General features: G+C 34.2%; 127 protein-coding genes, 1 riboswitch and 1 other annotated feature (1 of these 129 running past the window's edge). Of the genes, 107 read left to right on the top strand and 20 right to left on the bottom strand.

The annotated features are described in order from the left end of the window. The 4 genes in view from EDD63_RS00630 to EDD63_RS00615 are tightly spaced (each overlapping or abutting the next) and all read right to left on the bottom strand, a layout consistent with a single transcriptional unit that may run on beyond the window. Nucleotides 1-199, bottom strand: the 5' end (the start) of a protein-coding gene (locus EDD63_RS00630) for a PIG-L family deacetylase (RefSeq protein ID WP_134167420.1). It extends 431 nt beyond the left edge of the window; the window shows 199 of its 630 coding nt (coding positions 1-199); the start codon lies at nucleotides 197-199; its stop codon lies beyond the left edge, outside the window. Continuing rightward, nucleotides 196-1,122, bottom strand: a complete 927-nt coding sequence (locus EDD63_RS00625; RefSeq protein WP_134167419.1) for a glycosyltransferase family 2 protein — start codon at nucleotides 1,120-1,122, stop codon at nucleotides 196-198. Before EDD63_RS00625 ends, EDD63_RS00630 begins: the two co-directional genes overlap by 4 nt. Further along, nucleotides 1,109-1,510: a GtrA family protein gene (locus EDD63_RS00620; RefSeq protein WP_134167418.1), complete on the bottom strand. Its 402-nt coding sequence runs from the start codon at nucleotides 1,508-1,510 to the stop codon at nucleotides 1,109-1,111. The genes EDD63_RS00625 and EDD63_RS00620 overlap by 14 nt, the downstream gene beginning before the upstream one ends. Then, on the bottom strand, nucleotides 1,482-3,917 hold the full coding sequence (locus EDD63_RS00615; protein WP_134167417.1) for a YfhO family protein: 2,436 nt from the start codon (nucleotides 3,915-3,917) through the stop codon (nucleotides 1,482-1,484). Before EDD63_RS00615 ends, EDD63_RS00620 begins: the two co-directional genes overlap by 29 nt. Nucleotides 3,918-4,036: 119 nt before the next feature. On the opposite strand from EDD63_RS00615, the gene EDD63_RS00610 reads away from it, so the two are divergent. The 14 genes from EDD63_RS00610 to EDD63_RS00545 all read left to right on the top strand — a co-directional run bounded on the left by EDD63_RS00610 (nucleotide 4,037) and on the right by EDD63_RS00545 (nucleotide 17,367). Then, entirely contained in the window at nucleotides 4,037-4,744 is a 708-nt protein-coding gene (locus EDD63_RS00610; protein ID WP_134167416.1) for a response regulator transcription factor, read from the top strand. Further along, a complete protein-coding gene (locus EDD63_RS00605; RefSeq protein WP_134167415.1) occupies nucleotides 4,731-6,575 on the top strand; it encodes a sensor histidine kinase in 1,845 nt (614 codons plus the stop codon). The genes EDD63_RS00610 and EDD63_RS00605 overlap by 14 nt, the downstream gene beginning before the upstream one ends. Before the next feature lie 14 nt (nucleotides 6,576-6,589). Next, nucleotides 6,590-7,006 (top strand): GNAT family N-acetyltransferase, encoded by a 417-nt coding sequence (locus EDD63_RS00600; protein ID WP_134167413.1) that lies wholly within the window; start codon nucleotides 6,590-6,592, stop codon nucleotides 7,004-7,006. Nucleotides 7,007-7,388: 382 nt separating this feature from the next. Next, nucleotides 7,389-9,980 (top strand): DUF7601 domain-containing protein, encoded by a 2,592-nt coding sequence (locus EDD63_RS00595; protein WP_166667490.1) that lies wholly within the window; start codon nucleotides 7,389-7,391, stop codon nucleotides 9,978-9,980. Between the two features lie 132 nt (nucleotides 9,981-10,112). Then, nucleotides 10,113-10,637, top strand: a complete 525-nt coding sequence (locus tag EDD63_RS00590; protein ID WP_134167410.1) for a GntR family transcriptional regulator — start codon at nucleotides 10,113-10,115, stop codon at nucleotides 10,635-10,637. Continuing rightward, nucleotides 10,630-11,373 (top strand): GntR family transcriptional regulator, encoded by a 744-nt coding sequence (locus tag EDD63_RS00585; RefSeq protein WP_134167408.1) that lies wholly within the window; start codon nucleotides 10,630-10,632, stop codon nucleotides 11,371-11,373. The genes EDD63_RS00590 and EDD63_RS00585 overlap by 8 nt, the downstream gene beginning before the upstream one ends. A gap of 183 nt (nucleotides 11,374-11,556) precedes the next feature. After that, on the top strand, nucleotides 11,557-12,339 hold the full coding sequence (locus tag EDD63_RS00580) for a PTS mannose/fructose/sorbose/N-acetylgalactosamine transporter subunit IIC (RefSeq protein ID WP_134167406.1): 783 nt from the start codon (nucleotides 11,557-11,559) through the stop codon (nucleotides 12,337-12,339). Between the two features lie 2 nt (nucleotides 12,340-12,341). Further along, the gene (locus EDD63_RS00575; RefSeq protein WP_134167404.1) at nucleotides 12,342-13,175 is read left to right on the top strand and encodes a PTS system mannose/fructose/sorbose family transporter subunit IID; all 834 of its coding nucleotides are present in this window, start codon (nucleotides 12,342-12,344) and stop codon (nucleotides 13,173-13,175) included. 12 nt (nucleotides 13,176-13,187) lie between these two features. Continuing rightward, nucleotides 13,188-13,670 carry a PTS sugar transporter subunit IIB gene (locus EDD63_RS00570; RefSeq protein WP_067422832.1) on the top strand — a complete coding sequence of 161 codons (483 nt, stop codon included), beginning with the start codon at nucleotides 13,188-13,190 and terminating at the stop codon, nucleotides 13,668-13,670. Between the two features lie 12 nt (nucleotides 13,671-13,682). Next, on the top strand, nucleotides 13,683-14,768 hold the full coding sequence (locus EDD63_RS00565; RefSeq protein ID WP_243833710.1) for an SIS domain-containing protein: 1,086 nt from the start codon (nucleotides 13,683-13,685) through the stop codon (nucleotides 14,766-14,768). Between the two features lie 22 nt (nucleotides 14,769-14,790). Beyond that, complete coding sequence (locus EDD63_RS00560) at nucleotides 14,791-15,411, top strand: HAD family hydrolase (RefSeq protein WP_134167402.1); 621 nt, start codon at nucleotides 14,791-14,793, stop codon at nucleotides 15,409-15,411. Further along, nucleotides 15,408-15,830 carry a PTS sugar transporter subunit IIA gene (locus EDD63_RS00555; protein ID WP_134167400.1) on the top strand — a complete coding sequence of 141 codons (423 nt, stop codon included), beginning with the start codon at nucleotides 15,408-15,410 and terminating at the stop codon, nucleotides 15,828-15,830. Before EDD63_RS00560 ends, EDD63_RS00555 begins: the two co-directional genes overlap by 4 nt. After that, nucleotides 15,830-16,657 (top strand): DMT family transporter, encoded by an 828-nt coding sequence (locus EDD63_RS00550; RefSeq protein WP_134167397.1) that lies wholly within the window; start codon nucleotides 15,830-15,832, stop codon nucleotides 16,655-16,657. The genes EDD63_RS00555 and EDD63_RS00550 overlap by 1 nt, the downstream gene beginning before the upstream one ends. Nucleotides 16,658-16,713: 56 nt before the next feature. Further along, entirely contained in the window at nucleotides 16,714-17,367 is a 654-nt protein-coding gene (locus EDD63_RS00545; RefSeq protein WP_134167395.1) for an HAD family hydrolase, read from the top strand. A 36-nt stretch (nucleotides 17,368-17,403) separates the two neighbouring features. Here the strand turns inward: EDD63_RS00545 and EDD63_RS00540 are convergent, their stop codons facing one another. The 6 genes from EDD63_RS00540 to EDD63_RS00515 form a co-directional block, all read right to left on the bottom strand. Further along, on the bottom strand, nucleotides 17,404-19,293 hold the full coding sequence (locus tag EDD63_RS00540) for an ABC transporter ATP-binding protein (protein WP_134167393.1): 1,890 nt from the start codon (nucleotides 19,291-19,293) through the stop codon (nucleotides 17,404-17,406). Further along, on the bottom strand, nucleotides 19,286-21,031 hold the full coding sequence (locus EDD63_RS00535) for an ABC transporter ATP-binding protein (protein ID WP_134167391.1): 1,746 nt from the start codon (nucleotides 21,029-21,031) through the stop codon (nucleotides 19,286-19,288). Before EDD63_RS00535 ends, EDD63_RS00540 begins: the two co-directional genes overlap by 8 nt. A 1-nt stretch (nucleotide 21,032) precedes the next feature. Continuing rightward, the gene (locus EDD63_RS00530) at nucleotides 21,033-21,470 is read right to left on the bottom strand and encodes a MarR family winged helix-turn-helix transcriptional regulator (RefSeq protein ID WP_134167389.1); all 438 of its coding nucleotides are present in this window, start codon (nucleotides 21,468-21,470) and stop codon (nucleotides 21,033-21,035) included. 281 nt (nucleotides 21,471-21,751) lie between these two features. Further along, nucleotides 21,752-22,153, bottom strand: coding sequence for a DUF2752 domain-containing protein (locus EDD63_RS00525; RefSeq protein WP_134167387.1), 402 nt, complete (start codon nucleotides 22,151-22,153; stop codon nucleotides 21,752-21,754). After that, nucleotides 22,137-22,493 carry a DUF4234 domain-containing protein gene (locus EDD63_RS00520; RefSeq protein ID WP_134167385.1) on the bottom strand — a complete coding sequence of 119 codons (357 nt, stop codon included), beginning with the start codon at nucleotides 22,491-22,493 and terminating at the stop codon, nucleotides 22,137-22,139. The genes EDD63_RS00525 and EDD63_RS00520 overlap by 17 nt, the downstream gene beginning before the upstream one ends. 121 nt (nucleotides 22,494-22,614) lie before the next feature. Next, entirely contained in the window at nucleotides 22,615-22,869 is a 255-nt protein-coding gene (locus EDD63_RS00515) for a SemiSWEET transporter (RefSeq protein ID WP_134167383.1), read from the bottom strand. A 144-nt stretch (nucleotides 22,870-23,013) separates the two neighbouring features. Between EDD63_RS00515 and EDD63_RS00510 the strand changes: the two genes are divergently transcribed. The 7 genes from EDD63_RS00510 to EDD63_RS00480 all read left to right on the top strand — a co-directional run bounded on the left by EDD63_RS00510 (nucleotide 23,014) and on the right by EDD63_RS00480 (nucleotide 30,002). Continuing rightward, nucleotides 23,014-23,961, top strand: a complete 948-nt coding sequence (locus tag EDD63_RS00510) for a metal ABC transporter substrate-binding protein (protein ID WP_134167381.1) — start codon at nucleotides 23,014-23,016, stop codon at nucleotides 23,959-23,961. Beyond that, the gene (locus EDD63_RS00505; protein ID WP_134167378.1) at nucleotides 23,906-24,622 is read left to right on the top strand and encodes a metal ABC transporter ATP-binding protein; all 717 of its coding nucleotides are present in this window, start codon (nucleotides 23,906-23,908) and stop codon (nucleotides 24,620-24,622) included. The genes EDD63_RS00510 and EDD63_RS00505 overlap by 56 nt, the downstream gene beginning before the upstream one ends. Beyond that, entirely contained in the window at nucleotides 24,615-25,421 is an 807-nt protein-coding gene (locus EDD63_RS00500; RefSeq protein WP_166667489.1) for a metal ABC transporter permease, read from the top strand. The genes EDD63_RS00505 and EDD63_RS00500 overlap by 8 nt, the downstream gene beginning before the upstream one ends. Next, a complete protein-coding gene (locus EDD63_RS00495) occupies nucleotides 25,422-25,787 on the top strand; it encodes a Fur family transcriptional regulator (RefSeq protein ID WP_134167374.1) in 366 nt (121 codons plus the stop codon). It begins immediately after the preceding gene. A gap of 92 nt (nucleotides 25,788-25,879) precedes the next feature. After that, a complete protein-coding gene (locus tag EDD63_RS00490) occupies nucleotides 25,880-26,344 on the top strand; it encodes a hypothetical protein (protein ID WP_134167372.1) in 465 nt (154 codons plus the stop codon). A 128-nt stretch (nucleotides 26,345-26,472) separates the two neighbouring features. Further along, the gene (locus tag EDD63_RS00485) at nucleotides 26,473-28,242 is read left to right on the top strand and encodes an ABC transporter ATP-binding protein (RefSeq protein ID WP_134167370.1); all 1,770 of its coding nucleotides are present in this window, start codon (nucleotides 26,473-26,475) and stop codon (nucleotides 28,240-28,242) included. Then, a complete protein-coding gene (locus EDD63_RS00480) occupies nucleotides 28,239-30,002 on the top strand; it encodes an ABC transporter ATP-binding protein (RefSeq protein ID WP_134167368.1) in 1,764 nt (587 codons plus the stop codon). Before EDD63_RS00485 ends, EDD63_RS00480 begins: the two co-directional genes overlap by 4 nt. A 21-nt stretch (nucleotides 30,003-30,023) precedes the next feature. Here EDD63_RS00480 and nox read toward each other — a convergent pair whose 3' ends face one another. Beyond that, nucleotides 30,024-31,361, bottom strand: coding sequence for a H2O-forming NADH oxidase (gene nox / locus EDD63_RS00475; RefSeq protein WP_134167366.1), 1,338 nt, complete (start codon nucleotides 31,359-31,361; stop codon nucleotides 30,024-30,026). A 180-nt stretch (nucleotides 31,362-31,541) separates the two neighbouring features. Here nox and EDD63_RS00470 point away from each other — a divergent pair, with 180 nt between their 5' ends. Beyond that, nucleotides 31,542-31,793 (top strand): hypothetical protein, encoded by a 252-nt coding sequence (locus EDD63_RS00470; protein WP_166667488.1) that lies wholly within the window; start codon nucleotides 31,542-31,544, stop codon nucleotides 31,791-31,793. Between the two features lie 228 nt (nucleotides 31,794-32,021). On the opposite strand, the gene rnhC is transcribed toward EDD63_RS00470, so the two are convergent. Then, entirely contained in the window at nucleotides 32,022-32,885 is an 864-nt protein-coding gene (rnhC, locus tag EDD63_RS00465; RefSeq protein WP_134167362.1) for a ribonuclease HIII, read from the bottom strand. Between the two features lie 94 nt (nucleotides 32,886-32,979). On the opposite strand from rnhC, the gene EDD63_RS00460 reads away from it, so the two are divergent. The 12 genes from EDD63_RS00460 to EDD63_RS00405 all read left to right on the top strand — a co-directional run bounded on the left by EDD63_RS00460 (nucleotide 32,980) and on the right by EDD63_RS00405 (nucleotide 42,904). Beyond that, the gene (locus EDD63_RS00460) at nucleotides 32,980-33,543 is read left to right on the top strand and encodes a CvpA family protein (RefSeq protein WP_134167360.1); all 564 of its coding nucleotides are present in this window, start codon (nucleotides 32,980-32,982) and stop codon (nucleotides 33,541-33,543) included. 12 nt (nucleotides 33,544-33,555) lie between these two features. Beyond that, the gene (locus tag EDD63_RS00455) at nucleotides 33,556-35,862 is read left to right on the top strand and encodes an endonuclease MutS2 (protein WP_134167357.1); all 2,307 of its coding nucleotides are present in this window, start codon (nucleotides 33,556-33,558) and stop codon (nucleotides 35,860-35,862) included. Continuing rightward, the gene (uvrC, locus tag EDD63_RS00450; protein ID WP_134167355.1) at nucleotides 35,863-37,629 is read left to right on the top strand and encodes an excinuclease ABC subunit UvrC; all 1,767 of its coding nucleotides are present in this window, start codon (nucleotides 35,863-35,865) and stop codon (nucleotides 37,627-37,629) included. Between the two features lie 77 nt (nucleotides 37,630-37,706). Next, a complete protein-coding gene (locus EDD63_RS00445) occupies nucleotides 37,707-38,279 on the top strand; it encodes a hypothetical protein (protein WP_134167353.1) in 573 nt (190 codons plus the stop codon). Nucleotides 38,280-38,450: 171 nt separating this feature from the next. Beyond that, nucleotides 38,451-38,813 (top strand): VOC family protein, encoded by a 363-nt coding sequence (locus EDD63_RS00440; RefSeq protein ID WP_134167351.1) that lies wholly within the window; start codon nucleotides 38,451-38,453, stop codon nucleotides 38,811-38,813. Between the two features lie 144 nt (nucleotides 38,814-38,957). Further along, nucleotides 38,958-39,344 (top strand): beta-sandwich lipoprotein, encoded by a 387-nt coding sequence (locus tag EDD63_RS00435; RefSeq protein ID WP_134167349.1) that lies wholly within the window; start codon nucleotides 38,958-38,960, stop codon nucleotides 39,342-39,344. Nucleotides 39,345-39,354: 10 nt separating this feature from the next. Further along, on the top strand, nucleotides 39,355-39,897 hold the full coding sequence (locus EDD63_RS00430; protein WP_134167347.1) for a putative immunity protein: 543 nt from the start codon (nucleotides 39,355-39,357) through the stop codon (nucleotides 39,895-39,897). A 57-nt stretch (nucleotides 39,898-39,954) separates the two neighbouring features. Further along, complete coding sequence (locus EDD63_RS00425) at nucleotides 39,955-40,356, top strand: hypothetical protein (protein ID WP_134167345.1); 402 nt, start codon at nucleotides 39,955-39,957, stop codon at nucleotides 40,354-40,356. Between the two features lie 137 nt (nucleotides 40,357-40,493). After that, a complete protein-coding gene (locus EDD63_RS00420) occupies nucleotides 40,494-41,216 on the top strand; it encodes a YebC/PmpR family DNA-binding transcriptional regulator (RefSeq protein ID WP_134167343.1) in 723 nt (240 codons plus the stop codon). A 75-nt stretch (nucleotides 41,217-41,291) separates the two neighbouring features. Next, the gene (locus EDD63_RS00415; RefSeq protein WP_208318273.1) at nucleotides 41,292-41,732 is read left to right on the top strand and encodes a DUF3788 family protein; all 441 of its coding nucleotides are present in this window, start codon (nucleotides 41,292-41,294) and stop codon (nucleotides 41,730-41,732) included. 52 nt (nucleotides 41,733-41,784) lie between these two features. Next, nucleotides 41,785-42,282, top strand: coding sequence for a GNAT family N-acetyltransferase (locus tag EDD63_RS00410; protein WP_166667487.1), 498 nt, complete (start codon nucleotides 41,785-41,787; stop codon nucleotides 42,280-42,282). Nucleotides 42,283-42,298: 16 nt separating this feature from the next. After that, nucleotides 42,299-42,904, top strand: a complete 606-nt coding sequence (locus EDD63_RS00405; protein WP_134167337.1) for a hypothetical protein — start codon at nucleotides 42,299-42,301, stop codon at nucleotides 42,902-42,904. On the opposite strand, the gene EDD63_RS00400 is transcribed toward EDD63_RS00405, so the two are convergent. Further along, entirely contained in the window at nucleotides 42,901-44,010 is a 1,110-nt protein-coding gene (locus tag EDD63_RS00400) for a tRNA(Met) cytidine acetate ligase (protein WP_166667486.1), read from the bottom strand. The two genes, EDD63_RS00405 and EDD63_RS00400, sit on opposite strands and share 4 nt — an antisense overlap. A gap of 78 nt (nucleotides 44,011-44,088) precedes the next feature. Between EDD63_RS00400 and EDD63_RS00395 the strand changes: the two genes are divergently transcribed. The 31 genes from EDD63_RS00395 to EDD63_RS00245 all read left to right on the top strand — a co-directional run bounded on the left by EDD63_RS00395 (nucleotide 44,089) and on the right by EDD63_RS00245 (nucleotide 67,166). Further along, on the top strand, nucleotides 44,089-45,006 hold the full coding sequence (locus EDD63_RS00395; protein ID WP_134167333.1) for a nucleotidyltransferase family protein: 918 nt from the start codon (nucleotides 44,089-44,091) through the stop codon (nucleotides 45,004-45,006). A gap of 192 nt (nucleotides 45,007-45,198) precedes the next feature. Further along, nucleotides 45,199-45,720 carry a YceD family protein gene (locus EDD63_RS00390; RefSeq protein WP_134167487.1) on the top strand — a complete coding sequence of 174 codons (522 nt, stop codon included), beginning with the start codon at nucleotides 45,199-45,201 and terminating at the stop codon, nucleotides 45,718-45,720. Between the two features lie 11 nt (nucleotides 45,721-45,731). Beyond that, complete coding sequence (gene rpmF, locus EDD63_RS00385; protein WP_134167331.1) at nucleotides 45,732-45,908, top strand: 50S ribosomal protein L32; 177 nt, start codon at nucleotides 45,732-45,734, stop codon at nucleotides 45,906-45,908. Between the two features lie 79 nt (nucleotides 45,909-45,987). Further along, entirely contained in the window at nucleotides 45,988-47,118 is a 1,131-nt protein-coding gene (locus tag EDD63_RS00380) for a D-alanyl-D-alanine carboxypeptidase family protein (RefSeq protein WP_134167329.1), read from the top strand. Beyond that, nucleotides 47,119-47,778 (top strand): DNA alkylation repair protein, encoded by a 660-nt coding sequence (locus tag EDD63_RS00375; RefSeq protein ID WP_134167327.1) that lies wholly within the window; start codon nucleotides 47,119-47,121, stop codon nucleotides 47,776-47,778. It abuts the gene before it with no gap. Nucleotides 47,779-47,848: 70 nt separating this feature from the next. Further along, the gene (locus EDD63_RS00370; RefSeq protein WP_134167325.1) at nucleotides 47,849-49,162 is read left to right on the top strand and encodes a Mur ligase family protein; all 1,314 of its coding nucleotides are present in this window, start codon (nucleotides 47,849-47,851) and stop codon (nucleotides 49,160-49,162) included. Continuing rightward, nucleotides 49,159-49,890 (top strand): type 1 glutamine amidotransferase, encoded by a 732-nt coding sequence (locus EDD63_RS00365; protein ID WP_134167323.1) that lies wholly within the window; start codon nucleotides 49,159-49,161, stop codon nucleotides 49,888-49,890. The genes EDD63_RS00370 and EDD63_RS00365 overlap by 4 nt, the downstream gene beginning before the upstream one ends. 1 nt (nucleotide 49,891) lies before the next feature. Then, nucleotides 49,892-50,266: an SseB family protein gene (locus EDD63_RS00360; protein ID WP_166667485.1), complete on the top strand. Its 375-nt coding sequence runs from the start codon at nucleotides 49,892-49,894 to the stop codon at nucleotides 50,264-50,266. A gap of 153 nt (nucleotides 50,267-50,419) precedes the next feature. Next, the gene (locus tag EDD63_RS00355) at nucleotides 50,420-50,881 is read left to right on the top strand and encodes a ribosome maturation factor RimP (protein WP_243833708.1); all 462 of its coding nucleotides are present in this window, start codon (nucleotides 50,420-50,422) and stop codon (nucleotides 50,879-50,881) included. A 14-nt stretch (nucleotides 50,882-50,895) separates the two neighbouring features. Continuing rightward, entirely contained in the window at nucleotides 50,896-52,587 is a 1,692-nt protein-coding gene (gene nusA / locus EDD63_RS00350; protein WP_134167317.1) for a transcription termination factor NusA, read from the top strand. An 11-nt stretch (nucleotides 52,588-52,598) separates the two neighbouring features. Next, the gene (rnpM, locus tag EDD63_RS00345; protein ID WP_134167315.1) at nucleotides 52,599-52,865 is read left to right on the top strand and encodes an RNase P modulator RnpM; all 267 of its coding nucleotides are present in this window, start codon (nucleotides 52,599-52,601) and stop codon (nucleotides 52,863-52,865) included. Further along, nucleotides 52,858-53,151: a L7Ae/L30e/S12e/Gadd45 family ribosomal protein gene (locus tag EDD63_RS00340; protein ID WP_134167313.1), complete on the top strand. Its 294-nt coding sequence runs from the start codon at nucleotides 52,858-52,860 to the stop codon at nucleotides 53,149-53,151. The genes rnpM and EDD63_RS00340 overlap by 8 nt, the downstream gene beginning before the upstream one ends. Before the next feature lie 8 nt (nucleotides 53,152-53,159). Beyond that, nucleotides 53,160-54,992, top strand: coding sequence for a translation initiation factor IF-2 (gene infB, locus EDD63_RS00335; RefSeq protein ID WP_134167311.1), 1,833 nt, complete (start codon nucleotides 53,160-53,162; stop codon nucleotides 54,990-54,992). A gap of 2 nt (nucleotides 54,993-54,994) precedes the next feature. After that, nucleotides 54,995-55,342 (top strand): 30S ribosome-binding factor RbfA, encoded by a 348-nt coding sequence (gene rbfA, locus EDD63_RS00330; RefSeq protein WP_134167309.1) that lies wholly within the window; start codon nucleotides 54,995-54,997, stop codon nucleotides 55,340-55,342. A gap of 16 nt (nucleotides 55,343-55,358) precedes the next feature. After that, nucleotides 55,359-55,901, top strand: a complete 543-nt coding sequence (locus tag EDD63_RS00325; protein WP_134167307.1) for a VanZ family protein — start codon at nucleotides 55,359-55,361, stop codon at nucleotides 55,899-55,901. Further along, a complete protein-coding gene (locus EDD63_RS00320) occupies nucleotides 55,891-56,952 on the top strand; it encodes a hypothetical protein (RefSeq protein WP_134167305.1) in 1,062 nt (353 codons plus the stop codon). The genes EDD63_RS00325 and EDD63_RS00320 overlap by 11 nt, the downstream gene beginning before the upstream one ends. Before the next feature lie 29 nt (nucleotides 56,953-56,981). Beyond that, entirely contained in the window at nucleotides 56,982-57,539 is a 558-nt protein-coding gene (locus tag EDD63_RS00315; RefSeq protein WP_134167303.1) for a hypothetical protein, read from the top strand. Between the two features lie 188 nt (nucleotides 57,540-57,727). Beyond that, on the top strand, nucleotides 57,728-58,252 hold the full coding sequence (locus EDD63_RS00310) for a YqeG family HAD IIIA-type phosphatase (protein ID WP_134167301.1): 525 nt from the start codon (nucleotides 57,728-57,730) through the stop codon (nucleotides 58,250-58,252). After that, a complete protein-coding gene (gene yqeH, locus EDD63_RS00305) occupies nucleotides 58,245-59,312 on the top strand; it encodes a ribosome biogenesis GTPase YqeH (protein ID WP_134167299.1) in 1,068 nt (355 codons plus the stop codon). Before EDD63_RS00310 ends, yqeH begins: the two co-directional genes overlap by 8 nt. Beyond that, nucleotides 59,312-59,596 carry a ribosome assembly RNA-binding protein YhbY gene (gene yhbY, locus EDD63_RS00300; RefSeq protein ID WP_134167298.1) on the top strand — a complete coding sequence of 95 codons (285 nt, stop codon included), beginning with the start codon at nucleotides 59,312-59,314 and terminating at the stop codon, nucleotides 59,594-59,596. The genes yqeH and yhbY overlap by 1 nt, the downstream gene beginning before the upstream one ends. After that, nucleotides 59,593-60,630, top strand: a complete 1,038-nt coding sequence (nadD, locus tag EDD63_RS00295) for a nicotinate (nicotinamide) nucleotide adenylyltransferase (protein ID WP_134167296.1) — start codon at nucleotides 59,593-59,595, stop codon at nucleotides 60,628-60,630. The genes yhbY and nadD overlap by 4 nt, the downstream gene beginning before the upstream one ends. Continuing rightward, complete coding sequence (gene rsfS / locus EDD63_RS00290) at nucleotides 60,617-60,958, top strand: ribosome silencing factor (RefSeq protein ID WP_243833707.1); 342 nt, start codon at nucleotides 60,617-60,619, stop codon at nucleotides 60,956-60,958. The genes nadD and rsfS overlap by 14 nt, the downstream gene beginning before the upstream one ends. Then, entirely contained in the window at nucleotides 60,924-61,655 is a 732-nt protein-coding gene (locus EDD63_RS00285; protein ID WP_243833706.1) for a class I SAM-dependent DNA methyltransferase, read from the top strand. The genes rsfS and EDD63_RS00285 overlap by 35 nt, the downstream gene beginning before the upstream one ends. Then, nucleotides 61,652-62,332 (top strand): 5'-methylthioadenosine/adenosylhomocysteine nucleosidase, encoded by a 681-nt coding sequence (locus EDD63_RS00280; RefSeq protein WP_134167292.1) that lies wholly within the window; start codon nucleotides 61,652-61,654, stop codon nucleotides 62,330-62,332. Before EDD63_RS00285 ends, EDD63_RS00280 begins: the two co-directional genes overlap by 4 nt. A 2-nt stretch (nucleotides 62,333-62,334) precedes the next feature. After that, nucleotides 62,335-62,790 carry a hypothetical protein gene (locus tag EDD63_RS00275; protein ID WP_134167290.1) on the top strand — a complete coding sequence of 152 codons (456 nt, stop codon included), beginning with the start codon at nucleotides 62,335-62,337 and terminating at the stop codon, nucleotides 62,788-62,790. Continuing rightward, nucleotides 62,790-63,332: a DnaD domain-containing protein gene (locus EDD63_RS00270; RefSeq protein WP_134167288.1), complete on the top strand. Its 543-nt coding sequence runs from the start codon at nucleotides 62,790-62,792 to the stop codon at nucleotides 63,330-63,332. The genes EDD63_RS00275 and EDD63_RS00270 overlap by 1 nt, the downstream gene beginning before the upstream one ends. Beyond that, entirely contained in the window at nucleotides 63,332-63,985 is a 654-nt protein-coding gene (gene nth / locus EDD63_RS00265) for an endonuclease III (protein ID WP_134167286.1), read from the top strand. Before EDD63_RS00270 ends, nth begins: the two co-directional genes overlap by 1 nt. A 56-nt stretch (nucleotides 63,986-64,041) precedes the next feature. Then, entirely contained in the window at nucleotides 64,042-64,524 is a 483-nt protein-coding gene (gene lspA, locus EDD63_RS00260) for a signal peptidase II (RefSeq protein ID WP_134167284.1), read from the top strand. After that, nucleotides 64,517-65,431, top strand: a complete 915-nt coding sequence (locus EDD63_RS00255) for an RluA family pseudouridine synthase (protein WP_134167282.1) — start codon at nucleotides 64,517-64,519, stop codon at nucleotides 65,429-65,431. Before lspA ends, EDD63_RS00255 begins: the two co-directional genes overlap by 8 nt. Further along, nucleotides 65,428-66,678 carry a rhomboid family intramembrane serine protease gene (locus EDD63_RS00250; RefSeq protein WP_134167280.1) on the top strand — a complete coding sequence of 417 codons (1,251 nt, stop codon included), beginning with the start codon at nucleotides 65,428-65,430 and terminating at the stop codon, nucleotides 66,676-66,678. The genes EDD63_RS00255 and EDD63_RS00250 overlap by 4 nt, the downstream gene beginning before the upstream one ends. Nucleotides 66,679-66,680: 2 nt before the next feature. After that, on the top strand, nucleotides 66,681-67,166 hold the full coding sequence (locus tag EDD63_RS00245; RefSeq protein WP_134167278.1) for a deoxycytidylate deaminase: 486 nt from the start codon (nucleotides 66,681-66,683) through the stop codon (nucleotides 67,164-67,166). A gap of 55 nt (nucleotides 67,167-67,221) precedes the next feature. Here EDD63_RS00245 and EDD63_RS11695 read toward each other — a convergent pair whose 3' ends face one another. Then, on the bottom strand, nucleotides 67,222-67,353 hold the full coding sequence (locus EDD63_RS11695) for a hypothetical protein (RefSeq protein WP_279586071.1): 132 nt from the start codon (nucleotides 67,351-67,353) through the stop codon (nucleotides 67,222-67,224). 69 nt (nucleotides 67,354-67,422) lie between these two features. Between EDD63_RS11695 and EDD63_RS00240 the strand changes: the two genes are divergently transcribed. Continuing rightward, nucleotides 67,423-68,583 carry an aminoacetone oxidase family FAD-binding enzyme gene (locus tag EDD63_RS00240; protein WP_134167275.1) on the top strand — a complete coding sequence of 387 codons (1,161 nt, stop codon included), beginning with the start codon at nucleotides 67,423-67,425 and terminating at the stop codon, nucleotides 68,581-68,583. A 41-nt stretch (nucleotides 68,584-68,624) separates the two neighbouring features. Here EDD63_RS00240 and EDD63_RS00235 read toward each other — a convergent pair whose 3' ends face one another. Then, nucleotides 68,625-68,918, bottom strand: a complete 294-nt coding sequence (locus EDD63_RS00235; RefSeq protein ID WP_134167273.1) for a hypothetical protein — start codon at nucleotides 68,916-68,918, stop codon at nucleotides 68,625-68,627. Between the two features lie 92 nt (nucleotides 68,919-69,010). Further along, nucleotides 69,011-69,310 (bottom strand): YciI family protein, encoded by a 300-nt coding sequence (locus tag EDD63_RS00230; RefSeq protein WP_134167271.1) that lies wholly within the window; start codon nucleotides 69,308-69,310, stop codon nucleotides 69,011-69,013. A gap of 420 nt (nucleotides 69,311-69,730) precedes the next feature. Here EDD63_RS00230 and EDD63_RS00225 point away from each other — a divergent pair, with 420 nt between their 5' ends. The 7 genes from EDD63_RS00225 (at nucleotide 69,731) to EDD63_RS00195 (ending at nucleotide 77,351) form a co-directional block, all read left to right on the top strand. Beyond that, nucleotides 69,731-69,976, top strand: a complete 246-nt coding sequence (locus EDD63_RS00225) for a TM1266 family iron-only hydrogenase system putative regulator (protein ID WP_134167269.1) — start codon at nucleotides 69,731-69,733, stop codon at nucleotides 69,974-69,976. Next, nucleotides 69,963-71,021: a [FeFe] hydrogenase H-cluster radical SAM maturase HydE gene (gene hydE / locus EDD63_RS00220; RefSeq protein WP_134167267.1), complete on the top strand. Its 1,059-nt coding sequence runs from the start codon at nucleotides 69,963-69,965 to the stop codon at nucleotides 71,019-71,021. The genes EDD63_RS00225 and hydE overlap by 14 nt, the downstream gene beginning before the upstream one ends. Continuing rightward, the gene (gene hydG / locus EDD63_RS00215; RefSeq protein ID WP_134167265.1) at nucleotides 71,021-72,433 is read left to right on the top strand and encodes a [FeFe] hydrogenase H-cluster radical SAM maturase HydG; all 1,413 of its coding nucleotides are present in this window, start codon (nucleotides 71,021-71,023) and stop codon (nucleotides 72,431-72,433) included. The genes hydE and hydG overlap by 1 nt, the downstream gene beginning before the upstream one ends. 430 nt (nucleotides 72,434-72,863) lie before the next feature. Then, nucleotides 72,864-74,267 carry a hypothetical protein gene (locus EDD63_RS00210; protein WP_134167263.1) on the top strand — a complete coding sequence of 468 codons (1,404 nt, stop codon included), beginning with the start codon at nucleotides 72,864-72,866 and terminating at the stop codon, nucleotides 74,265-74,267. Nucleotides 74,268-74,365: 98 nt separating this feature from the next. Beyond that, nucleotides 74,366-75,673 carry an RNA polymerase sigma factor gene (locus EDD63_RS00205; RefSeq protein WP_166667484.1) on the top strand — a complete coding sequence of 436 codons (1,308 nt, stop codon included), beginning with the start codon at nucleotides 74,366-74,368 and terminating at the stop codon, nucleotides 75,671-75,673. Nucleotides 75,674-75,834: 161 nt separating this feature from the next. Beyond that, nucleotides 75,835-77,037, top strand: coding sequence for a [FeFe] hydrogenase H-cluster maturation GTPase HydF (gene hydF / locus EDD63_RS00200; protein WP_134167259.1), 1,203 nt, complete (start codon nucleotides 75,835-75,837; stop codon nucleotides 77,035-77,037). Between the two features lie 5 nt (nucleotides 77,038-77,042). Beyond that, the gene (locus EDD63_RS00195) at nucleotides 77,043-77,351 is read left to right on the top strand and encodes a PTS sugar transporter subunit IIB (RefSeq protein ID WP_134167257.1); all 309 of its coding nucleotides are present in this window, start codon (nucleotides 77,043-77,045) and stop codon (nucleotides 77,349-77,351) included. 84 nt (nucleotides 77,352-77,435) lie between these two features. On the opposite strand, the gene EDD63_RS00190 is transcribed toward EDD63_RS00195, so the two are convergent. Further along, nucleotides 77,436-78,275, bottom strand: coding sequence for an HAD family hydrolase (locus EDD63_RS00190; protein ID WP_134167255.1), 840 nt, complete (start codon nucleotides 78,273-78,275; stop codon nucleotides 77,436-77,438). 11 nt (nucleotides 78,276-78,286) lie between these two features. Further along, the gene (locus EDD63_RS00185; RefSeq protein WP_134167253.1) at nucleotides 78,287-80,197 is read right to left on the bottom strand and encodes a BglG family transcription antiterminator; all 1,911 of its coding nucleotides are present in this window, start codon (nucleotides 80,195-80,197) and stop codon (nucleotides 78,287-78,289) included. 277 nt (nucleotides 80,198-80,474) lie between these two features. Here EDD63_RS00185 and EDD63_RS00180 point away from each other — a divergent pair, with 277 nt between their 5' ends. From EDD63_RS00180 to EDD63_RS00080, 21 genes are all read left to right on the top strand, one after another. After that, the gene (locus tag EDD63_RS00180) at nucleotides 80,475-80,786 is read left to right on the top strand and encodes a PTS sugar transporter subunit IIB (RefSeq protein WP_134167251.1); all 312 of its coding nucleotides are present in this window, start codon (nucleotides 80,475-80,477) and stop codon (nucleotides 80,784-80,786) included. A 128-nt stretch (nucleotides 80,787-80,914) separates the two neighbouring features. Then, nucleotides 80,915-82,168, top strand: a complete 1,254-nt coding sequence (locus tag EDD63_RS00175) for a PTS sugar transporter subunit IIC (RefSeq protein ID WP_134167249.1) — start codon at nucleotides 80,915-80,917, stop codon at nucleotides 82,166-82,168. 19 nt (nucleotides 82,169-82,187) lie between these two features. Beyond that, on the top strand, nucleotides 82,188-82,532 hold the full coding sequence (locus EDD63_RS00170; RefSeq protein WP_134167247.1) for a PTS sugar transporter subunit IIA: 345 nt from the start codon (nucleotides 82,188-82,190) through the stop codon (nucleotides 82,530-82,532). Between the two features lie 20 nt (nucleotides 82,533-82,552). Continuing rightward, entirely contained in the window at nucleotides 82,553-83,989 is a 1,437-nt protein-coding gene (locus tag EDD63_RS00165; RefSeq protein ID WP_134167245.1) for a glycoside hydrolase family 1 protein, read from the top strand. Between the two features lie 51 nt (nucleotides 83,990-84,040). After that, nucleotides 84,041-84,823 (top strand): histidine phosphatase family protein, encoded by a 783-nt coding sequence (locus EDD63_RS00160; RefSeq protein WP_134167243.1) that lies wholly within the window; start codon nucleotides 84,041-84,043, stop codon nucleotides 84,821-84,823. 216 nt (nucleotides 84,824-85,039) lie between these two features. Continuing rightward, nucleotides 85,040-85,651 (top strand): YczE/YyaS/YitT family protein, encoded by a 612-nt coding sequence (locus EDD63_RS00155; protein ID WP_134167241.1) that lies wholly within the window; start codon nucleotides 85,040-85,042, stop codon nucleotides 85,649-85,651. Nucleotides 85,652-85,721: 70 nt separating this feature from the next. After that, entirely contained in the window at nucleotides 85,722-87,953 is a 2,232-nt protein-coding gene (locus tag EDD63_RS00150) for a purple acid phosphatase family protein (protein WP_134167239.1), read from the top strand. Nucleotides 87,954-88,107: 154 nt separating this feature from the next. Next, nucleotides 88,108-88,998, top strand: a complete 891-nt coding sequence (gene metF / locus EDD63_RS00145; RefSeq protein WP_134167237.1) for a methylenetetrahydrofolate reductase [NAD(P)H] — start codon at nucleotides 88,108-88,110, stop codon at nucleotides 88,996-88,998. After that, nucleotides 88,991-89,614: a vitamin B12 dependent-methionine synthase activation domain-containing protein gene (locus tag EDD63_RS00140; RefSeq protein ID WP_134167235.1), complete on the top strand. Its 624-nt coding sequence runs from the start codon at nucleotides 88,991-88,993 to the stop codon at nucleotides 89,612-89,614. Before metF ends, EDD63_RS00140 begins: the two co-directional genes overlap by 8 nt. Next, complete coding sequence (locus EDD63_RS00135; protein WP_134167233.1) at nucleotides 89,605-91,983, top strand: homocysteine S-methyltransferase family protein; 2,379 nt, start codon at nucleotides 89,605-89,607, stop codon at nucleotides 91,981-91,983. The genes EDD63_RS00140 and EDD63_RS00135 overlap by 10 nt, the downstream gene beginning before the upstream one ends. Before the next feature lie 112 nt (nucleotides 91,984-92,095). Further along, nucleotides 92,096-92,272: riboswitch (cobalamin riboswitch) on the top strand. 39 nt (nucleotides 92,273-92,311) lie between these two features. After that, nucleotides 92,312-92,743, top strand: a complete 432-nt coding sequence (locus tag EDD63_RS00130) for a DUF4430 domain-containing protein (protein ID WP_134167231.1) — start codon at nucleotides 92,312-92,314, stop codon at nucleotides 92,741-92,743. A gap of 1 nt (nucleotide 92,744) precedes the next feature. Beyond that, a complete protein-coding gene (locus EDD63_RS00125) occupies nucleotides 92,745-93,245 on the top strand; it encodes a hypothetical protein (protein ID WP_134167229.1) in 501 nt (166 codons plus the stop codon). Between the two features lie 60 nt (nucleotides 93,246-93,305). Beyond that, complete coding sequence (locus EDD63_RS00120) at nucleotides 93,306-93,974, top strand: MmcQ/YjbR family DNA-binding protein (RefSeq protein WP_134167227.1); 669 nt, start codon at nucleotides 93,306-93,308, stop codon at nucleotides 93,972-93,974. 84 nt (nucleotides 93,975-94,058) lie between these two features. Further along, the gene (locus EDD63_RS00115; protein WP_134167225.1) at nucleotides 94,059-95,516 is read left to right on the top strand and encodes an alpha-amylase; all 1,458 of its coding nucleotides are present in this window, start codon (nucleotides 94,059-94,061) and stop codon (nucleotides 95,514-95,516) included. Between the two features lie 109 nt (nucleotides 95,517-95,625). Continuing rightward, on the top strand, nucleotides 95,626-95,889 hold the full coding sequence (locus tag EDD63_RS00110; RefSeq protein WP_134167223.1) for a hypothetical protein: 264 nt from the start codon (nucleotides 95,626-95,628) through the stop codon (nucleotides 95,887-95,889). Next, nucleotides 95,886-96,134 carry a hypothetical protein gene (locus EDD63_RS00105; RefSeq protein WP_134167221.1) on the top strand — a complete coding sequence of 83 codons (249 nt, stop codon included), beginning with the start codon at nucleotides 95,886-95,888 and terminating at the stop codon, nucleotides 96,132-96,134. Before EDD63_RS00110 ends, EDD63_RS00105 begins: the two co-directional genes overlap by 4 nt. Then, entirely contained in the window at nucleotides 96,115-97,848 is a 1,734-nt protein-coding gene (locus EDD63_RS00100; protein WP_134167219.1) for a hypothetical protein, read from the top strand. Before EDD63_RS00105 ends, EDD63_RS00100 begins: the two co-directional genes overlap by 20 nt. A gap of 4 nt (nucleotides 97,849-97,852) precedes the next feature. Next, nucleotides 97,853-98,380 carry a hypothetical protein gene (locus tag EDD63_RS00095; protein ID WP_134167217.1) on the top strand — a complete coding sequence of 176 codons (528 nt, stop codon included), beginning with the start codon at nucleotides 97,853-97,855 and terminating at the stop codon, nucleotides 98,378-98,380. A 114-nt stretch (nucleotides 98,381-98,494) separates the two neighbouring features. After that, nucleotides 98,495-98,728: a binding site (T-box leader), on the top strand. Between the two features lie 37 nt (nucleotides 98,729-98,765). After that, nucleotides 98,766-100,037, top strand: a complete 1,272-nt coding sequence (locus tag EDD63_RS00090; protein ID WP_134167215.1) for an O-acetylhomoserine aminocarboxypropyltransferase/cysteine synthase family protein — start codon at nucleotides 98,766-98,768, stop codon at nucleotides 100,035-100,037. Between the two features lie 2 nt (nucleotides 100,038-100,039). Then, on the top strand, nucleotides 100,040-100,951 hold the full coding sequence (locus tag EDD63_RS00085) for a homoserine O-succinyltransferase (protein WP_134167213.1): 912 nt from the start codon (nucleotides 100,040-100,042) through the stop codon (nucleotides 100,949-100,951). Between the two features lie 149 nt (nucleotides 100,952-101,100). Next, nucleotides 101,101-102,390 carry a neutral/alkaline non-lysosomal ceramidase N-terminal domain-containing protein gene (locus EDD63_RS00080; RefSeq protein WP_166667483.1) on the top strand — a complete coding sequence of 430 codons (1,290 nt, stop codon included), beginning with the start codon at nucleotides 101,101-101,103 and terminating at the stop codon, nucleotides 102,388-102,390. Between the two features lie 61 nt (nucleotides 102,391-102,451). Here EDD63_RS00080 and EDD63_RS00075 read toward each other — a convergent pair whose 3' ends face one another. After that, on the bottom strand, nucleotides 102,452-102,652 hold the full coding sequence (locus EDD63_RS00075) for a cold-shock protein (RefSeq protein WP_134167208.1): 201 nt from the start codon (nucleotides 102,650-102,652) through the stop codon (nucleotides 102,452-102,454). Between the two features lie 235 nt (nucleotides 102,653-102,887). Between EDD63_RS00075 and EDD63_RS00070 the strand changes: the two genes are divergently transcribed. Beyond that, nucleotides 102,888-103,160 (top strand): GNAT family N-acetyltransferase, encoded by a 273-nt coding sequence (locus EDD63_RS00070; RefSeq protein WP_134167206.1) that lies wholly within the window; start codon nucleotides 102,888-102,890, stop codon nucleotides 103,158-103,160. Nucleotides 103,161-103,200: 40 nt separating this feature from the next. On the opposite strand, the gene EDD63_RS00065 is transcribed toward EDD63_RS00070, so the two are convergent. Continuing rightward, entirely contained in the window at nucleotides 103,201-105,114 is a 1,914-nt protein-coding gene (locus EDD63_RS00065) for an aconitate hydratase (RefSeq protein WP_134167204.1), read from the bottom strand. 250 nt (nucleotides 105,115-105,364) lie between these two features. Here EDD63_RS00065 and EDD63_RS00060 point away from each other — a divergent pair, with 250 nt between their 5' ends. The 12 genes from EDD63_RS00060 (at nucleotide 105,365) to EDD63_RS00005 (ending at nucleotide 115,292) form a co-directional block, all read left to right on the top strand. Further along, entirely contained in the window at nucleotides 105,365-106,720 is a 1,356-nt protein-coding gene (locus EDD63_RS00060) for a citrate synthase (RefSeq protein ID WP_134167202.1), read from the top strand. A 2-nt stretch (nucleotides 106,721-106,722) separates the two neighbouring features. Beyond that, nucleotides 106,723-107,718, top strand: coding sequence for an isocitrate/isopropylmalate dehydrogenase family protein (locus tag EDD63_RS00055; protein WP_134167200.1), 996 nt, complete (start codon nucleotides 106,723-106,725; stop codon nucleotides 107,716-107,718). Nucleotides 107,719-107,787: 69 nt separating this feature from the next. After that, nucleotides 107,788-108,549: a hypothetical protein gene (locus EDD63_RS00050; protein ID WP_134167198.1), complete on the top strand. Its 762-nt coding sequence runs from the start codon at nucleotides 107,788-107,790 to the stop codon at nucleotides 108,547-108,549. Nucleotides 108,550-108,674: 125 nt separating this feature from the next. Beyond that, nucleotides 108,675-109,394, top strand: coding sequence for a GntR family transcriptional regulator (locus tag EDD63_RS00045; protein WP_134167196.1), 720 nt, complete (start codon nucleotides 108,675-108,677; stop codon nucleotides 109,392-109,394). A 61-nt stretch (nucleotides 109,395-109,455) separates the two neighbouring features. After that, nucleotides 109,456-109,899: a PTS sugar transporter subunit IIA gene (locus EDD63_RS00040; RefSeq protein WP_134167194.1), complete on the top strand. Its 444-nt coding sequence runs from the start codon at nucleotides 109,456-109,458 to the stop codon at nucleotides 109,897-109,899. Between the two features lie 9 nt (nucleotides 109,900-109,908). Beyond that, nucleotides 109,909-110,643: an SIS domain-containing protein gene (locus tag EDD63_RS00035; RefSeq protein WP_134167192.1), complete on the top strand. Its 735-nt coding sequence runs from the start codon at nucleotides 109,909-109,911 to the stop codon at nucleotides 110,641-110,643. A gap of 16 nt (nucleotides 110,644-110,659) precedes the next feature. Next, nucleotides 110,660-110,926 carry a PTS sugar transporter subunit IIB gene (locus tag EDD63_RS00030; RefSeq protein WP_134167190.1) on the top strand — a complete coding sequence of 89 codons (267 nt, stop codon included), beginning with the start codon at nucleotides 110,660-110,662 and terminating at the stop codon, nucleotides 110,924-110,926. A gap of 9 nt (nucleotides 110,927-110,935) precedes the next feature. Beyond that, nucleotides 110,936-112,297 carry a PTS ascorbate transporter subunit IIC gene (locus EDD63_RS00025; protein ID WP_134167188.1) on the top strand — a complete coding sequence of 454 codons (1,362 nt, stop codon included), beginning with the start codon at nucleotides 110,936-110,938 and terminating at the stop codon, nucleotides 112,295-112,297. 117 nt (nucleotides 112,298-112,414) lie between these two features. Then, a complete protein-coding gene (locus EDD63_RS00020; protein ID WP_134167186.1) occupies nucleotides 112,415-113,041 on the top strand; it encodes a pyroglutamyl-peptidase I in 627 nt (208 codons plus the stop codon). Between the two features lie 55 nt (nucleotides 113,042-113,096). Then, nucleotides 113,097-113,912: a Cof-type HAD-IIB family hydrolase gene (locus EDD63_RS00015; RefSeq protein WP_134167183.1), complete on the top strand. Its 816-nt coding sequence runs from the start codon at nucleotides 113,097-113,099 to the stop codon at nucleotides 113,910-113,912. Next, complete coding sequence (locus EDD63_RS00010; protein WP_134167181.1) at nucleotides 113,909-114,451, top strand: hypothetical protein; 543 nt, start codon at nucleotides 113,909-113,911, stop codon at nucleotides 114,449-114,451. Before EDD63_RS00015 ends, EDD63_RS00010 begins: the two co-directional genes overlap by 4 nt. A 127-nt stretch (nucleotides 114,452-114,578) precedes the next feature. Beyond that, nucleotides 114,579-115,292, top strand: a complete 714-nt coding sequence (locus EDD63_RS00005; protein WP_134167179.1) for an MATE family efflux transporter — start codon at nucleotides 114,579-114,581, stop codon at nucleotides 115,290-115,292. Nucleotides 115,293-115,343: the final 51 nt, after the last annotated feature.

Raw genomic sequence — 115,343 nt, 5'->3', positions numbered from 1 at the left:
ACTCCGCTCTACGTGTAGGATTGTCTCCATTCGTAATACATATAATAAAATAGGGATGTGAGCTAATTTCTTCACCAGCAAAAAGCGATTCATCATCTGGATGTGCAACGATCATCAAACTTGTATGTTCTGTTTGTTGGATTGTAGGAGTTTTAAAAAGTAAAATACTAAGACAAAGTAGAATTTTCGCATAACTCATAAATCACTTTCCTTGATAATGTAGATTGGGCGTTTCTTGTTTTCTAAGTAATCCTTTGATACATATTGACCAAGTATAGATACGAAAATCATTTGTAGACTACTTAAAAAGACAAGCAGTGTAAGTAGATAAAATGATGAGGAAATCACTTGGCTTAAACATAAACGAATAATAATGCTCATTCCTAGAATGGTTGATATTGCTAGTAGGATAGTTCCAACAATTCCCGCAAACAATAATGGCTTAGTAGAAAAAGATACAATTCCTTCAAAGGCATAGGAGAATAAACTTTTTAAACTCCACTTAGTTTGTCCAGCAACGCGTTCTACATTATGAAATTCAATCCACTTTGTATCAAAACCAACAAATGAGAAGATTCCTTTCATATAACGATTGTATTCTTTCATTTGTAAAATCGCATCAACCATTACGCGTCGCATCATTCGAAAATCACCAGAACCATCACTCATATCCATTTTTGTTAGACGGCTAATGACTTTGTAAAATTGTTTACTTAAAAAGCTACGTAAGCCTCCTTCACCTGTACGGTCCATGCGTTTACCAGCTGCACAATCATAGTTTTCATATTTCAAGACTTGATACATTTCTTTTAGTAAGGTAGGAGGATGTTGTAAATCTGCATCCATAATGACACAATACTCACCCGTTGCTTTTTGCAATCCTGCAAACATTGCGGATTCTTTTCCGAAGTTTCTTGAGAATGAAATATAGTGACAGTTTGTATCTTGTAAAGCAAGTAACTTTAGTTCATGAATACTTTGATCTGTACTACCATCATTCACAAAAATAAACTCATAATTCACACCTTCAATTTTTTGAAGTTCTGCTTTTGTTGTTGTGTAGAATAATGGGATGGATTCTTCTTCGTTATAACAAGGAACGATGATACTAATGGTTTCCATAATTCGGTTCTCCTTTTCTAAATATTTTACTTTTACATATTCCATAGTTTGCGATAACTGTAATAATACTCACAAACAGTTTTGCAGGTATACTAGCAATACCGATAAGTTGAATACAAACATACAGTAGTCCATTTTCAATCAGTAAAGTTAAAGCGCGCAATGATACAAAATTGATTAATTGTTGTATAAATGGTTCATTTGATTGAAATACCCATAAACGATTGGTATAAAATGCAACTAGCACAGCTACTACCCAAGCAATTGTATTTGCAATTAAATATTGAACCCCTACATATGTCAAAATGAAGTAAACGATGTAGTTTACAAGTGTGGTGAAACCACCATTGAAAATATATTTAATGAGTTGTTTGTCGATGTTGAACATAGGGTCTCCTTTCCCATACACCTTTTAGGCAAAGTATGATAAACATACATCCGCTGATCAAAAACCCTAAAGGCTTTCCTGGAGGCGTATAGATTAATTTGATTGTGTGACTGCCTTTGCTTAGTTTTGTGCCAACAAAGGTTGTATTCACAGTTTCAATGGTTAGTTTTTTACCATCTACATAAAGTTGGTAGCCATCTTGCATCGGCAAGGAAGTGGCAAACATGCCATCTTCTTGCATTGTGATAGTTCCTTCTAAAACTGCATCACTTTCAATTTGTGTAAATGTATCAAGATGTAATTGATCTATAGAGACATCTTCGAATTGATGCAGTTGAATATTTGTGAGTTTATAGTTACCTTCAGAAAAGGTAAGGTGCAGTTTTTTTAATTCCTTTGCATCACTAAGTGTGTAAGTGAAATGCGTATTGTGATTTGGATAAGCAGCATGTAAACTTGATAGTTTATTTCGAACACCTTGGATATCAATATACATATCCTGTTTGGCTATATTTGAGATATCTTCGACATCAAATTCAATCACTAAAATTCCTTTAATATCTTGCTCGAGCGTAAGATCTACACTTGCTTTTTTCTTTGCTTGCACAAGCAGTGTATCGTTTTTCATTTCAAGTTGTAGCGATGTGCTTTGTTTTGTAAAGGTTGGTTGAAATGCTACAGATTGTACTTTATTTTCATACGCTTGATTTGATGTATTGTCTGTAATTAGATATGACTGCAACGCCTGTAGTTTTTCAACAGCTGATAGTTTTTCAAAGACATCTGTATGTAGCAGTTTACTTGTACCGTATGCAATTGGACGAACCTCTTTATTTTCAAGAATTTTATAATCCTTTGTTTCTGCATACACTTCATAGCCAATCGGAACGTATTTCTTTGTAGTATACAAATATCGAATCCCCATCAACTTGGCAAAAACTGGATTGTGTTGATATGAAGTAATTACACGGTTTTTACTTGGAATGGCTTGCATCATCACATCGTAGAAGAATATATTATATGAACTATTATTGATGCTTGTATACATACTTGTGCGTTTGAGTTTTGGTGAAGCTGTATTTACGCTGGTAGAGACAAATCGTAAATCTTCAAAGCGATAGTTTTCTAAATCCAACGCATGTATATCAGAATTGTTTTCCAGTGATGTCAGTTTCTGATAGTTTGCTTTCTTTTCATAGGTTTCATACTGATTGTTTACTTGGCAAGTAATGATAGCAGCCAACAAAGCAGCATTAGCAAATAATGCTTGTTGTTGATAATAGATGCATAGCAATATGCTTATTGTTAATAATGCGTCCATTGCAACCAAAGTAGGTGACTTACTTGCAACTATTACAAGTACAATAAATAGAACATCATAAGATTTCCATGAAATTTCATGTTTACTAATTTGTTGAATTACTAAACCAGTAACAAGTAAAACAAGTGGAATAAATGGAATGAATGCTTTAGGTCGTACATATAATGCAAAGTTTAAAATATAACTACATATTGGAATACAACATAGCAACAGTAAGATCACTGCTAGAATACGCAACTTTTTTGAACGCAGAGCTAAAAACAAACTGAATAATGAAATGAAAGTTAATCCCATTCCGTATTTGTCGTACAGGATGGTAGAAAAACTTAAATCGATAGGTGCAATAGATGCGACCACTGCATCGGAGCGACTATTTGCCAAAATTGCAAGTCCAGTAGGTAATAAATAGAAACTACATAAAAGATATGCAAATCCAATATGTAAGCCAAGAATGAAAAGCTGTTTAATTGGCTTATCGTGATTCAGATATAACGTATATATTGCAAGCACTACAGCACAACTTAAACTAAAGAAAAAGCTGTGTAAAATGATGCAAGCAAATAGTAGAACCAACCAAAGTTGTGATTTTCCTTTTTTGATCACAAGCATAGATAGTAATAAGAACGGCAGATAGTTCACAAATAAAATCTGTCGATGTATTTGAAAACTGTAGGAAGATAGCGCAAATAAAAGTACCATAATACATGCGATGCTATCTGTTAGTTGATGCTCTTTTAATAACTTGTAGAATAAACATAAACTAATCGCATACATGCATATCATGTATGTAGAAATAATGGTATACATGTCTACATTAGGTAAAAGTAAAGATATAAGTATATCTAAACGAAACAGTCCATAGTAAGCAAAGTTATAAATATTCTGTCCTGCTCCTAAACTATCCATAAAGTTAGGAAAGAATCCTTGCTGGTATACTGCTTGACGAATCGCTTTTGCGATTTGAATGTGTTGATTTACATAATCGGTTGTTGAACCAAAAAGTGTTGACGCATCATGTAATACGATTGGTATACATACACCAATTGTAAAGATACATATATAAATAAATAATTGTCGTTTCTTCATAAGTAACCTCGTAATTAGTATGCCAAAAACTTCTTAAGAATCAGCGAAAGAAAATCTTAAGAATTCTTAATTATTCATGAAAAAGACAAAAGATAACTATCTTTGTGTATAATAAACATATGAAAAAGACGAGAATATTAGTTGCTGATGATCATCAAGAAATCCGTGAAGTGATTCGTGTCCTTTTATCTAGTGAAGGATATGAAATCATCGAGACCAAAGATGGACAAGAGGCAATAGATATGTGTGATGAACATATTGATCTTATTATTTTGGATATTATGATGCCCAATTTGAATGGCTATCAAGCATGTCAAATCATACGTGAAAAAAGTAAAGCACCAATTTTGTTTTTGAGTGCCAAAGGAGCAGAGAGTGATAAAACACTCGGTTTTTCTAGTGGAGCAGATGATTATTTAACTAAACCATTCTCGTATAATGAATTAACTGCACGTGTAAAAGCCTTGCTAAGACGGTATTATGTCTATCAAGGAAAAGAAGCACCTGTAAAAGAACGTGAAATACTGGATTTTGGTAGATTACGCATTGATGAAAAACAACAAAAAGTGTATTTGGATGATGTAGATTGTGAATGTACAGATATTGAGTATCAAATATTACATGTTCTAGCAACAAACCCAAATCAAATCTTTTCGGTTAGACATTTGTTTGAAAGCGTATGGAATGAAACCTATTATCAAAGTGCTAATAATACTGTAATGGTACATATACGAAATCTACGTAAAAAACTACATGACGATCCACAACAACCAAACTATATAAAAACAGTATGGGGAAAGGGGTATACATTTGATGCAATCAAGTAGACTTAGAAAACTCGTGCGTGTGTTTCTTAGTATTGTGATTATGACTACCACTTTCTTTTTTCTATATGCATTTCGTTTTCGTGTCATAGAGATAACAGATTATACAAACAAACATAATCAGGAAGATACGTATGAACGACTAGAAAAGATGCAAAGCAAAGTCGAAAACTTAGATATTCATAGTTATGGAGACCAAGAAAAAATCTCAGGATATATCAATAAAAATTTCAATGATTATGCAATGCAACTTATTGGAAATGATTGGACAGATAATTATTTGTTTTTGATGAGTGAAAAATGGCCAGCTGAGAACTTTTACTTTGATGAAGCACATATATTAGAATATACATTATATATTGGGGATGCTGAAGCAAGTGTTATCGCTTGGCCACTATATCCTGATTTTTTTATCGTGTATGTACGAGTCATTGCATGTGTGAGTATCATAATTGGTGTATTGAGTTATTTTATCTTGAGTAAGCTATATCAAAAACAAGTGATTCGTAATTTTACCAATCGAATTAGTCGAATCAAAATTTTACATAAACTATCGATTCAATTAATTGTGGTAAATATTATCGCAATTGTATTGGGGTTAAGTTTCTATTCTGTCGCAAACCAAAATAAATATTCATTTTTTGAATTTGTGAGAAATAAAATGGATTTTGAAATGCCAGAAATTGATGAACGTGTACTAGAAGATGCAATTAATAAAGCACAAAAAGTAGATTTTGACTATGTAAAAGTAACTGAAATACTAAAAGACATTACACCGGCAAATGCAGGGATAGATTTTCTTTCTCCCGATGGAGCACATATCTCCGGATATGAGAAGTTTGATTCATATTCACTATACGAAGAGCATGTAAATGTCATTCAAGTGCCGATGTCTAAATCAACACGGCTGTTTTATAATGGTGGCGAAATTACATTAAACATGTATTACTATCCACTCATACCGTATGTATATCCATATCAAGTAATCATTGTATTGGTTGCAATTTTACTGTATATGCTAGTCCTAATGAATTTCATTCAATACAAAGTAACGCAAATCCGTCAAATGCAAGAAGATATTGAAAAACTAGCAAATGGAGATTTACACCATTTCGTATGTGTTGAAGGTTCTGATGAACTTGCACAACTTGCAGATGATATGAATCATATGCGTGCATCCTTTTTAGAAACAATTGAAAATGAAGAAAAACTCCAACAATCCAACCGAGATTTAATTACTTCGATTTCACATGATTTACGCACACCTCTTACTTCATTACTTGGATATTTAGAAATTGTGAAATATCAAAAAGATCCTAAGAAAAATGCGGAATATATCGAAAAATCAATTGATAAGGTTGAACAAATTCGCAATTTATCAGATGAGATGTTCTCGTATTTCTTAGTATACGGTAAACAAGGGAATGTAGATTTGCAGCCAACTCCATTAAAAGATATTATCCTATATATTCAAGAGGGATGTATTCTTCTTGAACATGAAGGATTTAGCTTACAAACGCGATTTACTTATGACGAAAATTTGATAATGCCAATGAATGTGTTATTGCTAAAACGGGCAATAGATAATATGTATTCCAATATACGTAAATATGGAGCACAACAAACACCAGTAATTGTGCTTGTGGAAGTGCATAAAGGAATGTTAGAAGTAACATTTAAAAATGAAATTGCGAGCAGCAACCATGTTGAAAGTAATCAGATTGGTTTGAAGAGTATTGAGAAAGTAGTTGAAGTTCACCAAGGCGAAGTGGATATAAAAAATGATGGCACATCGTATACCATCCGTTTAGGTATACCAATTCGTACTGCATAAAGAAAGGATATGTTATGGATATCATCAAAGATAAAATTCCTAATCAAAATGAACTTGTGGATTTATATCGACTAGTTGGTTGGGATTTCTATATGGAAAAAGTAAAAAACATTGAAGCATGTTACAAAGCATCACTATGTGTGTATACGGTATACGATCAAGAGCGTTTAATTGGATGTATCCGAGTAGTTGGTGATGGAATGTCAATTATTTACATACAAGATGTTGTTGTACATCCAAACTATCAGCATCAAGGAATTGCAACAGCACTTGTAAATGAAGTGTTGATGGATTATGCATCATGTTATCAAAAAGTACTAATTAGTGAAGATGATGAGCAACATCGAAACTTCTATAAGAAACTTGGCTTTCATTTTCTAAGTGAAGCATCGTGTATGGGGTATATACAACTAAATCAAGACATTGAATAATAGGGCATACGCCCTTTTTTGCTTTTTTATTAGTTTTCAATTTATAAATTATTCATGTACTTTCTTTGCTACTTCTATCGTTCTTTGATATGGTGAAATTAGGAAAAAAGGAAAGTAAAGGTAAGGGATATGCGAAAACAACATAAGGAAAGTAATTATTTATGGGAGACAGATATGTATTACGGTTTTCACTATGTATATTTGTACTGTCTAGTATTGATTATTCTGTATCAAAGTTAATTTTATACTTATAACAAAGGCACATTTCACGATGAGATGTTCCTTTATAAATTGTTTATAATAAAACGATTAAATTAAGCATTATAGTTTATGTATCTAGTAGTAAGTGTTACATTTAGAATGGAGATGGGAGATGAGTACGATGAAATTTTTAGTGCGTAAACAAATACATGAAAAATTGCGATTGTTACTTGTAATGATGGTGGGTGTAAGTATGTTAACAGGTTTTGCATATACAACACCAAAGCTGCAAACACAAGAAAAACAGAATGTTCTGGGTGTCACAACCAATGTTGCAACCTATGATGAACTAAAAGCAGCAATTGATGCAGGTGCCCAAAGTATCGCAATTACAAGCAATGATATGTTTAAACATCCGATGAAGGATACACTGGTGATTAATCACAAAGTGGTAATTACAAATGCGTCGAATCTAAATATTACTTTGAAAGTAAGTGAAGGAAAAAGACACTTCTCGGTAACAAAAAATGGAGATTTATCCATTGTTGATACTAGTGGTCATACAATAACGTTAACTGGCCAAGCAAATGAAGCAAATCCAAGTTCGTATAGTGGAGGGATTTATGTAGGTGGTGGAAAACTTACCTTATCCAATGTGACATTTAATCAAACAGTTGCAAAACTTGGTGGTGCAATTGAAGCATATGATAATGCGCAAATAGTGCTTGATGCTGTTACATTTAATTTAACAAAAGCGATGACAGCATCAGCTGCAGGTGGTCATGGTTCGGTGATGTATTATGATAATAGTAAATCGAATCAAGAACTACTTGCAGGAACATATAATGTGCACATTACAAATAGCAAAGTAAATACACCCGCAGCAACATTTAATGGAGCATTCTTTTTTAAAGATGTCACGGTGGCTATAGATACACTTCAAGTATCAAGAGTTGCAACAAGTGGTAATGGTGGTGCATTTTATATTGATAACTCGAATTTAGATCGAACAAATGCAGGTGTACCACAAATTGATGCAAAGAATCTTACAATTACAAGTAGTAGTTCTTCTTTATCAGGTGGAGATTTTCATATTCTAAATGCGTCTGTGTCTATTGATAATTTAAAAACGACGGATGCACATGCAAGTGGATCAGGTGGTTCGATTTATGCCAAAGGTGCAGATGTTTTTGTGCAAAATTCAACCTTTATCGATAACAAGAGTACACACATGGCACCAGCACTTGGTTTTAAAGGTGGAGCAATGATGATTGTGGATTCCAACTTTTATATTCAAGATTCCAAATTAGAAAGTGAATTGACATCACGCGATTTGTCAGCAAATACGGAAAATGCTACCTATGGTGGTGGAATTTATATCACAGGTGCAACGGTGTTTGAAGCAAGTAATGTATCCGTTGATGGTGGACAAGCAGAGTTTGGCGGAGCAATGTATATTGATAGTGCGACATCTATACGTATTAGTGGAGCCAGTTCATTTACCAATAACCATGCAACTACAGAGTATAGTTCAAATACGAGTGCAGGAGATGGAGGAGCGATTTACATCAATCCAGAAATCGAAGAAAATGGTGCACTTGTAAATATGTATGAACGAATGCATATTGATGCAGATACAATATTTCAAGGAAATAGCGCAGATGTACTTTTTATTCCAAATAACGCAATTGAAAAATATGATGCATATATACCAATGAAAGTACAAGGTGTATCTCCCGATTTACATAGTGCAGAGCCAGACTACCAACAAAGTCCATTAAACAGTTATGATATTAACTTTGATGAAAAAGCACAAGAACCAACGACAGGTACGATTATCGTGAAATATCATGGGCAAAACCCAACCTTCTTTGAAGCAACAAAATCACAAGTGTTTGTGTATAATTTGGCGGATGGACTACCAACGATCCCTCTAAAAAACAATGAGGAAATTGGATTTACATTTACTTATAGTACGTTTGTAAAATACGTACTTCGAGTCAATAATGATATTACCCAACAAGGTATCGATATTACGGATGATGATATGCATGGATTTGATTTAAAACAATTGCCGCAAGGAGTTATCCTACAAGATATTGGTAACAACACCAAGGTGTTGCATATTGATGCGATTTGGGAAAATGATCCAGTTGTAGATACACATACAGTAACCATAGCTGAAGTTACAAATAGTACAACACCTGCATTAGTAGACAAAGCGTATACCGTTCAAGTGTATATTCAAGATGATGAAGGACATCCACTTACAGGATATGTAACACTTAGTGATGGAACAAATGTGCTAGCCGATGCAAATGGTATGATCAGTTTCCAATTGGGAAGTAAAGATGCACCGATTACAATTGTTGATATACCTGAAGGCTATAAAGTAAAAGTCGCAGAAGTGCTTTTAGAAGGTTATGATGTTAGCTATACCGTAAATGATGGTAGTGGTGAACATGCATATGATGCTTCTTTTTATCCGGTGACAAGTGATCTTGTTATTCACATCACAAATACAGTAGAACGTGACACGAATGAACCGACACCACCAAAACCAGTAGATCCATTAGAACCAACACCACCAAGTGACGGAACACAAACACCTGAAGTACCAAAAGGTAGTGATACAAGTCCAGATGATGGAGATGGACCAATTACTGGTATGAAGGCAAATGATCCAATATATCTAGTAATCCTTATTTTGAGTGGTGCAGGTTTGTTTGGTATGTATAAGCTTATTAGAGAAGGTAGAAAACACAATTCATAGAATCATATAAAGGAAGTCGATACAAACGATTTCCTTTTTTACTAGCAAGAAATTATGTATTGGTATAGAATAGATTTACAGATATACCAATTTAATTTATTCATGATATAATCAAAGAAAAAGGAGATACTTATGCGTAATGATGATGTACATATCGTAAAAGAATTAGATAAGTTTTCTTCTGTCACACATGCGATTCTTGCACAAGGATTGACCTTTACTTATAAAATTTTGATTTGTGAGGTGCAAGAAGCCAATCGTCGAATTAGTAAACAACTCGGATTGAGTTTGGCTTCCAAAGTGTTTTGTTTGAAGAAAGTTCGTATTGTTGAAGGAAAACCGCGTTCGATTGAAACCACTTATGTGGATTATCGAAAGGTACCTGGGATTGAAACGGCAGATTTTTCTAATCAATCATTTTACGATAAAATCAAACAAGACTATGGATTGGAATCAACAAAAAGTGAAGAAGAAATTTTTATCGTTGATGCAAATGCTTCAGAGAAAGAACTACTGGAATTAGCAGAAGATGAAACAGAAGTGTTAATGATCAAAGGAAAAGCGTATACAGAAGATGATGTTGCACCACTGGAATGTTTTGAATTGATTGCACTACCAAGTTTTTATCACTTTCGGAGTGTGAGTGCATATGAATAAACCAACGACATTATACGAACAACTTGCAGATAACATCAAAACGAAAATCGTAGATGGAGAACTTGCAATTGGCGATCGTTTACCAAGTGAAAGAGCAATGTCAGAACAGTATGGAATCAATCGAATGACCGTACGAAAAGCAATTAAATTACTAGAAGATGAAGGCATTTTATCTGCTGAAGTAGGTAGAGGAACCTTTGTAAGTGGCATGCCAGTAGTCAGTCGAAAAGTAGAACTAGGAGATAATGAACTCATAAGCTTAACTCGACAAATCCGTCAAAAGGGACTAGATCCATCTAGAGAAATCATTTCTTTTCAAAAAGTAAAGAATGAAGATGCATTATATGACTTCTTTCCAGACAGTGAAAATGTCTATGAACTTGTTCGTTTATCTTTGATTAATGGAAAACCATATGCCTTACAAAAAGCATACTTTCCATGTAACTTATTTAGTGATGCAGAACGTTTTGATTTCTTAGACGAATCACTATATGACTATATGGAAGAACAAGGACATCGTCCTACACAACTTGTATCCTATTTAAAAATCGCAAAAATACCAGATATGTATGTATCGCTGTTTCATGAAGAAAAACCACGAAATGTATTCTTATTTGATTACTTTGGTTTTGATAAAGATCATCGCTTAATCGAGTATACCATTTCCTATCATTTACCTGAATATACATCATTTCGGTATGTTACAAGAAAAGCAAAAAACAATGAAACACGTTAGCCAGTTAGAGGAATCTAGCTGGTTTTTTTATGATTTGCGTCAAAAATCACAAAATATTCACATTTTTACTTGTCATAGAATAAAAAAGGTGGTATATATAAATTATCAAAGGTATATATGGTATACCAATATATACCAATTTGTGAACACAGTGTTTCATGTTATGTACGAGGAGGAAAACGTATGACACTAATTCAAGCAGTATTAATTGGTTGTGTAGCCGCATTAACACAACTCGAAGGTGGTTGGCTTGGTGAAGCGAAGTTTCGTGAACCAGTAATTACCGGATTTCTAGTAGGGATGATCCTTGGAGATGTTGAAAAAGGATTAATGATTGGTGCCGCATTACAAATGATGTGGATGGGAGCAACAGGAATTGGACCAACTGCTCAACTCGATATTGGTACAGGGGGTACAATTGGAGCTGCAGTAGCAATTATGACTGGGAAAGGGGCAGAAGCAGCAATTGTATTTGCTTTACCAGTTGCAGTAATTATGCAATTCTTAAACACATTACTATTAACTGCATTCTCTGGATTGATGGTTGCAGCTGATCGTAAAATTGATGAAGGAAATTTAAAAGGTGCAATTAGTATTCACTACTTATGTGGATTCTTTACATTCTTGTTGTACTTTGGTTTGACATTTATCGTAATGTACTTTGGAAATGATGCGATTAACAGTATCGTTAATGGATTACCAGAGTGGGCAAACAATGGACTGCAAGCAATTGCTTCAATCTTGCCTGCAATGGGATTTGCATTGTTGATGAATATTATCATGGAAAGAAATTTAATTCCTTTCTTTATTATTGGATTCGTAATTGCAGCATATACAGAATTAACAATGGTAGCAGTAACAGCAATTGCAGTTGCAATTGCATGGATGGTATTTCTACTTCGTTCAGGACAACAAAACAGTCCTGCAGCAGTTCAACAAAACGTTGTTGATGAATGGGAGGATTAATTATGGCAAAGAATACAGATCTAATCAGTGTTGAAAATAACATTACCAAAAAAGATTTTCGTTCAATTTTCTGGCGTTCATTTACCTTACTAGGTTCTTTCAACTATGAACGTATGGAAGGTCTTGGATATTTATATGCCATGCTTCCAGCTTTAAAAAAAATATACAAAGATGATGAAGAAGGTTTAAAAGCCGCTTGTCATAGACATATTGCAGCTTTCAACATGACAGTTGCACCTGCACCATTTGTAATGGGAATTTCTATTGCAATGGAAGAGTTAGCAAAAAAAGATGAAGACTTTGATGTAACAACAATTAACTCAATTAAGGTTGCTTTAATGGGACCACTTAGTGGAATTGGAGATACATTCTTCTGGGGTATTTTTAGAATTATCGCTTGTGCGATCGGGGTATCATTTGCTCAAGATGGAAATGCATTAGGACCAATTATGTTGTTACTATTATTCAATATTCCAAACTTTGCAACACGTTGGTTTGGTTTAAAACTTGGATATAAAAATGGTAGTCAATTATTAAATGATTTAGAATCTAGCGGAAAAATGGAATTATTTACATTCTGTGCGGGTATTGTTGGGGCAGCAGCTATTGGATGTATGATCGCTTCTTGGGTAGATATTACTTCACCATTGGCCTTTACGATCTCTGGTAGTGAAATCGTCTTACAAGAATACTTAGATCAAATCGTTCCTAAGTTATTACCACTACTTGCAACACTAACGATTTATGGATGTCTACGCAAAAAAATTGGCGTAATGAAAATTATTTTTGGAATCTGTGTTGTTGGATTCATTTGTGGAGTTGTAGGAATTTTATAAGAAGGAGATATTATGGCAATCGTAGATGTACGCATTGATGATCGTTTGATACACGGTCAAGTAGTAGGATTTTGGATTCCGCACTTTAATGTAGAAAGAATTGCAATTGTTGATGATGTTATTGTGAATGATGAAGCAAGAAAAACTGCATTGAAGTTTGGTACACCAGCAAGAAGTAAGCTTTCAATCTTTTCACCAGAGAAAGCAGCAGATAAATTTATCCGTAAAATCGATGAAGGAATTCGTGTGTTGATTCTTTGTAATCGCCCAAAACCAATTTTAGAAATGGCAAAAAACGGATATGTAGTTAACGAAATCACTATTGGTAATATGTCAACCAAAGATGATGCAAAACAAATAAAGAAAACGGTCTTTGTAAGTCCTGAAGAAAAAGCGGACTTTGAAGAATTAGTCAACACATATGGGGTGAAAGTATTCTCACAAATGGTTCCAAGTGAACCAAGAGAAGAAATAACAGAAGACTTTAAGAAATAAGAGAGGGTTCAAATGATGGAAAAAGCAACAGTATTAGGTTATATGAAAGATCAACCTAGAGCGTTACAAGCGGCGTTTAAAGATCACGAGGTATATACAGTACCATTTGTAAATAAACTAGCAGATAAAAAAGTAAAAAAGATTTTGTTCTTTGGTTCAGGAACTAGTTACAATGCTGCAGTTGTCGCTTCATATTATTTCAAGCATATTGTTGGTATCGATGCACGTGCTGAGTACCCAACCGTATTTGAAAACTATGAAAAAGCAGATTGGACATATACATTAGAAAATGATGAAATTCTATTTGTGGGGATTAGTCAATCAGGAACATCAATTTCAACAGTAAATGTGATGAAATATGCGAAAGAACAAGGATATCAAACCATTGCTCTAACAGAAGCATTGGATAGTGAAATCACAAAACACGTAGATACAGTTATCGATTTACTTTGTGGAAAAGAATTAACTCCACCAGAAACAAGAGGATATACAGTTACGTTACTAACTTTATATATGTGGGCAATTGCAACTGCACACAGTTGGGGTGTGTATGATGATGAAGCATATAAACATGCGCTAGCAGAAGTTGATGATTTTACAGCAAACTTTCAATCAGTTATCGAAGAAAGTGAAGCATGGTATGAAGCAAATAAAACAACTATCGTAAACAGTGATCGCATCTTTGTTTTAGGATATGGAGTGGACTTTGGATCAGCTTTGGAAGGAATGTTGAAAATTGGAGAAATGTTACGTATACCAACGATTGGTTATGAGATGGAAGAGTTTGTTCATGGACCAACAATGGGATTAACAGACAAACAAACAATCATTATGTTTGGTTCAGATGATAAAGAATACGAACGCATGTTACATTTTAGAGAAGTATTTAAAAAGTACACACCTAGAGTACACTTGATTACTTGTCAAGATGCGCAAACAGATGCACGCGATGTAAAATTCACATATAAAGCAAACAAATATTTAGCACCAATTGCTTACACAGTACCTTGTCAATTTGTTGCAGCTAAGGGGGCAAAAGACATTGGTATTGATACATGTGTGAATCCATTTAAAGACCCACTTGCACACTTTGAATAAAAAACACTATGTAGTATTCGACATGGATGGTGTACTCATTAATAGTGAAATCGTGTATTTAGAACTTTTTGTACAGTTTCTACACGAGCAAGGAGTACATAAAACTGTTGAAGATATGCTCGAACTTGTCGGTTCATCACGAGAAAAGGAAGATGTTTTAATTTCTTCCTTTCTCAATCTTTCAATTGAAGAAACACGTAAACGCAAAGATGCATTCTTTGTGCAACATCCAGTTGACTACAGTAAAATTAAAAAGCCAGGAGTTGATGAAATCCTAGCTTACCTTAGTGAACATCAAATAGTAATTGGACTTGCATCATCATCGCCAATGGACAATATACTTGAGGTATTGGATGCATGTAAGATTCGTTCATACTTTACATATATACTAAGTGGAGAAGATTTTACACAAACCAAACCACATCCAGAAATCTACGAAACAATGATTCAAAAAATGAATGCAAATCGAGAGGATATCGTTGTTGTTGAAGATTCTGTATATGGTATTCAAGCAGCGAAGCAAGCAGGACTTTTTGTATTAGCTCTTGAAGATCAAGTGATTAAGCATGATAATAGAAAAGCAGATCACGTGATTCAGGATTTATTAGAAATTAAAGAATATGTTGAGGAATTATCAGTATGATTGGAATATTAATTATTGGACATGGTCACCTACCAAGTGGATTTAAAAGTGCACTTGAAGTGATTATGGGAAATCAACCACATGTATATACGGTCGATTTTCCTAGCACAGACACTGCAACGGAATTACAGAAAAACTTAGATGACGCATATGCATACATGAAAGACTATGAGCATGTAATCGTTTTTGCGGATTTATTAAGTGGTTCTCCATTTAATACTGCTATTATGAAAGCGATGCAAGAAGAAAAGTATCATGTATTTTATGGATGCAATCTAGGAATGTTATTAGATACTGCAGTAAAAGTGAGTATGGAAGAAGACATTGATACGATTTTGGCACAAGTATCTACAATCGGTAAGGAACAAGTTGGCATGTTTACTGTATCAGCAGGTGAAGATGATCCATTTGATGATTGATGGATAAAGGTAAAATTTATATCTTTTTGACTGCTATTTTTTGGAGTACTTCAGGATTATTTGTAAGGTTCTTAGATCTTCCAGGTATTGTTATATCGGGTAGTACAAGTATTATCGCATTACTTTTCACCTTACTGATCCACCGAAAAGCCCCAATAAAATGCAGTCTTTTTATTATCCTATGTGCCATTTGCCAAGTGCTCATGCAGGTAACTTTTGTATATGCCAATCAAAATACAAGTATCTCTAATGCAATTGTCTTACAGTATAGTTCTATGATTTTTGTGTTAATTTATCAAAGTATCGACCGTCGTAAAATGCCAAAGCCATATCAAATCGGTGTAATTTTACTTGCGTTTTTAGGAATTGGAATATTCTTTGTTGATAGTTTAGAAGCAGGAGGTATTGTAGGAAATGCATTAGCAATTATATCTGGTGCTTTCTTTGGGCTCCAATTCTATCTCAATACAAAGAAACAAGCACATCCATACAGTGCATTGATTTTTGCATTTATGATAAATATCATTCTTGGAGTATGTGCATATCAAGGCGAATTAGTTGTTCTTGCTTTACCTAAACTTCCATTAATTTTAGTTGTTGGAATTATCCAAAATGGATTATCTGGCTTCTTTTTTACCAAAGGTATTCAAACCACAAATGCATTTACTGCAAACGTAATTTGTATGTCAGAAATACTATTTACATCTTTATGGGGAATATTATTTTTACATGAGTCATTTACATTTACGGCAGCAATTGGCGCATGTTTGATGATTTGTGCGTTACTTGTAAATGTCTGTATGGAAAAAGTGAATATGAAAGAATGACGATTGTTTGCATGTCTAAGAACTGCTATACTTGAAAGAGAAAAAAGAGGGTTATCATGAAATTAGAATTAGTCATATTTGATGTTGATGGGTTATTGCTAGATACGGAAAGTGTATGGCAAAAAGCGTGGCAACAAGTTGGAAAAAAGCATAATATTGAACACTTAGGTGATGAAGTATTTTATAAATGTGTTGGACATACAGGCAATGTTGTAGAAGCAATTATGCTAGAAGAATTAAATGATCAAGACGATCCACTTGCAATCTTAGATGATGTTCGTGATACGGGAATGAAATTACTTGAACAGGAATTAGAAGTAAAACCAGGAGCAAAAGAACTTATTGCGTACCTTAAAACTCATGGTGTGAAAGTTGCAGTAGGAACATCAACCAAGCGTGAATTGAATGATGAACGCTTAAAACGAGTACAGCTCTTTGATGAATTTTGCTACATCCTATGTGGTAATGAAGTCAGTAAACGCAAACCAGATCCAGAGATGTATAATACAATCGTGGATTGTTTAGGCGTAGAAAAGAACCACGCACTTATTTTAGAAGACTCATACTTAGGAGTAGAAGCAGCATATCGTGCAGGTATTCCATGTATTATGGTTCCTGATTTACTACCAGCTACGGATATACAAAAGAAACAAGCAATTTATATTGCAAATTCATTATTTGATGTAAAAGCATATATAGAGAACAACTAAAGGGTATAAAAAAAGGATTCGATGAATCCTTTTTTGCTATTCTAGTTCAAATGCACCAGTGTACAGTTGATAGTATGTTCCTTTTTCTTTTAATAGTTCTTCATGGCTACCACGTTCGATGATGCGTCCGTGTTCCATAACCATAATGACATCAGCATTTTTGATTGTTGAAAGGCGGTGTGCAATAACAAATACGGTACGACCTAACATTAAGGCGTCCATACCACGTTGTACAGTTTCTTCTGTACGCGTATCAATTGAACTTGTTGCTTCATCTAAGATCATTACCGGAGGATCAGCAACTGCCGCACGTGCGATACTGATTAATTGGCGTTGTCCTTGACTTAAGTTGGCACCATCACCAGTTAACATCGTATTATATCCATCTGGTAAACGACTAATAAAGTCATCAGCTCCAGCTAATCTAGCAGCAATCATACATTCTTCATCAGTGGCATCTAACTTACCATAACGGATATTTTCTAATACGGTATCAGTAAATAAGTTTGTATCTTGCAACACGATTCCAATAGAGCGACGAAGATCCGCTTTTTTTATCTTATTGATATTGATTCCATCATAACGGATTTTCCCTTTTTGGATATCATAGAAGCGGTTTAATAAGTTGGTGATTGTTGTTTTACCAGCTCCAGTGGAACCAACAAATGCTACTTTTTGTCCAGGTTCTGCGTATAGACTAATATCATGCAAAATCGTTTTTCCTGGTACATAGGCGAAGTCTACGTCAATAAGGCGAACATCACCTTCTACTTTTTTATAAGTAACACTTCCATCAGATTTATGTGGATGCTGCCAAGCCCAAATACCTGTACGTTCTTTACAAGGTACAAGTTTTCCGTCCACTTCTTTGGCATTAACAAGTGTGACATATCCTTCATCTTTTTCTTCTTCTTGATCAAGCAGTTCAAAGACACGACGAGCACCAGCAAGTCCCATAACAACTGCATTTACTTGTTGACTTACTTGATTGATATTTCCAGAGAATTGACGCGTCATATTTAAGAATGGAATTACGACACTAACACTTAATGCAAGTCCAGAAAATGAAATGTTTTGAACATCAGAAACGATGAAGATTCCACCAAATATAGCAACAACAACATATAATACGTTTCCAATATTCATAATGATTGGCGCTAAGGTATTGGCATATTTATTTGCTTGACGAGAATCAGAGAATAATTGTTCGTTGATTTCATCAAAAGCTTGCTTACTTTGTTTTTCATGCGTGAAGACTTTGATGACTTTTTGACCATTCATCATCTCTTCAACAAATCCTTCTTCTTTGGCTAAGGCATTTTGTTGGCGCAGGAAGAATTTAGCACTTCCTCCAGCAATCTTGCGCGTAACATATAACATCACTACAATTCCAACGGCCACAACTGCTGTCATCCAAAATGAGAAGTACAGCATAATGCCAAAAATGGTAATAACTGTCAATGAAGAAATAAGTAGTTGCGGAAAACTTTGCGAGATAATTTGACGTAAGGTATCCACATCATTTGTATAGTACGACATGATGTCACCATGTGGATTGCGGTCAAAATATGAAATTGGTAGTTTTTCCATTTTATCAAACATCTTAATTCTAAATTTACGTAGTGCTCCTTGTGAAACAACCGCCATCATTTGATTGAAGATGATACTTGAAATTAAGGCAAGTACATATAATGCGATCAAAATAGAGACTAGACTCATAATTTCACCACTGACACTTGACCAAGAACCATGTTCCCAGTTTTGTTCGATAATGGCAATTACATTTTGCATAAAGATTGAAGGTATACTACCAATGATGGCATTAAATACAATACATACAACCATGATTGGCATAGCTACTGGATAGAAGGAGAATACGGTTTTAATAAGTCGCCATGCGACACTTGAATGACTTTGGTTATGCATCGAGTACTTCTCCTTTCTTATTTTGTGAGTAATAGATTTCTTGGTAAAGTTCATTATTTGCAAGCAGTTGTTCATGGGTACCAGTTGCATGTACTTTTCCTTTATCCATTACGATAATTAAATCGCTATCCTCAACTGAAGCAATACGTTGAGCAATGATAATCTTTGTAGTATCTGGAATAAACTTTTCAAATCCTTGACGAATCAGTGCATCTGTTTTGGTATCAACAGCACTAGTTGAATCATCTAGAATTAAGATTTTTGGTTTTTTTAGTAATGCTCTTGCAATACATAGACGTTGCTTTTGTCCACCAGAAACGTTTGTTCCACCTTGTTCAATATATGTGTTATACCCTTCAGGGAAGCGTGAGATAAATTCATCTGCTTGTGCAAGTTTACAAGCTTCTTGCATTTCTTCATCTGTTGCATTTTCATTTCCCCAACGTAGGTTATCTTTGATGGTTCCAGAGAATAATACATTCTTTTGAAGCACCATCGATACTTGATCACGTAGTGCATCAAGGTTGTATTCCTTTACATCAATACCAGCAACTTTTACAGAACCACTTGTTACATCGTATAAACGAGCAATAAGTTGTACGAGTGTTGTTTTAGAACTACCTGTACCACCAACGATTCCCACCGTTTGTCCTGAATCGATATGTAAGTTTACATCACTTAACGCCATCTTTTTTGCATGAGATGAGTAAGCGAAGTTTACATCGACAAAATCAATGGAACCATCTTGTACATCCTTAATTCCATCAACGTTTTCATCGATTGTTGTTTTTTCATTTAATACTTCAACGATACGGTGACTTGATTCATCTGCCATAGTGATCATCACAAACACCATCGATAACATCATTAGTGAGTTTAAAATCATCATGGAATACGTTAATAACGCAGACATTTGTCCAACATCTAAATCCATTCCACGACTTGTGATTACTGTATACGATCCTACAGTTAATACGAAAATCATCATAAAATAAATACAGAATTGCATAATTGGTGAGTTCCAAGCTAAGATACGCTCTGCTTTTGTGAAGTCAGCAGTTACGCTTGTTGCTGCATTTTCAAATTTTGACATTTCGTAATCTTCACGAACAAATGCTTTTACCACACGAATCCCTTTTACGTTTTCTTGGATGGAAGAGTTTAAGTTGTCATACTTCTTAAATACACGTTTGAAAATTGGAATGGTTTTACGCATCACGAAGAATAAACCCAAACCAAGAACTGGTGCAGTAAATAAATATACAAATGCCATTTTTCCACCCATGATGTATGCCATCACAAAGGCAAAGACAATCATAATTGGACCACGTACTGCTGTACGGATGATCATCATGTATGCCATTTGAACGTTTGTTACATCGGTTGTTAATCGTGTGACTAATGATGATGTAGAGAAACGGTCAATATTGGCGAAACTAAAATTTTGAATGTTGTAATACATATCTTTACGTAAGTTTTTGGCAAATCCACATGAAGCACTAGCACACGCATATCCAGATAAGGTACCAAGTGTTAATGAAATTCCCGCAAGAATAACTAAGAAGATTCCTTGGTATACCAAATGTGAAATGCTCGTTCCTGCTTTAATATCATTTACCAAAGAGGCGATAAGGAATGGAATAAAACATTCGATAATAACTTCTAGAGATACATAAATTGGCGTTTTGATAGAATCCTTTTTATATTCTCTGATACTTTTCGCTAAGGTTTTTATCATATTACTTCCTTTCTTCTTGGAGTTTGATTCCAAGATTATTGATGATGTTTGTTAGCACATCATAGGCAATGTCGATATCTTTTTGTTGAACCCCTTCAAGTAGCGATTCATTCAAGCGATCTAGTTTTCCTTTGACAAGGTCTTCAGAATCCATCCCAAGTTGAGTTAAATGAATTTGATACTCACGCTTGTCTTTTGGATTTCTTACACGACGCAGATATCCTTTTGTCTCTAAAGAGGAAATACTGCGAGCAATTGCAGCCTTATCAATAGAGAGATACTTGGTCAGTTTTTCTTGTGAAAGACCATCATTTCCATAGAGATGTAGCAGTATACTAACCTCTGCATTCGGTAAGTTTTCTTCATGAAAAAGACCATTGATAATTGATTGTCGTTTACGATATACAATCGAGACTAAACGACCTATGTTTTTTTGCATATATTCCTCCTAATTAGTTGACGACTCAACTATTATATCGAATATCGTTGACTTGTCAATCATTTTTTAATATAAGTAATTATAAATATGTTAGTCTATAAATGAAAAGGTGCCACACAACAAAAGATTTGAAAGAGTATACGTATCCCGTAGGGTCTTATCTATTATAATTCTTATTGTATATGAAATGATGTATTAAAAATAATGATACAAATAGAAAAGTAAGTAAAAAGGTGTTTCTTTCATTTTGTTAATGAGAGAAACACCTTTTTGTGTTTAGCTTATTTTTGTAATGTGCTTATGATTTTAGGAATAAATGCTTGTTTACTAAATGGCATAGGTTCATTTGGAAAAATTGTAATCATTCGTATTGAATAAGTAACAATAAACACAATGATAAGTATCCAAGTAGTATATTTCGCACCATTGTTATAAAAGCTTCGATGCTTTATAAACAAAATCATCATCCATAAGGTATAAAACACAAAAATAATACATAATGGATGAAAATAAAGAGCATCTTCAATATTGAATTGCAGTAATTGAATCATGGCTCTAGTCATTCCACATCCTGGGCATGGTATTCCAATGACTGTTGAAATTGGACAGTAGTAACCAAGAATGAAAAATGCAATCATAAGACCTAAACCAATAAGCAGGATGTCTTTAATTTTGTGTTGCATCAATTAGGTTATTAATTGAAGATTGCATAATTGCTAAAGGAACAACATATGCAGTAAAGATTGCTAAGATGATATTTAATACAGTGTTATCTGAAGATCTAAATCCATAATCTTGTTCCAGATAGTAGATATCTTTACTTGTTTGATAAATCCAGTAATAACCGTAAATACCACAAGTAATGATGGTTAATAGAACAACCATTCCACCTGAACGGTATGATGAGTCCTTTCGTAAAAAGGCAACATCATTTGTGACTGAATTTATCCAAATAAATGAATAGATTCCACAAGTGAAAATACTTAGCAATACGCAAGTAACGATCGATTTTTTTCTTATCATAATATTCTCCTTATTTTGATCGATAAAAATTATATCATACAATAAATATAAGGTAAATAACGATACATTTATCAGTATATAAAAAGTATCCCTTTGTATTGACCAGGATACTTATTTATATTTATTTCTTATTTTGTCGAACTGCATTAATTTTGTATCCAAGAATGATACTTGATAGCACTGTTGTGATTGCATTTGAGATGATCATTGGTAAATCTCCAATAACTAAACCATAGACTAACCACATGGCTACCCCAACCACAAATAGGGTATACATTCCTAGTGAAATACTTGATGTATCTTTTGTTTTTACAACTTGAATCACCTGTGGAATAAATGAAATAGTTGTAAGTGTTGCAGCTATATATCCAACCATACGTTCTCCTTTGTCCGATAAAAAGTATTATAGAATATATCTTTTGAAAAGGAAAGGCATTTCTATCATTCATCACAGTTTACGTTATCTAACTTTGTGTGGTATAATCCCATTTGCGAATGGTTCGCAAAAACGGAGAGAGATATGAAACAAAAAATAGTAGCAATCCTTGTGCTTGGTTTATTGTTAAGTGGATGTACTACCTCAAAACCAACACAAAGCAATCATAAAGTTCAAGTAGTTGTCAGTTCTTTTATTGGTTATGATTTAGCAACCAATATAGGAAAAGACATAATAGATGTTAAAAATATTACCCCATGGGGAAGTGAACTTCATAATTTTGAACCAACTGCAAAAGACATGGTGCAAATAGATGAAGCAGATCTTTTTATTTTCTTAAGTGAAGAACTAGAGACATGGACAAGTTCAAGTGCACATAAAAAGCAAAGTCTTGATTTATCTGAAAGTTTCACCCTTGTGGAACATGACGATGAAAATGATCAAGGGGTTGGACATGTACATGTAGCAAAACATGATCATGAAGATCATGCAAGTTTACACTTTTGGGTTGACCCAACAACCTATATGCAATTAATTGATGCAGTGTGTGAGCGTTTAGTAGAAGTAGATAAAGAACACCAAAGTGCGTATGAAGCAAATGCAAAAGCTTATAAAGATGAAATCGCTTCATTGCATCAAGAGTTTTCAAATTACATATATAAACAAGAAGATCCAACCATTTTCTTTGCGGGTCATAATGCGATGGATGCATTTAGCAGTCGATATCACATCAATATCGTATCGCTAAGTGAGCAGTTTAAACCAGATGCAGATGTAACGGCAAAGCAACTAGAAACACTTAAAGAAGCAATTGTAGAATATCAAGCAAAAGATGTGTTTACAGAAGAACTTGTAGAACCACGTGTCGCTACGTTAATAAAAGAAACACTTCAGCAAGAACACTATGAAATCGAAATACTTGAATTGCATGGATATCATAATATTTCAAAAGAACAAGCACAGAAAGGAGTAACGTATGCAGACCTCTTCAAACAAAACATCGAAAACATCAAACAAGCACTGTCTAATTGATGTAGAACACTTAAGTGTCCATTTTGAAGGTTACAAGGCTTTAGATGACATTTCCTTCCAAGTCGATGAAGGAGACTTTGTGTACGTCATTGGACCCAATGGGAGTGGAAAATCCACATTACTAGCAACACTGACTGGTTTACTTGAACCAACAAGTGGGAAAGTACGTGTGGATACGAAAGGTGGCATTGGTTATTTACCACAAAAACTCTTTAATAAGCGAAACATTCCCATTACGGTAGAGGAAGTTATTTACTCAGGTTTTGATAAGCAGTATTTACATATAAAGGAAGTACAACGTAAACAAATTGAGAAATGGCTACATACGATGCAAATAGAACATACTTTAAAAATGCCAATTGATAAATTATCAGGTGGACAACAACAACGTGTATATTTAATTCGTGCACTTATCAATAAGCCAAGACTGGTTTTACTTGATGAACCAACCAGTGCATTAGATCCAGGATTTCGTGATCATTTTAATCAACTTTTAGAATCACTCCATCGTTTAGGAATCACGATTTTATACATTACACATGATTTACATGAGTATCAAGATGAGAATAAAAAAGTCTTATATGTTGATCAAAAAATTCACTACTATGGAAGTGTCAAAGAGTACAAATGCATTCATGAAGGAGGGCACACACATGTTTAGTATGTTTCAATATCCTTTTATGATATATGCCTTGATTTTAGGTATTGCATTAGCGATTAGTGCAGCTTGCTTGTCTCCATTTCTAGTGTTCAGTAATCAAGCGATGATTGCAGATGGAATGAGTCATATTGCATTTACTGGGGTTATCTTAGGATTTTTACTTAGTGAACAATCGTTATATTTTGCTTTACCTTTTGTTGTTGTGGCAAGTTTTGCGATTACCTATATATCTAGTAAACCAGGAATTAATAGTGATACTGCAATTGGTGTAGTTAGTGCCGTATCTTTAGCAATTGGATTAATTGTAGCAACCGTAGGTGATGGATTTAATCGCTCCATCGAATCATTACTTGTTGGTAGTATCTTAACGGTGAGTACAACAGAAATGATAAGTACAGTAATACTTGCATTGCTTGTTGTGATATTTGTTTGTGTGAATTATCGAAGTCTATTATCTATGACATTTGATGAAACGTATGCACGTTTTCGTAAAGTTAAAGTGACACTCTTACGCTATACCTTAACTGCTGCAACTGCAATATTTGTTGTGTTGGGTGTGCGAAGTGCAGGAACTTTATTAATATCTGCATTTGTGATCTTTCCAAGTATTAGTGCTGTCCAACTTTCAAAGAGTTTTAAACAAACCTTAATCTTTGGGATCATCTTTGCAGTCATTGGAATGTTTGTTGGAATTGTAGCTAGTTATCATTTAAACTTTCCAACGGGTTCTACGATTGTTCTTGCATATACTGCGATTTTATTTGTATGTTATGGATATAAGAGAATACGAGGTAACTAGATGCGACTAACGAAACATAGAAAGCAACTATTGGATTTATTTAAACAAGATCGTGAGAATTTATATAATGCAGAAATGTTGTATGAAAAACTGGATGGACAAATGAATCTAGCGACAATTTATCGTGCACTGGATTTATTTCAAAAAGAAGGAGTCATTGCCAAAAGTATAATTGAAGGAAGTGCCTATTATTACTATATGGAAAATATGCACTATCATTATATGATTTGTTTAAACTGTCATACCAAAATAAAAATAGATTGTTTAGTTCATCATGCAATAGATACGATTGCTAGTAAAAATGACTTTCAAGTCCAACAACATGACTTAACTGTGTATGGATATTGTAAAGACTGTAAATTATAAAAATATTGCTCGTTCGTAATGGCGAGCGATTTTTTATGTACACAAAAGCGATATGCAATTATAATAGTAATAGAAATAAAGGGGGACTACTTATGGCTAGAAAAGTAAGTGATGAAGTGTGCACACAAAATTATGAAGCAATGAAACAATTGTTTTGTGATGTAATTGAAGATGCTGACCGTTTTGAAGTGGTATATGGATGCGGTGTTGATGTAGGAATGATGAATTTCGTTATTGTAAGAAAAACGACATATACGTATGCAAGCTATGCTATTGGATTTGACGAGAATGAAAATGAAATCGTGATTTTACCAATTAGTCGTGAACTTGACGGATATGGGGATCCCATCTATGTTAAACGTGCAGATGTGAAAAAAGCAAAAATTTCTATGTTCTCAAAAGAAATACAAATTCATGGAAAGATGTTTCCAAAAAAATACATTACATTCACAGTTCAAGAATTATTAAATCAAGATCCTGACGAAGTGGTACTTTGCATTAAGCAAGAAGAACCATATAACAAGTTCATGGATTTCTTTAAGAATAAGTTCAAGTAAGCTTATTCTTTTTTTAAAACCACTTGGTAAAGAAATCAAACCACTTGCGTTAAAAGTCTAGATAGATATTTGATGCATACATATAATAGAGAAAAGAAACACATTGGTGTTTAGACAAAGGGGGGAATATGGAGAACATAAGAACATTTAAAAAGACAGTTTCACTGTTGTTTGCCGAGATGTGGAAACAAAAGAAAAGCTACTTTTTACTTTTATTTGCGAATTTTTGTTTTAGTGGGATTTATACATATGCACTATTTTTATTGCCAAAAGAAGTTTTGACAATGCTAATGCAAAAAGAAATTGATGCGCAAATGCTCATTGTGCTATTTGTCACTATTTTTATTAGTTCCTTAATGGGTGCAGTTATGCGGTATTTATATACACCAATAGGATATACCATTCGCTATCAATTGATGTTTGAGTTGATGAAGAAAAACATGTATATGCCATTGCATAAATTTGAAGATCCAGAACATTTAGATAAACAAGAACTTGTGATTTTACCACTGCAAAGCATTGAAGGAGTACAAGGATTCTATTTGCAACTTGCACATATATCTGGAGCGCTTGGTGTTATTGCAGTGTCGATTGGTGCAACATTTCAAATTCATCCAATCATACCGATTATCACAATTGCATGGTTTGTTTTATATGTGAAATTAAAACTTGATGCTGGTAACTTTGCTGATCATCAAGTAAAAACAAACCAAAGTATATGGAGAGAGTCATTTTATTTAAATGATATTAGTCGTGATGCAAGTTTTGCAAAAGAGTTACGTGTTTATCGTATGCAAGATTATATACATGAAAAGCGCGAACAAATTATTAAACGAATCCAAGCAACTTTGACGCCAATGGAGCGTAAGGAAAGTCATATCTTGCATCTTGATAATGTATATCAATTTATACGAGATGGAGTTATGTATGGAGTGCTCATTGTGGCATATTTTGCAAAAACCATATCACTACCATTATTTTCAAGTTATACCTCTTTAGTTATGCAAGTAAATAGTGCTTTTGAAGTAATCTTTGAAGGGTTTCGAACTCTTAGTTTTCGGTATCCAAGTATCATTCGTATGTTTGAATACTTACATGAAGAAGATGATCAAAAACAAGCACAACCATTACCAGAAGCAAGTACATGGGAGATTGTATTTGAACATGTAGATTTTCATTATCCTGGAAACACCCATATGGTATTTAAGGATTTAAACTTTACTTTACGTCAAGGTAAGAAACTTGCAATTATCGGTTTAAATGGAGTTGGTAAGACAACCATGATGAAACTATTGATGGGTTTATATCCACCAACAAGCGGAACGATTTATTTCAATGGTGTAGATATCCAAAATATTGATAAGGAAAGTTACTTCACATTGTTTGCTCCTGTATTTCAAGAGTTGAATATCTTTCCATATTCATTAAAAGAAAATCTGACTTTCCAAAATGATTGTTCAGATGAAGAACTCGTTGAAATTACAAAACAAGTAGGTATCTATGAAGATATCAAAACGTATGGTTGGGATAAACAATTGACACGTTTTGTAGATAGTGAAGGACTTTTATTGTCAGGTGGGCAAAGTCAAAAACTACTCATGGCACGTGCACTTGCATACCATCGTGATATTTTGATTTTAGATGAACCAACCAGTGCACTTGATCCAATAGCGGAATATGAGTTCTACCACAAAATCAATAATGAATATAATGATAAAACGATTTTATTTATTTCGCATCGATTAGCAAGTACGAGTTTCTGTGATGAGATCTTACTTGTCGATGCCCAAAACATTTCAGAGTTTGGTACACATGAAGAGCTTATGCAAAGAAAAGGAATGTACTATGATTTATTTCAAGTACAAGCTAAATACTATAAAGAGGAGGAACTGGCATGATTTACAATATAAAAATAATCGCTTTCTTCCTTACCCATGTAATGAAATTAAAACCAAACTATATGCTTAAGCATGGAGTTGCTGCTTTATTACAAACGGCAATTACATTATTACTTGTCTTTTTACCATCCGTTGCAATTTCTGCACTAAGTAACGAAACAAGTGAAGCTGCATTACTTCAAGTTGTAATATTCCTAGCTGTGTTATTTGTATTACGTTTATTATACATTCAGTTAATGAAGACTTTACGGGTAGAGAAAGAAGTTGTTCAAGGTATGCTTTATGATAAAATTTCAAATGATTTACTGGAAACACCATATGCACAAATGGAAAATCCTGATTTTCTTGAACAAATTCATTTAGGTATTTCTCCAATTGAGCAGTTAAATGTTGTTGGTGCACTTGCTCTATCCATTCCAAAATTACTGCAAAGTATATTAGTCATATTCAGTGTTTCGTTTATTGTGTTTGAATATGATTGGTTACTAATTCTTGTGATTTTAGCGGTTTTGCTTGTAAATTACATGGTGAATAAACTCATTGTAAAAATGGAAATGAAAGACACGAAAGACAGTTTGAAACAAAACAAAGAATACTGGTATTACTTATCAAATTATCGAAATCCACAACTAGCCAAAGATATTCGTGTATATCAAATGCAACCGTTCTTATTAAAGAAATTACAAGAAGTGTTTGATGTGTTCTTACAAAGTGGATATCGTTTATATGGTGCTCGCAACATTCGTGAATTAGTCGCAAAGGTTATGAATGTGGGATTGATGATATTTATGTATGTATTTCTACTATATCGTTCGATGCAACAAGATTTAGCACCAGAGCAATTGATTTTAATCGTAAATGCATCATTATCATTATACGCTTCACTAAATGTATTACAAACTGAGTATTTACAAACATATGCACAAGTTGTATATCTTGAAGAATATAAAAAGTTGTATGATCAAATTGCTGCATATACACCAAAAGGTGATGAAGTGTTTGATGAACCAATTACTTCAATTGTCTTTGATGATGTACACTTCTCCTATCCAGGAAGTGATGTAGAAGTCTTAAAAGGATTAAGTTTTTCCATTGAAGATAAACAAACTATCTCTCTAGTTGGGCGAAATGGATCAGGAAAAAGTACCATTATTAAATTACTCTCACGCTTGTTTGAACCAACAAGTGGAAGAATATTAGTAAATGGAAAAGATATTCAAAGTCTAGATTATGATTGTTACTTAAAGCAACTAGCAATTATATTTCAAGATTTTCGGATGTTTCATTATTCAATTAAAGAAAATGTTACATTTAGCGAGGTAGATGAAGAACGTTTACAGTTTGCTTTACACGAAGCAGATTTTGAAAAAGAGTTAGTGAAGTTTAGTCGTGGAGTAGATACTGCATGTGCTAAAGATATGGATGCCGATGGAGTAAATCTATCCAAAGGACAGGAACAAAAACTAGCCATTGCGCGTAGTATTTATAAGCAGGGTTCGTTGATGATTTTAGATGAACCTACCGCATCACTGGATCCACTAGCCGAACAAGAAGTATTCAATCATTTCAAAAACATTACTGATACAAAATTATCGATAATGATTAGTCATCGATTATCAAGTTGTCGTAGTAGTGATCGAATTATTCTTATCGAAGATGGAATTGTAAAAGAAGATGGAAGTCATGACACCTTGATGAATCAAAACGGTGTGTATGCTACTATGTATACGTTACAAGGAAGTAAGTATCAAGAATCATAAAAAAAAGGACGCGAGTCCTTTTTACTTTGCAGTTAGTGCAGCCATAGTTATGTAGTTGTATGGTTGGTTGAAGTGTGGTAAGAAAAATAAATCCAATAGTTTTAATTGATCGATAGTCAATTTTTCTTGGATTGCTAATGAGAACATGTGAATTCCCATAGAAATATCATACATACTTGCCATTTGTGCACCAAGAATTCTGCGTGTTTCTTTATCGTAAACAATACGAATATTTACTGGTTGATTATCTTCAGTCACAAATGCAGGTTTTTGTAGGTCTTCATAGTCAGTAGCTAGTGCATCAAAACCATAGTCTTTTGCTTTTTGTAAACTAAGTCCAGTAGAAACCATTGATAGTCCATAAATATGAATTCCATTACTTCCTTGTACGCCTAGACTTTCTAAATGCGTACCACAAACATTGTGTGCAGCTACAATTCCACTTCGTACAGCATTCGTTGCTAGAGCAATGTAGTTTGTATCTTGAATGGCATTATCATATACGGTTGCACAATCACCAATCGCATAGACACTATCATCACTCGTCTTCTGTGTTTTATCCACAAGGAATGCACCATTTTTGAATAATTTTAAGTGGTTATCACCAAGCAGGTTATTTGGTTTAAAACCAACTGCAAGAATAACCATTTGGGCTTTATATTCGCCTTTATCGGTTTGAATACTTTCTACTTTATCTGTTCCTTTAATTGCTTGGACACATTCTCCATAATGTAACTCGATTCCATGTTCACTTAGATTTTCATCCATAAGTTTTGTGAACTCTGGATCATAGTAACTTGATAGTGAACTGCTAGCAACATCAATCAAACGCACTTTACGTCCATTACGTTGGAAAGCTTCGGCAAGTTCTACTCCAATATATCCAGCTCCTACAACAGCAATATCTTGTATATCTGGATGAAGCTCTAATTTATCAATTACTTCTTGTGCATTTTGGTATAATTTCACAAATTGTACATTTTGTAAGTCTGCACCAGGAATTTTAGGTGCAATAGGTAATGAACCAGTAGCTAAAATCAATTTGTCATAGCTTGATTCCATTTGTTTTCCATCAAAAGTTGTTGCGTGTACGATTTTATTTTCGTAATCGATGTGATCGATTTTTGTGTTCATGTACACTTTTGCCCCTTTTGCTTCTAATTGTTCTTTGTCCGAATAAAATAATCCCTCAGGACCAGCAATTTGTTTACCAATCCATAACGCCATTCCACAACCCAAAAATGAGATGTTTGAATTTGCATCAAATACCGTAACATCAATATTTTTGTAGTTGTCTAACATCGTGTTGATGCTTGCAGTGCCGGCGTGATTTGCACCCACAACAATTATTTTTTCCATATACATTATCTCCTTTTATAGAACTATCATACCTTGAATGAAACGGTGCTTCCATTCATTTGCTTACAAAGATAAAACACATAGATTAAAGGATAAAATTATTTCTAAAATATAACTTTACTTTTGGTTTTCTTGGGTGTAATATATGGGTGATTAGTACCTAATCAAGGAGAAAAAATGATGAGTTTTACTGCTTTCGTGTGTAAAGGGATAGTAACTCTCACGTGTTTATTCTCACCAGTTTCGCAAGCTACGCTACATTATCATGCAAATGATTTTGCAACCAAACGTGAAGTTAGCACATCACGTACACGTGCCCAAAAAGTAGCGAAAGAAAACCGTGAAGCCATGATTATCTGGGTAGCCGGTATTGGAACAATTTCCATCGGTTGCGCAGTTGCCCTGAAAAATTATCATGGTAAGAAGAAGTAGATCTAGATGGTCTGCTTTTTTTTTCTTCATGGAAAACACACAAAAATTACCAATTATTCCAAATAATTGCATATTTGTCCAAAAGAAGTACTTTTGCGTTACATTTATATGAATTGTGATATTCTATAAATATCAATAAGGTATGGAAGGGATACCTCACTTCATTCAAGATAGGAAAAAGTATAAAAAAGAACGACTCATGTGGGAGAACCGTTCTTTTTTATTTGTTTATGATAATGCTTTTTCTGTATTTGAAAAATGTGTTTTTGCGACTAGTTGTAAAGTTTCTTTTCCATGGATTTCTACGAATTCACGAATGGCTTTATCAACATGTGCTCCAGCACCTTTTGGAAAAGTGAAGTTGTAATGTTCGCTCATTTTATCCATTGTATCTAGAAAGTAGTAGCGTGCGATAATGGATGCACATGCCACACTTAAATATTTATCTTCTGCTTTTGTTTCAAAGTGGATATCACGAATAATTGAATGTTCCCCTTGAAGATAGCGGAAATAGCTTTTTGGTGGCGTAAATTGATCCACGTAGATTTGGGCAAGTGTTACACCTTTATTTGCTAGATTGATAAATGCTTGGTTGTGCATCTTTGCCTTGATGGCATTCATATTGAAATGCTCGTGTACACGATTGTATTTTTCATTGGTTAATATGAGAAATGAGTGGGGAATAAACGTAATTAATTCCTTTGCGACTTTGATGATTTGCTCATCTTTCATTTTCTTTGAATCTTGAACCCCAAGCGCATGAAGTTTTTTTACATCTTCTTGACGCACGTGGCTTGCACATACGACAACTGGTCCAAAGTAATCTCCAGTACCAACTTCATCACTTCCGCTTTGGGGAAATACTTGTTGGTTTGTTGGCTTTACGATATCACTTTCATCTTCACCTGCATAAAAAGAAGCACCAGTTCCTTGGAAGACAACTTTTCCTGATTCATATGCTGTAATTGTACAATCACTCATCTTGATTTGAAAGATGGCATATAGTGGAGTTTTACGAATGTCTCCTTGTTTTGATAGCGCTTGATAGAGTGTATCGATTTGTTTTTTTGTATATGTTTTTGTTATTGTCATAATCACCTTTTTGAGTATTATAACACAACTTTGGAAAGTTGCATTCCCTATGGTTGCATTGTATGATAGTCCTAGTAACAGAAAGTAGGTTTTTATGGAATTTCCCATTACATATAGTATGTTTATTCCCGTAGTTTTAGCAGCACTTCTCATTTTTTATGCCATTAGAGGATATAAAAATGGATTATTATTAGAGCTTGTGATGTTTGCATCATTATTGGTTAGTTTGGTTGCTAGTTACTTAGTATCCATTGCGATAAGTGAAAGTGGTTTTGTATTTCAAGCAAGCATTAACGTCGGTGAAGTACATGTAAATCAAGCATTAGATAAAAGTGCTACGCAACTTATTGCGTTTTTCATCTTTTTTATAGTGATTAATTTAGCTTTTTATATATTACGTAAACTATCGAAGAAATTTAACGATATTACTGTTGTAGGAACGATCAATCAAATTCTTGGAAGTATACTTGCTGTATTAAAAGGAAGTATTTATATCATCCTTGTTGTCTTGTTACTTGCAAGTCCACTTTTTAGTAATGGTAGAGAAGTATTAAAACAGGCACACTTAGAACCAGTAAAAGAATGTATGCAAGAAAATATACCTGTCATTAAAAATGTACTTAATGTATTTGACAAGGTTGATACAATAAATGAATAGAAGGAAAATATTATGAAGGATTATAAAGGATTGGATTTTGAGGAGGTAAAAGAACTGATTGCAAAGTATGCATCATTTTCATTATCGAAACAGTATATCCAAAATAAACAACCAAACTTTTCATATCTACAAGCAAGTCGTGAACTTGTCCGTGGAAAAGAAAGTTTAAAATTATACGAACGATACCAAGCACCTGTATTTGCAGGAGTTAAAGATTTGTACGATGTTTTCAAAAGCGTTGGAAAAGGAAAACTATTAAGTGGTGCAGATCTTTTTGATGTTGCAATGTTTTTTGCATCATATAAAAACATGCAAGCATATAAACGAAATATCGAAATAGATGTTCCACTAGTTATGGACTATTTTGATGCATTGAGTGACTTTACAAAACTAGGTGAGGAAATTGAAAGAAAAATTGATCCATCAGGTGATGTAAAAGATCATGCCAGTGAAGAACTTTCACGCATCCGTAAAGGATTGAAACAAACGGAAAGTGATATTGCTAAAAAAACAGGAGAACTATTACAACGTTATAGTGGATCATTAATGGATCAAATTACAGCAACGCGTAATAATCGAACAACTTTGCTTGTTAAAGCTGGTGATAAAAATAAAATCAAAGGATTTGTGCATGATGAAAGTGCATCAGGACAAGCAGTGTACATTGAACCAGAAGAACTACTAATTCTAAACAACAAACTACAGTCTTTACGTGCCAATGAAAAAAATGAAATGGAACGTATTATGCGTGAGTTGTGTAAAATGGTTGAACCATATAGTGATGAAATGCAAGCAAATTTAGAGACACTAACTTTATTAGATGTCTTATTTGCTCAAGCACATTATGCATTTTCAACAAATGGATGTTATGCAGATTTACAAAAAGATGGAACAACCTTATTTATGCGTGATGCACGTCACCCATTAATTGATGAAAAGAAAGTTGTTGCCAATACGTACCGTATTGAAAAACCGCATTCAATATTACTAATCAGTGGTTCAAATACGGGAGGAAAAACCGTAACATTAAAAACTATTGGATTATTCACCATTATGTCGATGAGTGGATTACCTGTGCTTTGTGATGAAGCCATTATTCCACTATTTGATAATGTATTTGTTGATGTTGGAGATTTTCAATCAATTTTGGAATCTCTATCCACTTTTTCAGCACATCTATCAAGACTTGCTAGCATCTTTGATGCAGCAACAAGCCATTCATTAGTTTTACTTGATGAGTTAGGGAGCGGGACAGATCCAAATGAAGGAGAATGTCTTGCAATTGCAATCTTAGAGTATTTAAAAGAACATAAAGTTATGTCAATTGCTACAACACACTATTCAGGGGTGAAGAAGTATGCGAAAACACAACCTGAAATTTTACTTTCAAGTGTTGGCTTTAATTTAGATACGATGGAACCTACGTATAAGTATATGGAAGGATTCAGTGGGAATTCCAATGCACTAGAAATTGCGAAACGTTATCATATCAAACCTGAGATTTTACAAACTGCGCAAACACTACGCGAACAAAGTTTTAGTAATCAAGAAATCTTACTTGAGCAATTAGAGAAAGATAAACTAGAATTGTTAGAAGCACAAAGTAAATTCAAAAATGATGAAGCACGTTTGCTACTGATGCATGAAGAATTAGATAAAGCAAAACACAAACAGTTGGAAGAAAAAGAAACACTCTTACGTAAAGCGCGTTTAGAAGCAAATGAAATTCTTGAAGATGCACGCATACAAGCAAAAGAAGTTATGCAAGAATTACGTTCCTTAAAAGATGTGAAAGAACATGAAATGATTGCAGTTGCTTCCAAACTGAAAAGTGAAACTGTAGAAGATGTACAAGATGACAAAGTATATGAAGTCAAATTACATGACTATGTGAAAGTCAAAGGCTTACAATATGAAGGAGAAATCATCTCCTTAAAAGGAAATAAAGCAACCATCCTCACAAATGGAATGCGTATGAATGTAAAGACAAAAGATTTAGTACCTGCGTTCAAACCAAAAGTGAAGGCAAAAGCATCAGTTAAAACAACAATGCAAAGTAATTCGCGGATGGCAATGGAATGTAACGTCATTGGAATGCGTGTTGCAGAAGCATTACCGATTGTTGAGAAATATATTGATAATGCTGTTGTGCAAAAGATGTATTCGGTACGTATTGTACATGGTGCAGGAACTGGAGCCTTACGTAAAGCCATTCACGAGTATTTAAAGAAAAGTAAATATGTGGATAGCTATCGTTTAGGTGGCGAAGGAGAAGGTGGCTTAGGAGCCACTGTTGTGACATTAAAAGGAAAAAAATAAATGGCAAATATGGACAAGATTCAAGACAAGTTGGATTTGCTGCCAGCAAAACCAGGTTGTTATATGATGAAAGATAAACATGGAACAATCATTTATGTAGGGAAGGCAAAGAAGTTAAACAATCGTGTGCGTTCCTACTTTCGTGGTGTCCATGATACAAAAACAACACGTCTTGTCCAAAATATTGATGACTTTGAAACCATCGTTACCGATAGTGAGAAGGAAAGTTTAATTCTTGAGATTAATTTAATTAAGAAATATACACCAAAATACAATATTATGTTTATGGATGATAAGAGTTATCCCTACATCATGCTAACAAAGGATAAAGCACCCGTATTATCTGTTATTCGAAATCCAAAACGAAAAGATGTGTATTACTTTGGACCTTTTCCAGATGCTGGTGCAGCACATAAAACAAAAGATTTATTGAATAAGATTTATCCTTTACGAAAATGTAAACATATGCCAAATCGTGCATGTTTGTATTATCATTTAGGACAATGTCTAGCACCTTGTATTCATGATATTGATCCAGAAATCTATCAAAAAATGGCGACAGAAATTCGTAAGTTTCTAAATGGTGATACCAAAGCGGTGGTCGATCAATTAAAAAACCGCATGATGGAAGCTAGTGAAAAGATGGATTATGAGCGGGCACAAGAATATCATGAACTTATTTTGTCCATTGATCATGTGGCCAGTAACCAACACGTTGAGTTTGCTGATAAAAAGGATCAAGATGCCTTTAACTACTATTATGATAAAGGGTATTTATGTATCCAAGGGTTCTTCATTCGAGGTGGGAAAATCTTGGATCGTGCATTAAGTGTAACGCCAATTTATGAAGAAGTAGAAGATGCCTTTGTATCCTTCTTAATGCAGTACTATCAAAAAAATCCATATCCACAAATTCTTTATTTACCAAAGGATATCCAAACGGATTTAAGCGAAGTATTCCCATGTAAGATCATTAAACCACAACGTGGAGAAAAACTGCGTTTGATGGAAATGGTAAAAGAGAATGCGAAAAAATCACATATCGATAAATTTGAGTTAGTAAAACGTAAAGATGAAAATCGTAATGAGGCATTAGAAGAGTTATCAAACTTACTTGGTAAAAAGATTTCAACGATTGAAATTTATGATAACTCGCATATATCAGGTGCATTTAATGTGTCTGGAATGGTTGTTTTTAAAGATGGAAAACCATCAAAGAAAGACTATCGAACATACAAGCTTGATACATATGTATCGGATACAGATTCGATGAAAGAAGTGATTTATCGTCGATATTTCCGCTTACTGAAAGAACAAGGAAAAACCAATGATTTACTTATTGTTGATGGTGGTCTTGGACAAATCCACGCAGCTAAAGAAATACTAGATGCACTAGATATTGATATTACACTATGTGGACTTGTAAAAGATGATAAGCATAGAACGGCTAGTTTAATGGATAGTGAAGGAAATATCCTTCCAGTAAAAAAAGATCAACCTCTATTTTTCTTGTTGACACAAATGCAAGATGAAGTTCACCGCTTTGCGATTACCTTCCATAAAAAATTACGTAGTAAAGCACAAACAAAATCCATCTTGGATGAGATTCCAGGACTTGGTAGTGTGCGTCGTAAAAAACTGTGGAATCACTATAAGAGTATGAAAAAAATGAAAGCAGCAAGTGTGGAAGAACTAACAGAACTTGTCCCAAAACAAGTTGCTGAAAATGTCTATCGCATCATTCATGAAGAGAAAAAAGATTTCTAGTATATATGCAAGCATATGACTTGTTTAAGTGCACTTCTTTGATTACACTAATAGCGTATCAAAGGAGTGTTTAATTTATGATAAAGAGTGCAACAATTACAGTGCGCCCAGGAAATTCAAATGATTGTTTATTTGTTGCTGATGCTTTAGTTAAAGCATATCAAAAGCAATTACCAAAAATAGATGAAAAGAAATTAGAGAAAGCAATTATGTGTGCTTTACAACCACAGCATGTATGTATCGCAGAAAACGATGGAAGAGTTGTTGGTGTATTAGCAAGTACACAAGGGAATAAGAGAGCTTTGCAATTAGATCGTAATGAAGTCATAAAATGGTTTGGAATTCTTCGAGGTCCAGTAATCTACAAACGTCTGATTCGTATTTTTGAAAAACCATTATGTAATAAAGATACGATTTGCTTGATTGATTTCGTATATGGTGAAAGTGATAAAGTATGTCATGAACTCATTGAGTATGTGCTTAAACAAGCGTATGGAGAAGCCTATTTAGCAGTGATTCCTGACACGGATGCAAGAATTATTCGAATTTTAAAGCATAGTAAATTCTATGAAGTAAGCCGCGAAGAAAAGTACATGAAATCACAAAAACGAATGAATCAATACATCTATTTACGTAGAGATATAAAGTAAGAGCCAGGTGCTCTTTTTTATTCTCAAGGAAAGTACTCTTCCTTGCAAGATATTGTAGATTTAATTGATAGTGACGAAAAAGCCTGAGAATATGAATAGGAGGATATACTATAGTCTTTTCTATTTTTTCATCGTATAATTAAATTAATTTGAACTTAGTGAGGTAAGAAAATGATAACAGGATACTATTGCACCAATATTTTTTCTAAGCAAGCAAAAGAGCTTATTGAGTTTTATAGATATATATTAGAAATCCCCTTTATTAAGACTGATGTGGACGATTCAAATGGAGTTTATCTTGGTTTTATAGAGAAAGCACCCACTCTTTGCATCTGGGATTGCGAAGTGTTCGACACACAACCAACAGGTTATCAATCTTTCGTTTTTCAAACAGAAAATCTTGATTCAACAATGAAACATTTGAAGAAAAATGGGGTTTCAATGTCTGAGGCTATTAGATATGATTGGGGAACTTACGAAGTTCGCTTAAACGATATCGATGGAAACGAGATAGTGATAGTTGAGATAGCTTAATAATTGCCAAATTCTAGTTTGTAGAACTGGTGAAAATTAAAAATTCTTCTGCATCGTGCGGAGGATTTTTTTATTATCTCTTGTTTTCTCGTGTATATTTCAAAGAAATATACTAAAATGTAGATATAAAGTAGAGGGAATAAAATGAGAAAAGTAAAAATTTTAGTACTTGTCCTTTTGTGTGGAATTGGACTTGTTGCATGTGATTCAGATGCAGATGTAGTAACAGAGAACATCAAAAAAGATGCTGAACAATTTAAGATTCTTAGACGAATCGTATTTATTAATAACATTACTGGTGAGTATTTGTTTCAAGCGGAAGGTAACTGTTCAGTAGAAACCAACAATGAAGCACAACGCTTGGAAGTTACATGTAAACTTGGAAAAGATCAATACAAAGTACATTACTTTGGGCTTTCAGACAACACAAGTTATACCGTGGAACAATTAGACTGGGTAGATAGCAATAAGTATCGTTATGAAATTGTCTTTAAACCAGAAAGTATTGTGCCATTAATCGAAAACGACTAAAAGGAGAACTATGGACTGGTTTACAGAAATTGAAGCAAGATATAAAAGAAAGAATACAATCTTGATTGGACAAGATAGTGAATTGTTGCATCCATTAGATCAAGCGTGTAAACAAGCAGAGCGTCAAGTGGTTGTTTTATGGGGTCTAGATTATGCAAATCGACTGGCTCAAGAATTGCAACCTAGATATCCAGATGCATCAATTATTACAGACGTGGTTGATAAAGCGACATGTTGGGCACAAGGGAAGTGCAAAATGCCAGAAGCAAAACGGATGATTCTTGATTTCCACGCATTTGCCAAAACAATAGATGATAAAAAAGATATTGCACTATGTCATGCGATTGGGCAAGCATGTAGTGTCGTTCATACACCAACGCATGCTTTAGGGTTACCAATATATCAAATTACAGCGATGGTTCATCAATATGGAATCGAGAACTGTAAACCATATATCCAAAAGCAAGTAGATGCATATGTAGAAACACTGCAATATTGGGTGATACACAAAGATGATACACCACGCACTTGGGCAAAGTTTCTACAAGAATAAAACTGTATGATTGACTTAATACAGTTTGTATGCTATTAATAATAGTAGAGGTGTTATATGGGAGATAAAAGAAGAGGATTATGTGCACTTGTTTGCGCTATATTGTTGGTAGGTTGTGCATCAAAAAGTATCAAAGCAGAGAAAATTGAAAATATGGAATTAAGTCATATACAAGATTTACATAAAACTATTGAAGTTGATCAAAGCTGTTATGAAGAAATATCAACAATTATCAATGATTTAGAGTTTGTGGATACTGAGCAAACGCCAGGAGATGCACATGGAATCTATATATCGATGAAAAATGTAATTCATACGTACTATGTTTGTGAGGATGGAACGGTGTATTATCGAAACAACCAAAATGCAAAACATGGGTATCAAGAAGCAAAAGATAAAAAGCTTGCAAGTAAGTTGAGTGAGTTTATTGATAAGCAATTTGAACAAACAAATAAATAACAAAACCACAAGGTATATAGAATGAAGATTCTGTATATCTTTTTTAGTCAGAATAAAAAAAATATATTTTATGTATTTGGAAATTGTGCCAGAGACACTTATTTGTTATAATAGGTACGATTTGGAGAGTGATAACTATGGGACGTGCCTTTGAAGTACGAAAAGCCAGCATGGCCAAAACGGCTGCTGCAAAAACAAAAGTTTATTCAAAATTTGGAAAAGAGATCTATGTAGCTGCAAAGAATGGTGAACCAGATCCTGAAATGAATTCCAACTTAAAGAAAGTTGTAGAAAGAGCAAAAGCGAATCAAGTACCTGCGGATGTAATTAAACGTGCGATTGATAAAGCTAAAGGTGGAAGTGACGAAAACTATCAAAGTTCAGTATATGAAGGATTTGGTAGTGGTGGTCTTGCGACAATCGTTATTGAATGTTTAACGGATAATGCAAACCGTACCATTGCAGATTTACGTGGAGCTTTCAACAAAGCAAAAGCGAAAATTGGAGTGAGTGGTTCTGTATCATTTAACTATGAAAGTGTAGGACAACTTGTCTTTGCATATGAAGATGAAGATACAATGCTAGAAACTTTATTGACAGCTGATGTTGATGTTAAAGAAATTGAAATAGAAGATGGACACATGGCAGTAACTGTCGCACCACAAGATTTATACAAAGCGAAGGATGAAATCGAAGCATTGATTCCTGGCGTAACATTTGATGTACTCGAACAAACAATGGTGCCAAATGAATACGTAACGCTTGAAGGTGATGACAAAATGCTATTTGAACGTTTATTAACATTACTTGATGATGTTGATGATGTACAAAACGTTTACCACAACGTAGAAGGTCTATAATTTACGACAAACACTTCATATTATTGAGGTGTTTTTCTTTACTTGTATGCTACAATGAAAAAGAGGATTAAAGTGATGGAAAAACTACGACTTGTAAATAAAGATGTTATACCAACAAGCCAAGAAATTCATACGTTTATTGGTAATGAAGCGTTTATGCGGCTACAACATTTTGAACAAGCCTTGGCTAAGAGATATGCTTTGCAAAAAGAATTGAAGTTTCCATTTGGTAGTTCCTATGGATGGGCGTATCGATATGCACATAAAAAGACACTATTGCTGTATATCTTTTTTGAAGCAAATGGATTTTGTTGTACAGTATCACTCAATGATAAAGCTGCACCAAAAATGGAAACATTGCTTCCAAACTTGCAGCCAAAGACGCAAGAACTATGGCAAAATAGATATCCATGTGGAGAACAGGGTGGTTGGATACATGATTCCATTACTAGTGATGAAGATATAGAAGATATCTTGCAACTTGTAGCAACAAAAGTAAAACCGAAAAACGTATAAGGAAAGAAAAAACATTCTTTCTTTTTTTATGGAGGTTTGCTACACTATTTTTATGAAATATGATATTCAAATTCGACAGGCACAACCTGGTGATGAAATGGTTGTGGAAAACCTATTAACGACAAAAGTACATGAACTAGCTGCAAAAGATATTGTGCAATGGGAACTAGATGAAGTCACATGGGATGCCTTATCTAAGGATTATGATATTACAAACTTCTACATTGTATATCGTGATAATAAACCGGTGGCAACGTTTAGTGTGGTTGATTATGATCCAACGTATTGGCTACATGATAAACCAAAAGAAGCATTATATATCCACAAAGTTATGGTCTTAGATGAAGCAAGTAAATCAGGTATATCAACTATGATGTTAGATTACTTTAAAGAACTTGGACGTAAACAAGGATATGCAGTTGTAAAACTTGATGTGCGCGCATATAAAAAACCACTACGTGCATATTATGAACGTAATGGTTTCACACTTGTTGAAATCGTGGATTTAGGTAAAGGTTATTTAACCGCTTTATATGAATATAAATTATAAAAAATAGGGGATTAATATGACTGATAGGTATGAAGAAATATTTAAGAAATACAAAGATGAATTACGATACTATCTAGATAACGATAATCGAGAAATAAACTATCAAAATTCATTGATAATGCCATATCTTCGCGAACTAATTGATATGAATAATGATATTCAAAATAATGATATCCGTGTTGTAGATGTTTCTACGCTGTACAAAAATTGGGATAATCGAGATACTTTTGATAGAGGGAAAATTGCTAAACATTATACACCGGATTTATTAATTGCAAGAAAATGGAATATAAAGAATAAAGATAGTGTCGATATTGACTATTTAGCACTTATAGAAATTAAAGTCCCTACTGCGAAAGATTTATATCATACGAAACTTGAAGTTAACGAGTACTGTGAGATAAATAAAACTGTTATTTTAACAGATGGATTTGTCTGGAGTTTTTATGAAAATAAAAAAACAGTAAAAGAAATTGATTTATTCAATTTAAGTTCAAAAATATGCAAGCATAAAGAAAGTAAACGAGAATTGTTGAATAAAATTGATGTCAATGGCAAAGATAACAATTGGCAAGAACTATGTGATTATATTCGAAGTAATGTTTTAAGAAAGGATAGCTAAAAAACGCTATCTTTTTTTATGATTGGCTGTTGGATTTCCTTTTTGATAAAAGCAGCTTGTTTATCTAGTGGTAATACACTTGCATAGACTTGTGCAGCTTTATATTCCATATCGCGATAGACTTGTGGAATTTGTCCAAAACTACTTGCTAGGTGGATATCCTCTTTAATATTTGCTAGATAGTTTTGCCCTGTTTGATTAAAGCCAAGAATACGTACGTAATCCAGTGCAGGTAAGCTATTTACCACTTGTTTTGTGGTGTGAGTAAGCAAATGAATCAAACTTCTTTGGATGCTTGCTTTCGTGTAACGTTTCGTGATAGCACGTTTGATAAAGTCATCATAACTGACTGCAAGTTCTACTTGTTTATATAAATGACTTTCCATTCCTTCATCCATTAAGAAAATCGCTGCAAGTTCTTGTTTCGATAGTACTTGAAGTTGATACTTGATAAAGGGAAAGTAATGCTCCATAAGAAAGCGATCATCTAAGTTTGTCATTGGTGTCGTATTTGAAACAACTTGTTGATTAGCGATTTGGTTACGAATACTCGTTGCGCTAGATACACTTCCCGTAAGCTGCTTCCCATGATATGCATTGGTACGTTGAATTGTATAGGCTGCAATAGGTGCATCACCTATGGCTTTGATATAGTTGTAACCAAGAATATCATTTGGTGATAAGTCTCCAAACATTTCTTCATAAGCTTTTGCACTCGACTGTCCTGGCTTTTTGATAAGTTGTTTTTCTTTTGCGACTAAGGAATGTAAAAAAGATACATCATTGGATTCACTTCCAAAGACAATACAGTCAACTTGCATCATTTTTAGTATATCAATACTTGCTTTTGCGAAGTGGTTGGCACTTTGCGTTGCATAAATATATGGCAGTTCAACTACGATATCCACACCATAATCAAGTGCTATTTTTGTGCGCTCCCATTTGTCGATAATTGCAGGTTCTCCACGTTGGACAAAGTTACCACTCATGATGCAAACAAGTACATCGCATTTACTGATGACTTTGGCTTGTTGGATATGATGGATGTGTCCGTTGTGGAAAGGGTTGTATTCACATACGATTCCGCATACTGTTAATTTTCTCATATACATAGTATATAGGATTTCAAGTGCAAATAAAATTAGGAATATGATAGAATAGTGTCTAGAAGAGGTAAATAAAACATGAAAAAAACAAGTTTAGTTGTGTTAGCGGCTGGAATGGGGAGCCGTTATGGAGGATTAAAACAAATCGATCCAATCGGACCTAATGGAGAAATCATTCTCGAACTAAGTGTGTTCGATGCAAAACGTGCTGGATTTGATGAAGTTATCTTTATTATCAAAGAAGCAATTGAAAAAGACTTTAAAGAAGCAATCGGAAACAAAATCGCTGAACATTTCCCAGTAAAATACGTATTCCAAGATATGACAAAAATTCCTGAAGGATGCAGTATTCCTGAAGGTCGTGAAAAACCATGGGGGACAGGACATGCTTTATTATGCTGTGAAGATGTCATTGATGCACCTTTCTGTGTAATTAATGCGGATGACTACTATGGACAAGAAGCATTCGTAAAAATCCATGACTTCCTAGTAAATAATACAGATGAAAATAACTATGCAATGGTTGGTTATTTACTACAAAATACGGTAAGTGATAATGGAAGTGTTGCACGTGGTGTATGTAATGTAGAAAACAATAAATTAAGTGATATTCAAGAACTAACAAGTATTGAAAAACGTGAAGATGGACATATCTTTTATACAGAAGATGCAGGAGCAACTTACCATGAATTAGATCCAAATCGTCTAGTTTCATTAAACTTCTGGGGATTCAATCCAAACTTCATTCAATATATGAAAGAAGACTTTGTGAATTTCTTTAAAGAAGAAGTACCATCAAATCTACTAAAATCAGAATTCTTTATTCCAAAAGAAGTGGGAAAAATGGTTCGTGAAAACAAAGTAAGTGTTGATGTATTATCAAGTAGTGATTCTTGGTATGGTGTAACCTATCAAGAAGATAAACCAAAAGTAAAAGCAGGAATTAAAAAACTTATCGATGAAGGTAAGTATCCAGTACCACTTTGGTCTAAATAAGAATGTAATAAAAGCATCAAAGGTCATAAATCTTTGGTGTTTTTTCTTGCCTTTTTTGAAAAGTGTTATAAGATAGGGAAGTATATTATCAAAAGCGCGAAAAACAGCAACGATTTTTGGTGTGGAAATATCCCAATCTTTTGTTGACTTATCGTCGACTTTTGCTATAATATTTAGGCAGGCAATGAGGTGATGATCGTGAAATGGTCAAAGAATGACTTGTTAAATACAAAAGATGGAGTTATTTCTTTTCAAGAAGATTTAACATTTCCGAAAGAGACTTTTGCGAAAATCCACCAACTACGCGACCTGAAGGATGTGCATGTTGAAGGTAGTCTTGATTACGATGGAAAAAGTGACTTGGTCACAGTAGACATGGAAATCAGTGGCGAAATGATTTTACCTTGTGCGATTACGAATGAAGATGTTCCTTATCCATTTGATATTGAACCTACTGAAGTATTTGCGTTTCGCAAAGTAGATGATACTGAAGACTTACACGAAGCTAAAGGTGATGTAATTGAACTATTGCCGATTATTTTCCAAGATATCATGATGGAAGTTCCCTTAAAAGTTGTTAAAGACGATATTAAGGAATATCCAAAAGGAGAAGGTTGGGAGGTAATTAGCGAAAGTGATTACCAAAAACGTAAAAAAGATGAAGTGGATCCTCGATTAGCAAAGCTAGCCGAGTTTAAGATCGAAGAAGACTAGAGGAGGTATTTATGGCTGTTCAACAAAGACGTGGTTCTAAACACAGAAAAGCAAAAAGAAGAACGCACTATAAATTAGTGAAACCTACATTGACAACATGTCCAGCTTGTGGTGATTATGTGCGTCCACACAGAATGTGTGAATGTGGAAACTACAACGGTAAACAAATCGTTCCAGAAGCAAAATAGTTAATTTAGAGTGATGAAAGCAGCTTACAGTTTGTAACTGCTTTTTTTCGTGCTAAAATGTTTGTAAGAGGGACAGATTATGAAAAAAGTATATTGTGTGTTGTTGCTTTTTTTACTTGTAGGATGTGGCAGTAGTGAAGATACACCGGATGTAACTGTGTATCGCAAGATACTGCGCATAGAATATGGAGAAACACTAAGTCTTAAAGTAAGTGATTTTCTATCCTGTGAAGACAAGGATGTACTAAAACAATCAACAATGGATACATCAAAGATTACATATGATGAAAATACATATCCTGCAGTTGGATTGTATCCAATTGTGATTAGTTATCCTGTAGAAGATTCAACACAAAAAGCAACTGTAACATTAGAAATACAAGATACAACAGCACCAACACTGACCAAAGAAGTAGAGGTGATTGAAGTCGCTTATGGTGCAAGTGATTATGATTTTTATCAACACTTTGAGGCAACTGACTTAAGTGATGTGCATATGGATATCGATACAAGTAAGGTTGATTTTGCTCTAACTGGAACATATGAGGCATATGTGAGTGCAACTGATGCATATCAAAATGCGATACATAAAACTGTATCCGTGCATATAGGTGAAAAACCACAACCAATTCCACAGCCAATAGAACAACCGGTAATACAACCACAGCCAGTAATTGAACAAACTAGTGTTCAACCAACCTATGTTCAAGGAATACTTGTGGTAAATAAGAAATATGGGTTGCCAGCAAGTTATGCACCAGGAGTAAATGGAGAAGCAGTATATGCTTTACAACAACTCATTGCAGGCATGCGTGCAAATGGCTTACAAGTCTTAGATAGTTATAGTGGTTATCGCAGTTACTCGTATCAAAACCAACTCTATTGGAATTATGTGGCTAGCTATGGACAAGCAGCGACGGATACATTTTCTGCACGAGCAGGTCATAGTGAACATCAAAGTGGACTGGCATTTGATTTAATTAGTCCAAATGGACAACTTTTGACTAGTGAACCAGAAGCATCATGGATTGCACAACATGCACATGAATATGGCTTTATTGTTCGTTATCAAGCAGGTAAAGAATATATTACAGGATATCAAGCAGAACCATGGCATTTACGTTATGTTGGAAGTCATGCTCCTGCAATTTATGCAAGTGGACTAACTTTAGAAGAATACCTTGGAATACAAGGTGGAGGATATTATTAGATGCACAAACTTTATACATATGTAAAAGATGAATTAATAAAAATAAAACGACCAGAGAAAATTGAGCAACAAGAAGCATATTTACGTAATCAGTTTTCCTGTTTAGGCTTAACAACGAAAGAAAGAAGAGATGTCTACAATCAAGCCATAAAATTAGAAGCAAATCCAGCAATTGACTGGGACTTACTTTTTGCATGCTTTGATGATGAATATCGTGAGTTGCATTACTTTGCTTGTTACTACTTAGAGAAGAAAAAACAAGCACTAACCATTGATGATGTCGATAAGTTAAAAAAACTTGTTCAAACCAATTCATGGTGGGATAGTGTAGACAGTTTGGATCTAACCATCGGCTCAATTGGCTTAGTGGATGAACGTTTAAATGACATTATGATTGCATGGTCCACAGATGAAGATTTTTGGGTGCGTCGTATTGCTATTGATCACCAATTGATGCGTAAAGAAAAAACGAATACACAATTACTAGAAACAATTATCGTGAATAACTTTGGTAGTGATGAATTCTTTATTAATAAAGCAATCGGATGGGCACTTCGCCAATACAGTAAAACGGATCCAGCTTGGGTAAGAGACTTTCTAGAGAGATATCAAAGTCAAATGGCAAAACTAAGTATTCGAGAAGCAAGTAAATATATTTAAGCAAAAGGCCAATACGCTTGGTCTTTTCTCTTGTCTAAGGTATAATAAAACATGAATTTAGGAGAACGTTATGCGAGCTAGAATAACCTTATGTGTTGTAAAAATATCAAGATTTCTATTGTCACTACTCGGGCGTGGAGGATCACTGCCAGGACAAATCGGACTAAAGCTTGATGGACAAATACTACAGAAAATAAAATATCCAAAAGAAATTATTTTGGTTACAGGAACAAATGGAAAAACGACAACAACCAATATGGTGTATCGTTTGATGCAAAAAAAATACAAACATGTCATTTGTAATGTGCGTGGAGACAACTTACTTGTAGGTATTGCAGCATTATTTTTACGTAACACAAAGATGAAATTACAAGTGGATGCAGATTGTGCAGTTATTGAAGTTGATGAACTCAATGTACCTCACGTATTAAAACGTGTTCCAGTTACAAAAGTGCTTATTAATAACTTCTTTCGTGATCAACTAGATCGTGCCGGAGAAATGGAAAGTGTAGTTGGTAAAGTAAGTAAAGCACTTGAAGACTTCCAATGTGCTTTGATTTTAAATGCAGATGATCCAAATGTCGTTCGTTTGGCAGATACATCAAAACAAGCACATGTATATTTCTTTGGTGTAGATAAAAATAGTGAAAGTAAAGAGATCAGTAATGAAGCAAGTGAAGGGAAATTCTGTTTCCGCTGTAATCATCAACTGGAGTATGCATATTATCAGTACTCACACATTGGACATTTTGCTTGTCCAAATTGTGGCTTTGGAAATAATGATCGTTATGTACAAGCAAGTGATGTAAATTTAGATACTCAAAGTTTTGTGGTAGAAAATACAACCTTTCATGCACCACAAGATGCTTTGTATGCAATTTATAATGCTACTGGTTTAATCGCACTTGCAAAGTTGATGGATATTCCATTTGCAAATGTGCAAGATTTACTTAAAAACTTTGAATTAAAAGATGGCCGTATGGAGTCATTCAATATTGGACGTAATGTATTACTTAATTTAGTAAAAAACCCAACAGGGGCTAACGAAGTTATGAAGTACATTATGCGTGATCCAGAAGATAAGGATATCGTAATTGTCTTAAATGATAATGACCAAGATGGAACAGATGTATCTTGGATATGGGATGCACACTTTGATTTGCTTGTTGATACACATACAAAGCATATTATATGTGCAGGAAAACGTGCATACGATATGGCATTGCGTTTGAAATACGAAGGATATATAGGAAACTTGATTGTGAGTGAAAGTCTTGAAGGATCCATTGACGAATTAAAGAAATTAGATGACCATGCATATGTGATTGCAACATATACCGCATTACAAAGTATGCGTAAAATTCTAAGGAGGAATGAAAAGTGAAACTAAACGTACTCTGGATGTATCACGATGTCATGGATTTATATGGAGATCGTGGGAATATACAAGTGTTAAAGAAACGTTGTATGGACCGTAATATAGAAATTGAAATCGATACATGTGGTATTGGTGAATCAAAACACATTGGCGATTATGATTTATTATTTATCGGTGGTGGAGCAGACCGCGAACAAGGATTACTCTTTGATGATTTAGTTTCACGAAAACAAGATATTATTGATGCCATTGATGCGAAAACATTTGTTTTATTGATATGCGGTGGTTACCAATTCTTTGGTCAATACTATATCGACAACAGCGACAATAAAATTGAAGGTCTAGGTATCTTTAATTACTATACAACTAGTGATTCAAGTGTTGGACGTTGCATCGGAAATATTGAGATTGAAGCTACATTGGATGGAAAAACGGTGAATATCGTTGGTTTTGAAAACCATGGTGGACAAACCCGTGGTGTAGAACATCCATTAGGTAAAGTAGTGCACGGACATGGAAATGAATACCAAGGCGGTTATGAAGGTTTCTACAATGGGCAAGTACTTGGTACGTATATGCACGGGCCATTGTTGCCAAAAAATCCTGAAGTGGCAGACTTCATTATTAGCAAAGCACTGGCTAAACGCCATGGTGAAGTACAATTAGCTGAACTTGATGATACTTTAGAAAATCGCGCACATGAAGTCATGCAAAAACGCATGGCAGGAGCTTAAGATGACATTAGAAGAAAAGTTTGAACTGCTTGGTGATGATGTGGATAAAAGAAAACACTTCTTTTATGAAATGCTACTCCATGATGTATATTTACTAGCAAATAGCACAACAGGAAATACAAAAATTGAAACAGGTGAGAACTTACAAGTGTTCTCAATGATTTATGAAGGACTGGAATTCGTTCCTATCTTTCTAAGTTTAGATTCACTGAGTAATTTTCTAAATGAACAATCCTCACCATACGTTAAAGCAAATGCTGCTGATTTACTAGAAACTCTAAAAGAACGTGATGTAGTTATCAATCCAGGAAGTGATCATGCATTACTACTGTTTAGTCCTGAAATTATTGATTTATTGAAAAAATCGTTAAATTAAGAACGTTAAGTGGAAATTGTGGATGTACTTCATGTGCATTATTTTATGCAAAACATTGATAAATACTGATTTTTGTGGTAGTATAGCCATGTTGATAAGAAAAACCGAGAGGGCGCAAGCCCTCTCTTAACTTTACTTATGGGAGGAAAACGCTTGGAAAACAATCTAAAAACGATGATTCAGGAAATTGTGGAAGCCAATGATTGTACACTATATGATGTGATTTGGACACAAGATGGATCAATGAAAATCTTACAAGTTTCAATTTTGGACAAGGATGGAAAAATGGATTTGGATACATGTGCGAAAGTCAGTAATGAGATATCTGACAAATTAGATGCACTAGACAATATCCAATATGAATACTATCTAGAAGTATGTTCTCCTGGAGCGGAGCGTGAACTTCGCAATGATGAAGAAATCAATGCTGCAATTGATTCATACATATACGTGAAATTCAAAGATCCAAAAGCAGGAATGGACGAAGTCCAAGGATATTTACGTAAAGTCAATGAAGCAGATATTGTCGTTGAATATGTAGATAAAACAAGAAAAAAAGAAATAACGATTGAAAAAGACAATATTGGTCTTATTCGTTTATCAGTTAAAGTTTAAGGAAGGAATTGGTCATGAAACTGAAAGAATTCGTAAAAGCGATGCAAGAAATCGAAAAGGATCGCAACATTGATGAAAAAACAATCATCGATGCACTAGAGGAAGCGCTAATTAAAGCGTACCGTAAACATGTGGAACTACAAGATGCATATGTTCGTGTATCGTTTGAAGATAACAACATCAAAGTATTTGCACAACGTTTAGTTGTGGAAGAAGTTGAAGATGATGAATTAGAAATCTCTTTAGAAGATGCTAAGAAAATCAGAGAAGACTTTGAACTTGGTGAGTTCGTTGAGGAAGAAGTAGACATTACTTCATTTGGTCGTATTGCGATCATCTTAGCGAAAAACGTAATGAAACAAAAAACAAGAGAAGCTCAAAAACAAGCAGTATATGATGAATATATTGATAAGTTAGAAGAACTTGTGACTGGGGTTGTGGAAACAGTAGAAGAAAAATTCTGTTTAGTGAATATTGGTCGCACAATTGCACTTATGCCAATGGTTGCACAAATTCCTGGAGAAACATACCGTGAAGGACAACACATCAAAGTTGTAATTAGTGATGTAAACAAGGAAACAAAAGGAGCGCAAGTACTTGTAAGTCGTGCCGATTCTGTTCTTGTAAAACGTTTATTCGAAAAAGAAGTTCCTGAAATTTACCAAGGAATTGTTGAAATTAAAGCAATTGCTCGCGAAGCAGGGGAACGTTGTAAAATGGCTGTATATTCACACAATGAAAACATTGACCCAATTGGTGCATGTATTGGACCAAAAGGAAGCCGTGTACAAGTCATTATCGAAGAACTTAAAGGTGAAAAAATTGATATCTTTGAATGGAGTGAAGACGTTAGTAAGTTAATTGCAAATGCACTTGCACCAGCAGATATCTTAGCAGTTATTAAAAACCCAAACCGTGAAAACGGATTGATGGTAATTGTTGAAGATGATCAATTATCATTAGCAATTGGTAAAAAAGGTAAAAATGCACGTCTTGCAGTAAAACTTACAGGACAAACGATTGATATTAAATCTGTAAGTGATGCAGCAAACATGGATATTGACTGGCAAACATTGGCAGCTGAAGAAGCTGCAGTAATTGCTGCACAAAAAGAAGAAAAACGTAAAATCGAACAAGCAAAAGCATTTGAAGAACGTCAAAAACAAGAAGCTGCAGATGCTGGAGTGGATGCGGATTACGTGGATGAATTATTCGCTGATGAATACATTGAAGAAGAATTCGTACCAGAAACAGTGGCAAAAGAAGAACCAACTGTTGTAGAAGTAGAAACAAATAAAGAACTTGAAAAAGTAGAAGAAGCTGCAGAAGAAAAGATTGAAACAGAACTTGAAAAGGCAGCACGTATTGCTAAAGAAAAGAAAGCACAAGGAATCGACTTAGAAGAAAAACGTGCATATAAATCAAAACTAGAAACAATTCTAGAAGCGAAAAAAGAAGATGCACCAAAAGCGAAACCGAAAAAGAAAAAGAAGAAAACAGATGAAGATCAATTGTTTGTGGAAGATGAACCAATCACAAAACCAACATTTGATCCAAATGAAAAGGATTACGAATTAAAACCAATTTATACAGAAGAAGAACTTGCTGAAATTGAGGCAGCTCAAGAGCAAGAACAAGAAAAAGATTGGGTTTATGATGATGACATCGACTTTGATGAGTTCGATGATTACTACGACGAGGACTAAAGGAGTAAATGATGCAAACAAAACGCAAGATTCCATTACGTAAATGTGTTGCAACACAGGAGCAACTTCCAAAAAAAGAACTGATCCGCGTGGTTCGCACACCAGAAAAAACGGTGATTGTGGATGAAAGCGGAAAAGCTAATGGACGTGGAGCATATTTGAAACGTTCAAAAGAAGCAATCGATTTAGCACAGAAGAAAGGGTATCTCAAACGTGCATTAAATGTGGACATTGATGATGCACTTTATGATGAGTTGAGAAGTTTAATTCATGAGTAACATTTACGGAACCTTAGGTATAGCAAATGCAGCACGTAAGCTTGCCTATGGAGAAACATTAATTGAAAAAATACGTGCAAAGAAATGTTATTTGGTGTTAATCGCTGAAGATGCATCAGATAACACAAAGAAGAAAATTATGGATAAGTGCAGTTTCTACAATGTGAAGTATGATTTTGTAGATAGTAGTGCACTGTTGAGCAATGCGATTGGTAGAGCCAATGTGAAAGCAGTGGGTGTATTAGATCGTGGATTTGCAAATAGTATGATGAAAAAGAAAGGATAGGTGACAATATGGCAAAAGCAAGAAGACGTCCAAATAACAATCGTAGAGGTAACAATCGAGGGCATGAACAAAAGAAACCTGAAATTGTTGTTACTGAGATTACATACAGTGGGCAACCAACTGTAGGAGAACTTGCAAAATTAATGCATAAGCAAGCATCAGATATTATTAAGTTCTTATTCCTTATGGGGAATATGGCAACAATTAATACGGTGCTAGATGATGAAACCGTTGAACTTATTGGTATGGAGTTTAACATTGAAGTCACAAAAGAACACATTGTGGAGGAATACAATTTTGAGGAATTAGACGAAGAGGATGATCCAAAATTGCTTGAAAGCCGCCCACCAGTTGTTACTATCATGGGTCACGTTGACCATGGTAAGACAACATTACTGGATACCATTCGTAAAACAAAAGTTACGGAAGGTGAATTTGGAGGGATTACACAACATATTGGTGCCTACCAAGTTACAGTAAAAGGGAAAAAAGTTTCTTTCCTAGATACACCAGGTCACGAGGCGTTTACTGCAATGCGTGCACGTGGAGCAAAAGTTACCGATGTAACAGTTATCGTTGTTGCAGCGGATGATGGTGTAATGCCACAAACAAAAGAAGCAGTTGACCATGCAAAAGCAGCAGGCGTACCAATGATTGTTGCTGTCAACAAAATGGATAAAGAAGGAGCAAACCCTGACCGTGTTATGTCTGAGATGAGTGAACTTGGATGTATGCCAGAAGAATGGGGTGGAGATACAATCTTTGTTCCTGTAAGTGCGAAAAACGGTGATGGAGTAAATGACTTATTAGAAAACATCTTAGTTGTTGCTGAGATGCAAGACTTAAAGGCAAACCCACACAAAATGGCAACAGGTACTGTTATCGAGGCAAAACTTGATAAAGGTCGTGGTGCAGTTGCAACGTTATTAATCCAAAACGGTACACTTCATGCAAGTGATGCAATTGTTGTAGGTACAGCGTTTGGTCACGTACGTAAAATGGTTGATGACTTAGGTCGTGAAATCAAAACTGCAGGACCAAGTACACCAGTAGAAATTATTGGGCTTAACTCAGTTCCAATTGCTGGGGATGTATTTAAAGCCTTTGATCAAGAAAAGAAAGCACGTCAAATTGCAGAAGCAAGATTACAAGCACGTGTGGAAGAAGAACGTAACGCTTCAAGTGCAATGTCTTTAGAAGACTTAGCAAAACAAATTGAAGAAGGTGAAATTCAATCGATTAATGTTATTGTAAAAGCCGATGTACAAGGTAGTGCAGAAGCTGTAAAATCATCACTAGAAAAAATTGATGTTGATGGTGTACGTGTAAATGTCATTCGTTCTACTGCAGGTGCCATCACAGAAAGTGATATTATGTTAGCGAGTGCTTCACAGGCGATCGTTGTTGGATTTAATGTTAGACCAAATGCTGCAGTTCGTAAGAAAGCAGAAGATGAAGGTGTACAAATCCGTTTACACAACATTATCTATAAAGTTATCGAAGAAATGGAAAGCGCAATGAAAGGTATGTTAGCTCCAGTATATGAAGAAGTAATCACTGGACAAGCTGAAGTGCGTGAAACATATAAAGTTAGTAAAGTTGGAACCATTGCTGGATGTATGGTTACAGATGGAGTCATTCGTCGTGACAGTGGTTGTCGTTTGATTCGTGAAGGGGTTGTAATTTATACAGGTAAATTAGGATCACTACAACGTTTCAAAGACCAAGTAAAAGAAGTATCAAATGGATACGAATGTGGTTTAACAATTGAAAACTTTAACGATATAAAAGAAGGAGATATCATCGAAGCCTTTGAAGACCAACAAGTAGAGGTGGCTTAGTTATGAGTATCAAAAAAGAAAGAGTTGCTGGATTAATTCAAAAAAACATTAGTGAAATCATTCAACGTGCAGTAAAAGATCCAAAAGTTGGATTCGTAACTGTGATGGATACACAAGTAACAAGTGATTTATCACTTGCGAAAGTATACGTATCATTCTTAGGCAAAGATGCACGAAAAGAAGCAGGAATGGATGCACTAAATCGTTCAAAAGGATTTATCCGTAGCGAACTTGCAAAAACGTTATCAATGCGTAAAGTTCCAGAATTGGAATTCGTATTAGATGAGTCTTTGGAACAAGGAAATAAAATCGAGCAAATTATTGCCGATTTACACAAAAAAGAAAAATAAGTAAGGGGGACAGGCGATGACACATTGGATAGTAGATTTGATGATGCATAGCCTACTTCTGTCCTTTATCGTGGCAAGTGGGATTACGCTCATTTACCGCCAAAGTAAAAAAGAAAAACGTCAGAGAACTCTGCATGTTTTTCTTTTTGCATTTTACTTATGCAATTTGTTTTACATTACCGTGATACGTGAAGGATTCTTTAGTAATGAAAGTGGAATCATCAATTATATTCCGTTTTATCACATGTTTGAAAATTATCGTTATGCTGCATTGCAGTACCCTTTGCAGTCATTTATGTATTTAATTTACAACATTATGGGTAACATTATCTGGTTTATGCCTTTTGGGTATATGTTGCATCATTTTGTGAATCGAATCAATGTGAAACGCGTTATTTTGTATAGTTTTATGCTTTCATTTTATATCGAATTAGGACAATACGTATTACGTGTTGGCATTAGTGATATTGATGATATAATCTTAAATACGCTTGGTGGATTATTGGGGTACTTACTCTATCGATGGTTACATACGGAAAGGAAAAAAGATGAACATTAAACAACAAGTACAACGCTTTTGGCGAATCTTCTTAGAAGAAAGAAGTAACTTAGAACGTGCTTTAGATCATAACGATGAAGCTGAAATAACAGAGATTACTAAAATTCTAAATACCTATTTTGAAGAGTTTTCGAACTCACAATTAGATATTGCAAAAGAAGAAGATAGTTATGAAATTACATTTTTAAGTGGACAAGATAAAAATGTTCAACTAATTGGTGTATTGCTAAAACAATTGGCACCAGAAGCAATTTTAGATACATGGATTGTAAATAGTTATTTGCCGCCTTTATCAACAAAAGCATTACACACGATTTTACGTGTACAAGATAAAGAATACACAGCGGATGATTTCATGGTGTACTATGAAATTGATGAGAATGCAAAAGCATTACACTGTGAAGTATATTGTGATGCATTTGAAGTTATGGATGAGTCTAAAGCAAATGAAGTAGCAGTATATATGCTACAACTATTCATTGGGGAATGTGCACTTGAAGCATATATTGCAAGTTATGAAATTGTTAGAGAACGTCATGGTGGTTCACAAGTTGTCCTTTCACAATTTTATGAACTATTAATGGAAATCATTGATGAAAAAGAATGGCCGATGTATCAAGATCCAACACAAATTTATCGAGTTTATAAACTTGATGAAAAGAAGATTAAAGATGAAGTGCGTCAAGACATGAAAATCATCTTTACAACACATCCTGTGTTAATTGCAGAAAGCTTACAAGACCAATATGTCACAAGTCATGAATTCTTTGATTTTGGTGGAGAATTTGGTTATGTATATTATAAAAATCAAAATGGAAATGAAAGCGATGCTTTATTCCGTCAAGCATTAGAAAAGAAATTTAATGAATTGTTATTTGAAAAGGGAATTGCAAAAAGTATTGGTGGTGCCATGGGAGCTACTTATGCATATGTGGACCTAGCGATTTATGATAAGGAAGCGTTTATTAAAGCACTGAAGAATATCAATGAACACTTAAGTGTAAAACTTGAATACCGGGCTTTTAACGACGAAACAACCGAAATCGCATAATGAACCACATATTTACCTTTGATACGCCCATGAGCTTTGATGACGTCTTAGATTACGCCAACAAGCATATTGATACGTATGTGTATGTTCGTATGTATCGCTTGGTAAATATCATCATTGCCGTACTTACCATGATTTGTGTACTCTTGTTTGCACAACTTTATTATGCAACAACACTTACGTATACAATTAGCAGTCTTATCTTTGGAAGTATTCTATTGATCGTGGATATCTTTTTAATTGGTTTTCAAAAAAGAACTTGGGCATATCGTGATAATGAGCATGCATATCTACAAGTGCAAAAAGAGTGGAAAGCAAGCTTAGGTAAAAACTTAGATGCAATAGCAAAACTTGATAAGGGAAAACTATATGTAAATGATAAGGCATATCCAAAACTTGTCCGTGTGGTAATCGCAAAACAGTTTGTCTTGCTGCAAAGCAAACATCGACAAGTGATTGTTAAATTAGATGAAGATAAGCATGATGCATTGATTGCATATTTACAACAACATGCACCAGATGTACGTATTGAAGTAAAAAACTATATCCAAGATATTGTCTCAAAACGTATCATCGCACCTATGTAAAAGAAAATAGATTTAATAATTATAGCGACAGGCATCATCGGTTATAAACGATTGATGCCTTTCTTTGTCTTATGCTTCATGAATGTGGTGGAAAACACTAAATTATGCATGTTTCAATTCACTACGTATTAAATTGATAAAATGGGGTAACAATGGTAAAATAACCAAATGAAAAGGAAGCGTGAAATATGTTAAAATACTTTATTCCAGATGAATATGTGAGAAGTTTCGAAAGTATTGATGTTGATGCACTTGCAAAGCAAGGATTTCAATTGATGATCTGTGATATCGACAATACGATGGTTGCACATGACCAGTCACATCCAAGTGAAGCTGCCGCTTCTTTTATTGAGAAGGTAAAGCAAAGTGGGATGCAAGTTTGTATGATTTCAAATAACTATAAAAATCGGGTACAAACATTTGCGGATGCCTTACATGTCCCATTTTATAGTTTTGCCAATAAACCATTAAAACGTACGTATAAGAAAATCCTACGTGATTATCATATTCCTGCAAACAAAGTGGTTGCTGTTGGTGATCAATTAATGACCGATGTCTTAGGTGCAAAACGGATGCATATGTATGTCATTCATACAGCACCACTTGTACAACGTGATATAAAAGCAACAAAGCTAAATCGTATTTTTGAAAACTTTGTATACAAACGTTTAGAAAAGAAAAATATACTTAAAAAAGGAGTATTTGATGAGTAAAATATGTAAAGGTTGTGGAGTTACACTCCAAACAGAAAATCCAAATGCCATTGGTTTTGTCCAAAACATGGATCAAGAGTATTGTAAGCGTTGTTATCGCTTGTCACACTATGGTGATGTCATGATCAATATGCAACAAGGAATCGATAATGATGCCTTATTGCAAAGTGTAAATGCACTTGATGCATTGATTGTATGGGTTGTGGATATTATGGATTTTGAAGCAAGTATCATTCCTGGAATGAATCGTCATTTTATGGGAAAAGATATTTTACTTGTCTGTACGAAAAGTGATCTATTACCAAAAACAACAAGTGCTGGTAAGATGGGAAACTTTATTCAAAACCGTTTACGTACACACGGTATCCAAGTCGTTGGAATTATTGCAGTACCTAATTTACATAAACAAGAAGCACAAAGTGTCAGTGATGTAGAAGCAGCGATTGCAATGTATCGTAAACAACGTGATGTTGTCATGCTAGGAAATGCAAATGCAGGAAAAAGTACACTACTTAATGCACTAATGCACTCACATGATCTAACGATTTCCCATCACCCAGGAACAACCCTAGATTTAAACCCAATTCCTTTTGATGGATATACACTTTATGACACTCCAGGAATGGTAAATACAAAAAGTTATTTGACATATGTTCCGGAAACACAATTAAAAGATGTCATGTTTCACAAAGAAGTAAATCCAAAGAAATTTCAACTTCGTCAAAATCAAAGTTTGGCGTTAGCAGGATATGTTCGTTTAGATTTATTTGATTGTGAGGATGTAAGCTGTGTTTGTTATTTCTCGGATCGTTTAGCGATTCATCGTTCAAAAGCAGAAAATGCAGATCGTTTATGGAGTGAGCATTTAGGAGAACTACTCGCACCTACAATTGAAGAAGATGCAAGTGAAATGAAGAAAACATCATTCACAAAAAAAGAAGATAAAATTGATATCGTGATTGCAGGGCTTGGATGGTTCTGTATTCATGGAAATGTATCACGTATTGATGTATATGCAAACAAACACGTGGACGTACTGCTTAGAAAGGCAATGATATAATGTTAAATGGAAAACAAAGAAGAGCGCTACGTGCGCTTGCAGTAAATACAAAAGCTTTGGTACAAATTGGAAAAGGTGGACTTAGTGCCAACTTAGTGGAAAGTACAGAAGTGAGTTTAGAAGCACATGAACTTGTTAAAATCACAGTCTTAAAAAACTGTGATGATAATGTAAAAGAAATGGCACTTGATTTAGCAAGTATGACAAACAGTGAACTTGTGCAAGTCGTGGGGCGTGTAATCGTCTTATATCGTCCAAGTAAAAAGAAATTAATTACAATATGAGAAAAATCGGTTTATTAGGTGGAAGTTTTGATCCTGTGCATGATGGACATATGGCAATGGCAAAACATGCACTACAACAATTGCATCTAGATGAAGTATGGTTTGTCTTAAGTGAGCAAACTCCTTTAAAAGACCGAAAACTAACAAGCTATGATGATCGTAGAAAGATGTTAGAACTTGCTTTTCACAAAATTGATGCATACAAGATTTGTGATATCGAAAAAGGTAGTACATCAAAAAACTATACAGTAGATACTGTGCGAAAACTAAAAACACTGTATCCAAAGGATACGTTCTACTTTATTTTAGGAAACGACCAGGTAGAACAACTACATGCTTGGAAAGATATTGACCAGCTACAAAAGATGGTGAATTTATGTGCCTTTGCCCGCGATGGAAAGAAAAGTGAAAGTCCATATACACTGACGTATTTGCAAATGGAAGATATTCCAATTAGTTCTAGTGAAATACGTAATGGAAAATTGTGTCATGTGGATCCTGCAGTTGTAAATTACTTCAGCAAACATATCTTATATGAAGATATATTAAAACATGCAATGAGTGAGTATCGCTATCAACACTCTGTATCAGTAGCAACAGTATGCAAAGAACTAGCAACTTGTAATCAACTTGATGCTACACTTGCATACTTGATGGGTTATTATCATGATATTAATAAAGAATTTAAGATAATTAATAAAGAAGATAGTTTGAAGATTTTACAAGAACTTGCACCAGAAGTCGCAAAACAAAAAGAGAGTATTTGGCATGGATTTATGGGAGCATATGTATGTGAGCATTACTTGCATTTGCAAAATAAACAGCTTTTAGAAGCCATTGCGCACCATGTCTTAGGAAATAGTCAGTCCGTTTATGCTAAACTATTATATGTAGCAGATAAGTGTGATCCTTTGCGGGATTATGATACATCTGCATTTATTGAATTAAGTAAACAAGATATCCACAAAGGATATGAAGCAGTAAAGAAAGATCAAGCAATATATTATGGAGAACAATACAATGATGGAAAATAAAGTACAAGTGATACTTGAAGCAATCGCAAACACAAAAGGGGAAGATGTAATGATGTATGATTTTACATCACTAAACCCATTTATTGATCGTGTGATCATTACAAGCGCAGATAACTTACGCCAAGTGTATGCCATTGCAAGTAATATTGAAGATGCATTAAAAGAAAACGATCTACGTATCCACCACTTTGAAGGGGATAAGAATTCACGTTGGATTTTAATCGATGCGGATGAAGTAATCGTCCATGTCTTCTTAGATGAAGAACGAAGTGTTTATAAATTAGAACGCTTATATGGTGATTTACCAAGATTGGAAACCCATGTATAACCAACTGGCAAAGCATTATGATAGTTTGGTCAAAGATGATGATGCAACTCAAGCATATGTAGACTTTACCAAAAAATATGCAAAAGGAAAAAACATGTTAGAACTTGCCTGTGGCTCTGGAGAAATCTCTTTAGCATTAGCAAAAACAGGATATCAACTTGTCGCAACCGATTTATCTAATCAAATGCTTGATGAAGCACGTAAGAAAGATGTAGAAGGACTTGTTGATTATGCATACATGAATATGTATGATATGAGCCAAGCAGGTATCTATGATACTGTAATTTGTTACTGCGATAGTATGAATTACATCGATGAACAACATATTGCATCTGTTTTGAAACAAGTCTATGACCATCTTGAAGATGATGGCATCTTTCTATTTGATATGCATGCACTAGACCGTTTGGATGAATTCAAAGAAGAGTTCTATGAAGCAGGAAAAGTAGATGATACAGATTTTATTTGGAGTATTATAAGTGATGAAAATCGCTTGTTACATAACTTTGTATTTTATGAAAAAGATGGTTCGACACAGTATGAACATCATGAACAATGGGTATTTAACCCAAATCAAATTACAAGTATACTTACCGAATTGGGATTCCAAGTTGAAATCTATACAGATTTTGTACAACCAGGAATCCAAGAAGGTGAAAAATATTTCTATGTTTGTCGAAAGGAGGTCATAGCATGATTTGTATTATAGCGGCTATGAGTAGTGAAGTTGAAGCAATAAGTCAAAAGATGACTGGTGTGAAAAGAAAAAAAGTAATGGAAATTCCTGTAATTGAAGGAAAGCTAGCAGGAAAACGTGTTTTACTTGCACAAAGTGGAATTGGAAAAGTACAAGCTGCAATGACAACAGCAATTTTACTTTGCCAATATAAAGTACGTTACGTTTTAAGTACAGGTGTTGCAGGTGGATTTACTGAGGATCAAAAAATACTAGACATTGTTGTTGGTGATAAACTTGTACAACATGATTTTGATACAAGTGCAATTGATGGGGATAAAGGATATGGAGAATACTCATATTCATATGTAACTCTAATTCAACTTGCGCAAAAGATTTGGCCTGAAATTGGAAATGGAAATTTACATGTTGGGACCATTGCAAGTGGAGACCAGTTTGTATCAAAGAAATCACAAATCAATTCCATCAATCGTCATTTCACAAATGTTATTGCTTGTGAAATGGAAAGTGGAGCGATTTCACGTGTTTGTAATAAACAAGACATTCCTTGTATCGTAATACGCGCTATTTCTGATACCGTATGTTTAGATAATAGTGAAAATGACTATGAAGTAAACTTGGCAAATGCCACAAAACAAAATGCTGACTTCGTAGAGAAATTTGTAGAAAGAAGTTAACTATGCGAGATATGTTTCGTCGATTTGGTTTAACAGCTTTTATCGTTTTCTTGCTTTTGATCATTATCGTCTCATTTATGGGGATATTCGTGAGTGGTCCGGTAATGAAAAATGAAGAAGTAAATCAAAACATCATAAGTAAAATAGAAACTAAGAATAAAGCTTGTGAGCAAGTTGTGCGTCACAGTTTTCGTTATGTAACTTTTACTTGTGAAAGTGATAGTGCATATACCATCTATGATGAAAACGCAAAGAAAATCGCAAGTCGCAAGAAAAGCGATGTTGATTTTCAAAAAGCAAATGAAATTGTGCAAACCTATGATGAATTCAAGGATGTACGTGTGGAAATCGGATATGGATATGAAGGGGTTGCTTATGTAGCAGAAGTAGGTAGCACAATGCTAGTTATCGACTTTGATAGCTATGAAGTCTTATTTTATAATGGAGGACAACGCTAATGAATATCGCAAAAATGCCATATTTTAATCACCGGAATTATATCTTGAGTGAAATAAAACATTTAGATATTACGATTCAAGAAGCATTTCTACTTTTATACATTGATTTTTGTAATGAGTTTCAAATGGAATTTACGATGGAACTTGCTAGCGAAAACTTAGGACTTAGCATGGAAGAAGTAGATGAACTAATTGCCAATGTAATCCAAGTTGGATATTTGGAAATGGAAATGGTCAATGGTAAAGTTGTATATAACATGGATCAGTTATTTACGATGTCCATCAATAATGAACCGGTGAATAAAAAACAATTCATGGATTTATTTGAACTATATGAAGATAGTTTTGGTCGTCCACTTAGTCAAAGTGAAACTGCGAAACTCAGTGAATGGATGACGATTTATGATTTACAATTGATTGATTATGCACTTCGTGAAGCCATTGTTTACAATAAGGTGAAAATGGAATACGTAGAAGCAATTTTACGTGCATGGAAAAATAAAGGATTCACAAAAGAAGATTATGAAAAGGGAGATCGCTAATGGATGTCTCTTTTATCTTATCTAAACTTCAACAGATGTTTCCAGATGCGCATTGTGAATTGAATTATACAAGTGATTACGAGTTACTCATCGCGATTATTTTAAGTGCACAAACAACCGATAAAGCTGTAAATAAAGTAACGCCTGCTTTATTTCATCATTTTCCAACACCGCGAGCATTAGCTGATGGGGATTTAAAACGCATTGAAAAAGATATTGCACGCCTAGGCTTATATCATGCAAAAGCAAAAAACATTAAAGCATGTGCAAAAGTATTAGCAGATGTTTATGATGGAAATGTGCCAAGTAGTTTTAAAAAGTTAACGGAATTACCAGGAGTAGGACGTAAAACCGCTAGTGTGATGCAAACTGAATATTTTGATATTCCAGCAATGCCAGTGGATACACATGTGGAACGAATTAGTAAACGTTTAGGATTTGCGAAGTTTGGTGATAGTGTAGAAACTGTAGAGCGTAAATTAAAACGCAAAATTCCACGCAGTGAATGGAACATGGCACACCAATTATTTATCTTTTTTGGACGGTATTTTTGTATGGCAAGAAATCCAAAATGTGAAGAATGTCCATTTCTGTCGATTTGCAAAAAAGATAAATTTGAAGCATATAAACGTAAAGAAAAAGCAAAACAGTAGTATTGCTTTTTTCTATTAGGCAAAAATGATATAATGACAACACGATTGAGGTACATATGAAGTTAAAAAAAGGAATCATATTGATTGTTGTATTACTAGCAACCCTAGGAATCGATCAATATACAAAACAAATTGTAGAAACAACGATGCATGTTGGAGAAAGTCATGAAATTATTCCAGGCTTTTTCTCATTCACGCATGTACAAAATACGGGAGCAGCTTGGGGGCTATTCTCAGGAAAACAAACGATGTTTTTTGTTGTGACGATTGTCGCATTAATCGTTTTAACTATATTTTTATGGAGTACATGGAAAGATAAGTTGATGTCAAGTGTTGCCATTACCCTGATGATTTCAGGAACGATTGGAAACTTTATTGATCGCTTACAAATGGGATATGTTACAGACTTTTTAGATTTTAATCTACTTGGTTATGACTTTCCTGTATTCAATGTCGCAGATATGTGTTTAGTCATTGGAATTTCCTTATTGTTGCTATTTGAATTATTAGATGTATATGGGGTAAAAACAAATGACTAGAGAAGAAATTATTGTAAAAGAAGAACACCAAAATACACGAATTGATAAGTTATTAAGTGATGCTTATGATTTTTCTCGTAGTCGTGTACAAAGTTTAATTAAAGATGGACATATTTTAGTTCAAGGAAATCCAGTAAAAGCAAACTATAAAGTAAAAGTAGATGATGTGATTACAGTGGTGATTCCTGATGATGAAGTTCTTGAAGTAGAAGCAGAAAACATCCCAATTGAAATTGTCTATGAAGATAGTGATTTAATGGTTATAAATAAACCAAGAGGTATGGTCGTACATCCAGCAGTTGGGAATTTAAAAGGAACGCTTGTAAATGCAGTTTTATACCACTGTAAAGATTTAAGTGGAATCAATGGGGTATTACGTCCAGGGATTGTACACCGTATTGATAAAGATACAAGTGGGCTTTTACTGATTGCCAAAAATGATAAAGCACACCTTTCGCTTAGTGAACAGTTAAAGGATAAAAGTGTATCACGTAAATATAAAGCACTTGTTCATGGTGTTTTAGAACACGACTATGGAACAATTGATGCGCCTATTGGTCGTGATGTCAAAGATCGTAAACGTATGGCGATTACTGAACATAACAGTAAAGATGCTATTACGCATTTTAAAGTGTTAGAATGTTTTCATGATTACACACTTGTTGAGTGTTCACTGGAAACTGGAAGAACACACCAAATTCGGGTACATATGCAATACATCAAACACCCTATTGTTGGCGATCCAACCTATGGGTATCGCAAGACGATGGATGTAGGTGGACAGTTACTACATGCATATGAAATTACCTTCGTACATCCAAGCACAAATGAGCGTATGACTTTCCAATGTGAGCTTCCTCAAGTATTCTTAGATGTACTACATAACTTAGAGACGGAGGAACTATGATTGAAAATAGAGATGTGATGTTATACCAAGTCATGGATTGTTTGGTTGCAAATTATGGATACCATATCATTCGCTTTCAAGGACAAAAGAAAGATCTATGGCTAACGAATAAAGATAACCCACATTTTCCTATTATTCGATTGACTTCGAAAGTTAGTTCATCCATTGTTTTTGAAAAAGATTATTTAAACCGTGTAAAATCCTTTTTAGGACAATTTATGTTCGCCAAAGAAATGCAAAGCGAAATCATTATTATTAACAGTAATCCTGAAAGTGTGAATTTCCAAGAGGAAAACTTTAGTCAAATTACGATTAGTTATGAGCCACTTCCTGTTCGTCTAGATGAAGCGTTTCCTAAATTGAAGGAATATGTGCATCCAGTAGAAAATAACGACGAAGCAGTAGCGCAAATCAACCGTAACATTGAAGCATTCCAAATGAAGAAGGCAAAAGAGGCAAAACGTAAAAGTATTCCTAAGTTCACACTTGGAATAATGGCAATTTGTATACTTATTTATGCTTTACAGTTCATTCTAGGTCAAGTGCTTTCAAATGTGCCTGGTAATGATTGGAATAGTACACTTATATTATGTGGTGCATACTATACGAACTTTATTAGTGGTGCACATGAATACTGGCGCTTTTTAACGTATGGATTTTTACATGCTGACATTATTCACTTGTTTGTGAATATGATGTCGTTGTATTATTTAGGTAATTACTTGCAACGTGTGTATACACGCAAACAATTTCTAGTGATTTTACTAGCTTCAATTATTGGTGGGGGATTACTAACTTACATTGTAAGTCCAACACCATTGATGGTGGGAATCTCTGGGGGACTTTATGGATTGTTAGGGGCATATTTATTATCAATTATTGAAAATGATATGATCCGTATTCCACAAATTCGCAATAGTGTGATTCAAGTAGTATTAATCAATATTTTAATTTCATTAATGCCAGGAATCTCATTAACTGGACATTTAGGTGGATTTATTGTAGGAGTAGGAATCGCATTTTTGTTCTCACATGCACGCCGCTACAAACCATATAAAATTCACGTTGCAATTAGTATGAGTATTATTGTACTTGTGGCTGCCTATTTTGCCATTCAACCTAGAAATAATGTAAATGTTTACTACAACACAAATCAACAAGTCATCAAAGACTTAGAATATATAAATCTAGATGGATATGCTAACTATCTAGAAAATCAATTGATTCATTATTTACCGGAGGAATAGAAATGAAACGTGAAAATTATTTATCGTGGGATGAATACTTCATTGGCTTAGCACATTTAAGTGCTTTGCGTAGTAAAGATCCAAACACACAAGTGGGGGCTTGTATTGTTTCTCAAGACAAAAAAGTTGTAGGAATTGGCTACAACGGTTTGCCTAAAGGATGCGATGATGATGAGTTCCCTTGGGGAAAAGTAGGGGATAACTTAGATACAAAATATCCATATGTTGTCCATGCAGAATTAAATGCGATTTTAAACAGTGGTGCAGATTTACGTAATTGTACATTATATGTATCGCTATTTCCATGCAATGAATGTGCAAAAGCAATCATTCAAGCAGGAATTACGCGTGTCGTATATGAGTGCGATAAAAACTGGACCAGTGATGGTGCAATTGCTTCACGCAAAATGTTTGATGCAGCATGTGTAACTTATGACAAATTACCAAAGCGTTATACGATTCACATTGATATTGAGGACAATGTCTAATGCGTGCGTTTAACACGTATATACAAAGCATTGTTAACGCGTGGAGACAAGAAGATTATGGCACGGCAATTATTCGCTTTGCAATTCCATTTCTTGTAATAATGTTTGTCTTATGGGTTTTAAAGACCATTTTAAACATTGTGAATTTCTTCTTTTCACCAGTTGTAATTTTGATTGCATTATTCATTCTCTATATCATTATTGATGAGTAAAGTAAGTAGTGTCTTTGGACGCTACTTTTTGTTATAATGGGCACATGAGAAATATCGTAATTGTAGGTGGTGGACCAGCTGGTATGATGGCAGCTATATCCGCCAAAAAACATCATCCTGATACAGAAGTATATCTTTTAGAGCGCAATCACACACTTGGAAAAAAACTAGCATTAAGTGGTGGAGGACGCTGTAATTTAAGCGTGCGTGTTTCAGACGAACAGTTTATTAAAGATACGATCCGTAATGGAAAGTTTCTATATAGTGCAATTCATCAATTTACACTTGATGACATTGAACAGTTTTTCTTGGATGCGGGTTTACCATTCAAAGAAGAAGATCATCATCGCTTATTTCCAATCACGGAAAAAGCAGAAGATGTAATTGCATTATTACGTAACACGCTCAAAGATTTGGGGGTAATGATTATATACCAACAAAAAGTCGAACGTATTGATTTGCAACATAAGAAAGTCATCACCAACCAAGATGTTTTTCCTTTTGAGCATCTCATCTTGGCGTGCGGAGGAAAAAGCTATCCAGATACAGGAAGTGATGGACTTGGCTATGAATTAGCTACACAAGTAGATCACAGCATTACAGATATACTACCAGCAGAGGTATCACTCGTCAGTAATGATGCTTGCATCCAGAGTAAAGAACTTCAAGGATTATCATTTCATGATGTTAAAATCAAGATAAAGAAGAATAATAAATACAAAGATCTAGTTCGTCATGATTTGATTTTTACACATTTTGGAATTTCTGGTCCTGGAGCTCTACGTGCAAGTAGTCATATAAATAAACTACTGCAAAAAGGTCCCATCACTTTAGCGATTGATTTTTTACCTGATGTAAGTAGTGAGCAACTTGCAAAACAAATCAAAGAAGATGGATTATTTAGTTTAGCAAAAACCTATGGATTACCGAAACGTTTTCTACAATATGTCGATACGATGACCGGTGATAAAGCACTTCATATCAAACGCTTTGCCTTGAGTGTTTATACAACCCGAGGCCTGCAACAGGCATTTGTGAGTGATGGTGGAGTACGTATTAAAGATATTGATCCAAAAACGATGCAATCAAAAATACATCCATGTATATCCTTTGCAGGTGAGATGATGGATGTTCATGGGTATACTGGAGGATATAATATATCCATTGCCTTTATCAGTGGATACATCGCTGGTTATTATGCATAAGAAAAGCAATACGCTACAAAGAGGTATTGCTTTTTTCATGCTTATTTTTCTAGTTTTTCTTCAACAACGTGAACGATTTTATCTTGTCCAACTTTTGTTGTTAGTTTTGCTTTGGCTTTTTCAAATTTTGCCTTAGTTTCTTCATCCATATCATCACCAGCAAAATCTAGTAATAATTCAGCTTCTTTCAATGTATTGATAAGCTCTTCTGGATCTTTTTGTGAAAAGGCTTTTTTCACTTGGCGTTCTTTCACTTTCGTGGCAACAAAGACACCAGCTCCTGTAGCTAGCAAAGCACCAGCAGCTACTCCAAATACTTTTTTCATACGTTTCATATAGAGACCCCTTTCTTTTATATTTCATTATGTTAATTATAACACTTCTATATACGTATACTACTGTAATGCACAATCTCTCTTATTTCATTTTAGAGTAAATAGTTGTTTTCTTTATTTGCTGCTTGAAATGAAACTAATTTATATGTTGCATATCCTTCTGCAACCAGTGGTTCTAATTCACAAAGTTTTTTTGCGTCTTCATAACTTTTGGTTTTTAAAATATACATTCCAGCAATACCTGGATATCCTTTGAATACACCTCCGAGTTCTAGATAGCCATTATCATCCAAACGTTTTAAGTTTGCAACATGACGCTCAACAACTGCTTTTGTCATTCTATTGTAGTTTTTAGATCGCTCAATCATCATGACGTATAACCAATTATCCATTTTTACACCTTCCTTTCTTCATAAACAATATATTTATTATTGAAATTACTTGTATATTTTTGTAATTTCTAATGTTTTCTTTCTAAGCATTGTAATGTTCCTTTTGATTTGCGAATCTCAATCTGTGATTCATGTGTAATTAACAAACAAACTATATCACATGAACGAGAACATTTAACTATCATGTTATATAAAACTTTGAGAAGATGCATTTTTAAAGACATTATTCATTTGGGAGTATTTATCTAAGTTAGCCATGTGTAAGTGCTTGCAATCTTTATCATTATTGGGTAAACTACTTGTAGCATACGTTCTGAGTACAAGGGTACGTCCCGAGGATGAAGGCGAAATCATATGTAGTTTTTTTCATGTGGTCTCATCCTTGTCGCTCAGGCAAGGATTTTTTTATTGGAGGAAAAGATGGACACTAGAATTGCACAAATTGGAATTTTTGTAGAAGATAGTAACGCTACAGAAGAAATGAATAAATTATTATCAGCTTATGGAGAATATATTGTCGGACGAATGGGAATTCCATATCGCAAACGTAATGTGAATGTGGTTACGATCATTATGGATGCTCCACAAGACATTATCTCAGCGCTTTCTGGAAAACTAGGAATGATTAAAGGCATCAATAGTAAAACATTATATGCAAAAGTTTAAAGAGATTGTTGATCGCTTAAAGGAAAAGCGAACACTACAAGATGAGGAATATAAATTATTACTACAAACAAAAGATGCGCAAGAACAAGCATATTTACATAAGGCAGCACGAGATGTCTGCCAGTCAATTTATGGAAATGGTATTTTTATTCGTGGGTTGATTGAGATATCAAACTATTGTAAGAATGATTGTTATTACTGTGGAATACGAAAAAGCAATCATCATGTCAAACGCTATCACTTAAATAAAGAAGAGATTCTATTAGCATGTAAACAAGGATATGAACTAGGCTTTCGTACATTTGTAATGCAAGGTGGAGAAGATGGAAGCTATGATGATCATATGATGGTTGATATTATCAAAAGTATTCGTAAATCCTATCCAGATTGTGCGATTACATTAAGCCTAGGAGAAAAAAGCAAAGAGATGTATCAACAGTATTATGATGCAGGTGCCAATCGCTATTTACTACGACATGAAACGATTTGTGAATCTCACTACAATCAATTGCATCCAAGTAACATGCAAATACAAAATCGCGTGCAATGCTTGTGGGAACTAAAAGAGATTGGATTTCAAGTAGGTAGTGGAATTATGGTAGGTTCACCATATCAAAGTATCGACCACATTGTTGAAGACATTCATTTTCTTGAACAACTGCAACCACAAATGATTGGACTAGGACCGTATTTACCACATAAGGATACACCCTTTAAAGACGAAGCAAAAGGTGATGAACAAGTCACAATCAATTTACTAGCAATTATGCGTTTGATGCATCCACAAGCTTTAATTCCATCAACAACAGCACTTGCCACAATTTCTGATGATGGTAGAGAGAAGGGAATTTTAGCAGGAGCCAATGTTGTGATGCCAAATCTATCACCAGTGAAGCATCGAGAGTCATATAGTTTATACAATGATAAAGCAAATATGAATGCAGAAGCGGCAGAAAGTTTGCATCTATTAGAAGCACGATTACAAAAAATCGGATATACAATTTCCTATGATAGGGGAGATTATAAGAAAGAGGTAAAGAAATAATGTACAATAAAATGTCAAAAAAAGCTGAGGAGTTTATTAGTCATGATGAAATACTTGAAACACTAACTTACGCCCAAAAGAATAAAAGTAATAAAGAACTAATCGATGAAATATTAAAGAAAGCAGCAACATACAAAGGATTGGATCACCGTGAAGCTGCTGTATTATTAGAATGTGATTTACCAGAAGAAAATGCACGTATTGAAGAACTTGCTAAAGAGATCAAACAAAAGTTTTATGGAAATCGCATTGTTATGTTTGCCCCTTTATACTTATCAAATTACTGTGTAAATGGATGTGTATATTGTCCATATCATTATGAAAATAAAACGATTGCGCGTAAGAAATTAACGCAAGAAGAAATCAAAAAAGAAGTGATTGCTTTACAAGATATGGGACATAAACGTTTAGCATTAGAAACTGGTGAAGATCCAATCAATTCACCAATTGAATATGTATTGGAAAGTATAAAAACCATTTATTCCATTCACCATAAAAATGGTGCCATTCGTCGTGTGAATGTAAACATAGCAGCAACAACAGTGGAAAACTATAAACGTTTGAAAGATGCAGGAATTGGTACATATATTCTTTTCCAAGAAACCTATAATAAAGAAAACTATGAAAAGCTACATCCAAAAGGACCAAAACACAACTATGCATACCATACAGAGGCGATGGACCGTGCAATGGAAGCAGGACTAGATGATGTAGGTATCGGTGTATTATTTGGATTAAACACCTACAAGTATGACTTTGTTGGGTTATTGATGCATGCTGAACACTTAGAAGCAGCAATGGGTTGTGGACCACATACAATTTCATTACCTCGAATTCGTGCAGCAGATGATATTAACCCAGAAGATTTCAAAGATGCGATTAATGATGATATCTTTGCCAAAATTACTGCAGTAACTCGTATTAGTGCTCCATACGCAGGTATGATTATTTCTACAAGAGAAACGCAAAAATCAAGAGAACGTGTTCTTGAACTAGGTGTATCACAAATCTCAGGAGCTTCATCAACAAGTGTTGGTGGATACGCAGAAAAAGAAGAAGAAAACAGTGCTCAATTTGATGTAGAAGATACGCGTACACTTGATGAAGTTGTACACTGGTTGTTATCACTAGGTCATGTACCTAGTTTCTGTACAGCGTGTTATCGTGAAGGTAGAACTGGTGATCGTTTTATGTCACTTGTTAAAAATGGGCAAATCGCCAATATTTGTCAGCCAAATGCATTGATGACACTAAAAGAATACTTAGAAGATTATGCCAGTGAAGAAACAAAAGCATTAGGGGAACATGTCATTGCACAAGAAATGCAAAGAATTCCAAATGAAAAAGTAAAAGAAAAAGCACAAGACTATCTTGATAAACTTCATGCTGGAAAACGTGATTTCAGATTCTAGTAAGCAATATAGATATCTAATTATGACATATAATCAAAAGATAAGTTTCAAATCGCTTTACCAAACCTATAATCTCATTTAAAATTACACATGCATAACAATGAATGTATGTCATGTGCTGTGAAAGTGTGTAGTAGAGAATCAGGGAATTTATGTGGGTTTAAATTGTTTTCTATTTTTGTAGTGAATAATTTTAAATGAATTTAAATGATTGTATCTTAAACAAGACAACTACTTTTACGGTGGTTGTTTTTTTCTTATTATTTTTTAAAAAAATCGAAGTTTGATACAAAGTGAATCGTCTAAGGATTGAGAGGTGTTCTTTATAACACACTAGAATACTTCGTTTGTTGATCATTGTTGTCAAATTTTAAAAAGAAAAACAATGTAAAACATGTGTGTATGTAGTTTATTACAAGGAGGAAAAAAGATGAATTTATTATTAAAATCAGTTGCTGTATTATCCTTATCATTAGGAATTATGCAACCAACGACTGTAAGTGCAAAAACAATGGAGCCAGTAACAGAACCAGAAGCTATGTCAATAGCTATCGATGAACGAAACTTTCCTGATGAAAGTTTACGTGCTTTAGTAAGAGACAAAGTAGAATCTGATACACTAACAAGCGAGAATGTAAAGAACTTTGATGGAACACTAGTTATTTCAGCAAGTACGCATGATGTAAAGAACTTTGCAGGAATCGAGCATTTAGGTATAGATACGCTTCTCATTGCTGGATATACGCAAGAATCATTAGAATTACCAAGTGGTTTACATACAAAAATGGTAATGGTTGTTGGAGCTACAAATCTTAAGAAAGTATCTAGAACAGATCTTGGAATACCAACTCATGTTTATTTTGAAGATTGTTCGAGTTTAGAATCTATTGATATATCATCAATAGAGATGGGTGGTAAATTAGAAATCATAAATGCAAGCGTACTTCAATCAATTGTAATGCCAGAATTATTTGCTGGAAGTATTAGTATTTTTAATGCTCCAAATTTAACAACGATGACAAATTTTGTGAAACCTACACAACTCGAACTAGAAGATGTTTCATTAACTGATGAAAACTTTGATTTAAGTGTCGTCGAAACGTTAACGCTATTCAATACAAATTTCAGCAATCCAAAATTGCTTGCTGAAAATTCTATCTTAACGGTAGCTAAACTGGGTGGAAATGCATTCCCATATGTTGAAACTAAAGGTGCAATTAAAGTTATTGATTACAGAGATACGAGTAATACAAGTGGTCTGTATACAAATTTGGTTCGTTCAAATGCAATTGAGTTAGAAGCTGAAGAAATCGAAGGTGGATTTAAGGTGACGATACCGGGTATTGACATGGACCGTGTAATGCTTCATAAAGACAGTAATTGGGAAAAAGAAGGTAGTGATTCATTTGTCTTAAAAGCAGATGAATTAGAAGCTTTAAACTACTACTATCAATTTTGTAAGAAGAAAGTCAATGCTCGAAGTTTGAATGCTGATGGATATGAAGTTGGTGAAGCTGCATATAGAACAACACATATTTTCGTTGTATCTAAAGTTACGCTAAAACAAGTTATCGACCCAGTAGATCCAACGCCAATTGATCCAAAACCAATTGATCCAAAACCAATTGACCCAAAACCAGTGGATCCAAAGCCAGTAGATCCAACACCAACAACACCTGTAATTGAATTGCCAGTTAAGATGCCAGAAAAAGATCTTACAAGTGAACCAAGTGTAGCAACAGCTGATACAACAGCTGTATCTAGTTCATTAGTACTTCTAGCGCTTAGTGGTTTAGTTTGTGCGTATGCTGGTGTCAAGAAAAAACGTACATAAATAATGAAAACTTATACAAGCAAGATAAGGAGTAGTGTGTCTTATTTTGTTTGATACTACCAAAGTGATGTAAAACTTTGACATAAGGATGTGTGATGATGGAGAAAAAAGAATTAGTAAAGGTAATAGAAAAAGCAAAAAAAAATGACCAGGATGCATTTAAAATACTGTATGACGAGTTTGTAAAAAATGTATACTTTACAGCTTGGGATCATTTTCATAATGAACATACAGCAAAAGATATTGTTCAAGATGTATTTATTCGTGTGCACAAGAAACTGGATACACTTGAAAGTCCAGAAGCATTTGGAACATGGATTAAACGAATTACGATTAACATGTGTTATGACTATGATAAAAAGAAGAAGCATATGATTGATTTAGGAGAAGATATTACAGTAGATGATTTCGAGGATCTCAACCAAAAAACTGCCAAAGAAATCCTCGATAATAAAGAAATAGTGGATACAGTCTACGAGAGTATTCAATCACTTACGACACCACTACGTACGGTTGGTCTACTACGATATTATGATGAGCTCTCGGTTAGCGAGATTGCATACGTCTTACAAATACCAGTAGGAACTGTGAATTCAAGATTAAATAGCTTACGTAGCAAACTAAAAGTAAAACTCGAAAGGCAAGGAATTAGTGTGAACTCTCTTCAAGGCTTTGCCTTATCACCATTACTTTTACATACCGTGTATATGAGTGTTGCAGAAAGCGTAAACGTACCTACTGCGCAAATTGCTAAAGCTGTCGGAGCTGGTAGTGTTGCAACTATTGGTACTAAATTTGCTTTAGGTACAGGAACTAAAATTGCAATTGCATCTGTTGTGAGTGTAGCTGGTATTGTAGGAATTACATTATTTAACCAAGATACACCAAGTCCTTCGATTGCCCCACCGCCAATTGAAAAGGAAGTTGTACAAGTGGAATCTGCCAAAATACAAGATATTGTTTATCCAACTGCCTGGACAAATAAAACAATAACTTTACAAGTACAAACAACAAACGATGTATATGACAAGATATTAGTAAATGGAAATGAATCTTTAGAAATTGCGGCTAATGGTAGCTATGTAGTCAGTTTGGAATATCAGGGAAAGCAAATTGATGAGCGTGTAATAGAGATTCAAAATTTTGATATGCACAGTCCTGTCATTGAAAACTATACAATACAAGGAACGAATTATGTTATTCGTTTATTTGATGAGCAATCAATGGTGAATTTTAGTAGTCTTCGTTATTATGAAGATGGAATTCAAAAGCCGAAAGATATTCAAATTGACACTGTAAATCAAAGCATCATCCTTGACTGTGATTATGGGGTAACAGCTGTTTTATATGTTGCTGATCATACAGGGAATGAGTTGAAAATCACTTTGCATGATAAAGTAGAATAAGTAAGAAAGCGAGCAATTGCTCGTTTTTCTTTACTTGTTTTGATGTATAATAATAGCAGTGAAAAATACGTCATTTCATATAGAGAATATGAAATACGCGTTCTTAATACTTTGGAAAGGAGATGTGTGTAGAAATAAAAAATTCTACATGCAATAGCAATATGAGTTTACAAAATACACCACATGCAAATCGTCTACATATTGGAATCTTTGGGAAGGTAAATAGTGGAAAAAGTACACTGCTGAATGGTTTAACCAAACAAAGTGTAGCTATTGTATCAGATCAAGAAGGAACTACAACTGACCCAGTATACAAAGCAATGGAATTACACGGGATTGGTCCGGTAGTCTTTATTGATACAGCTGGGTTTGGTGATATCACTGAACTAGGTGAAAAACGAATGGAAAAAACAAGACTTGCTTCACTGAAAAGTGACATCGCAATTATTGTCTTTGCAGATGAAGATATTGAAGAAGGAAAAGCTTGGTATCATTTCTTCAAGGAACAAAATACGAAAACCATTTTATTAATTAATGATAAGAGAATTGGAAATGTTGGTGCAATTGAACTAGCAATTCGTAGTTTCTCTGATGAAATGATTCTTGTGGTAGATGCAAATAAAGAAGATGGTATAGAAAAAGTGCGTGAAGCAATTCTACGTAACATTCCTGAAGCTTTTGATCCAGAAAGTATCACAAAAGGACTTGTCAAACAAGGTGATGTAGTTGTCCTTGTTATGCCGCAAGATATTCAGGCACCAAAAGGACGTCTTATCTTACCACAAGTACAAACACTACGTGATTTGCTTGATAAAAAAGCGATTGCTGTATCCTGTACTACAGACATGTTTGCACAAACGTTAACTTCCTTACAAAAAGCTCCTGATCTTATTATTTGCGATTCGCAAGTATTTAAAATAATCTATGAAATGAAACCAAAAGAAAGTAAACTCACTTCATTCTCGGTACTATTTGCAGATTACAAAGGAGATATTGAAAGTTATGTGAAAGGTGCAAACGCAATTGATTTACTGGATGCAAACAGCAAAGTATTAATTGCTGAGGCATGTACGCATGCACCACTTACAGAAGATATTGGACGTGTAAAAATCCCACGTATGCTAAAACAACGGTTTGGTGAATCATTACATATTGATATTGTCTCAGGAAATGATTTTCCAGATGATCTGTCAAATTATGACTTGATTATTCACTGTGGAGCATGTATGTTTAATCGTAAGTATGTGCTTTCAAGAATCAAAAAAGCAAGTGAAGCAGGAATTCCAATTACGAACTATGGAATTACCATTGCACATATACAAGGGATTCTTGATCACATCAGTTTACCAAAAGGGAAGGAATAATTTATATGATAAAAATTGTATTGATATGTGCTGGTGGAATGTCATCAAGTATGTTAGCACGTAATATGGAAGCAGCAGGAAAAGAAAAAGGTTTAGATATTCATATTTGGGCAATCGGTGAATCCGAAGCAGTTCGTAAAGTAGATGATGCGCAAATCATACTACTTGGACCACAGATCCGTTACCGTTTAGCTGCATTAGAAAAACAATTTCCTGAACTTCCAGTTAAAATGATCGATATGCAAGATTATGGAATGATGAATGGAAAAGCAACATTGGAAAAAGCATTGAAAGCAATTGAAGAACATAAGTAAAAAAGAAGAATCTTGAGTTTTTATAGCTCAGATTCTTCTTTTTGTGATTTGTAAGATACTTGCATTAAATGGACATAATAGGAATTATATTAGATTTAAATTAATAAAGGCATTTGCAAGTCCATTCTCACATACATCATTTGTGATATAGTTGCTTATACTTTTTACGTGTTCATGTGCATTACCCATGGCAACGCCAATTGCACAATAGGAAATCATCTCTACATCATTCATACTATCACCAAATGCAATCGTATCTTTTTGGTTTGCTTTGTAGGTTTCAAGTATATAGGCAATGGCATGTGCTTTACTAATATCCTTTTGATTAATTTCTAATGTATGTAGTGATAAATTTGGCATCACTTGTTTTACAATATGATATTGCTCGGTATAGTTAGCTTGTATTACTTCTAATGACTTTACATCATCACTAAACACCGTAATATTGGTAATTTCTTTCATATCATCAGATGTCATTTGATCTAGTAAAACCATACCCGTACGCTCCATATACGCTAATACTTCATCTTCATCACATGATAATTCATGTAATAACATCGTTTTGAAATTATCAAAGACAAAGGGATCCATAAAGCAGAAGTTTGGTGTATCTACTTTGTAACTTATTTGCATTGCTTCAATTGATGCAATCATTTGTTTCGCATCGGCTTCATCAATGGTATGGACTTGAAGTATTTCGTTATCTACTTCGATAATAGACCCACTTGATGCGATGATTCCCTTAAAAGGAAGTTGACGAAATGTTTCATCAACTTCCTGTAATGGGCGTCCAGTACAAATAAATAATTGGTGTCCATGTTTATGAGCGATTTCTATCGCGCTTTTTGCAGTTTGTGGGATTCCCACACTTTGATGGAAAAGCGTTCCATCAATATCGATAAATATATATTTTTGATCTTTCATAACTACTTCCTTTACATATTGATTTGTTCATAAATTAGTTTTTCAAATTCTTCGAAGGTTGTGCAATTCTTTGCGAGATTGACAACTTCCTCACGACTGAATAAACCAATAAGTGCTTCATAAAGCTCATGGAATATTCTTGAGTCTGTTTTATTGATTGCAATAAGTAAGATTACATTTGCTTTTTGTGTACCCCAATCAATTCCTTTTTTTGAAACACAAACATAAACACAGGTTTTAAATGCTTCCATTTTCATTGCATGTGGAATTGCAATGTTACCAAAAATGGTAGAAGCAGCATTTTCTCTTGCGAAGATCTTTTCAGTATAATCTTCTGGTACATAATTCAGTTCAATTAATGCATCACTCATAATGTTGATGAGTTCATTTTTATCTTTGAATTCGGGATCAACCAAGAATAAGTCTTTAGAGAAAAAGCGATGAAATTCATTTTTTAAAATCCGGTTTTGCTTATCAATTTGCACTTTGTGGATTGCCGCATAAATGTCATTTTTCTCTGGTTGTTTAATAAATGGTGGAATAAGGACAACTTCTTGCCAAATAGGTGCATTAATTTTTACAACAGTAATACACATATCAAAACTATATTTATGAAGTTCTTCTTCAGCATTGATTGTTTTTACGATATCAATTTGATTTCCAAAACTAATAAGTAAATCATTGTATAGTTGGCCTGCAATTTTCATATAGTTTGGACAAATTAGAATAACTTTTAATTTGGAATCATTTACTTTTTGTCGCTCAATTTCTGCACCAACATGTAAGGCTAGAAAGGCAATTTCGTCTTCATTAATATCTACATGGAATTGGTTTTGAATTTCTACTGCCATCAAGATTGCAATATCATATACTGTTGGACAACTACTTTTAATGCTTTCAGCCATTGGATTTTTTGTGTATTGCTTATTCGATGCACGTAAAATTAAATTCTTAAGATGCAATGCAAACGGTGTAACAAAGTTTTCATTATCTAAGTTGATAAAGTAATAGTCATTAATTTTCTCAACAATGCGTTTTGCAAGTGACAAAATATCCAATCCGATAATTTTATGCAATGTCTCATCATTTGTTGGAAGTGAGTAGTTTGCATTGGTTTTAAATAACATATAGACTTCATATCTTTCACTAGTCTCGAAAGATATGTGGAATTCGTTTTCAAAGGTATGACATAGTTCATTGACTAAAGAACGCTCATTTTCATCATCAATTTGAAAACTCTCATTTTGTACATCCATAGAGTGACCAGATAAAATTCGATCAATAATAATTGCAAAATGCAAAAGTAAGTTTACACGAGAAAAGTCATTGATGTAATAATTATACTTTTCGAAGGTCGAGACAATGATGTGGTTGATACGCTCAATTGGTAAAGTATCAAAACTATTAGAGATAATCTCCGCATTCATAAAATTCTTATTTGTTTCTTCATAAAGTACATAACTTACTAATTTTCGTTTGTTTTTCTCTTTTCCAATAATTTGAATTGCATCATTTACAATCACAAATTCCACATGAAAATTAGAGAATGTATGATTCATTCGAGAGATATCTTTTTTAATTGTCGAATAACTTACAAATAAATCTTCCGATAGATCATAAATATTAAGTTGTAGACAATGTTCGATTAAAATACGTTTAATAATTTCAAAAGAACGCTCTTCACTAGTTTGCGGTATATAGGACGTATCCTTTTCTAAGTATTTAGCACATGAACTTCGATTGATTTGATACCCATTATTTGAAGAATAAATGAGTGACTCACCATGTTCAAGGTTAATTGCACTTACATAATTTTTTACGGTACGCACAGAAATACCTAGACTATTTGCGATTTCTTTGCTGGTAACTGAAGTGTTTTTATTATAAAGAAGTTCAATTACATCTACATATTTTTTATTCATTATGTCCCCTCGTGGTTTCCTTTACTTTATTATAGAAATCTTTAGTTTCTACATCAATCCGTTATTTGCACCAGGTGGTGCAAATTTGTAATTTCATCATAACATATACACTTCACGATTCCTGTATAAAACCAAAATATACACAAAAACAAAGAACTATGGTGTGCTTTATGTGTTTGCATAACATGATTTGCACTAGGTGGTGCAAAAGTTAAGTTGAACAAAAAAATCAATTTTTAGATAATGAGGGTGACAAAAGCACAAGGAGGTGAACATCATGAATGAAATGAAAGTATTGTTATGCTGTGGTGCAGGTATGTCGAGTGGGTTTCTAGCACAAAAGACACGACAAGCAGCAAAGAAAAGAAAAATTGCAGCTACAGTTGATGCAAGAGCGGAAAGTGAAGTAGGTGCATATCTTAAATCCATCGATATCTTATTTGTTGGACCACATTACGCATCACGATTAGAAAACTTCGAACAAATGGCAGCACCATATAATATTCCTGTAGTCGTAATTCCACAAGATATTTATGCAGGTTTGAATGGGGAAGCATTGTTAGATTTAGCAATACAAACAATTGAATAAAAATAAAAAGAGCTAAGCGATAGCTTAACTCCAAGAGACACGCGAATATCTCTTTGCGAAAGTATAGCACAAATACGATTGTAAGAGATAAAAGAAACTTAAGAAAAGTTTAAAAGGAGAATTAGAAAATGAAAAAATTTATGGATTGGTTAGCAAATTCATTTGCACCAGCAGCTAATAAACTATTTAGTAAACCATGGATTAGTGGGATTTCAAGCGCAATGCAAAAGATTTTACCGTTTATTCTTACAGGATCGGTAATTTTCTTCTACAACGTATTTAAAGGATATCTGGACTTCTTACCAGACTTAGGTCCAATATCAACATACAGTTTCTTCTTAATTGGTATGATTACAGCATTTATGATGGGATATCAATTAATGGAGAAAAAAGATTTATCACATTATAGTGTAAATGTTGGGATTGTATCTGTTTGTTTAATGTTTATGTTTTGTACAGCAGCAGCTCCAGAAGGAACAAACCTAATGGATCGTTTGGGACCATCAAGTATTCTAACTGGGATGGTTTCAGGAAATGTTGTAGCTATCGTATTTAATTTATATGCAAAACTACATGTATTAGAGAATAATGTAACATTACCAGATTTCGTATCTGAATGGATCAATACAGTAATTCCTATTATTGCAACATTGGGATTGGGAATGATTTTAACAGTTGTACTTCAAATTGATGTATATCAAGCGTTAGAAGATTTCTTCTTACCGTTGCAAGTATTTGGACAAACATTACCAGGACTTATTCTATTGGTATTTGTGCCTGCATTCTTCTATACAATGGGGATTTCAACATGGCTATTCTCAGCAGTACAAACACCAATTTTCATGGCTGGAATCAATGCAAATATTGCAGCTGTTGCAGCTGGTGGTGCAGCAACAAACATCGTAACTAACGAAACAGTATATACATTAGCACTTATTATGATGGGAGGAACTGGAGCAACGTTAATGCTTAACTTCTTCATGTTATTCTCAAAATCAAAGAAACTAAAAACAATGGGTCGCATTTGTATTGGACCTTCATTATTCAACATTAATGAACCACTTGTGTTTGGAGCACCAATTGTATTTAACCCATTATTGATGTTGCCAATGTGGATTAACTCAATTACTGGACCAATTGTGATTTGGTTTGCGATGAGTAGTGGATTACTAAATATTCCTGATCAATTAATGCAAATTGCACAAGTACCAGCACCAATCAACTCTGTCTTAGTAACAAATGGAGATTTACGTGCAATTATCTGGTATGTCGTATTATGTGTGATTTATGGATTAACATGGTATCCATTCTACAAAGTATATGAAAAACAATGTATTGCGGCTGAAACAGCAGAGGCAGTGACAGAAAAAGCAAACATTTAATGGAAGAAGGGCATAGGGTATGAGTGAACAAATGAAAGAAAATGAATTAATCAGTGTTGCAATGCAGATTATTTTACATGCAGGAGATGCACGTATCAGAATTCAAGAAGCATTGAAACATGGGAAAGAATTAGATTTTGAAGCAGCAAGAAAAAGTCTAGTTGAAGCAAAGGAATGTATCCGCTTGGCACATCAAAGCCAAACGGAAGTGATTCAAAACGAAACACGTGGAATGGTATATGAACCAAGCTTATTATTTAACCACGCACAAGATACATTGATGACCATCATGAGTGAAAACAATATGGCTAATGAAATGATTGATATGTTTGAAGTGATGTATCACAAATGCTGCAAAAATTAAGAAACATGGAGGCAATATAAATGAGTAAATTAGAAGGATTTCCTAAAGATTTTCTTTGGGGAGCTGCAACGAGTGCATATCAAGTAGAAGGTGCAGCAAATGAGGACGGTAAAGGCCTTTCACAACAAGATGTGATTAATACAGAAAGACATAAAGCATATGGTTTTGCGGATGCTAGTATTGCTAGTGACCATTATCATAAATATAAAGAAGATATCGCATTGTTTAAAGAAATGGGATTTACAAGTTATCGTTTTTCCATTGCTTGGACTCGTATTTTTCCAAATGGAGGAGATGAAGTCAATCAAGCAGGAGTCGATTTCTATCGCAATCTAATTAAAGAGTGTAAAGATAACGGAATTGAACCAATTCCAACGCTATATCATTATGATTTGCCATGGGCACTTGTTGAAAAGTACAATGGTTGGTTATCTAGGGAAGTAGTTAAAGATTTTGAAATTTATGCAAAATTCATTATTAATGAATTCAAAGATGACATTAAATATTGGGTAACAATTAACGAGCAAAGTATTATTGTTCAATACTGGACACAAAAATGTTATGTGCCAGAGGAGTACCAAAATCAAAATCAATTGCGCTATCAAATTAATCACCATATGAATTTATGTCAAGCGATTGCAGTAAAATACGCGCATGAAGTTGGAGCACTTGCAGGTCCAGCACTTGGATATTCACCAATTTATGCAAGAACATGTAAGCCGGAAGATCAAATTGCTGCATTGAATGCAAATGATTTACGTAACTCATACTACTTAGACGTTTATTTTAAAGGATATTATACAGTGGCTCCGCTAACATATCTTCAAGAAAATGGACTGGCTCCTGTTATTGAAGAAGGAGATGAAGAATTGTTTAGAGCAAACATCTCGGATTTCTTTGCCATTAACTACTATGATTCACAATGTGCACATGCATGTCCAGAAGGTGCAGAACGTTCATGGTCTGGATATAACCTAACAGGGAAAAAAGGGGATATGTCAGGATTTGAAACACATCCAGGGTTCTACCAAATGTGTCCAAACCCAGAATTAGATACAACTGCATGGGATTGGGCGATTGATCCAATTGGACTTGAATATGTATACCGTGATTTATACACAAGATACAAAGTACCATTTATGATTACCGAAAATGGACTTGGAGCATATGATGATTTAACTGAAGATGGAAAGATTCATGATGATTACCGTATTGACTACTTAAGAGCACATATTCAAGCAACAAAACGTGCAATGGATAAAGGTGTAGAAGTGCTTGGATACATGCCATGGTCAGCATTAGATCTATTATCAACAAGTAACGGATATAAAAAACGCTATGGTTTGATTTATGTAGATCGTACAGATGAAGATCCAAAAGAATGTAAACGAATTCGTAAAGATTCATTCTATTGGTATAAAAAAGTCATTGCTTCAGATGGAACAGATTTAGATTAAAACAGATCGTAAATAATAAAAAATTAGATTTGATCTAATACATGAGGGAATATGAAAAAAATATGTAAAGTGATACTAAGTCTTGTATTACTTGTAGGAATGGCTGCATGTAATACAAGCGCAAATAAAGAAGAAGCAGAAAAGAAAGAATCAAAAGAAATTACAATTTATTTAGTTCGACATGGAAAAACTTGGTTTAATACAAACAATCAAGTACAAGGATGGAGTGATTCTCCGCTTACTGATGTTGGAGTAGAACAAGCTAAAAAAGTAGGTGTTGGATTAAAAGATGTTGCATTTAGTCATGCCTTCTCAAGTGATTTAGGTAGACAAAGAAGTACTGCACAGTATATTTTGTCTGAGAATAAAAACGAGATTCCATCGATTACTGAACTTTTAGAATTTAGAGAGAAGAATTATGGTAGCTTTGAAGGTGGATCAAATGACACAATGAATCTAGCAGTAGTAGAAACGCTTGGCGTAGAATACCCTACGGAAAGTGATGCACTTTGGGATTTTATTCAAGAAACGATGACTGCAGAAGAACTAGCAAGTAAGATTGCAGAGGTTGACCCTTCACAAACTGCAGAAACTGCACAACAAGTTAAAGAACGTGGAGCAAAAGCAATGGAATTAATGATGGAGTCGGTTGGAGATGATGGAAGTAATGTACTGATTGTCTCATCAGGAGGAATTATTCCACTAATTTTAGAAGCGATCGCACCAGGTGAGTATAATGGTGAAAAAATTGCAAACTGCAGTGTTACTGTACTGAAATACAAAGATGGAAAGTACACAGTTGATGTTATCGGTGACACAACGTACGTAGAATAAAATGAATAAAAGATTCAAACAAGACCGATATAGTTTGAAATTTCATAAGTATACCAAAAGGTAACTTAGAAAAGCTAGCTAGGTTTTCTAGCTGGCTTTTTTTAAAACTGCGACATCAAAACAATAAAAGAATTAGTTATGTCGTGACCTAATTCATTGGAGGAAATATGAAATATAAAAATATAAAGCACTTACAGAAAACTGAAGGTGTAAATCATGAATGATGAATATGTAGGTAGACGTATTATACGTATGATTGTAGGTTCAATTATCTTAGGTTTTGGAATTGCACTTGCGATATGTTCTACCCAAGGCGGAGATGCAATTTCTGTGTTCTCAGAAGGTGTAAGTATCTTAATTGGTACGAGTATTGGAAATGCGACAGTTTTATTCTACTTTATTTGGATACCACTCGCATTTGTTTTCTATCGTGATCAATTAGGGATCGGAACCATTGCATCACCTGTGATTGCTTCAATAACACTAGATGCAACCATTCTATATGGTTGGCAAACGTTATATGCCTTGCCACATCTTGTAGCAATGGGACTCGGTATTGTTTGTATTGGGATTGGCTTAGGTGTTTATGTGAGTGCCAATATGGGACGGTCGAGTTATGATGCAATCATTGGTGGACTATCCAATAAACTAGGAATTCCAATTTGGTTAAGTAAAAGTGGATGTGATGTAATCTTATGTGTGATTGGTTTTCTGCTTGGTGGAACGGTTGGCTTAGGTCCTATTTGTGGAATTATATGCATTGGTCCAGTACTACAATTCACACTACAAACAATCACGAAAAAAGATCAAAAAACGATTACTACATAAAAACTTCTTTTGGGTGAACTCTTTAGGGGAAGAAAATTCGGGGAGATTCATAAAAATAAAGGAGAAACAAATGTTTAAGAAAATAGGGATTAGTATTATCGCTTTTGTATTATTAGCTAGCGGCTCACTTGTTTTAAATGCAGAACAATCAAAAGTGAGTGCAGCAGAATCAACAATTACGTCAGTTGATAATTTAGAGTTAGTAACGAATGATATGCAATGGAAATACTTGGATGATTTTAGTGATCCAAATACCGGGACATGGTTTGAAAGTTGGAATAAAAGAAATGGATGGAGTTATCCTACAACATGGCATGATTGGGATGGAGAAGTCTATTTACAATTTGAAGAAGATGGATGGAAAGACTTTCAAGGATCGCTTTTTTCGACGGATGCTTCTACTAACGGACAAATTCTAGAAAAAAGAGAAGGTGAACTTGTTGGTTCGACATATTTCTTCCGTCATACATTTCGTATTCGTGAAGATTTAGCAAATGAGGTGTACGCTATTAGTGGTACAGTGCGCTACAATGATGCGATGATTATGTACATTAATGGAAAACCAGTAGACTCATGGTTTAATATACCTACTTCAAACTATAAAACAAATCTTTCATATGGTTGTCAGGATAAAGTTGTTGATGGCTATAAGGAAGAAGCATTTCTAATTGAAGATACAACAAGCTTTAAAAATGGTGGAATTGCAGGTGAGTATCAATATGTAGATGGTACCGAACGAGAAAACCAAAAAGTCGTAGATGAAGAAAACACGGTATATCATGTGGATGCTGATGGGAATCGTTACCGCGATATAACCATAGCGGTTGAACTACATACAAGTGATGAAAATGATACAGATGCATATTTTGAGTTGTTGTCATTTCGTCTAAATCCAGCAACAGATATCTTGCCAGAAAGCGATGCGATAAAAAGTGTTGCATTAAACACAGGTGCATCTGAGAATGAACTAAATGTTGCATGGTATTCACGTTCAAATGAACAGGGATATTTACAAATCGCTGAAGGTGATGATCCAAATGCTACATTCCCATTAGAGCGTGCGACATCTATTGCGGCTAGTAGTCCAACATTAGCGTATACCAAATTTACAAATCAACATTATTACTCAAATAAAGCAGTCTATACAACAATTGAACCTGAAAAGAATTACGTCTATCGTGTAGGAAATGATGAAGGCTTTTCAAAAGTGTATAAGCTGCAAACAAAAGATATACAAAGTGGATATGAGGTTTTATTTGTATCAGATCCTCAAATCGGAACAGGTACAGTATTGACTGATAAACATGCTTGGAATGATACATTAACTAAAGCTACCTCATTATTTCCAAATCTTAGTTTCATTATTAATACAGGAGATTTTGTTGATGTAGCAACAAAAGAAGGGGAGTATGATGGATATTTTTCAACAGAAATCCTGCAAACACTACCAACAGCAACTGCTGTAGGAAATCATGATCTTGCATCTAATTATGGTTCACATTTCAATGAACCAAATGCTTCGTCTTATGGAAAAACAGTAGCGAATAGTGATTACTATTTCGTATATGGAAATGTACTGTATATGGTTCTGAATACAAGTTCAGCAAATGATTTAGAACACGTTGCTTTCATGGATGCGGTAATGGAAGAAACTAAGGATGAAACATTTGATTGGAAAGTTGTCATGTTCCATAATTCCATCTATGCAGCTGGAAAACAATCGACAAATAAAGATGTACCACTGCGCAGAGAAACACTTGTACCTGCTTTTGATCGACACGAAATTGATGTTGTTTTAATGGGGCATGATCACTGTTATGCAAGAAGTGAATTCATGAAAGAATTCGAAGTTATGGAAGAGTATGTTGGACAAACACAAGTGCAAGACCCAGAAGGAACACTCTATCTAACAACAAGTTCATCAACTGGATCAAAGTACTATGATTTAGTTGCTGGTGGATATGAATATCTTGCATTTTCAGCACAATATAAAGTTCCAGTATTTATGCATCTTTCATTTACGGAAGATACCTTTACTATGGAATCATACCGTACAGATTCACTAGATGTGTTCGATAGTTATACAATTAAAAAGACAAAGAAAATAGATGAAGAAATCAAACAACCAGAAACACCAGAAAAACCAACAGAAGATACAAAAACAAAACCAGAAAATAGTAGTACGGTTCATGCTGCTGTAGATACGATGGATCATACACAAACATATGTACTTGTATTACTTATGTTAGTAAGTGGAATTATGCTTAGCACATATTTTATCAAAAAAGGTAGTAAGCAATAACAATAAGAAGTAGTCCGATATGTACAACAGCTATATATGTATGGATGAATTGAAGAAAACATCAGATTTTGGTCTGGTGTTTTTCTTTGTTTTTATAAATATATTTAGAAGTGTTTATGCTATAATAAACAAAATTGTAATAGGGGGACACATTATGCATATCGATCAAATATTAAAAAAGAAGAAAACATTATCATTTGAAATCTTTCCACCAAAGAATAAAAGTGGAGATATTTCAAGTATTTATCAAACGGTTGAAGCACTGAAAGATTTGGATCCAGATTTTATTTCTGTAACCTATGGTTCAGGTGGATCTACTATTGGTAAAACTTTAGAAATTGCAGATGTGATTAAAAATACATATGGAATTGAACCGATGGCACATCTTACAAGTATCGTTTCAACAAAAGAAGATGTAAATGATTTTTGTATGAAACTTAAAGAAAGTAATGTAGATAATATATTGGCATTACGTGGAGATATGCCTTTAGATGATCGTGTTGTATGTCCAAAACAGTTTTCATATGCTACAGATTTGATTAAACACATTCAAGAAACATTTCCAAATGATTTTTGTTTGGCTGGTGCTTGTTATCCTGAAGTGCATCAAGAAGCTGATTGTTTTGAAAATGATTTAAAAGCATTGAAGGCAAAAGTAGATGCAGGTGCAAAGTTTGTAATTACACAGATTTTTTATGACAATAACTATTACTATCGTTTAGTACGTGAAGCACGTAAAATTGGTATTGATGTGCCAATTCTAGCAGGAATTATGCCAGCATTAAATGCAAAACAGCTTTTGCGAACAACAAGAATGTGTGGATGTACTGTACCTTTTGAATTATCTACACGAATTGAAAAATACTATTACAACGATGATGCAATGCAAGAAGTGGGGATTAGTTTTGCTGTAAATCAAATAATCGACTTAATTGCGAATGGTGTAGATGGACTTCATATTTATACAATGAATCGACCAGAAATTGCCAAAAGTATCTTTGCGCAAATTCCAAATATCCTGAAAGATTTTTATCATTATGATTAAACAAACTGCATTAAAATACTTAGGATATAGTAATCAGGAATTGAGTGATTCATTTCTTGAACTATTAGATACATGCGAGAAAGAAGTTAAAGAACTTTCACATTTTAAAGCAACGTATGTGATTAGTAAGTTACAAGCACCTTTTATTTTAACTGCTTTTGATTTACGCGTAGATTCAAATGATTTAATTGAAGCATTAGGTTCATGTAAAGAAATTGCAATTATCGCTTGTACTTTAGGAAGTGAAATCGATAGTAGAACTCGATATTATCACTCTCTTGATATGCAAAAAGCTGTAGTCTTTGATGCAGTTGCTTCCGCTTATGTGGAAGCTTGTTGCGATGCATATGAAGATGAAGTGTTTGGTAAAAATCATAGTTTTCGCTATGCACCTGGATATGGTGATATACCATTAGAATTAAATCAACAGTTATGCAAGCTCATGAATTTGCATAAAAAGATTGGGGTTTCATTAGATGCATCCAGTTTATTTGTGCCAATGAAAAGCATGACTGGATTTGTGGGTTTACATATGGATAAACAAAAGAAGTCGTGCAAAAGTTGTACACAAAAAGAACACTGCGAGTATTTAAAAAGGGGGAGCACATGTTACTAGAACAGTTAAAGAAACGAGTTCTCGTTTTTGATGGGGCGATGGGTACCCAACTACAAAACATTGGCTTAAAAGCTGGAGACATTCCTGAAGAATATAATATCACCCGTAAAGAGGATATGATTCGTATTCACAAGTCATACCTAGATGCAGGTGCTGATTTTATTAGTACAAATACATTTGGTTGTTCGCCTTATAAGATGGCAGACAGCTTGTATGAATTAGAAGATTTGATTACACATGCAATTGATAATGCAAATCAAGCAAAGATAGGTGTAGATCGTGAAGTATATATCGCCTATGATATGGGACCGATTGGACAATTGTTAGAACCAATGGGAACATTATCATTTGATGAAGCCTACGAACAATTCAAAGTGCAAGTAGAGTTTGCTAAAGATAAAGTAGATGCATTTATTGTGGAAACAATGACGGATATTTATGAAGTCAAAGCAGCAATACTCGCAATTAAGGAAACCTGTGATTTACCAATTATTGTATCAATGACTTTTGAAGCAAATGGACGTTCATTAACTGGAACAGACCCATTGACATTTGTGAATGTCGTTGAAGGTTTGGGTGCAGATGTACTTGGTGTAAACTGCTCACTTGGTCCTAAAGAACTATTACCGATTGTCGAAGAAATTTTAGCTGTTGCTAGAATTCCAATGATTGTACAACCAAATGCTGGTTTACCATGTTTAGAACATGGAGAAACACATTATCATTTAACAAGTGAAGAATATGCAATGTATGCCCATAGGTTTGTAGAAATGGGAGTCAGTATCATTGGTGGTTGTTGTGGAACAACACCTGCATTTATTCAAGAAGCAAAAAAAGCAAGTGAGTTAGGATTGCACTTTACACCTGCTAAGAAGAAAACAAGAGTATCCAGTGGTAGTAAAACTGTTACTTTTGAAAATCAGGTAATTGTATGTGGAGAACGTTTGAACCCTACGGGAAAGAAAAAGTTAAAACAAGCACTACTTGATGAAAAATATGATGAAGTATTACGTGAAGCCATTCACCAACAAGAAGCTGGTGCAGATATTCTTGATGTGAATGTTGGTGTGCCAGGTATCGATGAAAGCCAAGTCATGACAAAAGTGGTGAAAATGATTCAAGAAGTGATCAATTTACCACTACAGATGGATAGTTCTTCACCCGAAGCGCTAGAAAAAGCATGTCGATATTACAATGGACGACCATTAATTAACTCGATTAATGCTAAACCAGAAGTAATGCATAATATACTACCGATTGCTAAGAAGTATGGTGGAGTAGTTATTGGTTTAACTCTTGCTGATCAAATTCCACTATTAGCTAGTGAACGAGTTCAACTCGCTAAGGATATGATAAAACAAGCAGAAGCTTATGGAATTCATCCTAAAGATGTAATTATTGATTGTTTAACTTTAACTGCAAGTGCTCAACAAAAAGAAGTGCAAGAAACACTACGAGCTCTACAAATGGTAAAAGAACTTGGACATCATACGGTACTAGGTGTAAGTAATGTATCTTTTGGTTTGCCTAATCGTCCATTACTAAACCGTACATTCCTTACGATGGCGATGCAAGCAGGCCTAGATTTGCCAATTATCAATCCACTGGATTTTGAATTGATGTCAACTATTGACGCATTCAATGTAATCACTAATCAAGATGTGGATAGTACAAAGTACATTGCACATCAAGCAAATGTGACTGTAGAAAAGAAAGTAGTTCAACATCATACAAATACAACACAAAGTTTTGATCAAATGTCACTATATGATGCAATAATACGCGGCTTAAAAGATGAAGTGCATACATTAGCTACACAAGAATTAGAAACTAAACAACCACTCGATATCGTCCAAGATATTGTTATTCCTGCTTTAAATCAAGTAGGTGATGATTATGAAAGTGGAAAGATTTTCTTGCCACAACTCATTCAATCAGCAGAAACAACGAAAGTAGCTTTTGAAGTACTCCAAAGTAGAATGCAAGGAAGCTCAGCAACAAAAAAAGGGCCTATTATAATGGCTACAGTGGAAGGTGATATTCATGATATTGGTAAGAATATTGTGAAAGTTGTATTGGAATCGTATGGCTATGAAGTCATCGATTTAGGAAAAAATGTTCCAGTGCAAAGTGTGGTTGATGCATTTTTGAAATATAAACCAAAAGCAATTGGATTATCTGCACTGATGACAACAACTGTTGTTTCGATGAAGAAAACCATTGAAGCCTTACGTCAATATGATGAGGTTTGTCCAATAATGGTTGGTGGGGCAGTCTTAACGCAAGAAATCGCAGATGAGATTCATGCTGACTATTATGGTGTAGATGCCATGGCTACAGTTAAAATTGTGCAACAAATTATCGGATAAAGGAAAAGAGATATGGATTATTGTGCCATATCTCTTTACTTTGCTTCCTTTATCAACATATGCTGAGATTTTTTGTTTATATGAAACTTGACTTGCATGCTATAATAATCAATGTCAATTTATATTCAATGGTGCCATCCTAAAGATGGAGAATAGGGAATGTAGTGAGAATCTACAACTGTCCTAGCAGCTGTAATATGGAAAGTATATCAAACCACTGTGGAATCCATGGGAAGGGATATGCTTGTTGAAGTAGAGTCAGAAGACCTGCCATTGTCTAATGTTTATAATTGTTTTCTAGGGTTGAAACAAGGAAAGAGAGAGATAGATGAATAAAAAAACAAAATTGATAGTTGGAGCACTCGTTTTACTACTTGCTGTTGTAGGTGGAATCTATGGATATCGCGAACTCAACAAAGATGATAGTAAAAAAACAGTGCAAGTCGTAATTGTTGCTGATGACAAAGAAGTCTTCAATGAACAAGTAAAAACTAATGCAAGTTCACTTGCTGATTTACTAAAAGAATTGAAGGATGAAAAAACCATTAAACTAGACTATACAAACAGTGACTATGGAATGTATATTACGGGAATGGGTGGCTCAAAAATGTATAAAGAAGATAAAACTGCCAATACATTTTGGACTTATACATCAGATACAAATGAACAATGTACAAAAGCAGATTTTTGCCCGTCAGCTGAAGATTTAAATATCGTTGATAACGATAGCTTTACATTTACTTTAATGGCTTTTGAATAACATGCGTAATGTGCAAAGTATTGTCATTTACACAATGTGTGCAGCTTTACTTGTTGTTTCCAAAGAGATGTTAGCCTTTCTACCAAATGTCGAATTGGTGAGCTTTCTACTGATTATGTATGCGTTACATTTTCAACTACGTGGATGTTTATTTATAAGCGTACTCTTTTGCTTTCTGCAAATGATTCTTTATGGCGTAGGAACTTGGACACCTGTTTATTTCATGGTTTGGCCAGGACTTGTTTGTATAACGAAATTGTGTAAAAAGATATGTACAGATGAATATCGTTGGGCATTTTTTAGCGGACTATTTGGTTTAAGTTTTGGTTTCTTATTTTCGATTCCATACTTTATGATGTCATTTGAAATAGGAGTTGCATATTATGTGCGTGGAATTCCATACGATGTAATTCACGGAATTGCCAATTTTATGATTATGCTAATACTATTTTCAAAAGTAAACCAAGTACTTGGTCAACTTAGTATAAAATACAAACTCTAGCATGTGCTTGCACATGCTTTTCTTATACGCAAGTGACTGTCTACATGATATGATAGGTACATGAAACGAGTCGATTACATTTTTGAAAATGAACAAGTTAATTTTGATACATTAGAAGCATATGGATTTGTGCAATCAAATTCAAGATTTGTATACACTACGAAAATTGTAAATGAGCAATTTATAATGAAAGTAGAAATTGATATGGAAGGTCATGTGCAAACCAAACTGGTTGATGTAGATACAGATGAACCATATCTTTTACATGAAGCAAACATTGAGGGCGGTGCATTTATAGCCACGGTTCGTTGTGAATATGAAGCGGTGCTTATTGCGATCAAAGACGCATGTTTTGAACAAGGAATCTTTCATAGTCAACAAGCCCAAGAGATTCTACATTATGTTCGTGAAATGTATCATGCAGAACTTGAATTTCTATGGGAGAAGTTTTCTGATAATGCGATATTACGTCGTGCAGATAGTAATAAATGGTTTGGGACAATGATGTGTATTTCCAAACAAAAACTTGGCCTAGCAGATACAAAAAAAGTAGAGGTTATCGGCTTACGTGCAAAACCAGAAGAATTAGAACACTTGATTGATTATAAACGATATCATATTGGCTATCACATGAATAAGAAACATTGGTATACGATAATTCTTGATGACTCTGTGCCTATTGAGGAAATAAAACGTCGCATTGATACAAGTTACGAATTAGCCCTCTAGTTTGATTATGATTGATATCCTCTTGCTTTAGAGTTTTGTTAGTGCCAAAAAAAGGGTATAATAGGTAACGAAGAATGAGGGAATATGAAGAGAAACAAGACAATTTTACAGGGATTTGAATGGTATGTAAAAGCCGATGCGAGTCATTGGCGTTTTTTAGCAGATAAAGCAAATACGATCAAAGAAGCGGGAATTACAGGTGTATGGTTACCTCCAGCATATAAAGGTGCACAAGGAATCGATGATGTAGGATATGGAACCTATGACTTATATGATTTAGGAGAATTCGATCAAAAAGGAAGTGTACCAACAAAATATGGAACGAAACAAGAATATCATGATCTTATTGATACATTTCATTATTGCGATGTTCAAGTATATGCCGATATTGTTTTTGATCACTTTTTAGGAGCAGACGAAACCGAAGAAGTAGAGGCCTTACGTTTTGCCGATAACAACCGAAACAAAGTTATCAGTCAACCAGAAAGTATTCTTGCGTGGACGAAGTTTACTTTTCCAAATCGCCAGCAAAAATATAATGATTACACATGGACATGGAAAAACTTTAAAGGTGTAAATCATGATGAACGCACAGGAAATAATGCTATTTGGGGATTTGAAGGAAAACAGTGGGAAAGTGAAGTTGACCACGACAATGGAAACTATGATTATTTAATGGGTGCCGATTTGGATATGGACTACAAAGAAACGGTGGAACAACTTGATTTATGGGGGCGTTGGTATCTTGAACAAACCCATGTGGATGGATTTCGCATTGATGCCGTCAAACACATTCAATTTTCATTTTTTATCGATTGGCTAAAAAAGCGAAATGAAGAAGCTGGACGTGAACTATTTGCAGTAGGTGAATACTGGAATGGAGAAGTCGAACGTTTGGAAAATTACTTAGATTCATGTGGTGGGATGATGCATCTATTTGATGTGCCATTACACTTTAATTTATTCCATGCAAGCAGTTCAAATGGTACATACGATATGCGAAAAATCTTTGATCAAACCTTACTTGCTTCAAGACATGATTGGGCAGTTACCTTTGTGGATAATCATGATACCCAACAAGGACAAAGCTTAGAATCTTGGGTAGAGGAATGGTTTAAATTACAGGCCTATAGCTTGATATTACTTAGAGATGAAGGAATTCCTTGTGTTTTTTACACCGATTTATTTGATGTACAAACAGGAGAAGTAAAGACACCAATTCGTACCATTATCAAAGCGCGTGAATGTTTAGCGTATGGCTCACAAATGGATTATTTTGATGATCCAGATATTGTTGGGTTTACTCGTTATGGAGATTTGGAACATCCAGATTCAGGAATTGCCATTGTTTTAACCAATGCAAAAGGTGGAAGTAAACGCATGAGTGTTGGGGCAATGCAAGCCGGTCATATCTTTGTGGACTGTCTTGGAAATCGTAGTGAGAAACTGGTGATTGAAGAAGATGGTCGTGCTCAATTCCCAGTGAATGATGGTTCCGTTTCCATTTGGGTAAATGAAACTGCACTAAGTAAAATAAAGTAGAAAATACAAAAAATACTACATTTTTCGAATTTTAGGTAAAGCAAACGAAGATTGACGAAAAAATCTCAACTGTTATAATTATATAATTAAATGATATGAGGGGAAAAGAATGCCAGTGCGAGTTAATCATAAGTATATAAGTAGTTTTCTTAATAAACTACAAACTAAAGTAAAAACAACTATCAATCAAGTAAAATATTCATCTGCTACTAATCTATCTACACAAGAAAGAATTTCATTTCAAGCAAATGAAACTTTTACTATACACAAAAGTATTCATAATTACTTTAAAAGAGATATAGGTAAAGTAGAAACTATTTCCAAAAACTTTAAAAATCTTGATGCGAAGATTGGAGATGAAATTGGAAAATGAATAATAAAGATGTGTTGTATATACAAAAAGGGAAACTTGAAGAACTAAGAGAATTATTAAAGGAAAGCAATGAATTGTTTGCAAATCTTTATGAGATATTTCCTTTGACTGACAGTGGGAATATGTCAAAAGAAAGCTTGGATATTCATAAAAGGGCAATGAATAAAGTAAGTCAAGAGTTAGAAGAAATAGAAAGAGAAATAAGTAAAGAGGAGGAAACAGATAATGAAGTCCTTCCATCTTAGAGAAATGCAAAACCAATTCAGTGATTTAAATAGTGCATTAAGAGAAATGAAAGAAACTAGTCAATCTGTATTGAAAGAGATTGATGCTTTTTGTGTGAATCAAGAATTACAAGGACAAGCTTTTGCAGCTCATAAACGTTATATACGGAGTGTGTATTATAATTTATATCAGATTCATATTTGGTTGTGTGAGGAACTAATTCGATCAAATCGAAGTACTGAAAATCTATATACATGTATGCTCGGAGATCAATATCTTAATGAGGAAGAAATTGAGACGATAATTATGAGTATAAACGGAATGTTAAGAAAATTGGAAAGTATGCCAATGCAGTTTACTGCAGGAATTGAAGAACTATATCAATATAATTTAAGAGTTTTGAGAAGAAAGATAGATGATCTTTATGATTATGACATACAAGCAAATAAGTATTATGATCACACAGAGATATACATTCAACAGTTAAAGCGCGGAATTGAAGTAGTAAAGGATGTAAGTTTTGATACTAAAAAACTGCAGTTTACAGATGTTGATTTATCATGGGTAGAAGAGTCGAAAGACGCATATTTATCTAAATACATTACTGCAGATGGTAAATTGACTGAAGAAGGAAAGAAGTATATCGAAAGAATACTCAAGAAAGATATTGGTGACGTTAGTCGTGAAGAATTCGAAAATATCACGGATATTATCATTCGCATTGATGAAAGTGAAATGCCATTAATTATGACGTATGGATATAATGTGCCATATGACATAACACGAATATATGACACAGAAAAATCACAGGTGAAGAATGGGTATTCACCTTCACCTCTATTTCAATTAGTACTTTTTATGAGTGAACATAAACTACGAGAAGAAGGAATCCTAAATGTAAACAACAAAGATTTCGAATGGGAAAAATATGCGAAACGATTTGTTAAAGTAGAAGCAATGTTGGAAATGAGCATACAATTAGATTATGTGTTAGATCTAAGAGGTATATTAGGAACAGAAACATTATTTTCATATGACGAGATAGATGGAAAAGGATTGCTTACTGGAGTATCGTTTGCAAATTCAGGTAATAACAATGCTGTGGAATTTGAAGTAAAATCACATGGTCGATTAGGAGAAAAAGAAATGATAATCGATTATGTAGAAAATAAGCGAATGATGGATCGAGTAGATACTCTACTAGGATTAATGAGTTATGGTGTCGGATTTATGGATCAAATAGGAGTACTAACTGTAGTAGATGGTGCAATTGCACTGTCAGATATTATGAATGTGTATGGAATTGATTCAAAGCAAATAGAAAAGTATAAAAACGGAAAGTATACAAGTACTTCAAGATTTACAGATGAAGATGTATTACTTAATTCAGGGTTGGTAGATGAGTTTGATCTGAAGTGTATAACAGTGAAAAATAATACACAGTTTATTCTTAGTGAAGCTACAGGAAAAGCAGTAGATAATTATAATCAGAAGTTAGATGCAATAGCAACGTATGGGATTGATCCAAGTAAAATAAAAAAAATAAGTGAAATACAAGATATGTGTATGAGTCTTGAAGGTTGTGAGTATATTGATGACAAAAAGGGGACAATATATATTAGACTTCCTAAAGTAGATGTAGCAGATTTGTATAACGATTTAGAATATGTGAATGAGATTGAAGAGATTGTAATACGAGTTGAAAATTTTATGAATAAGAAAGTAGGGGAGTAATACTATGAGAAAAAAAAGAATCCTAAGTGTATTGATTGTAATGTGTATGCTGATAGGATGCAATCAAACATTCAGTGGAGAAAAGTACCAAGAGAAAATGGATAAGGCAGGAGTCATAATTGACTCAATTGATACTCGATCAACTTCAATAAGTGTTACTCTCGATCCAAAGATTGATTTAGGAGTGAATTACAATCGATTATCACGAGGGTTAGGAAAGAAAATATTCTCGATTGACTATAGATATGAAGGAGATAAGAATATTGTTATATTTGATAGTATAGATAATAAACGTGAAAAAAAGGCAAGGTTTTATAATAGCAAAGATACTAATATGACATATTGTATGTACTATTATGAAACAGAAGAAACTGATTGTGATGAAGAAGTAATTGAAAGCATGAAGGAAGCAGAGGCATGGGTAAACGAATATTATAGAGAATATGGATTGAGTCATGAAGGTTTCTTTGATTACTTGGAATGGTATGTAGAACAAGGATACGAAGATATAGAATACAATCCTGAAGGATAGAAAAATAGAGAAACATTTAAGTGAGTGAAAGCAATTACTTGATTAGTTGTCAAGAAAATATAAAAAATACATTTCGTGATTGACACTGAAAAGTGATATGTTACAATGTAAAAAACAAAAACGAAGAAAAGAAGAGTAACTAATGGCGTCATTCTTAGAGAGTTCTGGATGGTGAAAAGGAACATTGATATAATTAGTGAAGATGGTCTTGGAGTTGTATACATGAGCATTTGTAAATGTATATCGGGTTCGCCCGTTAAAGCGATAGTGTTTGTTAGAACACGAAGAGGTATAGTCTTGTGAAAGCTATACGAATATAGGTGGTACCACGAATCTTTCGTCCTATGGATGAGAGATTTTTTTGTTTTATAAGGGGGATGTACACATGAAAGTAGAAACAAAAATATTACACAGTGGCTATGAAGCGAAAAATGGAGAACCTAGAGTTTTACCAATTACGCAAAGCACAACATTTGCATATGATTCAACAGAATATGTTGGTGACTTATTCGATTTGAAAGTTCCTGGCTTCTTTTATACGAGACTTGCAAACCCAACAACTGCAGCAGTTGAAAAACGTATTGCTGAATTAGAAGGTGGAGTTGGTGCACTATGTACAAGTAGTGGACAAGCAGCAAGCTTTATTGCCATCTTGAACCTAGCCCACAGTGGGGATCATATTCTTTCAAGTAGTAATATCTATGGAGGAACATACAATCTATTTGCGCATACATTAAAGAAAATGGGAATTGAAGTAACATTTGTAGATCAAGATTTACCATTAGATGAACTAAAAACATATCTTAAAGACAATACAAAAGCAGTATTTGCTGAAACATTAGCAAACCCACAATTGAGTGTATTAGACTTTGATAAGTTTAGTAAGCTAGCGCATGATCATGATGTACCATTGATTGTGGATAATACATTTCCTACTCCATATTTCTGTAATCCATTGAAACTTGGAGCAGATATCGTTACACATTCAACAACAAAATATCTTGATGGACATGCAGTAGCTGTTGGTGGATGTATTGTAGATGGAGGAACGTTTAATTGGGACAATGGAAAATTCCCACAAATTAGTGAACCAGATCCTTCATACCATGGATTAAGTTATACAAAAGCATTTGGTAAGCAAGCTTACATTACTAAAGCACTTGCACAGTTGATGCGTGATTTAGGATGTACACCAGCACCACAAAATTCATTTTACTTAAATCTAGGAATTGACACATTACACTTACGTATGGACCGTCACTATGAAAATGCATGCAAAGTTGCAACGTGGTTAGAAAATCATGAAAAAATTGAATCGGTGAACTATCCAGGTTTACCATCAAATAAATACTACAGCCTCCAACAAAAATACTTACCAAAAGGTTGTAGTGGCGTATTATCAATCATTTTAAAAGGTGGGCGTGAAGATGCTGCAAAATTATTGGATAACTTGAAATTAATTAAAATGGAAGTTCATGTTGCTGATAGTGCAACTTGTGCTTTACATCCAGCAAGTGCAACACATCGTCAATTAAGTGATGAAGAACTAGAAGCTGCAAATATTCCTGCAAATCTAGTGCGTATTTCTATTGGTCTAGAAAATGCAGATGATATTATTGCGGATCTTGAACAAGCACTTACACATGTTGGAGTTTAGTTTTGCCAATTAATGTACATGATGACTTTCCTGCAAAAAAAGCATTGGATCAGGAAAGTATCTTCGCTTTATCCAATGAGCGAGCAATGTCGCAAGACATACGACCTTTAAAATTGTTGATTGTAAATTTAATGCCAAAAAAGGTGGAAACAGAAATTCAATTATTGCGTTTAATCAGTAAAACACCTTTACAAGTGGATGTCGATTTTCTAAGAATGGAATCACACACATCAAAGAATACGGATATATCACATTTGCATAAATACTATTTACGATTTGTAGATGTGAAAGATACAAAGTATGATGCTTTGATTATTACTGGTGCACCTGTTGAACAATACGCATTTCAAGATGTCGATTACTGGGATGAACTATGTGAAGTAATGGAGTGGTCAAAACACAATGTAACAAGTACTTTACATATTTGTTGGGGTGCACAAGCAGGTCTTTATTATCACTACGGTATTGAAAAAGTGGATTATGATGAGAAACTATTTGGCATCTATAAACAAGAACTTGTAGGAAAACATTTTGTGGTTGGTGGTTTTGATGAAATATTTGACTGTCCACAATCACGCTATACGGGAGTCAATGAAGTGCAAGTATCAAATAGTGATGCACTTACAGTACTTTCAAAAATGAGTGATGTCGGTTCAAATATGATAATGAGTAAAGATGAAAAGAACTTCTTTATTTTAGGGCACTTAGAATACGATTTAGATACACTTGCAAAAGAGTATATTCGTGATGCAAATAAAGGTCTTGCGACTGCAAAACCGCATAACTATTTTGTTGGTGAAGATCCAAAACGTTTACCATACTATACATGGCGAGCACATGCGAATTTACTATATCAAAACTGGTTAAATTTTATTTATCAAGAGACACCATATAATGTTGATGATATTCAATGATAGAGATGTATAATGCATCTCTTTTATTTTTTACTGAAAACGTATGAAAACTTCACGAAAACTTCATACAATGATGTTACAATAGTTTCATTATCTTTCATTGCTTAATGAAAAAAGGTATAATAGAAGATGAGAAGGGAAGTGAATGTATGAAAATAGGCTTTGCCCAAGTTGATATTACACCAAAGGTCGGTATTGAATTAGCCGGTTTTTTAGGTAAGCGTGTATCAACGAAAATCGATACACCACTTTATGCAAAAGCATTGGTGTTTCAAGAAAATAAAAAACAATATTTATGGTTAACTCTAGATATTGTCGCGGTAGATTATCATTTCTATAATGAACTTAAAAGAGAGTTGGAAGTACGCCTTTACAACTTTAGTGATATTCAAATTATTGCAACACATACGCATTCTGCTCCAAAAGGTGTGTGTGAATCGAAATCTTTACAGGACCTATTTGGTGAAGTAGACGAGGCTTTTTTACGTCATCTAGCAGTAAATAGTATTAGTGCTGTAAAAAATGCAGTTATGGATTTAAGTGAGTTTACTTGTTCAGTAGCCCAAAAAGAAGTAGAAGGGGTTGCTGCAAGTCGTCATGATCCATATATACCAATTGATAATGTAGTGACAACATTTAAGTTTGAGCGTAAAGATAAAGATCCAATCTTGTTGTATCATTATCCTGTACACCCTACGATTTTACGTGCGGAAAGTACTGCGATTTCTTCAGATTTAGTTGGTGGAATTGCGCATCATTTACCAGAATATAAAAACCAAATGTTTTTAAATGGGCCTTCGGGTAATATTAGTACACGCTTTACCCGTAAAAGCAGTACTCCTAGAGAGGTTCGTCGTTTAGGTAAAAAAGTAGCAACAGCAATTAAAGAATCACTAGTGGAGGCTCGTGAAGTGCCACTTGATGAAATTTATGCACTTCATTTTTCGTATGATATGAAAAAACGCGAACTACCACCACTTGAAGTTTGCCAAAACCAAATCGATAAAGCACAAAAACATTTAGATCAAGCGATTGCCGATAACTTACAAGATCCTATGGAAATTCGTTTTCTACAAAGTATTGTGGAAGGGGAGACCATGTTTTGTAACTTAATCAAACATGATGATGGTTTACCAACACAAGAAATTCATTTTGCGATTGTCGTTCTTGGACCTATCAGTTTTATCTTTATGCCATTTGAGATGTTTTCTACGCTTGCAAATAAATTAGAGTGTGAGGATTGTATCGTTGTAAACTATGCAAATGGATATGCATATTACTTACCTGATAAAAGTGCCTATGATATGGAATACTATGAGGCATTAATGACTTACTATGAAAAAGGTGAAGGGGAAGCATTTGTACACTTCATCAATGAAAAGGTAAAAAAGATCAAAGAAAGAATTCGTGAAAAACATAAAGAAGCAGTATTGGACTAAATGCCAATACTGCTTCTTTGCTTAAAAAAAGACGATTCGTATGAACCGTCTAGATTGTTAATTATACTAATGTAACGTTAACAGCTTTATCACCACGTGGGTCAGTTTCTACGTCAAATTGAACATAGTCACCTTCTTTTAAAGTTTTGAACCCGTCTGCGTTGATGTTTGAGTAGTGTACGAATACATCTTTACCACCATCAGTTGTGATAAATCCAAATCCTTTTTCTTCGTTGAAGAATTTTACTTTACCTGATTCCATTAAGTTGTACCTCCTGTCTATAACAATAAGAGGTATTACTGAAACTCTAAAGCCAACCTACTTCTTACATTACTCTTGGATTGTAACACACTAAATCTAAAACAACAAGCGAATTTACGTATTTGAGTGAAAATCGTTTTATTTTCAAAGTATAAGAAAACAATGATGAATATTGCATAACATTAGATTTATATTGTTAAGTAAATTATAATAATTGTAATAGGAAGGTGATCATATGAAAATAGAAAGAAAAAAAGATGCCATTATAATGGTGAATGAAAGAGGCGAAGAAATCGCAGCTTTAGAATATCGCGAAGTAAATAATGTATATCACTTGATGAGTACATATGTAAATCCAGCATATCGTGGACAAGGACTTGCTGGGGAACTGATGGAAGAAATGGTAACATTACTAAAAGAACAAGATGCGAAGGCTTCTCCAGTATGTGGCTATGCTGTAAAGTACTTCTCATTACATCCAGAATACAAAGAATACTTAGATCGATAAAAAAATCCCTGCATTTATGTGAGTGCAGGGATTTCTATATTTATTGCATTGCTTTAATGTAGTTTAGTGTACCACCAGCTTTGATAATATCAATGTCATATTGACTTAAGCCATGGTGTACTGTATATGTTTTATCTTTTGTTTGGTTAATCACCATAAGTGGAGTGTCCACTGCAAGTTGATCTAAGTTGTTGATGTCTAAATCATCCATTTCATCAATTGTGTCATAGTCTGCTTCGTTATCGAATGTTAATGGAAGAATTCCAAAGTTCACTAAGTTTGCTTTATGGATACGGGCAAAACTTTTTGCGATAACTGCTTTGATACCTAAATACATAGGTGCAAGTGCAGCATGTTCTCTTGATGAACCTTGTCCATAGTTAGCACCTGCGATAATGTATCCACCACCATATTCTTTACATACTTTATCGAAATCAGGTTTGTTGTTCATGAAGATGAATTCTGAAATCTTTTCAATGTTACTACGGTATGGTAAGACTTTCGCACCTGCAGGAGCAATATGGTCAGTAGTAATGTTGTCTTCTACTTTAATCATAACTTTTTTATGAATGTGATCATCCAATGGTGTGTTGATTGGTAGTGGTTTGATATTTGGACCACGTACAATTTCTTTTTCTTTGTCACAGTCTGGAGTTAAAATCATTGAATCATCAATCATAAATGCATCTACATCGCTTGGTAATTCAAAATCGACTTTACGAGGGTCTGTAATCACTCCTGTCAGTGCACTAGCTGCTGCTGTTTCAGGAGAAACTAAACATACTTTTGCGCTTAATGTACCACTACGTCCATAAAAGTTACGGTTAAATGTACGTAATGATAATGCATTTGTAATTGGACTTTGTCCCATTCCAATACAAGGACCACAAGTTGCTTCTAGAATTCTAGCACCACTAGAAATCATATTACTTAATGCACCATTTTGAGTAATCATTTGTAGTACTTGTTTACTACCTGGTGAGATAACTAAACTAACTGAAGAATCTACTTGTTTACCTTCAAGAATGTTACCAACAATTGTTAAATCACGTAGTGAAGAGTTTGTACATGAACCAATAGCAACTTGGTCTACATGCATTCCTTCAACTTCAGATACAGGAACAACTGCATCTGGTGAGTGAGGCATTGCAATCATTGGCTCCAATGCATCTAAGTCAATGTGGAATACTTCATCATAGATTGCATCTTCATCTGCTTTTAATTCAACCCATGCATCTTCGCGATTTTGTTTCTTCAAGAAATCTTTTGTAATTTCATCAGAAGGGAAGATAGATGTTGTTGCTCCAAGTTCTGCTCCCATATTACAAATAGTTGCACGTTCTGGAATGGATAAACTTTCAATTCCAGGTCCACCATATTCAACAATTTTTCCAACTCCACCTTTTACACTCATAAGTTGTAAAACTTTAAGGATAATATCTTTCGCACTAACACCTTTTCGTAGTTTTCCAGTTAAATTCACATTAACCACTTGTGGTGTAGTTAAGAAGAATGGACGACCCGCCATTGCACAAGCAACATCAAGACCACCTGCACCCATTGCAATTGCTCCAATACCACCAGCAGTTGGTGTATGTGAATCACTACCTAGTAGTGTTTTACCTGGAGCTGCAAATCGTTCTAAGTGAACTTGGTGACAGATTCCATTTCCTGGTTTTGAGAAGTAGACACCATATGCATTTGCCACAGTTTGTAAGTATTTGTGGTCATCAGCATTTTCAAATCCACTTTGTAATGTATTGTGATCAACATAACTCATTGAACGTTCTGTTTTTACTTTATCAATTCCCATTGCTTCCAGTTGTAAATATGCCATGGTTCCAGTTGCATCCTGTGTTAATGTTTGATCAATCTTAATCCCAATTTGTTTACCTTTTTCATAGGTACCTTCCACTAGGTGAGCTTGTAATATTTTTTCGCATAACGTAGCCATCGTTTGTCCCCCTTTATAATAGTTGTTTCATATTATACCATAAGTCGATGCAATCCGCGGACTAAAATCATATTATTTGTGTTTGTAGGGAATACATGTGTGCGTCATGTACAATACACTTCCTAATATGAAAGAATATCATTCTATGAAAATATTTACATATTCAATATTGTAATAATTTACATTAGTGCTTAATTTTTGAGTCAAAAAATGATATAATCAGTAGAACTAGTGTTATAGAGGTGGATATATGGATAAAAGATTAGAAAGATTTTTTGAAAAAGCAAAAGAAATTGGTTATATCGATAAGCAATTATATAAAACGCATTCGGTGAAGAATGGATTGAGAAATGAAGATGGTACAGGAGTTTTGGTTGGACTTACAAAAGTCAGTGATGTTGTTGGATACTGTCGTGAGTGTGAAACGAAAGTTGACCAACAAGGACAATTGTTTTATCGCGGAATTGAAATCAATGAAATTGTTGATGGTGCAAGAAATAAAAGTCGTTTAGGTAAAGCCAATCTATTTGAAGAAACAAGTTTCTTAATCATGTTTGGGTATTTACCAAATCGTGAAGAGTTGGAACATTTCACAAGAATTTTACATAAAAAATTCCACCTACCAAAAGACTTTTTGGAAAGTAAAATCTTACGTGCTCCAACGAAGAATTTAATGAATAAGCTTCAACAAGATGTGCTTACTTTATACAACTATGATAAAACACCAGATGATGTAAGTTTGGAACATATTATTGATCAAGGGTTGCACATTGTAGGAAAAATGCCTTGTTTAGTTGCATACAACTATCAAAGCAAAGTTCACTACTTCGAAAATGAAAGTATGTACATTCACCATGTTGATGAAGATTTAAGCTTTGCTGAAAATATCTTACAAATGATTCGTCCAGATCAAGAGTTTACAGATTTGGAAGCACATTTATTAGATATCATCCTTGTTGTTCATGCTGACCATGGTGGTGGACCAAACTCGACATTTGTAAATGTAGTAATGTCAAGTACAGGTACAGATATCTATTCCAGTTTTGCTGGTGCCATTGGTTCACTAAAAGGACCAAAACACGGTGGTGCAAATATCAAAGTTTGTCAAATGATGGATGATGTGATTGCAGATATTGGATATGAAGCAAGTGAAGCACAAATCAAAGAAGTTTGTGAGAAACTACTTGCAGGTAATTACTTTGATCAACGTGGGTTAATTTACGGAATGGGACATGCAGTATACACACTAAGTGATCCTCGAAGTGAAGTATTAAAAAATGGAGCAAGAGAACTTGCAAAAGAAAAGAACTTAGAAACAGAATTTGATTTCTATGAGCGCTTTGAAAAAGTAGCAAAAGAAGTTATTAAAGAAAAGAAAGGTATCAATGTTTGTAGCAATGTGGATTTCTACAGTGGCTTTGTCTACGAGAAAATGTTAAACATTCCACGTGATTTATATACACCACTATTTGTATGTGCACGTAGTATTGGTTGGCTAGCACATAACATTGAAAACCAAATGTACAGTGGAAAAATCGTTCGTCCAGCAACAAAATACGTTGGCGAAATCTGCGAATATATCGATATAGAAAAAAGGGGAAATTAAACATGAGAAATATTACAGTATTAAAAGGTGATGGAATCGGACCAGAAATTTGTTCGGAAGTAGTTCGTGTTCTTGAAACACTAAAATTAGATTTAAACTTTGAAATGTATGAAGTTGGAGAAGCTTGTTATGAAGCGTGTGGAGAGTTAATTCCACAAGCTGTATTTGATTCAATTGAAAATAATAAAATAGTTTTAAAAGCACCAATTACAACACCAATTGGTAAAGGGTTTAAGAGTTTGAATGTACAATTACGTAACAAATATAACTTGTACCAAAACATTCGACCTGCAAAAAGTTTACCAAATATTGATACACCATTTAAAAATATCGATATTATTACATTTAGAGAAAATACAGAAGATTTATACATTGGTGAAGAAGTACAAATCGATGAAAATACCGTACATGCAATTAAGTTAATTACACGAGAAGCAAGTACAAATATTGCCAAAGCAGCATTTGAATACGCTGTAGCAAATGGACGTAAAAAAGTAACATGTGTTCATAAAGCAAACATCTTAAAACTAAGTGATGGCTTATTCTTAAGTGTCTTTAATGAAGTCGCAAAAGAGTATCCACAAATTGAAGCAAATACGATGATTGTAGATAATACATGTATGCAACTTGTGATGAAACCTGAACAATTTGATATTATGGTAATGCCAAACTTATATGGAGATATTGTTAGTGATCTTACAAGTGGACTAATCGGTGGTCTTGGATTATTACCAAGTGCAAACTTAGGTGAAGATTTCGCAATGTTTGAAGCAGTTCATGGAAGTGCTCCAGATATCGCTGGACAAAACAAAGCAAACCCACTTGCATTATTACTTGCTGCATGTTTGATGCTTGATTATTTAGAATATCGTGATGAAGCTACAAAAATCCGTAATGCTATTGATGAAGTATTAAAAGAAGGAAGTGTACGTACTGCTGATATTGGTGGAAGTGCTTCAACAACTGAATTTACAGATGCAATTATTGCTAAGCTATAGGATATCCTATGGCTTTTTTTTATGGTTCAAATTGTAAATATGTTAAAATTATATAAAACAGGGGGAACTATGAATAAAGTAATAAAAGTAGTGAGTGTGTGTATGTTGCTTTTTGCAACAAGCGCTTGTAGTAAAGAAAAGAGTGCTTTAGATATGTATGATGATCTCAGTGCGAAAGAAACATATGATAAAGCAATTGATCATTTCAATGAAAATGTGACATATTATCGAGGCGAACATAAGAAAGTAAATGGTAATGTGGCAAATACTGTGTACATGAATAGCGAACATCTAAAAACAAAAGATGGTGTAATGTACTGGGAAAACTTTGAATTTGTGACGTTAAATGGTGAAACAGTTGATTTGTATAACATTGATGATGCAAAAGGAACGCTCTATTATTCGTTTGTTGACTACGATGAAAATGATACAAGTATTTATGCATTTGAAAATACAGAAACAAATTCGTCAGATGTTTTAATTAAGAAATTAAATGCACGAAATTCAGATGTACATCGCCCTGAAAATATGAAGTACACAAAAAGAGAAGTGGATGGCAAAATTGAAGTTTCTGTAAAATATGATGCATATCATACGGAATATGAACAAAGTGCAAACTATGCACCAGAAAAAGCATATGAGAAATTTGTTATTGGTAAAGATGGATTCATTGAATCAAGTATTACCAAATGCAATGTGAATCCGTATATGGTTTTCAATAGTAGAAACAAATACTTAGATATCAATAAGAAAAAAGATATACAAATTGATGAAAAAATTGATCAACTTCAAGCACAAAATGGTAAAGTGATAGCAGAAATCATAGACTAGTTAATGACAAATCATAAATGTAAATACCTTTAAGAAACAGTGTCCTAATCAAGAGATGCTGGTTTTTTTCTGTTTTGTATTGACAACTGGTTATAACCAGTTATAATGAAAGTAGGTGGTGTTATATGAATAAAACAGATAAGGTTCCAGTGTACTATCAATTGGCAAATAAAATTGCTAAGAACATTGAGGATGGTGTTTGGAAAAAAGGAAAACCAATACCATCAGAACGAGAACTTGAAAAGATTTATAAAGTAAGTCGTATCACAGTTCGTGGAGCAATTGATGAATTGGTGAAAGCTGGTAAACTAGAAAAGATTCAAGGGAAAGGAACATTTGTACTAGGAAAAAGTATTGTTCAAAACTTAGGAAACTTGTATAGCTTTACTAGAGAGATGGAAAAACAAGGAAGAATTTCATCAACCAAAGTAATAACAAAAACAGTAATGAAAGCAACTGCTAAGATTGCCAATCAATTGGGGATCAAAGATGGGGAAGATATTATATTTATTGAACGTCTGCGTTGTGCTGATGATGAACCGATTATGATTGAAAAAACATACTTTAGTTATCAACATTATGGTTTTGTTATGGATATTGATTTGAACGAGAGATCATTATATAAAACTTTAGAAGATGAGTATGATGTAAATATCAATCGTGCAATTGAAACATTCTCTGGTTGTATGTTAACTGAAGATGAATGTAAAAAACTTGGATTTAAGAAAAACCATTTTGGTATGTTAGTAAAACGTACATCGTTTTGCGATGAAAAAGTGATTTGTTACTCAACCACAGTTGCTGGTGGAGATACATTTGAATTTACAATTAAGTTAGCTATCTAGCTTAATTGTATTATTTTCAATTAACTGGTTATAATGATATAACCAATAGAAAGGAGGGCGCATGTTAAAAGATATATTAAATGAAGCATTTGTTGAGACGGAGGTACGTGTTGATTCATGGAGAGATGCGGTAAGAAGCTGTGGAAAGCTACTTGTCGCAAAAGATAAAATCAAACCTATGTATGTCGATTCAATGATTGCTACTGTAGAAAAACTTGGTCCATACATGATTTTACTACCAGAGATTGCATTGTTTCATGGAGAACCAGGAGATAAAGTCAATGAGCCATGTCTTAGTTTAGTTACATTTGAACATGATGTTGACTTTAGTGAATTTAAAGATATCCATATTAAAGCAGCATTTGCATTTGCAGCAGTAGATAAAGATTCTCATATGGACATGTTGCAAAAACTTGCCATGTTGCTGCAAGATCAAGAATTTATTACTTTACTGAAATCACATGGAAGTAAAGAAGCAATACTAGAAAAAATACAAAACTATTAAGGAGCAAAGATGAAACAGAATGAATTTTTAGAAGTTGTTTTAAAACAACTCGAACAACAGTTTAGCCAAGAAGCTACACAAATTGAACAAGCTGCACAAGTTTGTGCAAAATCCATTATGAGTGATCGACTCATTCATGTGTTTGGTTGTGGACATTCTCAAATGTTTGCAATGGAACTGTTCTATCGTGCAGGAGGATTAGTTCCAGTAAATGCATTGTTAATCCCACATCTTGCATTATTTCCGAAAGCGAAATTAAGTACGATGCAAGAACGTATTGAGAACTTCTCGCAAGGATACTTAGATTTAGAAAACACGTCAGATAAAGATACGATGATTATCGTATCTATCTCAGGAAGAAATGCTGCAGCAATTGATATGGCAAATGCTGCAAAGGAAAAAGGAATGAAAGTCATTGCCTTAACTTCTAAACAATTTTCAGAATCACTAGGTTCACGTCATTCATCAGGTAAGAACTTACGTGATGTAGCAGATATCGTAATTGATGTGAAGTGTGTTAAAGGAGATGCAGCTATGTCAGTTGAAGGTTTAGATGTTAAATTTACAGGAACATCGACAATTCTTGGAATGACTGTATTGGATGGAATTAGTGCACGTGTGATTGAGTTATGTGTAGAAAATGGTTTTCAACCACCGATATATGTAAGTTCAAACTTAGATGAAGGAGATGATATCAACAAAGAATATATTAAAAATTACCGCGATTTGATTGGATGCTTATAAAATAAGAGGAGAAATTATGAAGATAATTACAGTATGTGGACTCGGTGTAGGTTCATCGTTAATTTTAAAAATGACAGTAGATAGTGCAATGAAGGAACTTGGTCGTGAATGTGATATCGAGCATTGGGATATGGGAACCGTAAAAGGAAAATCATTTGATATGCTTGTGACTGCAGAAGGCTTTAAAGACAATTTTTCGGATATGGATAATGTTGTGTACATCAATAACATTGTTGATGTTCAAGAAGTAAAAGAAAAACTAAACGAATATTTTAATAAGTAGGGAGGACATATGTTAGACTTTTTAATTGAAGTAATTAAGACACCTGCAATTGTACTTGGGTTAGTTGCCCTTATTGGTTTGGTGTTACAGAAAAAATCAGCTTCACAAGTGTTTGCAGGAACACTAAAAACTGCATTAGGTATGTTGGTATTATCAGCAGGATCAGGACTTATCGTAACTGAGATATTACCATTTGTTGAATTGTTTACAGATGTATTCAATTTAAATGGATTTGCGACATCATCAGAGGCAGTAGTTGGTGCACTTCAAAGTGCAATACCAATTGTTGCAAGTACAAGTAGTATTATTATGGCTGTAGGATTCTTAGTGAATGTAATTTTAGCTAGATTCTCACCACTAAAGTATATTTTCTTAACTGGTCATATGATGTGGATTTTATCAGTCGTCGTAGCTTTCTCATTATATAGAGCAGATTACAATGAAACGATGATCATTGCGATTGGTAGTGTGATTCAAGGGTTAATGATGGTAATTCTACCAGCACTAGCGCAACCAATGGTACGAAAAGTTACAGGCAATGATAATATTGCGATTGCACACTTAACTACATTAGGAACTGTGCCTTCAGCATATATCGGGGGATTATTAGGTGATAAATCAAAGAGTGCGGAAGATTTAAAACTTCCAAAATCATTGGAAATCTTTAAAGACACATCAATTTCAGTAGCGATTGTAATGGGTGTGTTCTATATGGTAGTTGTATTACTTGCTGGACCAAGTCGTGTTGGAGAATTAAGTGGTTCAACAAACTACATCTTATTTGGAATTATGAAAGCGTTAGGATTCACTGCAGGAATTCTTGTATTACTACAAGGAATTCGAATGTTCTTAGGGGAACTTGTACCTGCATTTAAAGGTATCTCAGACAAACTGGTTCCAGGAGCAATTCCAGGTCTAGATGTACCTGCATTATTCGGTTTTGCACCAAATTCATTAATGATTGGATTTGTTACTGCAGTAGCGGGAATGTTAGTTGCAATGGTTGTAAGTTCGCAAGTATTTGGAGCAGTACCATTAGTATCAATTATTGGAGCATTCTTTACTGGAGGTATAGCTGGTATTCTAGGGAATGCAACAGGTGGAAGAAGAGGAGCGATTATCTCAGGACTTATCTATGGATTCTTATTAATCTTCTTAAGTGCAATGTTATCAAATATGTTTGATTTCTCTGCATACGGTGTTGAAGGGGTTCAACATGACTGTATTGATGCAATGATCTTAACAATGATTCTTGCAAACCCTGTAATTGGAATAGCACTTATTGTTGGTGTATTTGTAATTCTTTGTTTCTTTCAAGCAAATCGAGACAGAAATATGGCAAAGAAAACAGACGAAGAAAAAGTAGCCTAACAATAGTATAGATTGTGCGAAAGAGAGGTTCGGTAAAATGAATCTCTTTTTTTCTATCCATATGACTTTGTATTTAAAGTGTAGCTTTGATAAGATAATACACATAAGAGGTGTATTATGAAAATACTAGTTACTGGATTTGAAGCATTTGGAAATGATGCAATCAATCCTACCGAAGCATTATTAAAACAATTACCAAAAGAATTTAAAGGAGCATCAATTGATACAGTATTGTTACCTGTTGTTGGCAAACAAACGGATAACATCCTACGCACCTATTTAGACAGGGATTATGATTGTGTAATTTCATTTGGTTTAGCTGGAGGAATTGATGAAATTCGTGTAGAACGTGTTGCAATTAATGTGGATGATTATCGCATTAAAGATAATGCAGGAAATCAACCAATTGATGAACCAATTGAGCGAACTGGAAAGAACGCATATTTTAGTACATTACCAATAAAACGTATTGTCGAAAAGTTGAACACAGATGATTATAAAGCTAGTGTGTCAAATAGTGCAGGAACGTATGTATGCAATCATGTGATGTATGAAGTTTTATACATTTTAGAAAGCACAAATAAACAAACAAAAGCAGGTTTTATTCATGTTCCATATTTGGATATTCAAGATAAAAAGCCTTCAATTTCTTTAGAGAAATTAACAGAAGTGGCGATTACGATTATTTCAACTTGCATTGCATACGATCAAGATGTGAAAGTAAGTGGTGGAAAAGAATATTGATAGAGAAGTAAATGCTATTTTTTGATATACTAGGTAAGGAAAGAGAAGGTGAAGTATGTATAAACTAATTTGTGTAGACTTAGATGGGACGTTATTAAACAGTCGCAATATGATAACGCCGCAAAATAAAAAAGCGATTCGTAAAGCGTTAGATGCAGGTATTGAAGTTGCAATTGTTAGTGGTAGACCAAACTGTTTTACCATCCGTATTATGAATCAAATCTCAGTAAAAATGAGTCATATTACTTTTAATGGAGGATATTATCGTGTTGCTGGGAAAAGTAGAACATTCCCAATACCAGCAAGTGCAGCAGATCAAATTGCACATCTTGCACAAAAATATAATGTAAGAACGTACTTTAAAAATAAAAACTTATCACTTTGTACGCGCACAGATCCAGGTGTACTAGATTATGATTTATATAAAGATGTAACACCTGAAAAAGATCGTATGGATATGTACTATAGTGTAGATACGCAAACCATTCTTGACCACGATACGGAATATCTAAAAATCATCTCTTTACAAGATGATGTGGATAGTTTAAATCAAATGGTCGATGAAGTGGAAAAGATTGAAGGAATCCGTTTATATCGTTATCCAGACTACTTTGAATGCTCAAGTATTGAGACAAGTAAAGGTTTAGCAATTAAAGCGGTATGTAAGGATATTGGAATTGATTTATCTGATGTAGTTTGTATCGGTGACAACTTCAATGATTTACCAATGTTTGAAGTTGCAGGTTTAAGTGTTGCAATGAAAAATGCACCAGATGCAGTAAAAGAAAAAGTTGATGTAGTTACTTTATCAAATGATGATAGTGGAGTTGCTTATGCAATTGAAAACTATGTCTTGAAGGAGCAAGAATGAAATATCCAGTATTAGAAATGGACAGAGTCCCACATGGATTTAAAAGTAGTGAATTGTCTTATATTGTTAGCTTTGATTTTGATGATGTAAATAATTTTGCAAATGATGATTTACATAAGAAATATTTATCCTATATTCAACGCGAAGTACACGGCTTAGTGGAAAACATGCATGTCATGTATCGTCCAGAAGTCGTTAAGATTAATGGACAATACTTTGTGTTACTAAAAGACAATATGGATATGTATAAAATCACAGAGACAGTTAAAAAAATCTTAGGTGAAATCGATCGATACACAGAAGGTAAAGTAGATGTAAAAGCGCATGTCTTAATGGCAATGCTTTTGCAAAAAGGAAAAGATGTTAGTTTCTTTAAAACAAAGAAAGTAGGAGATCCTATTTTAGAATCAGCAGAATACATGAATAGTGTAATCAGTGAAAAAAAAGACTTTGACTCATCAGAGTTAAGTTATGTTACACCTTGGGAAGAATTTGTTATGTTAGATGAGAAAAGAAACCAAGAGGCAAAAGAGAAATAGAAAACAGGGAACATCAGCAGGTGTTCCTTTTTACATCTTCTATAAAATTGCATTTGTTTGAGTCGCTATAAATAAAGGTCCATGATACGCTTTGATTAGGAAGAAATAGAAAAGGGTGAGGATCGAAATGAAATCTTTAAAACGGGATATTCTTTGTGTTTTGACATTGTCATTGCCAATTATTGTAGAAAATATCCTACAAACATTGCTCGGAACAGCGGACACCTACTTTGCAGGTCAATTAAATGATATTGCAATTGCAGGAGTAAGTGTTACCAATTTGATGATGAATATTTTCATCGCGTTTTTTACTGCGATAAGTGTTGGGACAAGTACGATAGTCTCAAGATATTTTGGACGTAAAGATTATAAAAATACAAATAAAGCAATTACACAATCCATCGATATTGGACTTGTCCTTGGTGTAGTTGTTGGTGTTATTTGCTTTGTGTTTGCTAGACCAATTTTACGAATTTCGGGTATTGAAGCAAGTGTGGTTGATTATGTACTACCATACTTTTTGATAGTGACTGTACCTGCAATCTTTTTGTGTTTACAACTTATATTATCAAGTTGTTTTCGTTCAATTAAAGACACACGAACACCTATGTTTGCGACAGGTGTTTCCAATGTGATTAATATTGGATTAAATGCATTGTTTATTAAAATGGGAATGGGTGTATTTGGTTTAGGTTTAGCTACAACAATTGCTCGTGCAATCGGTGTAGGACTTCTGTTTTTCAAGTTGAAAAGACATGATGCAGATATTGCATTTACATTTAAAGAATTTAAAGTGAGGCTTAATTCAACCAGTGCATACCAAGTCTCGATAAATCACTGATAAGTACTGAATAATTTATGTGTCTTTAAAGCATTTCTTGTGATGGTAAAA

This window comes from Breznakia blatticola (genome assembly GCF_004365815.1).
In the GTDB taxonomy this organism is placed as follows: Bacteria; Bacillota_I; Bacilli_A; order Erysipelotrichales; family Erysipelotrichaceae; genus Breznakia; species Breznakia blatticola.
This window is presented reverse-complemented; position numbering and strand designations above follow the sequence as displayed.

Coding starts and splice junctions, on each gene's coding strand:
- EDD63_RS00555 (WP_134167400.1), top strand. CDS start 15,408: ATGATTGGAATATTAATTATTGGACATGGTCACCTACCAAGTGGATTT.
- EDD63_RS00020 (WP_134167186.1), top strand. CDS start 112,415: ATGAAAATACTAGTTACTGGATTTGAAGCATTTGGAAATGATGCAATC.
- EDD63_RS00535 (WP_134167391.1), bottom strand. CDS start 21,031: ATGATAAAAACCTTAGCGAAAAGTATCAGAGAATATAAAAAGGATTCT.
- nusA (WP_134167317.1), top strand. CDS start 50,896: ATGAAACTGAAAGAATTCGTAAAAGCGATGCAAGAAATCGAAAAGGAT.
- EDD63_RS00395 (WP_134167333.1), top strand. CDS start 44,089: ATGAAAAAAACAAGTTTAGTTGTGTTAGCGGCTGGAATGGGGAGCCGT.
- EDD63_RS00040 (WP_134167194.1), top strand. CDS start 109,456: ATGTTAAAAGATATATTAAATGAAGCATTTGTTGAGACGGAGGTACGT.
- yhbY (WP_134167298.1), top strand. CDS start 59,312: ATGTTAAATGGAAAACAAAGAAGAGCGCTACGTGCGCTTGCAGTAAAT.
- EDD63_RS00400 (WP_166667486.1), bottom strand. CDS start 44,010: ATGAGAAAATTAACAGTATGCGGAATCGTATGTGAATACAACCCTTTC.
- nadD (WP_134167296.1), top strand. CDS start 59,593: ATGAGAAAAATCGGTTTATTAGGTGGAAGTTTTGATCCTGTGCATGAT.
- EDD63_RS00405 (WP_134167337.1), top strand. CDS start 42,299: ATGACTGATAGGTATGAAGAAATATTTAAGAAATACAAAGATGAATTA.
- EDD63_RS00375 (WP_134167327.1), top strand. CDS start 47,119: ATGCACAAACTTTATACATATGTAAAAGATGAATTAATAAAAATAAAA.
- EDD63_RS00100 (WP_134167219.1), top strand. CDS start 96,115: ATGAAGTCCTTCCATCTTAGAGAAATGCAAAACCAATTCAGTGATTTA.
- EDD63_RS00255 (WP_134167282.1), top strand. CDS start 64,517: ATGACTAGAGAAGAAATTATTGTAAAAGAAGAACACCAAAATACACGA.
- EDD63_RS00315 (WP_134167303.1), top strand. CDS start 56,982: ATGAGCTTTGATGACGTCTTAGATTACGCCAACAAGCATATTGATACG.
- EDD63_RS00015 (WP_134167183.1), top strand. CDS start 113,097: ATGTATAAACTAATTTGTGTAGACTTAGATGGGACGTTATTAAACAGT.
- hydF (WP_134167259.1), top strand. CDS start 75,835: ATGAGTTTACAAAATACACCACATGCAAATCGTCTACATATTGGAATC.
- EDD63_RS00095 (WP_134167217.1), top strand. CDS start 97,853: ATGAGAAAAAAAAGAATCCTAAGTGTATTGATTGTAATGTGTATGCTG.
- EDD63_RS11695 (WP_279586071.1), bottom strand. CDS start 67,353: ATGAATAATGCAATCAAAATTACAACTGGTGAAAAGAAGAAATTCACA.
- EDD63_RS00470 (WP_166667488.1), top strand. CDS start 31,542: ATGAGTTTTACTGCTTTCGTGTGTAAAGGGATAGTAACTCTCACGTGT.
- EDD63_RS00485 (WP_134167370.1), top strand. CDS start 26,473: ATGGAGAACATAAGAACATTTAAAAAGACAGTTTCACTGTTGTTTGCC.
- infB (WP_134167311.1), top strand. CDS start 53,160: ATGGCAAAAGCAAGAAGACGTCCAAATAACAATCGTAGAGGTAACAAT.
- uvrC (WP_134167355.1), top strand. CDS start 35,863: ATGGCAAATATGGACAAGATTCAAGACAAGTTGGATTTGCTGCCAGCA.
- EDD63_RS00620 (WP_134167418.1), bottom strand. CDS start 1,510: ATGTTCAACATCGACAAACAACTCATTAAATATATTTTCAATGGTGGT.
- EDD63_RS00140 (WP_134167235.1), top strand. CDS start 88,991: ATGATTAAACAAACTGCATTAAAATACTTAGGATATAGTAATCAGGAA.
- EDD63_RS00135 (WP_134167233.1), top strand. CDS start 89,605: ATGTTACTAGAACAGTTAAAGAAACGAGTTCTCGTTTTTGATGGGGCG.
- EDD63_RS00230 (WP_134167271.1), bottom strand. CDS start 69,310: ATGGATAATTGGTTATACGTCATGATGATTGAGCGATCTAAAAACTAC.
- EDD63_RS00580 (WP_134167406.1), top strand. CDS start 11,557: ATGACACTAATTCAAGCAGTATTAATTGGTTGTGTAGCCGCATTAACA.
- EDD63_RS00090 (WP_134167215.1), top strand. CDS start 98,766: ATGAAAGTAGAAACAAAAATATTACACAGTGGCTATGAAGCGAAAAAT.
- EDD63_RS00155 (WP_134167241.1), top strand. CDS start 85,040: ATGAATGATGAATATGTAGGTAGACGTATTATACGTATGATTGTAGGT.
- EDD63_RS00525 (WP_134167387.1), bottom strand. CDS start 22,153: ATGCAACACAAAATTAAAGACATCCTGCTTATTGGTTTAGGTCTTATG.
- EDD63_RS00615 (WP_134167417.1), bottom strand. CDS start 3,917: ATGAAGAAACGACAATTATTTATTTATATATGTATCTTTACAATTGGT.
- EDD63_RS00480 (WP_134167368.1), top strand. CDS start 28,239: ATGATTTACAATATAAAAATAATCGCTTTCTTCCTTACCCATGTAATG.
- EDD63_RS00075 (WP_134167208.1), bottom strand. CDS start 102,652: ATGGAATCAGGTAAAGTAAAATTCTTCAACGAAGAAAAAGGATTTGGA.
- EDD63_RS00495 (WP_134167374.1), top strand. CDS start 25,422: ATGCGACTAACGAAACATAGAAAGCAACTATTGGATTTATTTAAACAA.
- EDD63_RS00445 (WP_134167353.1), top strand. CDS start 37,707: ATGATAAAGAGTGCAACAATTACAGTGCGCCCAGGAAATTCAAATGAT.
- EDD63_RS00065 (WP_134167204.1), bottom strand. CDS start 105,114: ATGGCTACGTTATGCGAAAAAATATTACAAGCTCACCTAGTGGAAGGT.
- EDD63_RS00515 (WP_134167383.1), bottom strand. CDS start 22,869: ATGGTTGGATATATAGCTGCAACACTTACAACTATTTCATTTATTCCA.
- lspA (WP_134167284.1), top strand. CDS start 64,042: ATGAAGTTAAAAAAAGGAATCATATTGATTGTTGTATTACTAGCAACC.
- EDD63_RS00415 (WP_208318273.1), top strand. CDS start 41,292: ATGGAAAAACTACGACTTGTAAATAAAGATGTTATACCAACAAGCCAA.
- EDD63_RS00165 (WP_134167245.1), top strand. CDS start 82,553: ATGAGTAAATTAGAAGGATTTCCTAAAGATTTTCTTTGGGGAGCTGCA.
- EDD63_RS00545 (WP_134167395.1), top strand. CDS start 16,714: ATGAAATTAGAATTAGTCATATTTGATGTTGATGGGTTATTGCTAGAT.
- EDD63_RS00105 (WP_134167221.1), top strand. CDS start 95,886: ATGAATAATAAAGATGTGTTGTATATACAAAAAGGGAAACTTGAAGAA.
- EDD63_RS00130 (WP_134167231.1), top strand. CDS start 92,312: ATGAATAAAAAAACAAAATTGATAGTTGGAGCACTCGTTTTACTACTT.
- EDD63_RS00285 (WP_243833706.1), top strand. CDS start 60,924: ATGGTGATTTACCAAGATTGGAAACCCATGTATAACCAACTGGCAAAG.
- EDD63_RS00595 (WP_166667490.1), top strand. CDS start 7,389: ATGAAATTTTTAGTGCGTAAACAAATACATGAAAAATTGCGATTGTTA.
- EDD63_RS00585 (WP_134167408.1), top strand. CDS start 10,630: ATGAATAAACCAACGACATTATACGAACAACTTGCAGATAACATCAAA.
- EDD63_RS00455 (WP_134167357.1), top strand. CDS start 33,556: ATGAAGGATTATAAAGGATTGGATTTTGAGGAGGTAAAAGAACTGATT.
- EDD63_RS00430 (WP_134167347.1), top strand. CDS start 39,355: ATGGACTGGTTTACAGAAATTGAAGCAAGATATAAAAGAAAGAATACA.
- EDD63_RS00460 (WP_134167360.1), top strand. CDS start 32,980: ATGGAATTTCCCATTACATATAGTATGTTTATTCCCGTAGTTTTAGCA.
- EDD63_RS00180 (WP_134167251.1), top strand. CDS start 80,475: ATGAATGAAATGAAAGTATTGTTATGCTGTGGTGCAGGTATGTCGAGT.
- EDD63_RS00050 (WP_134167198.1), top strand. CDS start 107,788: ATGAATAAAGTAATAAAAGTAGTGAGTGTGTGTATGTTGCTTTTTGCA.
- rbfA (WP_134167309.1), top strand. CDS start 54,995: ATGAGTATCAAAAAAGAAAGAGTTGCTGGATTAATTCAAAAAAACATT.
- EDD63_RS00360 (WP_166667485.1), top strand. CDS start 49,892: ATGACATTAGAAGAAAAGTTTGAACTGCTTGGTGATGATGTGGATAAA.
- EDD63_RS00080 (WP_166667483.1), top strand. CDS start 101,101: ATGAAAATAGGCTTTGCCCAAGTTGATATTACACCAAAGGTCGGTATT.
- EDD63_RS00280 (WP_134167292.1), top strand. CDS start 61,652: ATGATTTGTATTATAGCGGCTATGAGTAGTGAAGTTGAAGCAATAAGT.
- EDD63_RS00435 (WP_134167349.1), top strand. CDS start 38,958: ATGAGAAAAGTAAAAATTTTAGTACTTGTCCTTTTGTGTGGAATTGGA.
- EDD63_RS00245 (WP_134167278.1), top strand. CDS start 66,681: ATGAAACGTGAAAATTATTTATCGTGGGATGAATACTTCATTGGCTTA.
- EDD63_RS00560 (WP_134167402.1), top strand. CDS start 14,791: ATGGATGGTGTACTCATTAATAGTGAAATCGTGTATTTAGAACTTTTT.
- EDD63_RS00530 (WP_134167389.1), bottom strand. CDS start 21,470: ATGCAAAAAAACATAGGTCGTTTAGTCTCGATTGTATATCGTAAACGA.
- EDD63_RS00005 (WP_134167179.1), top strand. CDS start 114,579: ATGAAATCTTTAAAACGGGATATTCTTTGTGTTTTGACATTGTCATTG.
- EDD63_RS00070 (WP_134167206.1), top strand. CDS start 102,888: ATGAAAATAGAAAGAAAAAAAGATGCCATTATAATGGTGAATGAAAGA.
- EDD63_RS00275 (WP_134167290.1), top strand. CDS start 62,335: ATGCGAGATATGTTTCGTCGATTTGGTTTAACAGCTTTTATCGTTTTC.
- EDD63_RS00310 (WP_134167301.1), top strand. CDS start 57,728: ATGTTAAAATACTTTATTCCAGATGAATATGTGAGAAGTTTCGAAAGT.
- EDD63_RS00380 (WP_134167329.1), top strand. CDS start 45,988: ATGAAAAAAGTATATTGTGTGTTGTTGCTTTTTTTACTTGTAGGATGT.
- EDD63_RS00240 (WP_134167275.1), top strand. CDS start 67,423: ATGAGAAATATCGTAATTGTAGGTGGTGGACCAGCTGGTATGATGGCA.
- EDD63_RS00390 (WP_134167487.1), top strand. CDS start 45,199: ATGATCGTGAAATGGTCAAAGAATGACTTGTTAAATACAAAAGATGGA.
- EDD63_RS00625 (WP_134167419.1), bottom strand. CDS start 1,122: ATGGAAACCATTAGTATCATCGTTCCTTGTTATAACGAAGAAGAATCC.
- nth (WP_134167286.1), top strand. CDS start 63,332: ATGGATGTCTCTTTTATCTTATCTAAACTTCAACAGATGTTTCCAGAT.
- rpmF (WP_134167331.1), top strand. CDS start 45,732: ATGGCTGTTCAACAAAGACGTGGTTCTAAACACAGAAAAGCAAAAAGA.
- metF (WP_134167237.1), top strand. CDS start 88,108: ATGCATATCGATCAAATATTAAAAAAGAAGAAAACATTATCATTTGAA.
- EDD63_RS00010 (WP_134167181.1), top strand. CDS start 113,909: ATGAAATATCCAGTATTAGAAATGGACAGAGTCCCACATGGATTTAAA.
- EDD63_RS00425 (WP_134167345.1), top strand. CDS start 39,955: ATGGGAGATAAAAGAAGAGGATTATGTGCACTTGTTTGCGCTATATTG.
- EDD63_RS00590 (WP_134167410.1), top strand. CDS start 10,113: ATGCGTAATGATGATGTACATATCGTAAAAGAATTAGATAAGTTTTCT.
- EDD63_RS00440 (WP_134167351.1), top strand. CDS start 38,451: ATGATAACAGGATACTATTGCACCAATATTTTTTCTAAGCAAGCAAAA.
- rnpM (WP_134167315.1), top strand. CDS start 52,599: ATGCAAACAAAACGCAAGATTCCATTACGTAAATGTGTTGCAACACAG.
- EDD63_RS00420 (WP_134167343.1), top strand. CDS start 40,494: ATGGGACGTGCCTTTGAAGTACGAAAAGCCAGCATGGCCAAAACGGCT.
- EDD63_RS00110 (WP_134167223.1), top strand. CDS start 95,626: ATGCCAGTGCGAGTTAATCATAAGTATATAAGTAGTTTTCTTAATAAA.
- EDD63_RS00565 (WP_243833710.1), top strand. CDS start 13,683: ATGATGGAAAAAGCAACAGTATTAGGTTATATGAAAGATCAACCTAGA.
- EDD63_RS00195 (WP_134167257.1), top strand. CDS start 77,043: ATGATAAAAATTGTATTGATATGTGCTGGTGGAATGTCATCAAGTATG.
- EDD63_RS00270 (WP_134167288.1), top strand. CDS start 62,790: ATGAATATCGCAAAAATGCCATATTTTAATCACCGGAATTATATCTTG.
- EDD63_RS00235 (WP_134167273.1), bottom strand. CDS start 68,918: ATGAAACGTATGAAAAAAGTATTTGGAGTAGCTGCTGGTGCTTTGCTA.
- EDD63_RS00205 (WP_166667484.1), top strand. CDS start 74,366: ATGGAGAAAAAAGAATTAGTAAAGGTAATAGAAAAAGCAAAAAAAAAT.
- EDD63_RS00160 (WP_134167243.1), top strand. CDS start 84,041: ATGAAAAAAATATGTAAAGTGATACTAAGTCTTGTATTACTTGTAGGA.
- EDD63_RS00370 (WP_134167325.1), top strand. CDS start 47,849: ATGCGAGCTAGAATAACCTTATGTGTTGTAAAAATATCAAGATTTCTA.
- EDD63_RS00185 (WP_134167253.1), bottom strand. CDS start 80,197: ATGAATAAAAAATATGTAGATGTAATTGAACTTCTTTATAATAAAAAC.
- EDD63_RS00570 (WP_067422832.1), top strand. CDS start 13,188: ATGGCAATCGTAGATGTACGCATTGATGATCGTTTGATACACGGTCAA.
- EDD63_RS00175 (WP_134167249.1), top strand. CDS start 80,915: ATGAAAAAATTTATGGATTGGTTAGCAAATTCATTTGCACCAGCAGCT.
- EDD63_RS00340 (WP_134167313.1), top strand. CDS start 52,858: ATGAGTAACATTTACGGAACCTTAGGTATAGCAAATGCAGCACGTAAG.
- EDD63_RS00060 (WP_134167202.1), top strand. CDS start 105,365: ATGGATAAAAGATTAGAAAGATTTTTTGAAAAAGCAAAAGAAATTGGT.
- EDD63_RS00325 (WP_134167307.1), top strand. CDS start 55,359: ATGACACATTGGATAGTAGATTTGATGATGCATAGCCTACTTCTGTCC.
- EDD63_RS00225 (WP_134167269.1), top strand. CDS start 69,731: ATGGACACTAGAATTGCACAAATTGGAATTTTTGTAGAAGATAGTAAC.
- EDD63_RS00610 (WP_134167416.1), top strand. CDS start 4,037: ATGAAAAAGACGAGAATATTAGTTGCTGATGATCATCAAGAAATCCGT.
- EDD63_RS00045 (WP_134167196.1), top strand. CDS start 108,675: ATGAATAAAACAGATAAGGTTCCAGTGTACTATCAATTGGCAAATAAA.
- EDD63_RS00600 (WP_134167413.1), top strand. CDS start 6,590: ATGGATATCATCAAAGATAAAATTCCTAATCAAAATGAACTTGTGGAT.
- EDD63_RS00520 (WP_134167385.1), bottom strand. CDS start 22,493: ATGATAAGAAAAAAATCGATCGTTACTTGCGTATTGCTAAGTATTTTC.
- EDD63_RS00575 (WP_134167404.1), top strand. CDS start 12,342: ATGGCAAAGAATACAGATCTAATCAGTGTTGAAAATAACATTACCAAA.
- rnhC (WP_134167362.1), bottom strand. CDS start 32,885: ATGACAATAACAAAAACATATACAAAAAAACAAATCGATACACTCTAT.
- yqeH (WP_134167299.1), top strand. CDS start 58,245: ATGAGTAAAATATGTAAAGGTTGTGGAGTTACACTCCAAACAGAAAAT.
- EDD63_RS00510 (WP_134167381.1), top strand. CDS start 23,014: ATGAAACAAAAAATAGTAGCAATCCTTGTGCTTGGTTTATTGTTAAGT.
- EDD63_RS00540 (WP_134167393.1), bottom strand. CDS start 19,293: ATGCATAACCAAAGTCATTCAAGTGTCGCATGGCGACTTATTAAAACC.
- EDD63_RS00115 (WP_134167225.1), top strand. CDS start 94,059: ATGAAGAGAAACAAGACAATTTTACAGGGATTTGAATGGTATGTAAAA.
- EDD63_RS00025 (WP_134167188.1), top strand. CDS start 110,936: ATGTTAGACTTTTTAATTGAAGTAATTAAGACACCTGCAATTGTACTT.
- EDD63_RS00120 (WP_134167227.1), top strand. CDS start 93,306: ATGAAACGAGTCGATTACATTTTTGAAAATGAACAAGTTAATTTTGAT.
- EDD63_RS00030 (WP_134167190.1), top strand. CDS start 110,660: ATGAAGATAATTACAGTATGTGGACTCGGTGTAGGTTCATCGTTAATT.
- EDD63_RS00035 (WP_134167192.1), top strand. CDS start 109,909: ATGAAACAGAATGAATTTTTAGAAGTTGTTTTAAAACAACTCGAACAA.
- EDD63_RS00550 (WP_134167397.1), top strand. CDS start 15,830: ATGGATAAAGGTAAAATTTATATCTTTTTGACTGCTATTTTTTGGAGT.
- EDD63_RS00500 (WP_166667489.1), top strand. CDS start 24,615: ATGTTTAGTATGTTTCAATATCCTTTTATGATATATGCCTTGATTTTA.
- EDD63_RS00210 (WP_134167263.1), top strand. CDS start 72,864: ATGAATTTATTATTAAAATCAGTTGCTGTATTATCCTTATCATTAGGA.
- rsfS (WP_243833707.1), top strand. CDS start 60,617: ATGATGGAAAATAAAGTACAAGTGATACTTGAAGCAATCGCAAACACA.
- EDD63_RS00505 (WP_134167378.1), top strand. CDS start 23,906: ATGCAGACCTCTTCAAACAAAACATCGAAAACATCAAACAAGCACTGT.
- EDD63_RS00605 (WP_134167415.1), top strand. CDS start 4,731: ATGCAATCAAGTAGACTTAGAAAACTCGTGCGTGTGTTTCTTAGTATT.
- EDD63_RS00150 (WP_134167239.1), top strand. CDS start 85,722: ATGTTTAAGAAAATAGGGATTAGTATTATCGCTTTTGTATTATTAGCT.
- EDD63_RS00125 (WP_134167229.1), top strand. CDS start 92,745: ATGCGTAATGTGCAAAGTATTGTCATTTACACAATGTGTGCAGCTTTA.
- hydE (WP_134167267.1), top strand. CDS start 69,963: ATGCAAAAGTTTAAAGAGATTGTTGATCGCTTAAAGGAAAAGCGAACA.
- EDD63_RS00170 (WP_134167247.1), top strand. CDS start 82,188: ATGAGTGAACAAATGAAAGAAAATGAATTAATCAGTGTTGCAATGCAG.
- EDD63_RS00410 (WP_166667487.1), top strand. CDS start 41,785: ATGAAATATGATATTCAAATTCGACAGGCACAACCTGGTGATGAAATG.
- EDD63_RS00190 (WP_134167255.1), bottom strand. CDS start 78,275: ATGAAAGATCAAAAATATATATTTATCGATATTGATGGAACGCTTTTC.
- EDD63_RS00490 (WP_134167372.1), top strand. CDS start 25,880: ATGGCTAGAAAAGTAAGTGATGAAGTGTGCACACAAAATTATGAAGCA.
- nox (WP_134167366.1), bottom strand. CDS start 31,361: ATGGAAAAAATAATTGTTGTGGGTGCAAATCACGCCGGCACTGCAAGC.
- EDD63_RS00320 (WP_134167305.1), top strand. CDS start 55,891: ATGAACATTAAACAACAAGTACAACGCTTTTGGCGAATCTTCTTAGAA.
- EDD63_RS00055 (WP_134167200.1), top strand. CDS start 106,723: ATGAGAAATATTACAGTATTAAAAGGTGATGGAATCGGACCAGAAATT.
- EDD63_RS00250 (WP_134167280.1), top strand. CDS start 65,428: ATGATTGAAAATAGAGATGTGATGTTATACCAAGTCATGGATTGTTTG.
- hydG (WP_134167265.1), top strand. CDS start 71,021: ATGTACAATAAAATGTCAAAAAAAGCTGAGGAGTTTATTAGTCATGAT.